Source organism: uncultured Sphaerotilus sp. (genome assembly GCF_963924895.1).
Classification (GTDB): domain Bacteria; phylum Pseudomonadota; class Gammaproteobacteria; order Burkholderiales; family Burkholderiaceae_C; genus Sphaerotilus.
In genome coordinates this window covers 113,064-203,725 of sequence record NZ_CAWURG010000015.1, presented here as the reverse complement: position 1 = coordinate 203,725, position 90,662 = coordinate 113,064, and the positions used below count along the sequence as shown (strand labels likewise).

The 90,662-nt window shown below is 69.2% G+C and carries 80 protein-coding genes and 1 tRNA gene (1 of these 81 only partly in view); 48 read left to right on the top strand and 33 right to left on the bottom strand.

Features of this window, described 5'->3' with window-relative positions:
* Window positions 1–154: 154 nt before the first annotated feature.
* From AABN02_RS06950 to AABN02_RS06910, 9 genes are all read right to left on the bottom strand, one after another.
* Entirely contained in the window at window positions 155–2,362 is a 2,208-nt protein-coding gene (locus AABN02_RS06950) for a hypothetical protein (RefSeq protein WP_338414189.1), read from the bottom strand.
* 64 nt (window positions 2,363–2,426) lie between these two features.
* Window positions 2,427–4,586, bottom strand: coding sequence for a hypothetical protein (locus tag AABN02_RS06945; protein WP_338414188.1), 2,160 nt, complete (start codon window positions 4,584–4,586; stop codon window positions 2,427–2,429).
* A 43-nt stretch (window positions 4,587–4,629) separates the two neighbouring features.
* Window positions 4,630–5,898, bottom strand: coding sequence for a hypothetical protein (locus tag AABN02_RS06940; RefSeq protein ID WP_338414187.1), 1,269 nt, complete (start codon window positions 5,896–5,898; stop codon window positions 4,630–4,632).
* Between the two features lie 6 nt (window positions 5,899–5,904).
* The gene (locus tag AABN02_RS06935) at window positions 5,905–6,756 is read right to left on the bottom strand and encodes a hypothetical protein (RefSeq protein WP_338414186.1); all 852 of its coding nucleotides are present in this window, start codon (window positions 6,754–6,756) and stop codon (window positions 5,905–5,907) included.
* Between the two features lie 21 nt (window positions 6,757–6,777).
* A complete protein-coding gene (locus AABN02_RS06930; protein ID WP_338414185.1) occupies window positions 6,778–7,656 on the bottom strand; it encodes a YaiO family outer membrane beta-barrel protein in 879 nt (292 codons plus the stop codon).
* Window position 7,657: 1 nt separating this feature from the next.
* Window positions 7,658–8,821, bottom strand: a complete 1,164-nt coding sequence (gene wecB / locus AABN02_RS06925; protein ID WP_338414184.1) for a UDP-N-acetylglucosamine 2-epimerase (non-hydrolyzing) — start codon at window positions 8,819–8,821, stop codon at window positions 7,658–7,660.
* A 37-nt stretch (window positions 8,822–8,858) separates the two neighbouring features.
* The gene (locus tag AABN02_RS06920) at window positions 8,859–10,775 is read right to left on the bottom strand and encodes a polysaccharide deacetylase family protein (protein WP_338414183.1); all 1,917 of its coding nucleotides are present in this window, start codon (window positions 10,773–10,775) and stop codon (window positions 8,859–8,861) included.
* Window positions 10,772–12,355: a hypothetical protein gene (locus AABN02_RS06915; protein WP_338414182.1), complete on the bottom strand. Its 1,584-nt coding sequence runs from the start codon at window positions 12,353–12,355 to the stop codon at window positions 10,772–10,774. The genes AABN02_RS06920 and AABN02_RS06915 overlap by 4 nt, the downstream gene beginning before the upstream one ends.
* Window positions 12,352–13,776 (bottom strand): glycosyltransferase family 2 protein, encoded by a 1,425-nt coding sequence (locus tag AABN02_RS06910; protein WP_338414181.1) that lies wholly within the window; start codon window positions 13,774–13,776, stop codon window positions 12,352–12,354. The genes AABN02_RS06915 and AABN02_RS06910 overlap by 4 nt, the downstream gene beginning before the upstream one ends.
* A gap of 341 nt (window positions 13,777–14,117) precedes the next feature.
* Between AABN02_RS06910 and AABN02_RS06905 the strand changes: the two genes are divergently transcribed.
* Entirely contained in the window at window positions 14,118–16,844 is a 2,727-nt protein-coding gene (locus tag AABN02_RS06905; RefSeq protein WP_338414180.1) for an EAL domain-containing protein, read from the top strand.
* Window positions 16,845–17,122: 278 nt separating this feature from the next.
* Window positions 17,123–17,725 (top strand): PEP-CTERM sorting domain-containing protein, encoded by a 603-nt coding sequence (locus AABN02_RS06900; protein WP_338414179.1) that lies wholly within the window; start codon window positions 17,123–17,125, stop codon window positions 17,723–17,725.
* Window positions 17,726–17,746: 21 nt separating this feature from the next.
* On the opposite strand, the gene AABN02_RS06895 is transcribed toward AABN02_RS06900, so the two are convergent.
* Entirely contained in the window at window positions 17,747–17,938 is a 192-nt protein-coding gene (locus tag AABN02_RS06895; protein ID WP_338414178.1) for a hypothetical protein, read from the bottom strand.
* A gap of 401 nt (window positions 17,939–18,339) precedes the next feature.
* On the opposite strand from AABN02_RS06895, the gene AABN02_RS06890 reads away from it, so the two are divergent.
* Together AABN02_RS06890 and AABN02_RS06885 are read left to right on the top strand one after the other, a co-directional pair.
* Entirely contained in the window at window positions 18,340–19,356 is a 1,017-nt protein-coding gene (locus AABN02_RS06890) for a helix-hairpin-helix domain-containing protein (protein WP_338414177.1), read from the top strand.
* Between the two features lie 157 nt (window positions 19,357–19,513).
* On the top strand, window positions 19,514–21,826 hold the full coding sequence (locus tag AABN02_RS06885; RefSeq protein ID WP_338414196.1) for a YgiQ family radical SAM protein: 2,313 nt from the start codon (window positions 19,514–19,516) through the stop codon (window positions 21,824–21,826).
* 29 nt (window positions 21,827–21,855) lie between these two features.
* Here the strand turns inward: AABN02_RS06885 and AABN02_RS06880 are convergent, their stop codons facing one another.
* Window positions 21,856–22,905: a hypothetical protein gene (locus AABN02_RS06880; protein ID WP_338414176.1), complete on the bottom strand. Its 1,050-nt coding sequence runs from the start codon at window positions 22,903–22,905 to the stop codon at window positions 21,856–21,858.
* Window positions 22,906–23,078: 173 nt separating this feature from the next.
* On the opposite strand from AABN02_RS06880, the gene AABN02_RS06875 reads away from it, so the two are divergent.
* The 4 genes from AABN02_RS06875 (at window position 23,079) to minE (ending at window position 26,930) form a co-directional block, all read left to right on the top strand.
* Window positions 23,079–24,899 carry an ABC transporter ATP-binding protein gene (locus AABN02_RS06875; protein ID WP_338414175.1) on the top strand — a complete coding sequence of 607 codons (1,821 nt, stop codon included), beginning with the start codon at window positions 23,079–23,081 and terminating at the stop codon, window positions 24,897–24,899.
* A gap of 111 nt (window positions 24,900–25,010) precedes the next feature.
* Complete coding sequence (minC, locus tag AABN02_RS06870; protein WP_338414174.1) at window positions 25,011–25,733, top strand: septum site-determining protein MinC; 723 nt, start codon at window positions 25,011–25,013, stop codon at window positions 25,731–25,733.
* Window positions 25,734–25,813: 80 nt separating this feature from the next.
* Window positions 25,814–26,629, top strand: coding sequence for a septum site-determining protein MinD (gene minD / locus AABN02_RS06865; RefSeq protein ID WP_338414173.1), 816 nt, complete (start codon window positions 25,814–25,816; stop codon window positions 26,627–26,629).
* A gap of 4 nt (window positions 26,630–26,633) precedes the next feature.
* Entirely contained in the window at window positions 26,634–26,930 is a 297-nt protein-coding gene (gene minE, locus AABN02_RS06860; RefSeq protein ID WP_338414172.1) for a cell division topological specificity factor MinE, read from the top strand.
* Here minE and AABN02_RS06855 read toward each other — a convergent pair.
* Genes AABN02_RS06855 through AABN02_RS06845 form a run of 3 tightly spaced genes read right to left on the bottom strand, consistent with a single transcriptional unit; the run spans window position 26,906 to window position 28,909 of the window.
* Window positions 26,906–27,922 (bottom strand): CapA family protein, encoded by a 1,017-nt coding sequence (locus tag AABN02_RS06855; protein ID WP_338414171.1) that lies wholly within the window; start codon window positions 27,920–27,922, stop codon window positions 26,906–26,908. The two genes, minE and AABN02_RS06855, sit on opposite strands and share 25 nt — an antisense overlap.
* On the bottom strand, window positions 27,919–28,329 hold the full coding sequence (locus AABN02_RS06850) for a hypothetical protein (protein WP_338414170.1): 411 nt from the start codon (window positions 28,327–28,329) through the stop codon (window positions 27,919–27,921). Before AABN02_RS06850 ends, AABN02_RS06855 begins: the two co-directional genes overlap by 4 nt.
* Entirely contained in the window at window positions 28,316–28,909 is a 594-nt protein-coding gene (locus AABN02_RS06845; RefSeq protein ID WP_338414169.1) for a 1-acyl-sn-glycerol-3-phosphate acyltransferase, read from the bottom strand. The genes AABN02_RS06850 and AABN02_RS06845 overlap by 14 nt, the downstream gene beginning before the upstream one ends.
* Window positions 28,910–28,944: 35 nt before the next feature.
* Here AABN02_RS06845 and dbpA point away from each other — a divergent pair, with 35 nt between their 5' ends.
* From dbpA to AABN02_RS06825, 4 genes are read left to right on the top strand one after another with little or no spacing between them, the layout of a single operon-like run.
* Window positions 28,945–30,381 (top strand): ATP-dependent RNA helicase DbpA, encoded by a 1,437-nt coding sequence (dbpA, locus tag AABN02_RS06840; RefSeq protein WP_338414168.1) that lies wholly within the window; start codon window positions 28,945–28,947, stop codon window positions 30,379–30,381.
* A gap of 45 nt (window positions 30,382–30,426) precedes the next feature.
* A complete protein-coding gene (gene ppk2, locus AABN02_RS06835) occupies window positions 30,427–31,248 on the top strand; it encodes a polyphosphate kinase 2 (protein ID WP_338414167.1) in 822 nt (273 codons plus the stop codon).
* A 27-nt stretch (window positions 31,249–31,275) separates the two neighbouring features.
* Window positions 31,276–31,785 (top strand): outer membrane protein assembly factor BamE, encoded by a 510-nt coding sequence (locus tag AABN02_RS06830; protein ID WP_338414166.1) that lies wholly within the window; start codon window positions 31,276–31,278, stop codon window positions 31,783–31,785.
* Window positions 31,782–32,321, top strand: coding sequence for a M48 family metallopeptidase (locus tag AABN02_RS06825; RefSeq protein WP_338414165.1), 540 nt, complete (start codon window positions 31,782–31,784; stop codon window positions 32,319–32,321). The genes AABN02_RS06830 and AABN02_RS06825 overlap by 4 nt, the downstream gene beginning before the upstream one ends.
* A 5-nt stretch (window positions 32,322–32,326) precedes the next feature.
* Here AABN02_RS06825 and AABN02_RS06820 read toward each other — a convergent pair whose 3' ends face one another.
* The 5 genes from AABN02_RS06820 to AABN02_RS06800 all read right to left on the bottom strand — a co-directional run bounded on the left by AABN02_RS06820 (window position 32,327) and on the right by AABN02_RS06800 (window position 36,980).
* Window positions 32,327–34,711, bottom strand: a complete 2,385-nt coding sequence (locus AABN02_RS06820; RefSeq protein WP_338414164.1) for a PBP1A family penicillin-binding protein — start codon at window positions 34,709–34,711, stop codon at window positions 32,327–32,329.
* Between the two features lie 325 nt (window positions 34,712–35,036).
* Window positions 35,037–35,411 carry an ArsC family reductase gene (locus AABN02_RS06815; protein ID WP_338414163.1) on the bottom strand — a complete coding sequence of 125 codons (375 nt, stop codon included), beginning with the start codon at window positions 35,409–35,411 and terminating at the stop codon, window positions 35,037–35,039.
* Window positions 35,408–36,274: an NADPH-dependent 7-cyano-7-deazaguanine reductase QueF gene (queF, locus tag AABN02_RS06810; protein WP_338414162.1), complete on the bottom strand. Its 867-nt coding sequence runs from the start codon at window positions 36,272–36,274 to the stop codon at window positions 35,408–35,410. The genes AABN02_RS06815 and queF overlap by 4 nt, the downstream gene beginning before the upstream one ends.
* On the bottom strand, window positions 36,271–36,687 hold the full coding sequence (locus AABN02_RS06805) for a type II toxin-antitoxin system VapC family toxin (protein WP_338414161.1): 417 nt from the start codon (window positions 36,685–36,687) through the stop codon (window positions 36,271–36,273). The genes queF and AABN02_RS06805 overlap by 4 nt, the downstream gene beginning before the upstream one ends.
* Entirely contained in the window at window positions 36,684–36,980 is a 297-nt protein-coding gene (locus AABN02_RS06800) for an AbrB/MazE/SpoVT family DNA-binding domain-containing protein (RefSeq protein WP_338414160.1), read from the bottom strand. The genes AABN02_RS06805 and AABN02_RS06800 overlap by 4 nt, the downstream gene beginning before the upstream one ends.
* A gap of 264 nt (window positions 36,981–37,244) precedes the next feature.
* Between AABN02_RS06800 and AABN02_RS06795 the strand changes: the two genes are divergently transcribed.
* From AABN02_RS06795 to AABN02_RS06775, 5 genes are all read left to right on the top strand, one after another.
* Window positions 37,245–38,708 (top strand): S41 family peptidase, encoded by a 1,464-nt coding sequence (locus tag AABN02_RS06795; protein ID WP_338414159.1) that lies wholly within the window; start codon window positions 37,245–37,247, stop codon window positions 38,706–38,708.
* 38 nt (window positions 38,709–38,746) lie between these two features.
* Entirely contained in the window at window positions 38,747–39,526 is a 780-nt protein-coding gene (locus tag AABN02_RS06790; protein ID WP_338414195.1) for a HesA/MoeB/ThiF family protein, read from the top strand.
* Entirely contained in the window at window positions 39,507–40,412 is a 906-nt protein-coding gene (locus AABN02_RS06785) for a TIGR00730 family Rossman fold protein (protein WP_338414158.1), read from the top strand. Before AABN02_RS06790 ends, AABN02_RS06785 begins: the two co-directional genes overlap by 20 nt.
* Before the next feature lie 2 nt (window positions 40,413–40,414).
* The gene (gene rocF, locus AABN02_RS06780) at window positions 40,415–41,341 is read left to right on the top strand and encodes an arginase (protein WP_338414157.1); all 927 of its coding nucleotides are present in this window, start codon (window positions 40,415–40,417) and stop codon (window positions 41,339–41,341) included.
* Between the two features lie 120 nt (window positions 41,342–41,461).
* On the top strand, window positions 41,462–42,649 hold the full coding sequence (locus AABN02_RS06775; RefSeq protein ID WP_338414156.1) for a GNAT family N-acetyltransferase: 1,188 nt from the start codon (window positions 41,462–41,464) through the stop codon (window positions 42,647–42,649).
* 35 nt (window positions 42,650–42,684) lie between these two features.
* On the opposite strand, the gene AABN02_RS06770 is transcribed toward AABN02_RS06775, so the two are convergent.
* The 3 genes from AABN02_RS06770 to AABN02_RS06760 form a co-directional block, all read right to left on the bottom strand.
* On the bottom strand, window positions 42,685–43,758 hold the full coding sequence (locus AABN02_RS06770) for a glycosyltransferase family 2 protein (RefSeq protein ID WP_338414155.1): 1,074 nt from the start codon (window positions 43,756–43,758) through the stop codon (window positions 42,685–42,687).
* Window positions 43,759–43,930: 172 nt separating this feature from the next.
* Window positions 43,931–45,475, bottom strand: a complete 1,545-nt coding sequence (locus tag AABN02_RS06765) for an oligosaccharide flippase family protein (RefSeq protein ID WP_338414154.1) — start codon at window positions 45,473–45,475, stop codon at window positions 43,931–43,933.
* A 108-nt stretch (window positions 45,476–45,583) separates the two neighbouring features.
* On the bottom strand, window positions 45,584–46,483 hold the full coding sequence (locus AABN02_RS06760) for a polysaccharide deacetylase family protein (protein WP_338414153.1): 900 nt from the start codon (window positions 46,481–46,483) through the stop codon (window positions 45,584–45,586).
* Between the two features lie 585 nt (window positions 46,484–47,068).
* On the opposite strand from AABN02_RS06760, the gene AABN02_RS06755 reads away from it, so the two are divergent.
* Window positions 47,069–48,400, top strand: a complete 1,332-nt coding sequence (locus AABN02_RS06755) for a glycosyltransferase family 2 protein (protein WP_338414152.1) — start codon at window positions 47,069–47,071, stop codon at window positions 48,398–48,400.
* Here AABN02_RS06755 and AABN02_RS06750 read toward each other — a convergent pair.
* Both AABN02_RS06750 and AABN02_RS06745 read right to left on the bottom strand, forming a co-directional pair.
* Window positions 48,349–48,576: a zf-HC2 domain-containing protein gene (locus AABN02_RS06750; RefSeq protein ID WP_338414151.1), complete on the bottom strand. Its 228-nt coding sequence runs from the start codon at window positions 48,574–48,576 to the stop codon at window positions 48,349–48,351. The two genes, AABN02_RS06755 and AABN02_RS06750, sit on opposite strands and share 52 nt — an antisense overlap.
* A 13-nt stretch (window positions 48,577–48,589) precedes the next feature.
* Window positions 48,590–49,156, bottom strand: coding sequence for a sigma-70 family RNA polymerase sigma factor (locus tag AABN02_RS06745; RefSeq protein ID WP_338414150.1), 567 nt, complete (start codon window positions 49,154–49,156; stop codon window positions 48,590–48,592).
* 165 nt (window positions 49,157–49,321) lie between these two features.
* On the opposite strand from AABN02_RS06745, the gene AABN02_RS06740 reads away from it, so the two are divergent.
* The 14 genes from AABN02_RS06740 (at window position 49,322) to AABN02_RS06675 (ending at window position 62,942) form a co-directional block, all read left to right on the top strand.
* Complete coding sequence (locus tag AABN02_RS06740; protein ID WP_338414149.1) at window positions 49,322–49,597, top strand: DUF2282 domain-containing protein; 276 nt, start codon at window positions 49,322–49,324, stop codon at window positions 49,595–49,597.
* Window positions 49,598–49,607: 10 nt separating this feature from the next.
* The gene (locus AABN02_RS06735) at window positions 49,608–50,465 is read left to right on the top strand and encodes a DUF692 domain-containing protein (protein ID WP_338414148.1); all 858 of its coding nucleotides are present in this window, start codon (window positions 49,608–49,610) and stop codon (window positions 50,463–50,465) included.
* Window positions 50,462–51,268, top strand: a complete 807-nt coding sequence (locus tag AABN02_RS06730) for a DNA-binding domain-containing protein (RefSeq protein WP_338414147.1) — start codon at window positions 50,462–50,464, stop codon at window positions 51,266–51,268. The genes AABN02_RS06735 and AABN02_RS06730 overlap by 4 nt, the downstream gene beginning before the upstream one ends.
* Before the next feature lie 27 nt (window positions 51,269–51,295).
* Window positions 51,296–51,769 (top strand): DoxX family protein, encoded by a 474-nt coding sequence (locus tag AABN02_RS06725; RefSeq protein ID WP_338414146.1) that lies wholly within the window; start codon window positions 51,296–51,298, stop codon window positions 51,767–51,769.
* A gap of 51 nt (window positions 51,770–51,820) precedes the next feature.
* Window positions 51,821–53,044, top strand: a complete 1,224-nt coding sequence (locus AABN02_RS06720) for an ABC transporter substrate-binding protein (protein ID WP_338414145.1) — start codon at window positions 51,821–51,823, stop codon at window positions 53,042–53,044.
* Window positions 53,020–54,762, top strand: coding sequence for an ABC transporter permease (locus AABN02_RS06715; protein WP_338414144.1), 1,743 nt, complete (start codon window positions 53,020–53,022; stop codon window positions 54,760–54,762). The genes AABN02_RS06720 and AABN02_RS06715 overlap by 25 nt, the downstream gene beginning before the upstream one ends.
* Window positions 54,759–55,430, top strand: coding sequence for an ATP-binding cassette domain-containing protein (locus AABN02_RS06710; protein WP_338414143.1), 672 nt, complete (start codon window positions 54,759–54,761; stop codon window positions 55,428–55,430). Before AABN02_RS06715 ends, AABN02_RS06710 begins: the two co-directional genes overlap by 4 nt.
* Entirely contained in the window at window positions 55,423–56,055 is a 633-nt protein-coding gene (locus AABN02_RS06705) for a CDP-alcohol phosphatidyltransferase family protein (RefSeq protein ID WP_338414142.1), read from the top strand. Before AABN02_RS06710 ends, AABN02_RS06705 begins: the two co-directional genes overlap by 8 nt.
* Window positions 56,052–58,205: an FAD-dependent oxidoreductase gene (locus tag AABN02_RS06700; RefSeq protein ID WP_338414141.1), complete on the top strand. Its 2,154-nt coding sequence runs from the start codon at window positions 56,052–56,054 to the stop codon at window positions 58,203–58,205. The genes AABN02_RS06705 and AABN02_RS06700 overlap by 4 nt, the downstream gene beginning before the upstream one ends.
* Before the next feature lies 1 nt (window position 58,206).
* Window positions 58,207–58,944, top strand: coding sequence for a DUF3047 domain-containing protein (locus AABN02_RS06695; RefSeq protein ID WP_338414140.1), 738 nt, complete (start codon window positions 58,207–58,209; stop codon window positions 58,942–58,944).
* On the top strand, window positions 58,932–60,047 hold the full coding sequence (locus tag AABN02_RS06690) for an FAD-dependent oxidoreductase (protein WP_338414139.1): 1,116 nt from the start codon (window positions 58,932–58,934) through the stop codon (window positions 60,045–60,047). The genes AABN02_RS06695 and AABN02_RS06690 overlap by 13 nt, the downstream gene beginning before the upstream one ends.
* A 131-nt stretch (window positions 60,048–60,178) precedes the next feature.
* Complete coding sequence (locus tag AABN02_RS06685; protein ID WP_338414138.1) at window positions 60,179–60,793, top strand: Spy/CpxP family protein refolding chaperone; 615 nt, start codon at window positions 60,179–60,181, stop codon at window positions 60,791–60,793.
* Between the two features lie 80 nt (window positions 60,794–60,873).
* A complete protein-coding gene (locus tag AABN02_RS06680) occupies window positions 60,874–61,578 on the top strand; it encodes a response regulator transcription factor (RefSeq protein WP_338414137.1) in 705 nt (234 codons plus the stop codon).
* Entirely contained in the window at window positions 61,575–62,942 is a 1,368-nt protein-coding gene (locus tag AABN02_RS06675) for a HAMP domain-containing sensor histidine kinase (protein WP_338414136.1), read from the top strand. The genes AABN02_RS06680 and AABN02_RS06675 overlap by 4 nt, the downstream gene beginning before the upstream one ends.
* A gap of 18 nt (window positions 62,943–62,960) precedes the next feature.
* Here AABN02_RS06675 and AABN02_RS06670 read toward each other — a convergent pair whose 3' ends face one another.
* On the bottom strand, window positions 62,961–63,401 hold the full coding sequence (locus AABN02_RS06670; protein WP_338414194.1) for a DUF29 domain-containing protein: 441 nt from the start codon (window positions 63,399–63,401) through the stop codon (window positions 62,961–62,963).
* Window positions 63,402–63,504: 103 nt separating this feature from the next.
* On the opposite strand from AABN02_RS06670, the gene AABN02_RS06665 reads away from it, so the two are divergent.
* A complete protein-coding gene (locus AABN02_RS06665) occupies window positions 63,505–64,233 on the top strand; it encodes a UPF0149 family protein (protein ID WP_338414135.1) in 729 nt (242 codons plus the stop codon).
* Here AABN02_RS06665 and AABN02_RS06660 read toward each other — a convergent pair.
* The gene (locus AABN02_RS06660; RefSeq protein ID WP_338414134.1) at window positions 64,208–65,491 is read right to left on the bottom strand and encodes an SAM-dependent methyltransferase; all 1,284 of its coding nucleotides are present in this window, start codon (window positions 65,489–65,491) and stop codon (window positions 64,208–64,210) included. The genes AABN02_RS06665 and AABN02_RS06660 overlap by 26 nt on opposite strands.
* 121 nt (window positions 65,492–65,612) lie before the next feature.
* On the opposite strand from AABN02_RS06660, the gene AABN02_RS06655 reads away from it, so the two are divergent.
* The 4 genes from AABN02_RS06655 to AABN02_RS06640 all read left to right on the top strand — a co-directional run bounded on the left by AABN02_RS06655 (window position 65,613) and on the right by AABN02_RS06640 (window position 69,545).
* The gene (locus AABN02_RS06655) at window positions 65,613–66,494 is read left to right on the top strand and encodes a peptidoglycan-binding protein (RefSeq protein WP_338414133.1); all 882 of its coding nucleotides are present in this window, start codon (window positions 65,613–65,615) and stop codon (window positions 66,492–66,494) included.
* Window positions 66,491–67,000: a hypothetical protein gene (locus AABN02_RS06650; protein WP_338414132.1), complete on the top strand. Its 510-nt coding sequence runs from the start codon at window positions 66,491–66,493 to the stop codon at window positions 66,998–67,000. Before AABN02_RS06655 ends, AABN02_RS06650 begins: the two co-directional genes overlap by 4 nt.
* A 71-nt stretch (window positions 67,001–67,071) precedes the next feature.
* Window positions 67,072–68,898, top strand: a complete 1,827-nt coding sequence (locus AABN02_RS06645) for a DUF294 nucleotidyltransferase-like domain-containing protein (RefSeq protein ID WP_338414131.1) — start codon at window positions 67,072–67,074, stop codon at window positions 68,896–68,898.
* The gene (locus AABN02_RS06640) at window positions 68,898–69,545 is read left to right on the top strand and encodes a 3'-5' exonuclease (RefSeq protein WP_338414130.1); all 648 of its coding nucleotides are present in this window, start codon (window positions 68,898–68,900) and stop codon (window positions 69,543–69,545) included. The genes AABN02_RS06645 and AABN02_RS06640 overlap by 1 nt, the downstream gene beginning before the upstream one ends.
* Before the next feature lie 62 nt (window positions 69,546–69,607).
* On the opposite strand, the gene AABN02_RS06635 is transcribed toward AABN02_RS06640, so the two are convergent.
* Together AABN02_RS06635 and AABN02_RS06630 are read right to left on the bottom strand one after the other, a co-directional pair.
* Entirely contained in the window at window positions 69,608–71,398 is a 1,791-nt protein-coding gene (locus AABN02_RS06635) for a cation acetate symporter (RefSeq protein ID WP_338414193.1), read from the bottom strand.
* 20 nt (window positions 71,399–71,418) lie between these two features.
* Entirely contained in the window at window positions 71,419–71,727 is a 309-nt protein-coding gene (locus AABN02_RS06630; RefSeq protein ID WP_338414129.1) for a DUF485 domain-containing protein, read from the bottom strand.
* A gap of 941 nt (window positions 71,728–72,668) precedes the next feature.
* Here AABN02_RS06630 and AABN02_RS06625 point away from each other — a divergent pair.
* Window positions 72,669–74,090: an AMP-binding protein gene (locus AABN02_RS06625; RefSeq protein ID WP_338414128.1), complete on the top strand. Its 1,422-nt coding sequence runs from the start codon at window positions 72,669–72,671 to the stop codon at window positions 74,088–74,090.
* A 15-nt stretch (window positions 74,091–74,105) separates the two neighbouring features.
* Here the strand turns inward: AABN02_RS06625 and AABN02_RS06620 are convergent, their stop codons facing one another.
* On the bottom strand, window positions 74,106–76,325 hold the full coding sequence (locus AABN02_RS06620; RefSeq protein ID WP_338414127.1) for a TonB-dependent receptor: 2,220 nt from the start codon (window positions 76,323–76,325) through the stop codon (window positions 74,106–74,108).
* A 92-nt stretch (window positions 76,326–76,417) separates the two neighbouring features.
* Between AABN02_RS06620 and coaBC the strand changes: the two genes are divergently transcribed.
* From coaBC to AABN02_RS06595, 5 genes are read left to right on the top strand one after another with little or no spacing between them, the layout of a single operon-like run.
* The gene (gene coaBC, locus AABN02_RS06615) at window positions 76,418–77,683 is read left to right on the top strand and encodes a bifunctional phosphopantothenoylcysteine decarboxylase/phosphopantothenate--cysteine ligase CoaBC (protein ID WP_338414126.1); all 1,266 of its coding nucleotides are present in this window, start codon (window positions 76,418–76,420) and stop codon (window positions 77,681–77,683) included.
* A 25-nt stretch (window positions 77,684–77,708) separates the two neighbouring features.
* Entirely contained in the window at window positions 77,709–78,395 is a 687-nt protein-coding gene (locus tag AABN02_RS06610; RefSeq protein WP_338414192.1) for a MotA/TolQ/ExbB proton channel family protein, read from the top strand.
* Window positions 78,396–78,410: 15 nt separating this feature from the next.
* Entirely contained in the window at window positions 78,411–78,845 is a 435-nt protein-coding gene (locus AABN02_RS06605; protein WP_338414125.1) for a biopolymer transporter ExbD, read from the top strand.
* Between the two features lie 27 nt (window positions 78,846–78,872).
* Window positions 78,873–79,310 carry a biopolymer transporter ExbD gene (locus AABN02_RS06600; RefSeq protein WP_338414124.1) on the top strand — a complete coding sequence of 146 codons (438 nt, stop codon included), beginning with the start codon at window positions 78,873–78,875 and terminating at the stop codon, window positions 79,308–79,310.
* On the top strand, window positions 79,307–80,044 hold the full coding sequence (locus AABN02_RS06595; protein WP_338414123.1) for an energy transducer TonB: 738 nt from the start codon (window positions 79,307–79,309) through the stop codon (window positions 80,042–80,044). The genes AABN02_RS06600 and AABN02_RS06595 overlap by 4 nt, the downstream gene beginning before the upstream one ends.
* 15 nt (window positions 80,045–80,059) lie before the next feature.
* Here the strand turns inward: AABN02_RS06595 and AABN02_RS06590 are convergent, their stop codons facing one another.
* From AABN02_RS06590 to earP, 4 genes are all read right to left on the bottom strand, one after another.
* Window positions 80,060–81,643, bottom strand: coding sequence for a S8 family serine peptidase (locus AABN02_RS06590; RefSeq protein ID WP_338414122.1), 1,584 nt, complete (start codon window positions 81,641–81,643; stop codon window positions 80,060–80,062).
* Between the two features lie 64 nt (window positions 81,644–81,707).
* On the bottom strand, window positions 81,708–83,738 hold the full coding sequence (locus AABN02_RS06585) for an acyltransferase family protein (RefSeq protein ID WP_338414121.1): 2,031 nt from the start codon (window positions 83,736–83,738) through the stop codon (window positions 81,708–81,710).
* Window positions 83,739–83,923: 185 nt separating this feature from the next.
* Window positions 83,924–84,478 carry an elongation factor P gene (gene efp / locus AABN02_RS06580; protein ID WP_179635894.1) on the bottom strand — a complete coding sequence of 185 codons (555 nt, stop codon included), beginning with the start codon at window positions 84,476–84,478 and terminating at the stop codon, window positions 83,924–83,926.
* Between the two features lie 98 nt (window positions 84,479–84,576).
* Window positions 84,577–85,809, bottom strand: coding sequence for an elongation factor P maturation arginine rhamnosyltransferase EarP (earP, locus tag AABN02_RS06575; protein WP_338414120.1), 1,233 nt, complete (start codon window positions 85,807–85,809; stop codon window positions 84,577–84,579).
* A gap of 34 nt (window positions 85,810–85,843) precedes the next feature.
* On the opposite strand from earP, the gene uvrC reads away from it, so the two are divergent.
* From uvrC to AABN02_RS06550, 5 genes are all read left to right on the top strand, one after another.
* A complete protein-coding gene (gene uvrC / locus AABN02_RS06570; protein WP_338414119.1) occupies window positions 85,844–87,820 on the top strand; it encodes an excinuclease ABC subunit UvrC in 1,977 nt (658 codons plus the stop codon).
* A 57-nt stretch (window positions 87,821–87,877) separates the two neighbouring features.
* On the top strand, window positions 87,878–88,444 hold the full coding sequence (gene pgsA, locus AABN02_RS06565; RefSeq protein WP_338414118.1) for a CDP-diacylglycerol--glycerol-3-phosphate 3-phosphatidyltransferase: 567 nt from the start codon (window positions 87,878–87,880) through the stop codon (window positions 88,442–88,444).
* Window positions 88,445–88,507: 63 nt separating this feature from the next.
* Window positions 88,508–88,780 (top strand): HU family DNA-binding protein, encoded by a 273-nt coding sequence (locus tag AABN02_RS06560; protein WP_338414117.1) that lies wholly within the window; start codon window positions 88,508–88,510, stop codon window positions 88,778–88,780.
* A gap of 29 nt (window positions 88,781–88,809) precedes the next feature.
* Window positions 88,810–88,885, top strand: a tRNA-Val gene (locus AABN02_RS06555).
* A gap of 112 nt (window positions 88,886–88,997) precedes the next feature.
* Window positions 88,998–90,662 carry the 5' portion of a SurA N-terminal domain-containing protein gene (locus tag AABN02_RS06550; RefSeq protein WP_338414116.1) on the top strand. 276 nt of this gene lie beyond the right edge of the window, so the window shows 1,665 of its 1,941 coding nt (coding positions 1–1,665); its start codon is at window positions 88,998–89,000; the stop codon falls past the right edge of the window.

The following is a 90,662-nucleotide window of genomic DNA, read 5'->3' as shown; positions in this document are numbered from 1 at the left end:
TGGAATGAGGCGGTGGACTTGCTGCGAGTGCGGGGCGAAACACCACCGCGACGTGAACGCAGCCAAGAACATCGCCGCGCGCGGGCATGCGCGTCTCGCAGGAGGAATCCCCGTCCTTTAGGGCGGGGAGGATGTCAAAGATCTGCCCTCTCTGTCAGCGTGGCGCGGCGACGAAGCGCAGCTGCGTGCCGCCATTGGCCGCGATGATCCACTCGTTGTTGTCGGCGCTCACCGACGCGTTGCCCGACTGCACGAACGGCGTGCCGAACTTGCTGCGCGGCAGCACCCAGGTCTGGTCCTTCAGCGAGCTTGGGTGGCTGGCGGTGAAGGTGGTCAGGCCGCTGGCGGTGGTGGCACTCCAGATGGTCGCCAGACGCTGCTGCGAGAACGCGGCCAGTTGGCCCATCGTGTACCAGCGGAACTGGCCGAAGAGCTGCAGCAGATCCGCGCGTGCCAGCATCGGCTGCAGCGCCGGCAGGTGGCCGCGGGCACCCGGCGGGTGGTTGTAGAACATCCGGTTCGTGCGGTGGTTGATGACGAAGTCCTGCAGATCGATCAGCCACTGGCCCGAGGTGGTATCCGGGACGCCGAACAGGTCGAACTCCTCGAAGGTGGCGTACTTGCCCAGCGGCACGATCGGGTAGCTCCACAGCGCCTTCGACAGCCGGTTGCCCGCCCGCCACGAGCGCACGCCCGGCGCGCCCGTGTCGCCGACGAAGTACATGCTGTTGACGCCGCGGTTCTCCAGCCAGTTCACCGCCCAGGTCGGGTTGTTGCCGACGGGGGCCGAGTACTCGCGGATCTTCTTGCCGGTGGTGCGCTCGATGGCCGCGAAGTTCAGCTCCAGCCAGGGCTGGTAGGTGGCCTGGTTGGTCTCGTTGGCGCCGAGGCCGTAGAGGTCGTGGTTCCAGCCGCCGTGCGAGCCGAGTTCATGCTGCACCGGCAGCTTGCCCGCCCAGGCGCCGAGGTTGCCCAGGCGCCGCACCAGGTCCTGCGACTTCGTGTTGGTGTCCAGGAACATGCCGTTGTTGTCGCCCAGGGTGACGACGTCGTGGCCGGCCGTGAAGTGGATCGAGAACGGCCCGCGCTTGAGCACCGAGGTGCTGTCGAGCAGGTACTTCACGTCCGACAGCAGGTCGTCGCCGTCGTCCACGTGCCAGTTGTAGATCAGCCCGCCCTTGCCGCGCGGCTGCATCGACATCTTCGGCAGGCCGACGTGCTCGGTGGCGAACAGGTTCATGAAGCCGTGCAGCGGGGCGCTGTCGGTGCCGATGGCCTTGAAGTAGCCCAGCGGCAGGTTCACGAACATCACCTTGCCGCTGCCGGTCGGGCGCACGCCGGCCACCAGCCCGTGGTCGGGCGAGGACAGGTAGACATTGCCGGGGAAGCTGCCCTGGGTGACGTAGCTGAAGTAGTCGATCGTGCCGTAGCCATAGCCGCTGATGGCGTTGAGCTGCGTGTCGGCGGCGGTGGTGGTGCCGCTGATGTTGACGGTCGAGCTGCCCTGCAGCACGGTCTTCAGCAGCGTGCTGTAGTTGGCGACGACGTCGCTGAACAGCTGCTTCGTGGCCGGCGAGGCGGTCGGGACCTTGGCGGTGATCGTGACCGGGGTGCCGGTCACCGCCAGGGGGTTGCTGTTCAGGCCCAGCAGGTTGCGCACCGTCTGGTCGCGCAGGCGGCGCACGTTGGCCGAACCTTCGTCCACACCGCGCATCGCGCGTGCCTCGATGGCCGGGCGCATGTGCCTGGTGCCCCCCGCATCGGCGGGCGACGCCGGCACGAAGGTGGCCGCTGCCGCCGTTCCGGCCACGCTGGTGACGGCGCCCCAGGGCGCGTACTTGCCCGGTGGGAGCGACAGGCTGTCCAGCCGCGCCCGCGTGCCCACCACCGGGCCGAAGCCGACCACGCGGTCGCGCAGCGCCTCGTACATCACGTAGTCCACGCCGACCAGGTCCGAGAAGCGCGACTTGACCGGTGCGTAGACAGCGTTGTCAGTCAGGGCGCCCGCGTCATAGACCAGCATCAGCTTGCCGCCGAGGTTGGCGTACTGCTTGACGGCGGCGACCACCGCGTCGCTGGCCTGGATGTGGGCGCTGTCCGGCACGACCAGGCCGGCGATGTTGGCCGCCGACGTGGTGCCGAGCGCCAGGAACTGCGCGTCGGTCATCGTCTGCAGCCGGTAGCCTTCTTCCTGCGCGGTGTCGGTCCAGACCTTGACCTGCCAGCTCGCCAGGTCGGCGTTGTCGGGCACGAGCAGCACGAGGCTGTCCTTGATGGGCGCGGCGTGGGCGCCCGCGGCGAGGGCGGTCAGTCCGGCCAGCACCAGTGCGCCGGCGAGGCGTTGCAAGGGATGTCGGTTCATGTGGGCTCCTGAGGGGTGTCGTTGTGGCGGGGTCGTTGTGGCGGGTCGTTGGCGATCCGGGGAATCAACGCTCTGCGGCGGTGAACTTCAGGGACGTGCCGCTGGTGGCCGTGACGACCCAGTCGGTGGTGTCCGAGGTGACCACGCCCCGGCCGGCGCTGATCAGCGGAGCGGCGTAGCGCGCCTTCGGCAGCAGCCAGGTCAGGTCGGTCAGGGAACTCGGGTGGGTGACGGTGAAGGTCGAGAACCCGAGGTTGCTGGTGGCGTTCCAGGTGGTGGCCAGGCGGCGCTCGCTGAACTGGGCGAGCTGCGTCATCGTGTACCAGCGGAACTTGCCGGCGGCCTGCAGCGTGTCCGCCTTGTTCAGCAGCGGCGTGATGGCCGGCAGGTGGCCGCGCGCGCCGGGCGGGTGGTTGTAGAACATGCGGTTGGTGCGCTTGTTCACCACGAAGGTCTGCAGGTCGAGCAGCCACTGGCCGGACGCCGCGTCAGGAACACCGAAGTCCTCGAACTCCTCGAAGGTGCCGTACTTCTCGAATGGCGACAGCGGGAAGCTCCACAGCGACTTCGTCAACCGGTTGCCGGCCCGCCAGGACCGGATCGCACCGGCGCCGGTGTCGCCCACGAAGTACATGCCGGTGATGCCACGGGTTTCCAGCCAGTTGACGGCCCAGGTCGGGTTGTTGCCCTGCGGCGCCGAGTACTCGGTGGTCTTCTTGCCGTACTGCCGTTCGACCGCAGCGAAGTTCAGCTCCAGCCAGGGCTGGTAGATGGCCTGGTTGGTCTCGGTGGCGCCCAGGCCGTAGAGGTCGTGGTTCCAGCCGCCGTGCGAGGCCAGTTCATGCCCGACCGCCAGCGACTTGAGGCGCTTGAACTGTGTCTGGGACACGGTACTGGTGTCCAGGCGCATGCCCAGCCCGTCGCCGATGGCCACCGTGTCCGGGCCGGCCGTGAAGTGGATCGAGAACGGGCCGCGCTTGAACACCGAGGTCGTGTCGAGCAGGAACCTGGCGTCGGCGGTCAGGTCGTCGCCATCGTCGATGTGCCAGTTGTAGACCAGCCCGCCCACGCCCTTGGGCTGCACCGACATGGTCGGCATCTGCACGTGCTGGCGCGCGAACAGGTTGAGGAAACCGTGCAGCGGGGCGCTGTCGGTGCCGATGGCCTTGAAGTAGCCCAGCGGCAGGTTCACGAACAGCACATTGCCGCTGCCGACCGGGCGGCTGCCGGCGACCAGGCCGTGGTCGGGAGAACTCAGGTAGGGCGTGCCAGCGTAGGTGCCCTGCGTCACGAAAGTGAAGTAGTCGAGGTAACCGTAGCCGTAGCCGCTGATGGCCTTGGGCTGCGCGATCGTGACGGCGGCGGTTGACAAGGTGCCAGACGCTACTCGGGCGGTGCTGGACGTGACGGCCGTCGTGGTCGTGCCGGTGACCTTGGGCGCGAGCCTGACGCCGGTCGTGGTGGGCAGGCTGTTCAGGCCGAGCAGGTCGCGCACGGCCTGGGTGGTCAGCTTCTGGGCGGTGCGCACATTGCGCGAGCTTTCGTCGACGCCCTTGAGTGCACGGGCCTCGATGAAGCTGCGCATCGCCTTGGAGCCGACCGGGTCGGCGCTGGAGGTCTGCACGAACTGCGTGCTCGCGCTGGTGGTGCGCGCGATGGTGATCGGCGTCGACCAGGCCATCGACTTGCCGGGGGGCAGGCTCAGCGTGTCGAGCGTGGTGGCGTCGCCGACGACCGGGCCGAAGCCGACCATGCGGTCGAGCAAGGTGTCGTAGAGCGTGTAGTCGACGCCGGCCAGCGCCGAAAAGCGCGACTTGCCGGTGGCGTAGACGCCGCTGGACGTCAGGGCGCCCGCGTCATAGACGAGCATCAGCTTGCCGCCGAGGTTGGCGTACTGCGTCACGGCGGCCACCACGGCGTCGCTGGCCTGCTGGTGGGCGCTGTCGGGCAGGATCAGGCCGGCGATCTGCGCCGCGGCGCCGGTGCCGAGCGCCAGGAACTGGCTGTCGGTCATCGTCTTCAGCCGGATGCCTTCCTCGGCGGCCGAGTCGGTCCAGACCTTGACGGGCCAGTCGGCGAGGTTGGCGGTGTCGGGCACCAGCATCACCAGCGTGTCGCGGACGACCGCGCCATGGGCGACCGGCGAGAGCAGACCGAGGCCCAGCAGCAGCGAGGTGGTCAGGGCGCTGAAGATTCGGCGCTTGTGTTGCGGGGGCGTGTTCATTCGGGGCTCCTGAGGGTGGTTTTGTGAGGGAACGGGAAGGGGATCAGCCGGGGGTGGGCAGCGGGGCCTGCGGCGGCCCAGGTTCGGCCAGCCACAGCAACCAGAGCAGATCGCTGACCTGGAAGGGCCAGGCGAAGGGGGCTTGGGGCTTCAGCCAGGTGGCGCGTGCACGCGCCACCCAGTCCACGGCGGCCGCGGTGTCGCCGACACAATGCGCGGCCACCGCGGCGGCCGGCCACCAGAAGCCGGCCGGATCGACGTTTCTGGACTGCCAGGCGTTGTCGTTGGTGCGCCACTGGGCGGCGGCGCGCGGCCAGGCAGTGCGCGAGGCGCTGTAGCTGACGGGCTGGCTGGCCGAACTCCAGAGCAGCGGCCAGGCCTGCGCCATCGTGTCGGGGTACCAGCGGCTGGTCTGCGGGGAGGCCGCGTCCAGGCTGACCCGCCAGAGTCCGGCGCCGGTGTCCCAGAGCTGCTGCTCGACGCCGCTGCTGGCCCGCTGGGCGCGGTCGCGGCTCGTCTGCGCCGCCTGTGGCTGGGCCCAGACCCGCTCCTGCAGAGAGGCCAGCGCCCGCCAGCCGGCGGCCACCTCCACGGTGTCCATCAGGTAGGCGACCGGGTGGCTGCGCTTGGCCCAGCTCAGCCCGTTGGCCTGCTGCAGCCTGACCAGCGCGGTGGCGGCCCGCTCCAGCGCCAGGCGCACGGCCGGTTCACGCAGCAGGGCGGCGTCACCGCCGTTGTCCAGATACGCCTTGGCCATCAGGAAGACCGAGGCGATCGTGCTGTCGGTGGCGTCGATCTGGTTGCAGTGGCGGGCGTCGATGTCCGGCGGGCACATCGTCTCCTGCGAGCCGTCGGCCAGCACCCAGCGGTCGTACAGCACGCCCTGGTCCAGCCCGCGCAGCGGCAGGTGGCGCACCTGCCAGCGCAGCCAGTCGGCGGCCTCGGTGCGCAGGCTGGGGTCGACCCGCAGCGCCCCGATCAGCCCGAGGTTGCCCTCGTAGGCGGCGATGTGGTACCAGGGGCGCTTCTGGGCATCGACGTGGGCGGGGGCGAGCGCGCGGCGCACGGCCCCATGGCTGGGCTGGCTCGGTGCCCGCACGATGAGCTGGCGCATGGTCAGCACGGCCGCGTCGCGGAAGGCCGCGTCCACCAGCGCGCCTGGCGGGCACAGGCTGTCCATCGGCGGGGTGCTGGCGCTGACCTGGGCGCCGGCGGGTGCCAGCGAGAAGGACGCCACGACAGCGGCGGCAGACAGGCGCCACGTCAGGCGCCGCAGCCGGTTCAGGGGAGGCGATGGGGCTTGGTTGGACATGGGCTTTCAGGGGATGGGGGTGGGTTGCAGACGTGCGTTGGCCCAGCTCATGGCCCATCCGTAGATGGCCACGAAACCGATGATCGCCACCATCACGCCGAACAGGAGGTGCAGCAGCGGCATGGCGAGCAGGCCCCAGGCGTGCAGCACCAGGGCGTGCAGGGCCAGCAGCAGCGGCGCGAGCAGGAAGAGGTAGGCCCAGGTCAGCGCGGTCAGCGCGATCCGCTGTCCCCACGTCACGGCGAACAGGTAGTAGGTGCAGAGGTGGATCCACGGCGCCAGCAGCATCAGCGCCCAGCACTGCTGCAGGCCGTTGCCGATGTGCTCGTTGACCGAGTGCGGAAAGCTCGCCGGCCAGATCCAGAAGAACAGCACCGCGGCGCCGTGGATGATCGCGGCGAAGCGCAGCAGGTAGCAGCCGGGGCGCGCCACGTCGGGCAGCATCCCGGCCAGCCACCACACCGCCACCACGCCGATGGCGTTGAACATCAGCGTCGTGGTGGGCGGGGCGCTGACGAACAGCGTGACCACCGGGGTGGCGATCTGGAAGGGCAGGTGGCCGTGTTCCGTCACCGCCGTGAAGCGCCCGGACAGTTCCATGTGCGTGAGCCACCAGAGCAGCTCGGTCGACCACAGCGTGGCGATCGACTCGCGCAGCAGCACCATCACCGCCGTCAGCGCCAGGGCCAGCAGGACGGACCCGGCCAGCCGGTTTGGCGGCAGGTGCAGGCCCCAGATCGAGCGGTGCATCTGCACCCGCCCGCCGCGGGCGCCGCGCGGGGTGAGTTCGCCCAGCACGGCGTGGACCACCGAATGCTGGAAGTCAGGCCGGGCGGGGCGGGCGGATTTGCGGAACATGGACAAGGGCACTCCGTGGGGTCACAGCTGCAGGAACAGGCCGCCGCCGACCGTGGTGCGGCTGTAGCTCGGGTTCAGATAGCGCTCGGCGCGGAGCGACATGCCCCAGTCCGGCGCGAACCAGTAGCGCCAGTCGATGCTGAGCGACTGGCTGTCGAAATCGACCAGCTGCCCCCCCGCGCCAACGCTCTGGTAGGCCTCGCTGCCGCGGCTGGCGCGCAGGCTGAGGAACTGCAGGCCCTCCGTGCCCAGCGTCACCGCCAGGTAGGGCATCTGCGAGCGGACCTTGCCGGGGTAGCTGGTGTTGAAGGTGGCACCGCCCTCGAAGACGACGAAGTGGTTGAGGTAGTAGTTGGCCGAGACGCGCAGGCCGCGGTCGCTGCGGCCGGCGTCGAAGTTGGCCCGGTAGCCGCCCAGCGTGGTGACGAGCTGCTGCGACGCGCCCCACTTGCGCGAGACGGACGCGTCGATGCGGTTGCGCGCCCAGTTCGGGCCGCCCCAGCCGCGGCTCAGCGTGGCGCTGGCGAACCAGTCCGCGTCCAGGTTCCGCGTGGCGCCGACGGCAGCGATGCCCCCGTTGGCGTCGAACTTCCGCTCGGACAGCAGCTCGGCGTTGAGGACCGTGTCCTGCCCGAGGGCCCAGTTGCCGCGCAGATTGGTTGCGCGGCCGCTGGGCAGGTTGGCGTTGTAGCGGCTCTGCTGCTGCGTCAGCTCGATCTGGCCGCGGCGCTTTGCGGCGGCTTGGGGTGCCGGTGCAGCGGGCGCTGCTGGGGCGGCCATGGTGTCCCCCGCGGGGGCTACCGGTTCCGTGGCCGGCGCCGGTTCGGGTGCCTGCGCCTGGGCTGCGCCGGCCAGTGCCGTCAGCAGCAGGAGCAGCGCGGGCGTGTGTGCTGCCGCCATCTCAGACTCCCAGGTCGTGCTGCAGCACGTCGGCGATCTGCTGCGCCGTGGTGCCATCGCCGAAGGGGTTGACGGCGTCGCGCATGCGCTGCAGCGCCGCAGAGTCCTGCAGCAGGTGCGACACGGTCTGCACGATGCGCTGGCGGTCGGTGCCGACGATGACGCCGGCGCCGGCGTCGATCAGCTCGGGCCGCTCCGTCGTGTTGCGCAGCACCAGCACCGGGCAGGACAGCGCCGCGCCTTCCTCCTGGATGCCGCCCGAGTCGGTCAGCGCCAGCACGCTGTGGTGCAGGCACCAGAGCAGCGCCGGGTATTCCAGCGGCGCGCACAGCGTCAGCCGACCCTCCAGGCGGCGCGCCTTCTCGCCCAGCGCGGCCTGCACCGCGTCGCTCACGGCCGGGTTGCCGTGCACCGGCCAGACCACGGCCAGGTCCGGGTGCGCGTCCAGCAGGTCCGCCACGGCACGGGCGATGTTGTCGATGCCGTCGCCCCAGTTCTCGCGGCGGTGGGCGGTGACGGTGACCAGGCGCCACTGGCGGTGCGCCAGGCCTTCGCGCAGCAGGTCGAGTTCGGGCGGCAGCACGGTGTGGCCCTGGTGGATCAGCGACTCGACCCGCGCCGTGCCGGCCAGTGCGGCGTCGACGGCGGTGTTGCCGACGGTGTGGATGCCGGGCGGGCGCACGCCCTCGTTGCGCAGATTGCTGGCGGCCTTGGCGGTCGGTGCGAAGTGCCAGTGCGCCAGGCGGGCCGTCAGCTCGCGGTTCATTTCCTCGGGGAAGGGCTCGCGGTGGTTGAAGGTGCGCAGGCCGGCTTCGACATGGCCGATCGGCACGCCCTGGTAGAAGGCGGCCTGCGCCGAGGCCAGCGTGCTGGTGGTGTCGCCGTGGACCAGCACGGCGCGCGGCTGCACCTGCTCGAACACGGTGGACAGGCCTTCCAGCAGCAGCGCGTTCAGGTGCGAGAGCTGGCCGTTGCGGCGCTCCAGCGTGACCTCGTGCTCCGGCGCGATGCCGAAGAATTCGTACAGCGGCTGTGCCATCTCGCGGTGCTGGCCGGTGTGGACCCAGGCCACGGGCAGGCCGCGGCGGCGCAGTTCGCTGTGGACAGGCGCCATCTTGATGATTTCAGGACGGGTGCCGACGGAGATGAGGATGGGTCGTTGCATGGCAGTGGTGCTCGGGTGCAGGTCGTGAAATGGGTGGTCAGGAGGGCGATCGGGGGCTGCGAGGCTCCAGGGGCAGGTGCAGGCGCAGTCCCGTGCCGGGGCCGGCGACGACGCGCCACTGGCCGTCGACCTCGTCGACCACGGCCGCGCCGCTGCTGACCGTCGGCTGGGCGTAGCGGCTGCGCGGCAGCAGCCAGGTCATGCCGTCGAGCGACTCGGGGTGGTGGGCTTCAAGTTGCTGGCTGGGCTGGCTGGCGCTCTGGCTGGAGTCCGTGACCGTCCAGCGCACACGCAGGCGCTGGTTGGCGAAGGCGCTGTACTGGGCCATCGTCATCCAGCGCAGGCGGCCCTGGTCGGCGAGTTCCTTGCCGTTGTCCAGCCAGCGCTGGAAGGCCTGCGGGTACATCACCAGCCCGAACGGGTGGAAATACACCAGCCGCACCGTCCGGTGGTCGGCGCAGAAGCGGTTCACGTCGGTCAGCCAGGCGGCGACCTCGATCTCCGGCATCTGGTCGGCCTTGGCTTCCTCGAACGAGGCATAGACGCCGAAGTTCAGCACCGGGTAGGACCAGATGTCCGGCAGCGGCCGCACGCCGTCCTGGTAGCTGCGGGTCGGCGCCATGCCGGTGTTGCCGGTGAAGTAGTAGGAGCGGATGTCGCGCTTGCGCAGCCAGGCCGTGATCCAGGCCGGGTGGTTGCCCACCGGGGCCGAGTACTCGCGCACCGGCCGGCCGCCGACCTCGAGCAGCAGCGCCGAGTTGCGCTCGATCAGCGAGGCGACCACCTCGCGGTCGAGCTTGTCGGCCCGCGAGCCGAACCAGTTGTGGATCCAGCCGCCGTGGCTGCCGATCTCGTGGCCGGCCGTGCCCAGGCGGCGCACCCAGTCCTTTGCCTGGACGTTGTTGGCCAGGTCCATGCCCTTGCCGTCGCCTTCCTCGTTGACGTCCGGGCCGGCGGTGAAGTGGATCGAGTAGGGGCCTTGCTTGAACGCGCCCATCTCGGCCGCCCGCTCCAGCGCGGGCAGCGCCTTGCGGTCGTCGATGTGCCAGTTCATCACCACGGCGCCGCGGCCCTGCGGCATGGGCGAGAGCTGCGGTGCCCCCACCACGCGCTCGGCGAAGTACTGCAGGAAGCTGTGCAGCAGCAGGCCGTCCGTGCGCACCTTGAGCTGCGTCAGCGGCAGGTTGACGAAGAGCACCTGCCCGGCGCCGAAGCGGTGCAGCCCGGCCACCAGGCTGCCGTCGGGGGCGTTCATCAGCCGGGTGCCGTCGTAGTTGCCGCGGGTGATGAAGGTCGGGTACTTCAGCTCGCCATAGACATAGCCGGCGATCGACAGCGGCTCGTCCGGGCCGGGTGCCGGCTGCGCGCTGGTCTGCGGACGGCCTTCGGCGCCGCGCACCAGCTTGCCGGGCGGAATGCCCAGCGCCTGCACCTGATCGGGCACCACCCAGGCTGGCGCGTCGCGCAGCATCCCGGTCTTCAGCTCGCCATACAGCCCGTAGCCCACGCCCGCGAGGTCCGACAGCCGCGAGCGTTCCTCGCGGTAGCGCCCGTCGATGTCCGACAGCCCGGCGTCGTGCACCAGCATCAGCGTGTCGCCGGCCCGCACCCGCTCGCGCAGGTTGCCGATCAGCACGTCGCTCATGCGGCGGTGCAGGGTGTCGGGCAGGATGTAGGCAGTGCCCTGGGCCTGGCGACCGCTGCGCATCACCTGCGAGGCGGTCTCGGTGTCGAGGTTGATGCCGAGTTCCCCGGCGGCGTCCTGCCAGGCCTGGACCTGGACAGGGTCGTTCAGATCGGCGTCCGGCAGCAGCAGGATGATCTTCTGCACGTTGTCGGGCAGCCGGTCGCTGTGGACCTGCCACCAGGTGCCGGCAGCGGCGCCGATCAGCACCAGTGCCATCAGCCCCTGGCGCCACGATCCGGCGAGGCGGGTGAACAGACCGGCGCTCATGCGGCAGCCCTCCCCGGCAGCGCCGGCAGGTGCGGCAGATCGGCGAGATGCTCGTCGAGATCGACGTCGGCGCCGATCTGCAGCGAGCCCACCGCGTCGCCGCTGGCGCCCGCCCAGACGGTGCCGTGCACGACGACCCCCAGCGCGATCTCGATGCGCGGCGCGCAGACCGTGGCGTGCCGCTCGGGTGTGCCGATGGTGCAGCCCGGGCCGAGCACGACCGCCGTTTCCGACATCACCGAGCCGCCCACCGTGCTGCCGGCACCGACCAGCACATCGCCTTGCGCGACCACGCTGCCGTCCACCTGCACGCCGGCGCCCAGGCCCAGATCGCCGTAGGCCTTCAGGCTGCCGCGGGCATGGCAGCGCGCGCCCAGTTCCAGATCGCCCTGGCAGACCAGGTCCCCGCCCCATTGGCGCAGCGGCGGGATCTTCAGATCCTCGTTCGCCAGACCGCGGCCGGAGACCTCGTTCCAGCGCACCGCGGCACCCAGGCCGGACTCGTCCATCGGGTCGAGGTCCTCGTCCTGCGGGCCGCCAATGGTGAGCAGGCGCTGGCCGGACCAGACCGTGCCGTGCACCACGACCCCCTTGCCGATCTCGACCCGCGGCGCGCGCACGGTCGCATGCGCGCCGGGCACGCCGACCACGCAGCCGGCACCGAGCACGACCAGCGTCTCGGACACGATCGAGGACCGCACCTCCGCCCCCGCCGCCAGATAGATTTCTCCCGGCGCGACCAGCCCGCCGTGGATGCGGCAGCCAGCGCCGATGTTCAGCGAGCCGGCGCGGAGGCTGCCTTCGGCCTCGCAGCCTTCGCCGAGCGAGAGGTGGCTGTCGGCGTTGAGGTCACCGCGCCAGCGGCGCAGCGGCGGCACGTGCAGCAGCCCCGGCACCCGGCCGGTGCCGGTGACCGCGTCCCACAGCACGCCTTCCGACGCGCCGATCGACCAGCGGCCGTCCGGCGGAATCATCCAGTCGGCCGGCACCTGGCCGGTGAAGCGGATGGCGGGCGCGTGCAGCAGCGAGAAGCTCACCTCGCGCCCGACCATCAGCACCTGGGTGGCGCTGATGCGGGCGGGCAGCTGGCAGTGGTCGCCGATGGCCATGCTGCGGGCGTGGGCCCAGCGGATGATCCGGCTGCGCGGCGTCAGCGTCAGCTGCGCTTCGCTCAGCAGGGCGCGGTAGGTGTGTCCGGCGGCGGAGCGCATGGCCCCGCGGGCGGACATCTCCGCCAGGCAGTGCAGCCGCTCGGGCAGCACGCAGTCGCCGTCGGTGTGCCAGATGCGCCGGGTGCGCCCGGTGCGGATCTCCTGGGCGTTGAGCGGCCAGGGCGCATGGATGGCGTTGGCGGGCAGGTGGACCAGTGGCACACCGCCCAGCTCGATCAGGCCTTTCTCCAGCGCCGGCCCGATCAGGCCGGTGAAGCGGCGGGCGAGGTACTCGGGTTCCAGCGCGTCGGTCTCGTCGATGGGCAGCGGCGTCACGTCCGTCGGCTTGCGCCATTCGCGGAACGCCGGCACCAGCGGCAGCAGCATGGCGAGCAGGGTGAGCGCGATCAGCAGCAGGGCGGCCTTCATGCCTGGGCTCCCGGCTTCGGTGCCGCAGTCCGGTAGCGGATGGTCTTGTCCCACTGGAACTTGGGCGCGCCGATGCGGTCGAGCACCATCTGCTCCAGCGCGCCGCGGGCGATGGCCACCGCGCTGACGATGAAGCCCAGCCAGTTGAACGCCAGCAGCCGGATGCGGTTGTGCGAGCGGTCCATGTGGGTTGCCGCGGCGATTTCGAAGAACGCGGCGAAGTTGCCCAGGGCGCCGTGTGTCATGAAGGCCATCAGCATCAGCGCCGGCGCGATCCACTGCACCGACACCGTGAAGTACAGCAGCAGGCTCACCACCCAGCCGATGATCAGCACCGGCGCCATGATGTAGACGCCCAGCAGCAGCGCGCCGTCGATGCGCTCGCGCCAGCTCAGGTCCGACTGGCGCAGCAGCGCGATGGTGTGGCGCCACATGGCCTGGTTGTGGCCCTTGGCCCAGCGCTTGATCTGGCGCGTGCGCACGGACCAGTTCTGCGGCACCTCCTCGTAGCACTCGGCGCGGTTCTGGTAGATCGTTTTCCAGCTGCCCAGCAGCAGGCGGTAGGTGAGGTCGGTGTCCTCGGCCAGCACGTCGTCGTGCCAGCCGCCGACCGAATGCAGTGCCGACAGCCGGATGCCGCCCACCGTGCCGCCGTACTGCGGCACCAGCCCCAGGTTCATGCGCGCCTGCTGGTCCACCTGGTAGCCGCCGGAGCGCTCCAGGTCGAGCAGGCGGGTCAGCAGGTTGGCGCCACAGTTCTGCGGGACCACCCGGCCCATCACCGCGCCCACCTCCGGGTCGAAGAAGGGTGCCATCAGCCGGCGGATCAGGCCGCGCGAGGGCAGGTAGTCCGCGTCGAAGACGATGATGAAGTCGGTGTCCACCGTCTCGGTCGCATCCTTCAGCGCCGCGGCCTTGCCCGCCTTGCCGTCCGTGCGGTGGAAGGGCCGGATGCGCCCCGGGTAACGGGTGACGACGTCGTCGATGATTTCCCGGGTGCGGTCCTTCGAGCGGTCATTCACCGGCACCACCAGCATGCGGTCGGCGGGGTAGTCCACGCTCATCAGGTTGACCAGGCAGTCCTCGATCACCGCCTCCTCGTTGTGCGCGGCCACGAAGATGGTCACGCGTGGCCAGTCGGCGCTGACGATGCTGGCGTAGGGGTGGCGCTGGTCGCCGAAGAGCCGGTTCAGCGAGAACCAGTAGTGGCGGAAGGTGTAGGCCGCCAGCAGCACGACGATGGTCATCATCACCACCACCAGGGTCCAGGCCCAGGCGGGGCCGAGCGGACTCTCCAGCGACACGCTCAGCATCGGCGCGCGCTCCGCGGCCTGGAGGCCCGTGGCCGACAGCAACAGGCCCGTGCCGATCGAACCACATCGGAACAGGGGGAGGAAACAGCGAGAGTGGGTGTGCAGCATGTGCAGTTCGGGGAGGTCGGTAGGGGGACAACCGGGTGTATCTAGTTGTTCTTTAGGTGTCTATTTGTAAGAATAACCGGAAGTGTGTGACTTTTTGTGTGATTTAGACCCCCTCTTAAGGTCTGGTTCGTGTGGGAGATGCCTCCTCCCGCAGGCGAAAAATGCACACACCCGCCAGCCTGGTGGGCCCGCGGGCCAGATTGACAATCGCGGATGCCGTCGAGGAGGGTGATGAAAGACGCGCTGGAGCGACCGCGAAATCGAGGACGCCCGGACTTCAGGTTTCACCGACACTGCCGATGTCTCGGTACCACGGGGTTTAGAAGCGGAAGCACAAGCACTTGATCGACAGAGCAGCCAGACAGGAGGGGTATGGCCTACCCAGCGACGCCCGGACGAGCCGGTGGCTGGCGCGCGGGCTGGTCGTGCTGGGATGCCTGGTCACGCTGGTGGCCTGGAACATGGTGGCGGGCCGCCTGGCGCAGGACGCGCAGGTGCGCTTCACTGCGTTCGGAGAGGCGCGGGAGCTGCTGTTCGACCGCCATGTGAAGCGCCTGGTCGACGTGGCCCGCAGTTTCCAGGGCCTGTTCCTGTCCAGCGACGAGGTGTCGCGCGCCGAGTTCGGGACCCATTACGACATCCTGCAGGTGCGCCAAAACCTGCCGGAGGTGGTCTCCGTGCACCTGGACCATTGGGACGCTGCGAGCCGCCGGCTCTCGACGGTCTATCGCCAGCCGGTGGACAGCGACACGCACGCCGATCCCCTGGTCGATGCCGACCGCGCCCAGTGGATCGAACTGGCGCGCGATAACAATGTCAGCACGTTGACGCCACCACACCGGCTGCCCGAAGGATTCGAGGGCATCGACATCGGTGTGCCGGTCTACCGGCAGACGGGTGGCGGGGGCGATCCTGGTGCGGTCGCGCTGCGGCGTGCGCGCTACCTGGGCCAGGTGAATGTCTCTGTCGATCTGGGCCGCCTGATTGCCAATGTGATGCCCGAAGGGGTCACGCTGCCCTACCGGGTGAAGCTCAGCGACATCGGGACGACCGAAGGTGTCTCCGGACAGCCGGAGATCGTCATGTTCGAAAGAGGGGGCCATGGCCCCCTGGCGGCGCTGAGGTGGCTTGATGCCCTGCGCGGACCGGCGCTGGACCGGCGCTATGTGATCGAGGTGGGGCAGCGGCTGTGGATGCTGTCCCTGCGCCAGGAGCCGGTCCTGTACCTGCTGCGGTCCGAGGCGCTGCTGGTGCTGCTGTCCGGCGCGCTGGGCACGCTGGTGCTGGCGATGACGCTGCACCAGATGCAGCGCCGGGCAGACCGTTCCGCCGCGCTCGTGCACGCCATGGACCGGCAGGCCGCATTCGACGGGGCCCGTCTGCGCGGGGTGATCGACCAGAGCAACGAAGGCATCATCACCTTCGACGCCGACGGCCGCGTGCTGGCCGCCAACCCCGCCGCGCATGGCATGTTCCAGCGCCGGGTGCTCTGCGGGCTGCTGCTGTCCGAGCTGATCGATCCGGCGGACCGGCCCGCCCTGCGGGACTACCTGCACGGACTGGGCGATGCGGCTGCAGGCACGGGCGATGTCCGCATCGAGTTGCAGGCGCTCCGTGGGGACACGTCCATGTTTCCGCTGTCGCTCGCCTGCCGTCCGCTGGTCTCTGCGGTGCCGGGTGGGGAGTGGCTGGGCCTGCTGCGCGACCAGGGCGCCAGCCAGCGCGCGGCGGCGGCGATGCGCAAGCTGGCCCAGCACGACGCGCTCACCGGTCTGATCAACCGGGAGGCCTTCCAGAAGCGCCTGGTGCAGGCGCTGACCGAACTGCGTGCCCGTGCAGCCCAGGGGACCCCGGTGCCGCTGGCCATGATGATCATCGACCTGGACCGGTTCAAGAAGATCAACGAGACGCTGGGGCACCTGGTCGGCGACCGGGTGCTGCTCGAGATCGCTGCACGCCTGCGCGGGGCGCTGGACGACGAGACCGTGCTGGCACGCCTCGGTGGCGACGAGTTCGCGGTGATGCTGGTCGAGCCGGACGCCCCGGCGCACATCGAGGAACACGCCCGCCGCATCCTGCGGCTGCTGTCCGAGCCGCTGGAGGTCGATGGCCACCGGCTGCGGGTGAGCGGCAGCATCGGCATCACCAGCATCGGCGCCGGAGAAGACCTGCACGACGTCGACGGCGTCGCCCTGATGAGCCAGGCCGACTCGGCCATGTACGTCGCCAAGAACGCCGGTCGCAGCCAGTTGCATGTCCACCACCGCGAGGACCGCCAGATCTCGCCCGCGCAGCTCCAGCTCGAAGTCGACCTGCACCGCGCGCTGGAGCGCCAGGAGCTGGAGCTGTACTTCCAGCCCCAGTTCGACTGCCGGACCCGGGCGCTGGTCGGCGCCGAAGCCCTGCTGCGCTGGAACCACCACAGCCAGGGCATGGTCTCGCCGGCCGAGTTCATCCCCATGGCCGAGGAGTCGGGATTGATCGTGCCGATCGGCCGCTGGGTGCTCGACGAGGCCTGCCGCCACGCGCGCACCTGGCAGGCGGTGGCCGGACGTCCCCTGTCCGTGGCCGTGAACCTGGCGAGCCGGCAGATGGTGGACGACGACATCGTCAGTGCCGTCCAGGAGTCGCTGGCGCGGCATGCGCTGCCGGCCGCGCTGCTGGAGCTGGAGATCACCGAGAGTTCCGCCGTGACCGACGCCGTGCAGGCCCGTGGCCTGCTGAACCGGCTGGCCGATCTGGGCGTGGGCGTGTCGATCGACGATTTCGGGGTGGGCTATTCCAGCCTGTCCTACCTGCGCGACCTGCCGGTGCAGCGGTTCAAGATCGACCGCTCCTTCCTGGTCAACGTGCCGCACGATGCCGGCAGCTCGCGCCTGGTGACGGCGATGATTTCCATGGCCAGGAGCCTGGAAGTCGGCCTCGTCGCCGAAGGAGTGGAGACCCAGGAGCAGCTCGACTTTCTGGCCCAGCAGCAGTGCGATGTGGCACAGGGATTTCTGCTGGGGAAACCGCTCCCGGCCCCTGAATTCATGCGCCGTCTGCGCGATCAGTGGCTGAAGGTGTGAGCCAGCGGGGCTGATCGCGCATCAAGCCTGCGCGGCCTTGAAATGAATGAATACACGATGAAACAGGTCGGAAACCCCGCGAAACAGGGGGTTACGGCCGTGAATTAGTCAGTCATTGCGGGCGTTCCGTCCGCGGCGATCCCCGCGTTCAAGGGGTGAGCGGATGAAAGAATGCCGTGCGATCCCGTTACGGTTGGAACCAGTGGCAGACACTGATTTTCAACCATAAATAGCTCAAGGGCTGAGCCACGCAGCCTTGGGTAAACACGGGAACTGGTATGAACAACAAATTGATCGCGGCATTAATCGCCGCTTCGATCTCGGGGGCGGGGCAGGCTCAGACGCTGTACGCAGCGACGGTCACGCTGGACGGGGACTGGTATCTGCAGGCCGGCGAGGTGATGAACCAGTCCGACGCCGGGATATCGGTGACAGGAGTTACCTATTCGATGGGTGCGCCGGAGGACGGTGTCGGTGTATGGGAAGACTACCTGAGCGACGGGCGCCACGCGGACCGTCTGGCCGGCAGCAGCACCCACTACTCGACGCAGGTCTGGAACGGGCTGCAGCTGGCGAGCCAGTCCGTCTGGACCTTCGGTGGACTGGATCTGGACCGCATCGTGCATGCCTCGACCGGTCAGGTCGACAGCCAGAATCTGGATTTCGGCGGCGCGTCACTGCGCTACGCCTCGGTGATGCTGACGTTCAGCGACGGCTACTGCGCAGAGGCCCGTCTGGCTGCACTGGGCTGGGATGTGACCCAGGTGCTGCACATCGGTGATGTCGTCACGCCGGTGCCGGAGCCTGCGCAAGGCCTGATGCTGTTGTCCGGACTGGGCATGGTGCTGTTCGGCCGGCGCAAGGCCGGTCGAAAGGGTTGACCGGACAACGCCGGTCAGCACTCAGCCAGCGTTGACGGACTCGCCCGTTCCGGCTTGCGGAGGCGGGCCGCCTTCGGCCGGCGCTGAAGGATCGTTCGTGGCGTGACCATCGCTGTGACCGGGATTGGACTTGCGGTTGCGCTTCTCTTCCGTCTTCCGCTTCTTGGCGAGTTCGCGCTGACGTTTTTCGTAGGAATAGTTGGGTGTTGCCATGGCGTGCTCCTGAGCGTGGCGTGGACGAGGCATCTCCCGCAGATCACCCGGCGCAGTCTCGGCGTCGCGATCCGTGGTCGGAACGCGGTGTCGACCGGTTGGCCGGCCTCGCGCGAGATGCCGAAAAGTGGCTCGCAGCATAAGGCATCCCCGCCGCCGCGCTCCAGCGGTGCGCAGCGCACGGACACCGCCGCATGGGCCGGATTCCCCCGGCGGGTGCACCTTGTTTGTGCGATCGGCGTCATTGGGCTGGTTTTGCCATCAATAGGCACCTGTTTGGTGCTGTTTGGCTTCATTTATTTGTGATGCGTTCACGCCATGTCATGCAAATTGCCACGCTTCAGGATTACCCTTGAGCGCTTTGACACGCCCATCGCGCGCCTGCGGGCCCGACACTGCACATGACCTTCCTGAACGCCCCCCATTCTTCAGACCTTGCCACGGACAGCGCCGAGGCTGCACCGCACATCGCTGGCGCCCACGGCTATCGCCTGGATGGTGACCAGATCACGCTCTGGGCGGAGGTGGCGGGTGGGCCTGCCGAGGTGTCGCTGGCGCTGTGGGCGCAGCCGGCCGAGACCACCGACACGGCGTCGCGCATCCTCGTCGCGCAGATCCGCTGCCGCTTGCACGGCGCCGGCGTGGTCCTGGTCGAGGGCGAGGTGCCCGCCGCCGTGCCGTCCGGTCAAGCCGACTGGCAGATGGTGCTGACGCTGTCGGCACCGGACGCCGCCGGGCAGGTGGTGGAGCGGGACGCCCGCGTCTTCGCGATGACGCAGTCCTTCCTGCAGCCGACACTGGTGGTGGACGGGCCGCTGGTGGCCCGCCCAGTGGTGGTCGGACTGCAGATCGATTCGGTCGCCGTCACCAATCCGCGTCCGGCGGACAACCTGAGTGGCAGCCTGTGCCTGGAGTTGTGGGCGCTGGCCGAGGCCTACACCGGCGGGACCTTTGCCGGGCAGTGCCTCGGCACCATCCCCGTCGGGCAACTTGGTGGGCAGTCGGGCTGCGACTGCTTGGGCGAAACCTGGGCCGTACCCGCCGATGCAGCGGCGGTGCTCGTGCTGATGCTGCGCGAATGGACGCAGGACGGACTGCTGACACGCGATCACCGCGTGGTGACGCTGGCCGTGGAGGAGGTGCCTGCCCCTGCACCTGCACCCGAGCCTGCACCCGCAAAGGTGGCGGCTCCGGTCCCTGCGCCAGCGCCAGTCGTCAAGCCCAAGGCCCGTCCCTCGCACCTGCTGAATGTCAACCTAGCGACCGAAGAGCAGCTCGTGGCCATCGACGGCCTCAACCGCGCGCTGGCCAAGGCGGTGGTCGCCGCGCGCCCGTTTGCGTCGATGGACGACCTGCTCGACATCAAGGGTGTCGGCGACAAGCGTCTGGCGCGGATGCGCCGCCACCTCGGCGTCTGAGGCCGCGCGGCGGCGGGCCGGTGTGGCGGGTGCCCGCCGGTTCGGAAGGTGAATTCATTTCGTGCTGGCGGTGCGGGCCTCGACCGAAGACAATCGAGGGTTGATTTCTTCACGCATCGAGAGTCCTGCCTTGGCCGCCACCCTGACCGCCCCCGCCATGCCCCGCGCGCCCAAAGCCCTGGACGGCTACCGTCCGTACTGGGCCAAACGGTTTGGTGTGGCCAAGTTCCTGCCGATGAGCCGCGCCGAGATGGAGCAGCTCGGCTGGGATTCCTGCGACATCGTGCTGGTGACCGGCGACGCCTATGTCGACCACCCCAGCTTCGGCATGGCCGTGATCGGCCGGATGCTGGAGGCGCAGGGCTTCCGCGTCGGCATCATCGCCCAGCCCGACTGGCAGAGCGCCGACCCCTTCAAGGCGCTCGGCAAACCGAACCTGTTCTTCGGCGTCACCGCCGGCAACATGGATTCGATGATCAACCGCTACACCGCGGACCGCAAGATCCGCAGCGACGACGCCTACACGCCCGGCGGCCTCGGCGGGAAACGGCCCGACCGCAGCTCGCTGGTCTACGCCCAACGCTGCCGGGAAGCGTGGAACGACGTGCCGATCGTGCTCGGCGGCATCGAGGCCTCGCTGCGCCGCATCGCGCACTACGACTACTGGCAGGACAAGGTCCGCCGCTCGATCCTGGTCGACTCCAAGGCCGATCTGCTGCTCTACGGCAACGCCGAGCGCGCCATCGTCGAGATCGCCCACCGCCTGGCCGCGCGCGAGCCGGTCGAGCAGATCACCGATGTGCGCGGCACCGCTTTCATGCGCCGCACCAACGACCCGAGCGCCGAGGGCTGGTTCGAACTGGATTCGAGCGACGTCGACCTGCCCGGCCGCATCGACTCGCACATCAACCCGTACCAGACCACCTCCGAGCAGGCCGCCGAGCAGGGCACGACCTGCGCCAAGGAGGAGGGCGGCGACGCGGGGGCTGCTGCGCAGGGCGGCGTGCAGCCGATCCGCTTCATCCCGACGGCGCGCGCCACCGGCCGCCTGCAGATGCCGCCGCGCGAGCGCACCGTGATCCGCCTGCCGGCCTACGAGCAGGTCAAGAGCGACCAGGTGCTCTACGCCCACGCCAACCGCGTGCTGCACCTGGAGACCAACCCCGGCAACGCCCGCGCGCTGGTGCAGCGCCACGGCGAGCGCGACGCCTGGATCAACCCGCCACCGATCCCGCTCACCACGGAAGAGATGGACCTGGTGTTCGACCTGCCGTACGCCCGCAGCCCGCACCCGGCCTACGCCGACGAGCAGGGTGGCCACGACGGCACGACCAAGATTCCCGCGTGGGAAATGATCCGCTTCAGCGTCAACATCATGCGTGGCTGCTTCGGCGGCTGCACCTTCTGCTCGATCACCGAGCACGAGGGCCGCATCATCCAGAGCCGCTCCGAGGACTCGGTGATCCGCGAGATCGAGGACATCCGCGACCGCGTGAAGGGCTTCACCGGCGTCATCTCCGACCTGGGTGGCCCGACCGCGAACATGTACCGCATCGGCTGCAAGTCGCCGGAGATCGAGGCGGCCTGCCGCAAGCCGAGCTGCGTCTACCCCGGCATCTGCTCGAATCTGAACACCGACCACGACCCGCTGATCCAGATGTACCGCCGCGCGCGGGCGCTGCGCGGCGTCAAGAAGATCCTGATCGGCTCCGGGCTGCGCTACGACCTGGCGATCCGCTCGCCCGAGTACATCAAGGAGCTGGTCACGCACCACGTCGGCGGCTACCTGAAGATCGCCCCGGAGCACACCGAGGGCGGCCCGCTGTCCAAGATGATGAAGCCGGGCATCGGCACCTACGACCGCTTCAAGCAGCTGTTCGAGAAGTTCAGCGAAGAGGCGGGCAAGAAGCAGTTCCTGATCCCGTACTTCATCGCCGCCCACCCCGGCACCAGCGACGAGGACATGATGAACCTCGCCGTCTGGCTGAAGAAGAACGGCTTCCGCGCCGACCAGGTGCAGACCTTCTACCCCAGCCCGATGGCCACCGCGACGGCGATGTACCACTCCGGTTTCAACCCGCTCAAGGGGTTGAGCCGCGAGGCCGGGCGCGCCGAGAAGGTCGACATCGTGCGCGGGGACCGCCGCCGCCGCCTGCACAAGGCCTTCCTGCGCTACCACGACGCCAACAACTGGCCGCTGCTGCGCGAGGCGCTGAGCGAGATGGGCCGCGCCGACCTGATCGGCAACGGCAAGCACCACCTGATCCCGACCTACCAGCCCACCACCGACGGCAGCTACCAGAGCGCCCGGCGCAAGAACTCGACGCCGGTGGGCATCAAGACCTCGGTCGCCAAGCCGGCGGGCAAGGCGAAGATCGTGGTGCCGGGGGCGGGCCGCATCCTGACCCAGCACACCGGTCTGCCGCCGCGGGTCACTGGGTCGAAGGCGGCGCCCAAGAAGGGCCGCTGACGCCGCGGATCGGCGCCAGCGGACTAGGTTCAGCCCTTGACGAGCCCGTTCATCTGGACCACGTCGAAGTGGCTGCCCTTGACGGTTTTCAGCTCGGCGATCAGTCGGCTGTTGTTCCACCGGGCGTCGGGCACGCCGCTGAGGTAGTAGTTGCTGCCATGGTCGGCGACGAACATGCCGTAGGTCTTCAGCGCGGTCAGGATGGCCTTGGCCTCGTTGCTGAAGGTGGTCGGAATGACAAAGTTCGCCTTGAGCCGGAAGCGCGCCCCCATCGGCGGCAGGGCCGTGCTGATGTTGCTGGACGCCCAGTGGTTGGCCGGCGGCACATAGGCCTTGCGGGTCTTCGAGACGGTGAAACGCAGCGCATGGCGGATGCCGCCAGCCCCCTTGCTGGCTTCCTCGTAGCGGATCAGGCCGGGCAGGATCGGCAGACCCGCCGCGTCGGCGCTGGTCCAGCCGGGTTTGCCGCCCGGGCGGATCACCGTGCTGTCGAGCGCGAAGACGGCGCCGCAGTCGGCATTCCAGCTGCCGTCGGCCTGCGGGAAGGCGCGCTGGAGTTCGTAGAGCCGCTGGTTGTCGCGGTCGATGATGATCACGTGGCGGTCGCCGGCGCTGTTCGGACCGCCCTCGATCGGCGCGGTGCGGGGCACCGGGTAGGGCCCGGGATCGCTCTCGCTGCCATAGGCGGTGAAGCGGATGGCGACCTTGGCCTGCGTGCCCGAGACGACGGTGTACGGAATGCCGATCGGCCCGCCGTCCCAGGTGCCCGAGCCGAAGTCCGGGCGCAGGTTGGCGGTCAGGCCAATGCTGCTCAGGATGGAGGCCGACGCGGGATCGACCACGGCCAGGCTGATGTCGGTGTTGAAGGCGTGGCCCGCGGGGAACGCGACGGCGCCATTCAGGTTGGCGTTGTCGCCCAGGCTGGCGCCGCGGAAGTTGCCGTAGACCGGGGCGACCTGCGCGGCGGCGGTGGTCGGCCACAGGGCGGGGCCGGCACCCATGGCCGCCAGGGCCATCAGCATCTGGCGGCGGGGCAGATCGGGTGTCGCGGCGGTCGGGAGTGGGTGGTGTTTGTGCATGCCTTGCAGTCTGGACGGGTCTGGCGCAAGTGTCTGTGTGGTCTGGTCGGGCCCGGGTAATGGTGGTGTCAGAACCCCCACAATCCGCCCCTGAACGTTGCAGAGAGAGCCAAGAAGTGTTTTTCGCTTTAGAGAAATTCGAGCGTCTGGTCGATCCATTTCCGGCGGCCGAGATGTCCACGCCGCCCCGCGGATTCCTGCACTTCATGTGGAGCTGCACGGCCGGGGTGCGCCCCTACATCCTGGCCATGGCGCTGCTGACCGCGGGCACTGGCGCGTTCGAGGCCTACCTGTTCGGGGTGCTCGGCGACCTGGTCGACTGGCTGGGCCGCACGCCGCCGCAGCAGCTCTGGGCCGAACAGCGGGGCCGCCTGTTCGGGCTGGCCGCGCTGGTGATGGGCAGCACGGTGCTGGTGCTGCTGCAGACCATGTTCAAGCACCAGACGCTGGCCGGCAACTTCCCGATGCGCCTGCGCTGGAACTTCCACCGGCTGATGCTCGGCCAGAGCATGTCCTTCTACCAGGACGAGTTCGCCGGCCGGGTGGCGGCGAAGGTGATGCAGTCGGCCCTGGCGGTGCGCGACACGGCGATGATCACCTGTGACATCCTCGTCTTCGTGGTCATCTACTTCGTGACCATGACGGCGCTGGCCGGGCGACTGGACCTCTGGCTGCTGTGGCCGTTCGCGCTGTGGCTGGTGCTGTACGCGCTGTCGGTGCGCTTCTTCGTGCCGCGCCTGTCGCGCATCGGGCAGAAGCAGGCGGACGCGCGTTCGCTGATGACCGGGCGCATCTCGGACGCTTACACCAACATCGCCACCGTCAAGCTGTTCTCGCACGGCAGGCGCGAAGCTGGTTATGCCCGCAGCGCGATGGGCGAGTTCCTCGGCACGGTGCACGGGCAGATGCGCCTGGTCAGCGGCTTCGAGGTGGTCAACCACCTGCTGAGCATGGGCCTGATCGTGTCGACCGCGGGCGTGGCGCTGTGGCTGTGGATGCGCGGCGAGGTCGGCGTGGGCGCGCTGGCGGCGTCGACCGCGATGGCGCTGCGCCTGAACGGCATGTCGCACTGGGTGATGTGGGAGATGACCTCGCTGTTCGAGCACATCGGCACCGTGCAGGACGGCATGGGCACGCTCGCGCGCCCGCGCACCGTGGTCGACCGGCCGGATGCACCGCCGCTGGCCGTGCCGCGCGGCGAGATCGTGTTCGACAACGTCACCTTCTCCTACGACGCCTCCGGCCAGCACCGCCCGGTGATCGAGGGGCTGCAGCTGCGCATCCGCCCGGGCGAAAAGATTGGTGTGGTCGGGCGCTCTGGCGCCGGCAAGTCGACCATCGTCAACCTGCTGCTGCGCTTCTATGACGTGCAGGCGGGACGCATCGTGATCGACGGCCAGGACATCGCCCACGTCGCGCAGGACAGCCTGCGCGAGCACATCGGCATGGTGACGCAGGACACCTCGCTGCTGCACCGCTCGGTGCGCGACAACATCCTCTACGGCCGACCCGATGCGGGGGACGAGGCCATGGTCGATGCCGCAGCCCGGGCCGAGGCCACCGAATTCATCCGCACGCTGAGCGATCCGGCCGGCCGCCAGGGCTACGACGCGCATGTCGGTGAACGTGGGGTGAAGCTCTCCGGCGGGCAGCGCCAGCGCATCGCCATCGCCCGCGTGATGCTCAAGGACGCGCCCATCCTGCTGCTCGACGAGGCCACCAGCGCGCTCGATTCCGAGGTCGAGGCGGCCATCCAGGCCAGCCTGTACACGTTGATGGAGGGCAAGACGGTCGTGGCCATCGCCCACCGCCTGTCCACCATCGCCGCGATGGACCGGCTCATCGTGCTGGACCAGGGCCACATCGTCGAGCAGGGGGACCACCAGAGCCTGCTGGCGCAGGGCGGCTTGTATGCGCGGCTCTGGGCGCGGCAGAGCGGCGGGTTTCTGGGTGAAGAAGAAACTGAATGTAACGGTGAAAATTCACCTCTTTGATATTTCAATTGCCCATTCCCACTACAGTTCTCATTTGCGTGGCAAGGTGCGTCATTGCGGTGCCATCGAATGGGTACACTCGTCAAATTACCTGCCGTCGATTGAAGTCACATGGCTCTAGCCTCCCCGGGAAACTCACCCGCTGTGTTTGATCTGAAAAGCGCCACGCTCACGCTGGTCGCTCTGGTGGTGAAGTCTCCCCACTTGCCGGAACTGGCGGAACAACTCAAGGTCCGTCTGGGGCCATCGACCGAGTTTTTCAATCAGGATCCGGTGCTCATCGATCTGGCGCACATTCAGGATTCTCCGGGCGAGATCGATTTTCGCGGCCTGGTCGAACTCCTGCGCAGCTACAGCATGGTGCCGGTGGCCGTTCGTGGTGGCTCGCCGGCCCAGATGAGCGCCGCGCAGGCGGTCGGACTGTGCGAGGTGCCACCACAGGAAGGGCCTCCGCCCGCGCGGGCGTCGGCGGCGGCGCCGCCCGTCGTGTCGCACGCGTCCTCGATCATGGTGATCGACCGGCCGCTGCGCTCCGGACAGCAGGTCTACGCCAAGGGCTCGGACCTGGTCATCCTCGCGCTGGTCAACCATGGCGCGGAAGTGATCGCGGACGGCAGCATCCATGTCTATGCCCCGCTGCGTGGCAAGGCAATTGCCGGCGCGACCGGGGACGTGAATGCGCGGATATTCAGCACCTGCCTGGAGCCGGAATTGATCTCCATTGCGGGGATATACCAGACCACCGATCCGCCGCTGCCTCAGGAAGTGCGCGGAAAACCTGCCCAGGTTCGGCTGGATGGGGACACCCTGATCATCGAACCCATCAAGGCCTGACGCGTGCGCGGCATTTCCCAGATGGGTGTTTCCCCCAAGTCGGCAAATAACAAACAAGTCAACAGAAAGGACCTCGACGGATGGCCAAGATCATTGTGGTGACCTCCGGGAAGGGGGGCGTCGGCAAAACCACCACCAGCGCCAGCTTTGCTTCAGGACTGGCACTTCGGGGACACAAGACGGTTGTCATCGATTTCGATGTCGGCCTGCGCAATCTCGACCTCATCATGGGCTGCGAGCGCCGCGTGGTGTATGACCTCATCAACGTCATCAACAGCGAAGTGCATCTGCAGCAGGCCCTGATCAAGGACAAGCACTGCGAGAACCTCTTCGTGCTGGCGGCTTCCCAGACGCGCGACAAGGAAGCGCTGAACAAGGAAGGCGTCGGCCGGGTGTTCCAGGAACTCGCCGAGATGGGCTTCGAGTTCATCGTCTGCGATTCGCCGGCCGGCATCGAGACCGGCGCGATGATGGCGATGCACTACGCCGACGAGGCGCTGGTGGTGACGAACCCGGAAGTCTCGTCCGTGCGGGACTCGGACCGCATCCTGGGCATGCTCAGCTCCAAGACCCTGCGCGCCATCGAAGGCCGCGAGCCCGTCAAGGAGCACCTGCTCATCACCCGCTACAACCCGAGCCGGGTGCAGGGCGGCGAGATGCTGTCGATCGAGGACATCCACGAGATCCTGCGCATCAAGCTGATCGGCGTGATCCCGGAATCGGAAGTGGTGCTGCAGGCGTCGAACCAGGGTGTGCCGGTGATCCACATGGCCGGGACGGATGCCGCGGAAGCCTACAAGGACGTGGTGGAGCGGTTCCTTGGCGAAGAGAAGCCGATGCGTTTCATCGAACTGGTGAAGCCGGGTTTCTTCAAGCGGTTGTTTGGCGCGAGGTGACCCCATGGGGTTTCTATCATTCATGCTCGGTGAAAAGCAGAAATCCGCGACGGTCGCCAAGGAACGCCTGCAGATCATCCTGGCCCACGAGCGCACCTCGCGCAGTGCCAGCCCGGACTACCTGCCCGCGTTGCAGCGCGAATTGCTGGCCGTGGTGACCAAGTACGTGTCGATCAGCCCGAACGACATCAAGGTCCATCTGGAGCGGCACGACAACCTCGAGGTGCTCGAAGTCAAGATCGAGTTGCCGGAAGGACCCCGTGTCAACTTCGACAATCAGCGCTCGGGTGGCGGTGCCTGACAGCGCTTGGCCGTCGATGCGCCCCGCCGACCGCAGGGCGTCTCGCGGTCCCAGCGCGGTGTGGGCGTGCCGGCATCGTCCATTTGCGCTTCCACCGTGTCCCACGCACGCACGCCGCGGCGGTCCACCGTCATGCGCAGCACCCAGCCAGTGCGCCCTGGCGGCTGGCTGAACCCGTCGAACACGAAGTTCCCCAGACTCCAGACGATCGGCCGGCCCTTGTAGGTGTTGGCGCCCTGGGTCACATGGGGATGCCCGCCGACCACGGCATCGGCGCCCGCGTCGATCATCCGCTGGGCGAGTTGCTGCTGGCGGGTGCTGTGCGCAGGCTCGCTCTCCCAGCCCCAATGCATGAAGGGAATCACCACATCGGCGCCTGCCCGCCGCGCGGCCCGGATGTCGGCGACAACTTCGCGGTCGTCGCTCCACGCGATGCCCGGCCAGGTGGCGCCCGCCTCGAAGGCCCGCGGCTTGAACTCGTTGTAGCCGAGCACGGCGATGCGCAGGCCCTTGCGCTTGATCCACAGCGGCGCGTGCGCTGCCTGCAGGTTCTCTCCACCGCCGAAGACCGCGATCCCCGCCGCCTTCACACGCTGCATGGTTTCCACGAGGGCGCCGCGGCCGTAGTCGCCGGAGTGGTTGTTCGACACCGCCAGCGCGTCAAACCGCCCCTGCAGCACCGGCAGCACCCGCGGGTCGGCGCGGAAGGTGAAGATCTTGCCGTCCATCGGCTGGCCGGTGGTGGCGATCGGGCACTCCAGGTTGCCGATGGTGTAGTCGGCGTCGCGCAGCACGGCGTCGAAGGCGGCCAGCGGATCGCCGCCTGCCGCGATGGTCTTGCCCGGGCCGTCGTCGAGCATGACGTCGCCTGCAAAGACCAGGCGCACGACCTCGTCCGGTTTGCGCGCAGGGGCCTTGACCTTGGCCGCCAGCGCGGGAGGTGCGAGCACGGTCAGTGCCAGCAGGGTGGTCAGCAGGCGCAGGAGGTTCATTTCGTGGAGATCCATTCGCACCAGTACTGCAGCTCGCCGTCGCGCACGGGTTCGTAGACGGTCTGGTATCCGGTGAATCCGCCGCGGCGTCCTGCGGGGTGCAAGGGTGCAGCGTAGCGGGCCTGGTGGATCAGCACCGGCCCGTCCTCGCGGTCGGCGAAGGTCTCGATGCGGAGGTCGTCGGGCAGGCCGCGGGTGCGTTCCAGCACGAGGCGGAAGCGGAAGTAGGAGCCGACCTCGACCGGTGCGACCGTCAGCGCGCTGGCCACGGGCCCGGCCTCGATGGTGCGGGTCTCGCCGCCGTAGTCGACGTGGCAGCGCACCCGGTCGGCGGCGCTGGCGGCGAGCGGCAGGAGCAGGGCGACGGCGGTCAGCGCCGCGCAGAAGAGGGGTTCAGGCCTGCGCATCGAACTGGTCTGCGTTGCGCCCGCGGATGCCCGCGTAGAAGGCCTTGATGGTGACCATGTCGCGTTCGATGTCGCCGGTCGGGTGGAACACCGGGCCGACGCCACCCACCTTGCGCTGGTAGTCGAGGTAGGCCAGCACGATCGGCACCCGGGCCTGCAGCGCGATGTAGTAGAAGCCGGTCTTCCAGTAGCGCACCTTGCTGCGGGTGCCCTCGGGCGGCACGATCAGCTGCACGGCACCATCGGCGTCGACCAGCGCCTGCGCCGACGCGGCCACGAGGTTGTTGGACGTTTCCCGCCGCACCGCGATGCCGCCCAGCCAGCGCATCAGGCCACCGAAGGGCGGGCGGAAGATCTGCCACTTGCCCATCCAGTAGACGCGCAGGTCCAGCACGAAGGCCACCATCAGCGTGTAGGGCAGGTCCCAGTTGCTGGTGTGCGGGGCGGCGATGACCACGCACTTGGTGACATCGGCCGGCAGCTGGCCCTCGACCTTCCAGCCGGAGAGCCGCAGGACGGCGGCGGAGAGGGCCCGAAAGACGCGGTTGACGCCGGGTGTATCGAAGATGGTGCGGTGCATGGGGGCGCATTCTCGCCTGACCGGATAATCCGCCCATGCAAGAACCTACGAACGCCCCCGATTCCTTTTCGCGCCTGCCGCTCTCGCCGGCGATGCTGGCCAATCTGGAGCAGCTCGGCTATACCCGGATGACCCCGATCCAGGCCGCCAGCCTGCCGCTCGCGCTCGCCGGCCACGACCTGATCGCGCAGGCCAAGACCGGCAGCGGCAAGACGGCGGCCTTCGCGCTGGCGCTGCTGGCACGGCTGGATGTCGCGCGCCAGGACGTGCAGGCCATGGTCCTGTGCCCGACCCGCGAACTCGCCGACCAGGTCACCCAGGAGATCCGCCGGCTGGCCCGCGCGCAGGACAACATCAAGATCCTGACCCTGTGCGGCGGCTCGACCATGCGCCCGCAGATCGACAGCCTGGCCCACGGCGCGCACATCGTCGTCGGCACACCCGGCCGCATCGGCGACCACCTGGAGCGCGGCAGCCTGGTGCTGGGCGTGCTCAACACGCTGGTGCTCGATGAAGCCGACCGGATGCTCGACATGGGCTTCCACGACGACATCGCGTCGATTGCCCGCCAGTGCCCGCGCCAGCGCCAGACCCTGCTGTTCTCGGCCACCTACCCGGAAGGCATCGCCAACCTGAGCCGCGAGTTCATGCGGTCGCCGCAGGAGGTCAAGCTGAAGGAGGTCCACGCGCCGAGCAAGATCCACCAGCACTGGTACGAGATCGCCGAGGACCAGCGCCTGCACGCGGTGACGCTGCTGCTGAAGAAGTACCGCCCGGACAGCGCCATCGCCTTCTGCAACACCAAGCAGCGCTGCCGCGATCTGGTGGACGTGCTGGTGGCGTCCGGCTTCGAGGCGCTGGCGCTGCACGGCGATCTGGAGCAGCGCGACCGCGACCAGGTGCTGATCCAGTTCGCCAACCGCAGCGCCTCGGTGCTGGTGGCGACCGATGTGGCCGCACGCGGTCTGGACATCGCGCAGCTCGGCGCGGTCATCAACGTCGACATCACGCCCGACACCGAGGTGCACATCCACCGCGTCGGGCGGACGGGCCGGGCGGACGAGGAGGGCCTGGCCTTCAGCCTCGCCAGCCTGGACGAGATGGGCCGCGTCGGCCGCATCGAGGTGCTGCAGGGCCGCGAGACGGTGTGGTCGCCGCTGGCGGAGCTGTTCAACGCCGAGGTCGAGGAGGCGCCGCCGCTGGTGCCGCCGATGCAGACCATCCAGATCCTGGGCGGTCGCAAGGACAAGATCCGCCCCGGCGACGTGCTGGGCGCGCTCACCGGCGAGGCGGGCTATGTGTCGGCGCAGATCGGCAAGATCAACGTCACCGACTTCCACACCTACGTGGCCGTGGACACCAAGGTGGCGCGCCAGGCGGCAGATCGGCTGAGCAAGGGCAACATCAAGGGTCGCAAGGCGAAGGCGCGGCTGCTCAAGGACGTGCTGGCCGAATCGGCTGCACGCGGTTGACAGACGGACGGACGGACGGACGGACGCACACAAGGAGCACACACCATGGGCAAGGACAAGAACGGCAAGAAGTCGGAGGACCACTCCGAACGCCCCGAACGCCTCGGCAAGTCGGACTACGCCGACGCGCTGGAGCCGATGGAGGTGGAACTCAACCGCCTGGCCCGCTGGGTGGCGCACCACGGCAAGCGCGTGCTGGTGATCTTCGAGGGCCGCGACACCGCCGGCAAGGGCGGGGCGATCAGCGCGGTCAGCGACTGCCTGAATCCGCGCCAGTGCCGTGTCGTCGCGCTGGCCAAGCCGACCGAGGTCGAGCGCACGCAGTGGTACTTCCAGCGCTACACCGCGCACCTGCCCGCGGCCGGCGAGATCGTGCTGTTCGACCGCAGCTGGTACAACCGCGCCGGCGTCGAGAAGGTGATGGGCTACTGCGGCGAGGACGAGGTGCAGCGCTTCCTGAAGCAGGCGCCCGTGTTCGAGCAGCAACTGGTCGACGACGGCATCCTGCTGTTCAAGTACTGGCTCACCGTGGACCAGGCCGAGCAGGAGACGCGCTTCGCCGAGCGCCGCAGCGACCCGCTCAAGCGCTGGAAGCTGTCGCCGATCGACCTGAAGGCGCGCCAGAAGTACCGCGAGTACGGCGCAGCCCGCGACGCGATGCTGGAAGCCACCCACACGAAGTCCGCCCCCTGGACGCTGGTGGACTTCAACGACCAGCGCCGCGGCCGGCTGACGCTGATCCGGCACCTGCTCGACCAGCTGCCCGACTGCGATGTGCCGGAACAGCTCATCGAGTTCGAACCTTTGCCCGGGCCCCCCGCGCGAGAATCGTTCACCGGGCCGCTGAAGCCGATTCCGACTTTTTGACCGCAAAACGCAGAACGTACTACCACCATGAAACACCTGTTCACCCGCGGCGTGCTGCCGCTCCTGCTGGCCGCTGCGGCGCTGCTCACCGGCTGCGACCAGCAGAAGATCGCCAAGCTCGAAGAGGGCGTCGCGACCGAGATGGACGTGATGCGCGAGTTCGGCACGCCGCTCGACATCCAGCGCCTGGACGACGGCACGCGGGTCTTCGAGTACACCCGCCAGCCGGAAGGCAGCACCAACTACTACATCACCATCGGCCCGGACGGCAAGATGGCCGGCCTGCGCCAGGTGCTGCACCCGAGCTACTTCGCCAAGGTCCAGCCGGGCATGACGGTGGCCGAGGTGCGCCGTCTGCTGGGCCAGCCCGCGGAGAAGCAGGCCTTCCAGCTCAAGAAGGAAGAGGTCTGGGACTGGCGCTGGCAGGATGGGCAAACGCGCAAGGTCTTCCGCGTCACCTACGACTTCGGTGGCAAGGTGCTGAGCGCCGCCTCGCTCGACGATCCGCGCGACCTCTCCCAGACGGGCACCCGATGACGCCAGGCGCTGCAAGCAAGCTGAAGTACCTGCGCGGCTACCCGGCTGAGCTGCAGGCGCAGGTGGTCGAACTGGTCGCCGAGGACAAGCTCGGGGCGCTGCTGGCCCGGCGCCATCCCGAGCCGCACGAGGTCCGCACCGACCGGGCGCTCTACGACTACACGCAGGAACTCAAGAGCCGCTACCTGCGCAGCGCCGAGCCGGTCACCAAGGTGCTCTACGACCAGAAGCTCAAGGTCATCCAGCACGCGCTCGGCACCCACACCACCATCTCGCGCGTGCAGGGCGGCAAGCTCAAGGCCAAGCGCGAGATCCGGGTGGCCAGCCTGTTCCGGGAGGCCCCGGCGGCCTTCCTGAAGATGATCGTCGTGCATGAACTCGCGCACCTGAAGGAGCGCGAGCACGACAAGGCCTTCTACGCGCTGTGCTGCCACATGGAGGCCAGCTACCACCAGCTGGAGTTCGACCTGCGGCTCTACCTGACGCACCTGGACCAGCGCGCTGCGGCCGTGGTCCGCAACGGCGTGGCACCCTGACCCCGTCACATCGTCGGCGTCATGGCCCAGGAGGACGATGCGGGGGGCACGGCGGAACCCGCTGAGGAGGCAGGCTCTGTCAGCAAATCGACCACCGTGGTCGGTGCGGCGATGCCGATCCGTTCGACGTTGCCGCCCTGGGCCCATTCGGCGTAGCGCCAGTCGGTGCCCAGCCGAACGAGGCCGTCCGGTGCGACGGGATCGGTTTCCGGCAATCCGGCGAGCGCCTTGTCCATGAAACCGATCCAGATCGGCAGCGCCAGCGCGCTGCCGGAGGCCTGCTCGCCCAGGCTGCGCGGCTCGTCGAAACCCACCCAGGCCACCGCGACGACGCTGGGGTGGAAGCCCGCGAACCAGGCGTCGACGGCGTCGTTGGTGGTGCCGGTCTTGCCGTAGAGGTCGCTGCGCTGCAGGGTGCGCTGGGTGAGCGCGGCGGTGCCACCCGCGCGGGTGACGTCCTGCAGCATCGAGTTGACGAGGAAGACGTTGCGCACCGGAATCGCGTGGCTGTCGGCTTCGCGGGGTGGCAGGCGCGGTGGCTGGAACACGACCACGCCCTGCGCGTTGGTGATGCGGTCGATGAAGACCGGGGTCGTGTCATGGCCGCCATTGGCGAGCATCGCGTAGGCCTTGGCCAGCTGCAGCGGCGTGGTGCTGCCGGAGCCGAGCGCCAGGGTCAGGTCGTTCGGCAGGCGGGCCGGGTCGAAACCGAAGCGGCTGATCCAGTCCCGGGCGCTCTCCAGCCCGATCTGTTGCAGCAGGCGCAGGCTGACGAGGTTCTTGGACCGCACCAGCCCCTGCCGCACCGTGATCGGGCCATCGAAGCGGCCATCGGCATTGCGCGGCTGCCAGCTGGCGAGGGCGGTTTCGCTGTCGCTGGCACTGGCGCTGGCATTGGCACTGGTGGCCAGGAGTGGTGCATCGTTGACGAGGGTGTCGGGCATCACGCCCTGTTCCAGCGCCGCGGAGTAGAGAAAGGGCTTGATGCTGGAGCCAGCCTGTCGCCAGGCCTGCGTTGCCCGGTTGAAGGGGCTGCGCGTGAAGTCGAAGCCGCCGACGAGGGCCTTCAGCCGCCCGCTGGCAGGCTCCAGCGCGACGAAGGCCGCCTGCACCTGCGGCCACTGCGCGATGGCCCAGCCGAAGTCCCGCCGCTCCAGCCGGACGACCGCACCACGGCGGATCGCGAGGTCCTCGGGGGCGTCTGGCAGCAATGCGGCCCGCACGCGGGCGAGCCCGGCGCCGCTCAGCTGGATGGTTTCGCCGGTGGCGAGCTGCGCCGCGACGCCCCGGTGGTCGGACTCGGTGACGATGGCCAGCCGCAGGTCGGTGTCGTCCTGGTGGTCGCGCAGGGCCTGGGCGGCGGCACGCTCCAGTTCGGCGCCACGCAGGAAGGGCAGGGTCTCGTGCGCCTCGGGGCCGCGCCAGGGCTGGTGGCGCTCGTGGTCCATCACGGTGGCGCGCAGTGCGGCGTAGGCGGCTTGCTGCTCAGCGGCGCGCACGGTGGTGTAGACCTTGTAGCCCTGCGTGTTCGCAGTCTCGCCGAAGCGGGCCACCACCGCCTGCCGCGCCATCTCGGCGAGGTACTCGGCGTGGACCCCGGTGTGCGTGGGCAGCTGGATCGCCAGGGTTTCGGTCAGCGCGGCGGTGTGCTCGTCCGGCGTGATCAGGCCGACCTTTTCCATGCGCTTGAGCACCAGCGCCTGCCGGGCCCGGGCGCGGGCGATGTTGGTGACCGGGTTGGCGTAGCTCGGGTTCTGCGGCAGCCCGGCGAGCATGGCCGACTCGGCGATCGACAGCGCCGACAGCGGCTTGCCGAAGTAGACCTGCGCCGCGGCGGCGAAACCGTAGGCACGCTGGCCGAGGTAGATCTGGTTCATGTACAGCTCGAGGATCTGCGCCTTGCTGAGCTGGCGCTCGATCTGCAGCGCCAGCAGGGCTTCCTTGAGCTTGCGCTCCAGCGTCTTGCTGGGCGAGAGGAAGAAGTTGCGCGCCACCTGCTGCGTGATGGTCGAGGCCCCCTGGCGCATGCCGCCGCCGAGGTTGGCCAGCAGGGCGCGGGCGATGCCGAGCGGGTCGATGCCGAAGTGCTGCTCGAAGCGGGTGTCCTCGATGGCGAGCACGGCGCCCTGCAGCATCGCCGGGATCTCCGCGATCGGCACGAACTGGCGCCGCTCGGCACCGAACTGCCCGATCTGCGTCCCGTCGGCGGTGTAGACCACCAGCGGCTGCTGCGGTTCGTAGTGGGTGACCTTGTCGAGCGGAGGCAGGTCGGGCCACAGGCGGGCGACGGCCATGCCGAGGCCGAGGACGCCGACCAGGGCCACGGCCAGCACGAGTCCAAACACGATCTTGCCTGTCGTGCGCACGGCCTGCCACCGGCGCCGGTGCATGGGGAGATTCGACTTCACGGCAGGGCGCAGCTGGGGTGGCAGGAGTGGGTTGGCACGCCGACTGTAGCCGTCGCGGCTGCGGGCCAAGCCTCGCCAAAGGAATGGGATGAGGGTTTTTCAGTACACACTGAGGGCCATTTTCTGCCTAAGCCGATGACCGAGCCTTTCAAGTATCGACGCTGCCCGCCGGTGATGAACCTGGCAACGTACGCACCGGCCCTCATGGCCTGGCCGGCTGGGCGCTGTGGCCGATGGGCGAATGGGTCGCGCGCCGCGCGCTGCTGGCTGCTCTCCGCAGTCTTCGAGCTGCGCGTGCCGGGTGGCGTCAGCCCAGCAGCTGGCCGAGCGCGTCGAAGCGCTCCGGGCTGAAGCCGACGGTGTGGCGGCCGTCCGGCCACTGCACGACCGGGCGCTTGATGACACTCGCCTGCGCCAGCATCAGCGCGCGGGCGCTGGCGGCATCGGTGACCGCGGCTCTGGTGGCGTCGTCGAGCTTGCGCCAGGTCGTGCCGCTGCGGTTGAGCAGCGTTTCCCAGCCGACCTGGGCGATCCAGGCGTCCAGCGCTGTTGCGGGCACACCTTGCTTCTTGAAGTCGTGGAAGGTGACCGCCACGCCGCGCTCGACCAGCCAGGCGCGGGCCTTCTTGACGGTGTCGCAGTTCGGGATGCCGTACAGCGTGAGGGCGACCGGGTGGCTCATTGGCGCGCCGTCCGGACGTTGACGGGCGCGGCCGCGGGGAAGCTGGTGCGCCAGGGGTTGATGTCCAGCCCGCCGCGGCGGGTGTAGCGGGCGTAGACCTGCAGCTTGACGGGCTGGCAGCGGGTCAGGATGTCCATGTAGATCCGCTCGACGCACTGTTCGTGGAATTCGTTGTGCCCGCGGAAACTCACGAGGTAGCGCAGCAGGCCGGCCTGGTCGATCTGCGGGCCGCTGTAGTGGATCTGCACGCTGCCCCAGTCCGGCTGGCCGGTGACCAGGCAGTTGCTCTTGAGCAGGTGGGAGGTGAGCGTCTCGGTGACGGGCAGCTCGTCGAGCGCCGCCGTGAGCAGCTCGGGCGCGGGCTGGAAGACGTCGCAGTCGATGTCCATGCGGTCCAGGCAGAGGCCGGAGAGTTCGTGGATCGGCTGCGCGTCGAAGGCCTCGGGCAGCACCAGCTTCACGCCGACCCGCACGCCAGTGGCCGCGCTCAGGTCGCGCACCAGCAGCTCGCGCACCGCGTCGATCGACGCGAAGCGGGTCATGTTGAAGCTGTTGAGGTAGAGCTTGAGCGACTTGCTCTCGATGATGTTCGGCGATTCGCAGGGCACCGTGAACGTCGCCAGTGCCACCTCGGGCTTGCCGCGCAGCGTGAGCCAGGACAGCTCGAACGCAGTCCACAGGTCGGCGCCCATGAAGGGCAGGCGGCTTTGGGTGTTGGCGGTGGTGAGGCCGATCTCCTCGCGCTTGGGGGCGCGCGACATCGGGTACAGCAGCTCGGGGGCGTAGGTGTCGCGGTAGGTGGCCACCGTCTTGCCGAGGGGCGAGGCGTCGGGGTTGCTGTGGGCGGGTGCTTGGTCGGTCATGGTTCGGGATGGTAGCCAAGCAGCTCGACCGGCGGCTGCAGGCCCAGGCGCTGTGCGTGGCGGGCCAGCAGCGGGTCGGCGGTGACGAAGCCGGTGGCGCCCGCTTCGGCGCTGATCGCCAGGTGCAGCGCGTCGGCGAAGTCCATGCCTGCGGTGTGGGCCATCTGGGCGGTCCAGACGGCCTCGATGTCGGGGCAGTGCAGGTTGGGCAGCGCCAGGATGGCGGCGATGGCGCGGCTGAGGTCGTTGTTGCCGATGCGCTTGCTCTTGAGCAGCCAGACCAGCTCCAGCAGCACGGTGCCGGTGACACCGTAGCGCTTGGGCTGGCGCAGCAACTCGCGTGCAGCGGCGTAGGCGGCGGGCTGGTCGCGCAGGATGAGCCGTGCGAGCACGGAGCTGTCGAGGAAGATCATGGCTGGCCCCGGCCCAGGCGGCGGTCCTCGCTGCCCAGCAGGGCGACGATGGCGGCTTCGTCCTCGGTGGCGCTGGTCGGGGCGACCTCGGGGCGGTACAGGCAGCCCGCGAGCTGGTCGACGGCCGCGTGGATCGCGTCCAGGTCGAACTCCGGCTCGCGCAGCGGCTCCAGCACGAGCCGGCCGGCGTCGACACTCAGCGCGAACCGGGTGCCGGGCAGCAGATTCAACTCGTTGCGCAGCGCCTTGGGGATGACGATCTGGCCCTTGCTGGAGAGGCTGGCGGTGTGCATCGGCGTGACTCGGACGTGGGTCGGTCGAAGGTGGCGGGGAGGTGCACCCAGTTTACCGAGTTCTGCGCTCCGGGCCGACAGGGCGCAGGCACTTGGCCCATGCCGTCCAAACTCCGCATTCCTCCTGATTTCCTCCGCTTCTTGCCGGATGGATGCAGGGGCATGCCCCGTGTTCAGGGGCCGTGTGCATGGGCCGTCCTATACTGCCCGATCGATTCATGGTGTGCAGGCTGGCGTGGTCTGCAACGCAAGAGGTGTCCGAAAATGGGTAGCAAATTGAAGGTTGCGGGTTGGGTGGCTGTCGGGGCCGTCGCCGGTGCGCTGGCCACGATGCAGTTGCAGGCCACGGCGCGCAGTGCGCTGTCGCCGCTGCCGCTGGAGGACATGCAGCAGCTGGCGGCAGTGTTCGACCTCGTCAAGCGTTCCTACGTCGAGCCGGTCGATGAGAAGAAGCTGATCCGCGACGCGATCGGCGGCATGGTGTCCGGGCTGGACCCGCACTCGGCCTACTTCGAAGGCCAGGCTTACAAGGAATTCCACGAAGGAATCAGCGGCAAGTTCACGGGTGTGGGCATCCAGATCGAGATGGAAGAGGGCCTCGTGAAGGTCGTCTCGCCGATCGAGGGATCCCCCGCCTTCCGCGCTGGCATGCAGACGGGTGACCTGATCACGCGCATCGACGAGACCGCCGTCAAGGGCCTGAACATGGACCAGGCCATCAAGCGCATGCGCGGCCCGAGCGGCTCCAAGGTGCTGCTGACGGTCTACCGCAAGGCCGAGAACCGCACCTTCCCCGTCACGATCATCCGCGAGGAGATCAAGACCAAGAGCGTGCGCTCGAAGGTGATGGAGCCGGGCTACGCCTGGATCCGCGTCAACCAGTTCCAGGAGCCGACGCTGCGCGACTTCGTCGAGCAGTTGAAGGAAATTTTCCGCGCCGAGCCGAACCTGAAGGGTCTGGTGCTCGACCTGCGCAACGACCCGGGCGGCCTGCTCGACAGCGCGGTCGGCATCTCGGCGGCCTTCCTGCCCAAGGACGCGGTGGTGGTGTCGACCAATGGCCAGATCCCCGAGTCGCGCAGCGTGCTCAAGGCCTCGCCGATGTTCTATTCGCGGGACGGCAGCGACCTGCTGGCGGGCCTGCCGGCGCTGATCAAGTCGGTGCCGGTGGTGGTGCTGGTCAACGAAGGCTCGGCCTCGGCCAGCGAGATCGTGGCCGGCGCGCTCAAGGACCACAAGCGGGCCATCATCATGGGCTCGCAGACCTTCGGCAAGGGCTCGGTGCAGAGCGAGATGGCGCGTCTGCCGATGCCCAACACCTCGCTGAAGATCACGACGGCGCGCTACTACACGCCGTCCGGCCAGTCGATCCAGGCCAAGGGCATCCTGCCCGACATCCCCGTGGACGAGACCGCAGAAGGCAGCCCGTACGCCGCGCTGCGCCTGCGCGAGGCCGATCTGGACAAGCACCTGATCAACGGCCCGGAAGCCGACAAGAAGGATGCTGCCCGCGAGAAGGCCCGCGAGGAGGCGCTCAAGAAGCTGGAAGAGGCGAATGCCAAGGCCAAGGAAGCGAAGGACAAGGACAAGCCGGTCGCCCGCCTGCCCGAGTACGGCGCGCCCGAGGACTTCCCGCTCCAGCAGGCGCTCAACCGCCTGAAGGGCAAGCCGGTCGTGGCCTCCAAGACGCAGGTCGAGCGCAAGGCCGACGAGCCGAAGCCGAACTGAGCGTGAGCGGGAGCCTGCGCTTGGACGCCCTCGACGAGATGAACGACGACCAGCTGCTGCGCTACAGCCGCCACATCCTGCTCGACGAGATCGGCGTGGAAGGGCAGCAGCGGCTGCTGGCGGCCCACGCGCTGGTGATCGGTGCGGGCGGGCTGGGCTCACCGGTGCTGCTCTATCTGGCCAGCGCGGGCGTCGGCACGGTCACCGTGGTCGACCACGACACGGTGGACCGCACCAACCTGCAGCGCCAGATCGCCCACACCGAAGACCGCGTCGGCCAGCCCAAGGTGCTGTCCGCCGCGGCCTCGATGGCGGCGATCAACCCGGAGGTGCGGGTCCACACCATCGCCGAGCGCGCGGATGCCGCGATGCTCGACACGCTGGTGGCGCGGGCCGACGTGGTGCTGGACTGCAGCGATAACTTCCCCACGCGCCACGCGGTCAACGCCGCCTGCGTGCAGCATGGCAAGCCGCTGGTCTCGGGCGCGGCGATCGGGCTGGACGGCCAGATCTCGGTCTGGGATCCGCGTGCTGCGGCCGACCCGTGCTACGCCTGCGTGTTTCCGCCCTCGGCCGAAGTGCCGGAGGTGCGCTGCGCCACGATGGGCGTGTTCGCGCCGCTGGTCGGCATCATCGGCACGATGCAGGCGGCCGAGGCACTGAAGATCCTGGCCGGCTTTGGCACCTCGCTGGCCGGACGGCTGCAGATGCTCGACGTGCGCCGCATGGAATGGACCGAGATCCGCATGGGCCGCGACCCCGCGTGCCCCGTCTGCGCGGATCGACACACCGAACGACATGGACCACTCTCATCCTGACCTGAAAGCCCGCAACTTCCCCAGCGCGGAGGAAGAAGCCCTCGCCGCCCAGCCGGCGTCCCGCTACAGCGGCCCGGAAAGCGCCTACCGGCTCGCGTTCACCGACAACGATTTCCTGCTGCTCGAGGAGCTGCGCCCGGTGCGGATGCAGCTGGAGCTGCTCAAACCGGAACTGGTGCAGCGCGAGCAGGGCATCGAATCCACCATCGTCATCTTTGGCAGCGCCCGCATCCTGCCGCTGGACGTCGCGGCCAGCCGCCTGGACGAGGCCGAAGCCAGCGGTGACGCGGTTGCGGTGGCCCGCGCCCGCACGCAGGTGCAGATGAGCCGCTACTACGAGGAAGCGCGGGCCTTCGGGGCCATCGTCACGCGCGAGTCGGCGCGGCTCGAGACACCGATCTACGTGGTCACCGGCGGTGGTCCCGGCATCATGGAGGCGGGCAACCGCGGGGCGTTCGAGGTGGGTGGACGCAGCATCGGCCTGAACATCGTGCTGCCGCACGAGCAGGAGCCGAACGCCTACATCACGCCCGAGCTGTGCTTCCAGTTCCACTACTTCGCACTGCGCAAGATGCATTTCCTGATGCGCAGCATCGCGCTCGTCTGCTTCCCGGGCGGCTTCGGCACGCTCGACGAGCTGTTCGAGACGATGACGCTGGTGCAGACGGGCAAGTCGCGCCGCCGGCCCATCCTGCTGTTCGGTCGCGATTTCTGGACCCGGCTGATCGACTTCGACTGGCTGATCGAGACCGGCATGATCGGCCCGCGCGACACCGAACTGTTCCAGTTCGTCGAGACTGCCGAAGAGGCCTGGGCCTACCTGTCGAGCCACTACGGCTTCGACCTTCCCGACACGCAGACCGGCAAGTTCGCCGAGGACATGTGAGCATGGTGCAGACCCGCAAGACCGTGGTGTCCCTGATCGGTGTACCGACGGATGCCGGAGCCTCGGCCCGCGGCGCTTCGATGGGGCCTGAAGCCTTGCGGGTCGCCGGACTGCGCGAGCGTCTGGAGGCCCACGGGCTGGAGGTGCGCGATACCGGCAACCTCGCCGGCCCGGCCAATCCCTGGCAGCCCCCGGTCGACGGCTACCGCCACCTGGCCGAAGTCGCCGAGTGGAACCGCCTGACGCACGAGGCGGTGCACGCCGAACTGGCGTCCGGGCGCCTGCCGATCATGCTGGGCGGCGACCACTGCCTGGGCATTGGCTCGATCAGCGCGGTCGCGCGCCATTGCCGCGAACAGGGCCGCAAGCTGCGCGTGCTGTGGCTCGATGCCCATGCCGACTTCAACACCAGCGCCATCACGCCGAGCGGCAACATCCATGGCATGCCGGTGGCCTGCCTGTGTGGCTTCGGTCCGGACGAACTGATCAGCATTGGCGGCCACGTGCCGGCGATCTCGCCCAAGGTGATCCGCCAGATCGGCATCCGCAGCGTGGACGAGGGCGAGAAGCGCTTCGTGCACCAGCAGGACCTCGAAGTCTTCGACATGCGCTACATCGACGAGATGGGCATGCGCCATGCCATGGAGCTGGCGCTGGCCACGCTCGACGACAACACCCACCTGCACGTGAGCTTCGATGTCGATTTCCTCGACCCGGACATCGCGCCCGGCGTGGGCACCACTGTGCCGGGCGGGCCGACCTACCGCGAGGCCCAGCTCTGCATGGAGATGATCGCCGACACCGGGCGTCTGGCCTCGCTGGACGTGGTCGAGCTGAACCCGGCCTTCGACCACCGCAACCGGACCGCCGAACTCGCCGTCGATCTGATCGAAAGCCTGTTCGGCAAGAGTACCTTGATGCGCAAGTGAGGGGGCTGCGGCGAGTCCGAGGGATCGGACAAGCCGACCGTCATCGGGCGGAAGGATGGTGCGGCGACAATCCGCGGGTTGCCTCTGCACCGCAGGCCCCTTCCTCACCCACCATCGCGCATGACTGTTCGGACCTCCACTCCTTCGCCCTCTGATTCCCGAACCGCGTACGCCCTGTCCCTGACGCCCCTGCCCGAGCGCTCCCGGCTGCAAGCCGACTGGCTGGCGCTCGAGTCCCGCTCCCGGGCGAGCTTCTTCACCTCCTGGGCCTGGATCGGCGTCTGGCTGGACACGCTGCCGCCGACCGTGCAGCCGCGCCTGCTGCAGGCCCGCCAGGGCGAGCAGCTCGTCGGGCTGGCGCTGGTGGTCGATGGACCGGCCCGCCGGCGCTTCGGGCTGCGTTTCTGCAGCACCGCCTTCCTGCACGCGACCGGCCAGCCCGAGTTCGACATCCTCACCATCGAGCACAACGATTTCCTGCTCGACGCCGAGCAGGCGGATGCGGTGCGCGTCGCCATGGCCGGCCACTGGCTGGCGCAATTGCAAGGCGTGACCGAGGTGACGCTGCCAGGACTGGCGGGCAGCGGCTGGCCCGCGGGCGCGGAGCAGGCCGGACGGCGCCCGGTGACGCGCGAGGACTGGGTGCGCCGCTCCTACGCCGTGGACCTGCCGGCAGTGCGCGCGGCGGGTGGTGATTTCCTGAAGCTCATCAGCGCCAACAGCCGCTCGCAGATCCGGCGCAGCATGAAGGAATACGGGCGCGTCGGTGAACTCACGCTGGAGGCCGCGACCACGGTGGCCCAGGGCCTCGACTGGCTGGACCGGCTGGCGGCGCTGCACCAGGCGCACTGGGTGGCGCAGGGCGAGCCGGGCGCGTTCAGCAACCCGTTCTTCACCCGCTTCCACCGCACGCTGGTGGAGCGGCACCTGCTGGACGGCGGGGTGCAATTGCTGCGCGTCGCCGTCGGCGAACACGACCTGGCCTTCCTCTACAGCTTCGTGCGTGGTGGCCGGGTGTATTTCTACCAGTCGGGGCTGGAGTACGGCCTGATCGAGAAACACGCGCGGCCCGGTCTGGTGGCCCATGTGCTGGCGGCCCAGTACAACGCCGCCCAAGGCCACGACGTCTATGACTTCATGGCCGGCGAGTCGCGCTACAAGGTCAATCTGGCGACGCTGGACGAGCAGATGACCTGGACGACGCTGCGCACCTCAGCCTGGCGTTTCGATCTGGAAGCGGCGCTGCGGCGTCGGCGCCAGCGCAAGGTGGCTGCTGCGCCTGCGGCGGCCGAAGCGCAGGCCGACTGAGCGCCTGCACCTGCGCCGGTGCCGGGCCGGCCGCGTCAGGCCGTGTGCAGGGCCCGGCGGTGGCGCTTGGCGGCCAGGGCCCAGGCGGGGGTCAGGATCTTGAGCAGCACCCGCAGCGTCAGCGCATCCACGCACCCGAACCGGACCACGCTGCGGGACAGCAGCTGGGCGGCTTTCCACTTGTCGTTGTCCACCTCGGCATCGGCCGCATCGGCACAGAAAAAGCCCAGATCCGCCCGGAAACGGGGCAACTCGGCCAGGTAGAGCGCCTCGTCGCGGCGGCAGATGCGCTCGGCCACCCGCAGCGTGTCGGTGCTCGCCTTGATGCGGTGGCGGGGCGAGGACATCTGGGTGGCGGACAGCCGGTATTCCAGCAGCGGGCGTTCCACGAAGGCGACCTGACCCACGGCGGCCACACGCGCGATCCAGTCCCAGTCGCACATCGAGCCGGCATCGGCATCGAAAGTGCCCACCGTGTCGAGCAGTTCGCGGCGGAACATGATCGTCGGGGGATGAACGAAGTTGCCGTGGGCGATCGCACGGTAGGCATTGCCGCGGTAGACGGTGGTCTGGCGATCGGATTCGGCGACGACCGGCGAGGCGGGCAGGCACCCCGTCAAGTCCATGCGCTCGACCCGCTCCAGCAGGGACTGCACGCCCTTGGACGCACGACCGATGCTGGCGTAGTAGTGGCTCGCGTAGGCCAGGCCGACGACGCCCTGCTCATTGAAGGCATTGAAGTCGCTGCAGCACAGGACCACGTCCGTCCACTGCTGCAGCACCCGGGCCTGCACGGCCAGGCGCTCGGGCAGGCAGAGGTCGTCTGCGTCCATCAGGGCGATCAGCTGGCCGCGGGCCGCTGCCACACCTGTGCTGCGGGCGCTGGGGAGTCCGCCGTTCGGCTGCCGGACCGTGCGGATGCGGTCGCCGTAGCTGGCGAGCACGGCGGCGGTGTTGTCGGTGGAGCCATCGTCCACGACGATGATCTCGATGTTCGGCCAGGTCTGGGAAAAGAGGCTGTCCAAGGTCGCAGGCAGGGACTGCTGCGCGTTGTAGGCAGGGATGACGACGCTGATCAGCCCGGGTGGGCTGACGGAAACTCCTGACATGGCTTCGGGCTCCGGAGTGCCCTCACGGGCAAAGTGGTACTACTTCTACTCTCGTGGATGATTTCAGAAGTCACACAAAAAGGAAAGTTTTCCCACTTCGAATCAGCATGGATCAAACACCACGCGACTCGACACTCAGTTTCACCGAAGGTTGCAGCCGTTTTTTCCGGATTCAGACGTGGCGTGCCCAGGGAATCAGCAGAAAGGCCAGACGCTTGAATGCAGGAATCCGGTTGCCGAGATTGCCGAGCATGGCCAGGTCGTACTGGTTCCAGACCTTGAAGACCAGGGTGCCGGCCAGATAGGTCAGGACGTAGAGAATGCCGACCAGCATCTGGTGCAGCGACGAGGGCGCGTCGGTGGCGATCAGCGCGCCCATCGAGATCGCTGCGGCGCTCAGCGAAGCGGCGGTCATGCGTGCGGCATCGCCGTAGGGCAGGGGCACTTTCAGCACCACGCGGACGCAGGCGAAGGAGAACAGGAACACGGCGGCCGTCGACAGCATGTGCGCGAAGATGGCGCCCTGCAGGCCGTAGGTCGGCACCAGCCACAGGGCCGCGGCTGTGCTGACGGCGACCGCGAAGAACGACTCGGCCGCGCGCAGGCGCTGGTTGTCGGTGATCGAGAGCAGGGCGCCGAAGGCTGCGTGGGAGAGGGTGAAGCCGCGGATGATCACCATCATCTGCAGGGCGAATGCGGCGGGCGCGTACTTGTCGCCGTACATCAGCGAAATGACCGGCGTGGCCCAGAAGAAGCCCACGCCGGTGAGCAGCAGCCCGAGGAAATGGAAATAGCGGACGGCGTCGCCGGCAATGCGGTTGACGCGGTCCCGCCCGCCTGCACCGAAGGCGTTGGCCATCATCGGCATCAGCACCGTGGTGAGTCCGGTGGACAGCAACTCGACCCCGCCGCGGGTCAGCGTGGCCGCGATGGTGAAGAAGCCCACGGCCTCCGCCCCGGCCAGCTTGTTCAGCAGGAAGGTCTCGACCGCCTTGTTGCTGAAGGCGAAGACGAAGGTGGACACCATGGTCCAGAAGAGGTGCGGGCGGACCCGCTGCAGGAGCGTCTCCTCGCAGTCCCTTCCACCCTTGCGGATGTCGGCGCGGCGCAACTGGAACGTCGCCATGATGGGGTGGGCGACCGAAATCAGCAGGAACAGCAGCATGAAGCCTTCCAGCGGCACCCCCATCGCCGCCAGCACACCGGCGCCGACCAGATTGACCAGACTGAGGGCGCTGACCGAACTGGCCTCGACGCCGAAGCGCCCATGGCCCTTGGCGACCGAAATGCTGAACAGGTACCAGGCCTTGGTCGCCGACGCCACCAGTGCCACGAAGGCGAAGTAGGTGAGGTGGCCTTCCCAGCCGGCCGGCTTGAGGATCGGGACCCCCGCCAGGAACAGCCCACCCACCACGAGCAGCGACCAGCCCTGGCGCTTCTGGAACCAGCGGTGCAGCGCCTGCGCGCCCGCGCTGTCCCCGCGCCCGAGGGTTTCCGAGACGAAGCGGATGGCGGAGGTGGTGAGGCCGTGGTTCATCAGCAGCACCAGCACACCCGACAGCCAGATCAGGTAGGCATAGCGGCCGAAGTCGGCGGGACCGAGCCCGCGCGCCACGAGCATGCTGGCCACCAGACCGGCGGCATAGGCGACATAGGTCGACCCCGTCATCAGCAAGGCCGAGCGCAGCATGGCCTTGGCGCCAAACTGATTGCTCATCGTGTCAACCTGACGGGCAGGGGCGTCGTGCAGCCCGGTGCAATAGAAAACCCTGCCATCAATCGGACCTGACGGTCTCCGTGAACTCTGAAAGCGCCGAAGTGTAGGTCAATCGGCAACCTGTCGATGTCGGTGGGTGGCCATGCGCACCATGCGGGCCACGAACTGGGCGGCACTGCGCTCGCGTGGCATGAAGCGGGGCAGCTGGAAAGGGTCCGCGTCTTCGGATGCGACGCCGACGGCGGTGGAGACGGCCGCCCTGTACCCCGCGCTGGTCACCATGCCGGCATGCGCAGAGGTGTAGTCCAGATTCGGCTTGCCGTTCGGATAGGCGAAGCACAGCGGCTGCCGGCCCGTCAGCGTGGTGAGGTGGTCGCGGTTGGTCTCGATCTCGCGCCGGGCGGCCTCGCCATCGACACGGGCCAGGATGGGGTGGTTGACCGTGTGGCCACCAATGTCGACACCGGCGTCGGACATGGCCTTGACGTGCTTGTCCTCCATCATCAGGTCGGTCGGCAGGTGCGAGCCGGCGCGGCGGCACAGGTCTTCGCAGAAGTCGTCGCGCTCGACTGGATCGAGGTACTTGACCGCCTTGGTCAGCTCGCCGATCAGCGTGCGGCGCGAGCTGAGATCGCTCACCAGCCGCTTGCCGAGTCCGACGCGCGACAGGTCGATCTCGCCGGTGTCGAGGCGCCGCACGGTTTCGACCACCGAGTCGTTGAACATGCGGCCGCCATTGAGGAAGCCCGAGGCCACGAACACGGTGGCCGGCAGCTTGAACTCGCGCAGCAGCGGCAGTGCCAGATCGTGGTTGTCGCGGTAGCCGTCATCGAAGGTGATGCAGGCCGCGCCCGGCGGCAGGCCGCCACTGCGCAGAAGTTCGGCCGCCTCATGCAACGGGAGCACGTTGAAAGCGCCCGCCAGCGTCCGGAACTGCTCGGCCAGCAGCGCCTGGTGCGGCACATCGGGTTGCAGCGGATCGGGCTCGGTCAATACCCGGTGGTACATCAGGATGGGCAGAAGATTGGTGCCAGATGGATATCGGGCCTGAACAAACCAGCGTGCAATCGGACGAGAAATCCTGATCATTAGAGTTACTCCCACTCCCCGGGCGGTGTTCCCGTAGCATTGATATTATCCGTAAGGTATCTGAACGTTTCCATCAGAGCAGACCGCATCCTGCAAGTCGGGCACCGTATCGCCTTGACGTGCGATGTAAATGAAAATTAAGGTTCCGGACTTGCAGATCTGGTAGTACCCAGGGCGGTGCCTGCTGAAAACACATGGGCGCAGCCATCCGGATGGACTGGATGTCGACGATCAATCTGCCGTATTGTGAAGCGTGCCAGCGGTCCGGACGTGGAAACGGTCATGAATTTTGCGCTTGCGGGCGCCTGTTTTCTGTTTTCGTACCCGATCGTGACAGATCCGACCAATGCCAAGCTGACTCCAGAATGAAGCGCCTGATCGAGTGCCGGTTCATTGTAGACCGCAACAATTGTTGAGATTAGCATTGTCAATGACAAGAAAAGCAGCCTGCTTGTGATCAGGTTCTCGACTGAGTCTGAAGATTGGTAATAGCGAGCTTGACAAGTGATTGATGTATCGATAGTTCTACCAACATTCAACCGGGTGGACGTGATCGGACGCGCCGTGGCCAGTGTCCTGATGCAGTCCCACCGGGATTGGGAACTGATCGTGGTCGACGATGGCTCGACCGACGGCACACGCGCCCGGATCGAGGCGCTGGACCCGCGCATCCGCTACATCGAACAGTCCAATCAGGGCGTGTATGTCGCCCGCAATACCGGCCTCAACGCCGCACGCGGGCGATTGGTGACTTTCATGGATTCCGATGACGAGTGGTTGCCGCATTTCCTCGCGCTGACCACGGCTTTTCTGAACGCGCATCCTGACCGCCATTGGGTGAGCACCGAATTTGTCGAAGACCTGGGCGATGGTTCGCCCCCGATCCTCCATGATCGGCATGACATCGGCGTTCTTTACGACGGTTTTGCCCGGGCGATCCGCTCGCGTGCACTGTTGTTGCCTACGGGTGTCAAGGACGACTATCTGCGCGTTTACGACCGCAAGCGCATCGTCGGCGCCTGGGGCCGCGAGATCGTCGAGTCCCTCGGCCGCCCGGACGCCATGGTCTACGAGGGCGAACTGTTCCGCCACATGCGCTGGGGCTATCTGAACTGGCTGCCGGTGACCGTGTGCCGGCGCGAGGCCCTGGCGCAGATCGGCCCGTTCGCCACCCACACGCGCAGTGCCGCCGACTACCACTTCCTCGCCCGTCTGGCCCGCGAATTCCCGGCCAGCATGATCGCGGTGCCCTCGGCGATCAAGTACGAGCGGGCCGCTGGCAACCAGGTGCTGGCGCAGGCGCATCTGGCCACGGGCAGCGGGGCGTTCCGCTTCGAGGTCAACAAGCTCGGTTTCTTCGACGAACTCTATGCCGGACCTGCCTGCACGGACCCGGAGACGCTCCGGCTGCGCCGGCACTACTGTCTGGCGACCGGGCACCGGGCGCTGGGTCTGGGATTGCGGTCCGAGGCCGTCAACTACCTCCAGCAGGCGGCGGCGGGGCAGCGTGGCCTGTGGGTGGCCTGGCCGATGCTGGCCCTGGCCCGACTGGCGCCGAGCGACGCGGCCGCCGCCCTGCTGTACGGGGGCTGGACCCGGTGCGCGGATGTCCTCGGCCGCATCCTGGCCGGCCGTCTGACGCTGCCGGCCGCCACGCGCAAGGTGCTGCAGCGCTTGCGGACCGGATCCGCGCCTGCGCAGGCCGGACGCGGTGGGGGACGGACGGTGACGGATGTCGCGCTGGCCGATCTGGCGCTGCATGCGCCAGCGGCGTGCGTGGTGGCTCAGCGCCCGGGTGGGCTGGTGGGCGAACGCTCGTCGCTGCCGTCGGCATAGCGGCGCCAGCCGTCCATCGCGCCGCGCATCAGGTGCACCTGCTTCGAGAAGCGGGTGCAGCCCCGGCAGTAGCCGAGGTGGACGCGGATCAGCACCCGCTCGCCCAGCGGCAGCGCGCGGTCTTCGCCTTCGAGCACGAGGCGGACGGTGTCCTGGCAGGTCAGTTTCAGTCGCATGGGCTTGTTCCGTTCAGGTCTGCGCCCCTTGTCCGGCGAACCAGGTCCCTTGCAGGCATTCCCGCAGCCGCAGCCGCGCACGGTGCAGCAGCACGAACAGGTTGGTCGCGCTGACGCCGGTTTCCTTACAGATCTCGTCGGTGTCCAGTTCCAGCCACTCGCGCATCAGGAAGACGCGGCCCTGCTGGCCCGGCAGGTGCTCCATGCAGGCTTCGAGCACCTCGAAGAACTGCCGCTGTCCCAGTGCGGCGCCCGGATTGCCCCAGTCGGCCGGCATCTCCCGCCAGTGGCCATCGGCCCGGAACAGCAACGCGTCCAGATCCTCCCGGTCGTCGTCGTCCGAGGTGGTCGAGACCTCGCGCCGGTGCCGGCGGATCTGGTCGATCACCTTGTGCTTGAGGATGCCGATCAGCCAGGTCTTCAGCTGGGCTGCGCCGGTGTAGGCCTGCGGCTTCTCCAGCGCTGCCAGCAGCGTCTCGGACACGGCATCCTCCGCCCAGGCGTCATTGCGCAACTGGTTGCGGGCGTAGCGCAGCAGTTGCGGACGCAGGGCTTGCACCTGCCGGGCGAAGTCGCTCATGGAGGAGGAATCGGCATCGATCCAAAAAAAGTGTTGTCGGCAGTGTAAGGACTCCGGGGTGCCGTGCGACAGAGTCCTGTCCGCTGAACAATACCGCCGCTCAGGGGGCTCAGCGAGATGCCCACCCTGACCACGTTCCTTTCATCCTTTCACTGGAGTACCGACATGAACCAGCGCCTCATCCTCTCTTCCGCCCTCGCTTCCGTCCTCGCCATGGGCGCCATTGCCCCGGCCGCTGCGCAAGACAAGGCCAAAGAAAAGTGCTTCGGCATCGCCAAGGCCGGCCAGAACGACTGCGCCAACCTCTCGGGCACCCACTCCTGCGCCGGCCAGAGCAAGGCCGACATGGGCGCTGACGAATGGAAGTACGTCCCCAAGGGCACCTGCAAGGACATGAAGGGCATGACGGCCGAAGAGGCCAAGATGGGCATGAAGAAGTAAGGAGCCCGCCATGCCTGCACCGACCGCTGCAGGCATCGGCCTGCGCCAGCCCCACGCGGCGCTGCTCCGGCAGCAGCGACCGCCGCTGGGCTTCCTCGAAGTCCACAGCGAGAACTACTTCGCCCCGGGCGGCGCCGCCCGCGCCGTGCTCGCCGATCTGCGCCAGGACTACGCCGTCAGCCTGCACGGGGTTGGCCTGTCGCTCGGCAGCGCCTGCGGGCTGGACGCGTGGCACCTCGACCGGCTGGCTGAGCTTGTCACCGCTGTCGAGCCCCTGCGCGTGTCCGACCACGCCAGCTTTGCCCGGGTCGATCCGGGGCGGGGCGCGTCGGTCTGGCATGGCAGCGACCTGCTGCCGATCGCCTTCACCGACGCTGCGCTGGCGATCCTGGTCAGCAACGTGCAGCAGGTGCAGGAGCGCCTGCGCCGCCCGATCCTGGTCGAGAACCTGAGCGCCTACCTGGCGTGGGCTGACGACGGTCTGGCCGAACCCGATTTCTTCAACGCCCTGGCGCAGCGCAGCGGCTGCGGCGTGCTGCTCGACGTGAACAACCTCGTCGTCAACGCGCTGAACGCGGGAGACGACGAAGCCGCCGCCGTGCGCCGCGCCTGTGCCTGGGTCGACCGGCTCGCGCCCGGTGTGGCCGGCGAGATCCACCTGGCCGGCTATGCCGAGACCGACACGCTGGTCATCGACGACCACGGCAGCCGCGTCCACCCGCCCGTCTGGCAGGTCTATGCGCACGCCGTGCGGCGCCATGGTCCGGTGCCGACGCTGATCGAGTGGGACACCGACCTGCCGACGCTTGACGTGCTGCTGGCCGAAGCCGCACAGGCCGACGCCGTGCAGCAGGAGGCCTGCGCATGAGCACCGACGACGCACGCCAGCGCGAGCAGATCCGCCAGCGGATGCTGATGCAGGCGCTGCGCACGGGCCAGCCCGGCGCGCTCACCGGCTGGACCCGCGCCCCGGCCCGCGCCGATCTGGCCCGCGGCCTCACGGTCTACACGGCCAACGCCGCCGTCAACGCGGAGCGGGCGCTGGCGGCCCGCTACCCGACGGTGCAAGCGATGCTCGGCGACGAGACCTTCGCGCCGATGGCCCGCGCCTTCTGGCGCCGGTCGCCACCCGCGCGCGGCGATCTGGCGCAGTGGGGTGACGACTTGCCCGCCTTCCTCGCCGACGCCGCGCAACTGGCCGAGCTGCCGTATCTGGCCGATGTGGCGCGGCTGGACGGTGCGGTGGCGCAGGCCGAGGGTGCGGCCGATGTAGCGCCGGACCTGTCCACGCTGATGCGGCTGGGCGACACCGATCCGGACCGCCTCGTGCTGCGCCCGGCGCCCGGGCTGGCACTGCTGGAGAGCGCGCACCCGGTCGTCACCATCTGGCGCGCACACCATGACCCGCAGCAGACCGCACGGGCCGATCCCTTTGCGGACGCCCGTCTGGCCTTGGCCGAGCAACGCGCCGAGACGGCGCTGGTCTGGCGCCAGGGCTGGGTCGTGCGGGTGGCGGCGGTCGATGCGCCGACCGCCGATTTCCTGCGCTGCACCTTGCTGCAAGGGCAGGCGCTGGCCGGGGCGCTGGATGTACCCGACTTTGATTTTGCGCACTGGCTCGCCCCCGCGGTGGCCGATGGCCTGCTAGTGCGCATCGATGTGACCTTGTGAGCACCCGACCTCTGTCTGGAGACCCCCATGCTGACCGACATACTCCCCATCCTTCGCCGCGGCCATGCCCGTGTGATTGATCTCTGCGAATCGCTGCAGCCGCTGGCGCAACTGGCGGCGCGGCTGTTCGTCGCCAAGGTTTTTTTCCTGTCCGGCCTGACCAAGCTGCGCGACTGGGAGACGACGCTGGCGCTGTTCACCGACGAATACCACGTGCCGCTGCTGCCGCCCGAACTGGCGGCGTTCGCGGGCACGGCGGGCGAGATCGTCCTGCCCATCCTGCTGGTGCTGGGGCTGGGCGGGCGCTTCGCGGCGCTGGGGCTGTCGGTGATGAACGTGGTCGCGGTGCTGAGCGTGCCGGAGATGCCGGAAGCGGCGTTCGCGCTGCATGTGTTCTGGGGCAGCCTGCTGGCCGGGCTGGTGCTGTGGGGGCCGGGTCGGTGGTCGGCGGATGCGGTCATCGGGGCGCGCTTCCTCGGCGGGCGCCCCGCACTGGCATGATCGACCGTCGGTGCCTGATCGGCCGGCGCTTTTTCCATCCCTGAGGATTCCGTGAACCGACTTCCTGCTGCCCGTGCACTGTCCCGCCGTACCTTCCTGACTGCTGCGGTCGCGTCCGGCGCGCTGCCGGCCTGGGCGGTGCCCGCCGATTCGGCCACGTGGAAACGCATCGAGGCCGACGCGCGCGGCCAGACGGTCTACTTCAACGCCTGGGCGGGCAGCGAGCGCATCAACGCCTACCTGCAGTGGGTCGCGGGCGAGGTGCAGCGGCTGCATGGCGTCACGCTGCAGCACGTCAAGATCACCGACGCCGCCGAGGTGGTGCGCCGCGTGCGGGCCGAGAAGGCGGCCGGGCGCACGGCAGATGGCTCGGTCGATCTGCTGTGGATCAACGGCGAGAACTTCCTGACGATGAAGCGCGAGGCGCTGCTGTTCGGCCCCTGGGCGGAAGCGCTGCCCGCGTTTTCCGCGGTGGACGTGGTCGGCAAGCCGACGACGCGGCTGGATTTCTCCGAGCCGGTGGACGGCCTGGAAGCGCCCTGGGGCATGGCGCAGCTCACCTTCTTCGCCGACGGCCAGCGCGTGACGACCGTGCCCGACAACATCACCGAGCTGACCGCCTGGGCGCTGCGCCACCCGGGGCGCTTCACCTATCCGCGCCTGCCGCAGTTCCACGGCACCACCTTCATCAAGCAGGTGCTGATGGAAACCACCGCCGACCGCGCCGCGCTGGGCAAGCCGTACAGCGCCGAGGCGTTCGGCCGCGTCACGGCGCCGCTGTGGAAAGCGCTCGATGCGCTGCACCCGCACCTGTGGCGCCAGGGCCGGCTGTTCCCCGCCAGCGATGCGGTGGCGCGGCAGATGCTGGCCGATGGCGAGCTGTGGATCAGCCTGACCTTCAACCCGAACGAGGCGGCCAGCGAGATGCTGGCGGGCAAGCTGTCGTCGTCGGTCGTGAGCTACCAGCACAGCGGCGGCACGGTCGGCAACACGCACTTCGTGGCGATCCCGTTCAACGCCCGCGCCAGGGCGGGCGCGCAGGTGGTGGCGAACTTCCTGCTCTCGCCCGCGGCGCAGGCGCGCAAGGCGGATGTTCGGCAGTGGGGCGACCCGACCGTGCTGGCGATGGACCGACTCACGCCGGCTGAGCGGGCAGCTTTTCAGGCGAATCCTGTGCCGGGCGTTGTGCAGCGCGTGGCCCCGGTGTGGCCGGAGCCGCACGGTTCCTGGGTCGACCCGATCGAGCAGGAATGGCTGCGGCGCTACGGTCGCTGAGCGCGCCGTCGCCGGTCGCATGGCGCCTGGTGCGCTGGGCGGCGCGGGGGGCGGGTGTCGGGTTGGTGGCGTTGCCGCTGGGTCTGGCCCTGGTGGTGGCCTTGGGCGAAGCGGGGCAGCCCGCGGCGTGGCAAGCGCTGCGGGAGGATCCGCAGACGGGGCCTGCCCTGCGTTCGTCGCTGGTGTCCGGCCTGGGCAGCACGCTGATCGCCACCGCGCTGAGCCTGTGGCTGGCAACGCAGCTCTGGGACCGTCCGCCGTGGTTGGCGCTGCAGCGGCGCCTGCCCGCGATGCTGGCCGTGCCGCACGCGGCGCTGGCCATCGGGCTGCTGCTGCTGTGGATGCCGGGGGGCTGGATCGCCCGGCTGCTGGCGCCGCTGGCGGGCTGGGACGTGCCGCCGGACTGGGCCACGGTCAACGACCCGCACGCACTGGCGCTGACGCTCGCGCTGGTGCTCAAGGAAACCCCCTTCCTTCTCTGGACGATCGCGGCGCTGCTCGCGCGGCCGGACGTTGCGCCGCGGCTGCGCCAGCAACTCGCGCTCGGGCGCAGCCTGGGCTACGCGCCGGCGCAGGTCTGGTGGCGCGTGGTGTGGCCGGGGTGGGGCGGGGCGCTGGTGTGGCCGGTGGCGGCGGTTGCCGCGTACGGGCTGACGGTGGTGGACATGGCGCTGGTCCTCGGGCCGGGGGCGCCGCCGACGCTGGCGGTGCTGGCGTGGCAGTGGCTGCTGGATGCCGATCCGCTGCGCAATGCGCAAGGCGCCGCGGCGGCGTGCGTGCTGGTGGGCGTGATGGCCTTGGGCGCGGGGGTGTTGCTGGCGTCGAGCCGTGCGCTGCATCCCGTGCGCCAGGCCTGGTCCGTGCGCGGACCTCGCCACCCCGTCATCCCCGCGCAAGCGGGGACCCACGCAGGGCGCGGACGCTGGCGATCGTGGGTCCCCGCCTTCGCGGGGATGACGGAAGGGGGGGCGGCGGTGACGGAGCGCGGTATCGCCGGGTTCTGGCTGGCGGCGGGGCTGGCGCTGGTCGTCGCCTCGGTCAGCGGGGTATGGCGCTTTCCGGCGCTGTGGCCGACCGTCTGGACGCTGGCCGCGTGGACGCAGGTCGGCGCCGCGGCCGGCACGCTGTGGACGACGCTGGCCGTGGCGCTGGCGGCGTCCGCGCTGTCGGTGGCGCTGGTGGTGCTGTGGCTGGAGGCGACCCCGCCCGCCTGGGACCGCGCCGCGACCGCCGCCGCGCTGGTGCCGGTCGTCGTGCCGGGCCTGCTGCTGATGGTGGGCGTCTACCGCATCGCGCTGGCGCTGCGGCTGGACGGGACGTTCACCGGGCTGGCGCTGGTCCATGCCTGGATGGCGCTGCCCTATGTGCTGGTGACGCTGCTGCCAGCGTGGCGGCGCTTCGACCCGCGGCACGCCTGGGTGGCGCAGACGCTTGGCCGTTCGCGGCTGGCGTTTGCGTGGCAGGTGAAGCGCCCGCTGCTGGCAGCGCCGCTGGCCTCGGCGCTGGCGGTGGGGTTCGCGGTCAGCGTGGGGCAGTACCTGCCGACGCTCTTCATCGGCGCCGGCCGGCTCGCCACCGTGACGACCGAGGCGGTCACGCTGTCCGCCGGCGGGCAGCGGGCGACCGGGGCGGCGTTCGCGGTGTTGCAGGCGCTGCTGCCGCTGCTCGGGTTCGCGTTGGCCGGCATCGTCGGTCGGGCGCAGGCGGTGCGGCCATGACGCTGCGGCTGGTCGATGTGACCGTCACGCTGCACGGCCGCGTGCTGGTCGGGCCGGTGAACGCGGTGGTGGCGCCCGGCGAGGTGCTGGCCGTCACCGGGCCGAGCGGCTGCGGCAAGAGTTCGCTGCTGCAGGCGCTGGCCGGGCTGGCCACGCCGCCGCTGCAGGCCAGTGGCGGGCTGTGGCAGGGTGATCTGGCCTTGCACACCCTGCCGGTCGAGGCACGCCGGCTCGGGCTGATGTTCCAGGACGACCTGCTGTTTCCGCACATGACCGCGCTCGACAACCTGCTGTTTGCCGTGCCCGCCGGTCGGCGTGCCGAGCGTGTCGCCCGCGCCGAGGCGGCGCTGGCCGAGGCTGGCCTGTCCGCGCACGCGGGCAAGCGTCCGCACCAGTTGTCCGGCGGCCAGCGGCAGCGGGTCGCCTTGCTGCGCACCTTGCTCGCCGCGCCGCGGGCGCTGCTGCTGGACGAGCCGTTCTCGCGGCTGGACGTGCCGCTGCGGGCCGCCATGCGGGCGCTGGTCTGGCAGACGCTGGCCCGCCACGGCCTGCCCGCCGTGCTGGTCACGCACGATCCGGCCGACATCCCGCCCGGCGCGCAGGTGCTGGCCTTGCCCGATCTGGGACCCGACCTGGGACCCGACTTCCATGGAGGCCCGGATGCTTGACCGCCAGGTGCTCGCCTGGCTCGCGCCCGCGGTGCAGCGGCTCGCCGGGGCGCTGGTGCGGCGTGGTGTGTCGGCAGACGCAGTGACGCTGGCCGGCGCGGCGGTGGGCTTGTCGGGCAGCGGGCTGGTGGCGCTGGGACATCCGCTGGCCGGGCTGCTGCTGATGGCGCTGGGCCGGCTGGCCGACGGGCTGGACGGCGCGGTCGCGCGACTGACCGCGCCGACGTCGCGCGGCGCCTTCCTCGACATCGCGCTCGATTTCCTGTTCTACGCCAGCGTGCCGCTCGCCTTCGCCGTGCTGGATCCGGCCAGCAACGCGCTGGCGGCGGCCGTGCTGCTGGCGGCGTTCATCGGCACCGGGTCGAGTTTTCTCGGCTTCGCCATCCTCGCCGAGCGGCAGGGGCTGAACAGCGCGGCGTACCCGCAAAAAGGCTTCTACTACCTCGGCGGCCTGACCGAAGGCACCGAGACGCTGCTGTGCTTCACGGCCATGTGCCTGTGGCCGGCGGCGTTCCCCGCGCTGGCGCTGGGCTTTGCCGCGCTGTGCGGCCTGACGATTGGCACCCGGCTGCTCGCGGGATGGACGCTGCTCGACGCCGCGCCGAACAAGGACTCCCTCCCATGACCCGACGCCAATGGCTGATCCTGCTGACCGTGGTGGCGCTGGCCGCCGCGTTCTGGTTCTTTGACCTCGGCCACTGGCTGCGGCTGGAGACGCTGAAGGCGCGACAGACCGAACTGCGCGCCCTCTACGACGCCCGCCCGCTGGCGGTGATCGCCGTCTACATGGCGGTCTACGTCGCCGTCACCGCGCTGTCGCTGCCCGGCGCGGTGATCCTGACGCTGGCCGGCGGGGCGCTGTTCGGGCTGTGGACCGGGCTGGTGGTGGTGTCGCTGGCGTCCACCGCGGGCGCGACGCTGGCCTTCCTCGCGGCGCGCTACCTGCTGCGCGACAGCGTCACCCGCCGCTTCGGCGCGCGGCTGGACGAGGTTCACCGCGGCATCGACCGCAACGGCGCCTTCTACCTCTTCACGCTGCGCCTGGTGCCGCTGGTGCCGTTTTTCGTCATCAATCTGGTGATGGGCCTGACGAAGATGCCCGTGCGCCGCTACGCCTGGGTGAGCCAGCTCGGCATGTTGCCGGGCACGCTGGTCTACGTGAACGCGGGCACGGCGCTGGGCGGGCTGCAGTCGCTGTCGGGCATCGTGTCGCCGCAGCTGCTTGGGGCGTTTGCGCTGCTGGCGGTGTTTCCGTGGATCGCGCGGGCGGTGCTCGGTGGCTGGCAGGCGCGCCGGGTGCAGCAGCCCTGGGCGGCGCAGCGGCCGAAGCAGTACGACCGCAATCTGGTCGTCATCGGCGCTGGTGCGGCGGGGCTGGTGACGAGCTACATCGCCGCCGCCGTGCGGGCCAAGGTGACGCTGGTCGAGGCGCACCAGATGGGCGGCGACTGCCTGAACACCGGCTGCGTGCCGAGCAAGGCGCTCATCCGCGCCGCGAAACTGGCCCACGAGGTGACGCGGGCAAACGAGTTCGGCCTGACGGCGGCGCCGGCCACGGTCGATTTCGCGGCCGTGATGGACCGGGTCGCCGACGCCGTGCGGGGCGTGGCGCCGCACGACTCGGTCGAGCGCTACACGGCGCTGGGCGTGGATGTGCGGCAGGGCCACGCGCGGCTGGTGGATCCGTGGCATGTCGAGATCACGGCCGCGGACGGCACGCGCGAGCTGCTGAGCACCCGCGCCATCGTCATCGCCACGGGGGCTGCGCCGACGGTGCCGCCGCTGCCTGGCTTGCGGGACGTGGCCTTCCTGACCAGCGACACGCTGTGGGGGCTGCGCACGGCACCGCGGCGGCTCGCGGTGCTGGGCGGCGGGCCGATCGGCTGCGAACTCGCGCTGGCGCTGGCGCGGCTGGGTTGCGGGGTCACGCTGGTCGAGCAGGCGCCGCGGCTGCTGGCGCGTGAGGATGACGCGGTGAGCGCGCTGGCCGCCGACAGCCTCCGCGCCGCGGGCGTGGACCTGCGGCTGGGTGTCGCTGTACAGCGTGCGGAGGCCAGCGCAGCCGGCGCGCCGGACGGAACGCTGCACCTGGCGGACGGCGCGGCGGTGGCCTTCGACCGGCTGCTGGTCGCGGTCGGCCGCTCGGCGCGGCTGCAGGGCTTCGGGCTGGAGGCGCTCGGCATTCCGACCGGCCGCACCATCGAGACCAACGAATTCCTCGAAACGCTGCACCCGAACATCTACGCCTGCGGAGACGTCGCCGGACCATGGCAGTTCACGCACGCTGCTGGGCACCAGGCGTGGTCGGCAGCGGTCAACGCGCTGTTCGGGCAGTTCAAGCGCTTCCGCGTCGATGGCCGGGTGATGCCGGCGGTCACCTTCCTCGACCCCGAGATCGCCCGCGTCGGTCTGAACGAGCGCGAGGCGGCGGCGCAGGGCGTGGCGGTCGAGGTGACGCGCTACCCGCTCGACGATCTGGACCGCGCCATCGTCGAGCGCGAGACCACCGGCTTCATCCAGGTGCTGACCGAGCCGGGCGGCGACCGGATTCTCGGCGTCACCATCGTCGGCGCCCACGCGGGCGAGTTGCTCGCCGAATTCACACTCGCGATGAAACACGGGCTGGGGCTGAACAAGATCCTCGGCACGGTCCACCCGTACCCGAGCTGGTCCGACGCAGCCAAGCTCACCGCCGGACGCTGGAAGGACGCGCACAAGCCGGAAGGTGCCCTGCGCTGGCTGGCGCGTTACCACGCGTGGCGCAGGGGAGGCTGAGATGGCTGGGTGTGCTTGGTGCACGGGGTGGGTGCTCGCGTTCGCGGGCTTGGTGAGCACGGCGGATGCGCAGCAGACGGTGTTGCCGCCGCTGGTCACGGGGGACCGGGTCGGCGCTGGCTGGCAATTCAACGGCCTGCCCCAGCAGCAGTTGCCGCGGACCCAGTACGACAGCGTGCTGCTCGACGGCCAGCGCGTGCTGCGTGTCGAGGCCCGCGGCAGCTACGGCCATCTGGTCCAAGACCTGCCGCCGGGTACCGCGCCGGCTGCCGGCCAGCTGGTCTGGCGTTGGCGGCTGGACCGGCCCAATCCCCGCGCCGACCTGCGCCAGAAAGCGGGCGATGACGTGGCGCTGAAGGTGTGCGCTTCCTTTGACCTGCCGCTGGCGCAGGTGCCGTTCATCGAGCGCCAGGTGCTGCGTCTGGCGCGCAGCCGCACCGGGCAGGCGCTGCCGGCGGCGACGGTCTGCTATGTCTGGGATCCATTGCTGCCGGTCGGCACCGTGCTCGACAACGTCTACAGCCGGCGCCTGCGCATGGTCGTCGTGCGCGGGCAGGGCGACCCGCTGGGGGCGTGGGCGGACGAGCGGCGCGATGTGGCGGCGGATCTGCGCCGCCTGTTTGCGGACGAGCTGGAGACCGTGCTGCCGCCACTGACTGCGGTCGCCGTGTCGGGCGATGCCGACAACACCGGCGCGGACAGCCTGGGCTACGTCGCCACGCTGGGGTGGCGGCCGTGACGGCGGCGCAGCGCCTCGTTCTGCTCGGGGGTGGTCACGCGCAACTCGCGGTGCTGCAGGCCTTGGCGCGGAGCCGGCCGGCGCGTGTCGAGGTGGTGCTGGTCACGCCGGCGCCGCGGCAGGTCTACTCCGGGATGCTGCCCGGCTGGCTGGCGGGGCATTACACCGAAGCGCAGTGCGTGATCGCCCTGGCGCCGCTGGCCGCCGCCGCGGGCGTGACGCTGCGACAGGCGTCCGCCGTCGGGCTGGATGCGGCGGCGCGCACGGTGCGGCTCGACGATGGCGGCGTGCTCGGCTATGACGTTCTGTCGGTGAACACCGGCCCGGTGCAGGACCCGCGCGCGTGGGCGACGGGCGTGCCGACGTTGCGCCCCATCGAGGACTGGCTGGCCCGCACCACGCGCCGGCTGGCCGAGGCGCCGCCGCGGCGGGTCGTGGTGGTCGGCGGTGGCGCAGCGGGCTTCGAGCTGGCGCTGGCGTGGCGGCACCGGCTGGGGGCGGCGGCCGACGTGGTCCTCGTGGCGGGCGCCTCCGGGCTGCTGGCGAACTATCCCTCGGCCGTGCGGCGGCTGGGGCTGCGGGCCTTGGCGGATCGGGGCGTGCGCTGCATCGAGGGCGCCGCACGCGAGATCGCTGCCGACGCCGTGGTGACCGCGGACGGCCGGGTCTGGCCCGCCGACGAGGTCGTGCTGGCCACCGGCACGGTCGCGCCGCGCTGGCTGCAAGGCAGCGGGCTGGCGCTGGCACCGGATGGCGGACTGGCGACCTTGCCGACGCTGCAGAGCGTGTCGCACCCGGAGGTGTTCGCCGCGGGCGATGTCGCCAGCCGATTGGACCGGCCGCTGCCGAAGAGCGGGGTCTACGCGGTGCGGGCGGGCGCAGCGCTGGCGGCGAATGTGCTAGGCCGGCTGGCGGGACGGGCGCCGGTGCCCTGGGACGCCCCCGTGCGCACGCTGAATCTGCTCTCGCTGGGCGAGCGCAGCGCCATCGCCGCCTGGGGGCCGCTGGCGGTGCAGGGGCGCTGGGTCTGGCGCTGGAAGGACCGGATCGACCGCGGCTTCATGGCGCGCCACGGCACCGGGTCCGACCCGGCCACGACATAAAACGAAACACGGCGATACCTGCGGGAAAGGACAGCGCAGCACCGGGCAGGCACGATGGCTTCCATGTTGCAGCCGGTCTCAGACCGGGCGACACGCTCCACCCAGTTCAATCCGCAGAAGGAAACCTCACCATGCGTCCCCTGATCAAGCGCTCCCTGTTCGCCCTGGCCACTGCCGGTCTCGTGGTCGGTCTGTCTGCCTGTGGGCACAACCCCTTCAATGGCGATGGCCGTGGTGAAGGCCGCGGTGACCGCGAACACTCCATGGGCATGATGGGCCACGGTGAACACAGCCCGGCCGACATGCAGAAGCGCCACGACAAGATGATCGAGCGCGCCACGACCGAGCTGTCGCTCGACGCCGCCCAGAAGGCCAAGCTCGTCACCCTGATCGACACCATGCACGCCAAGCGCATGGCCATGATGGCCGCCAACGGCGGGCAGATGGGCCAGGGCAAGGCAGACATGAAGGGCCACGAAGGCCATGGCGGCCCCGGTGGCATGGGCGGCGGCATGATGCCGCGCGCCGAGATGCAGGCCCTCATCAAGGGCGACAAGTTCGACCGCGCCGGTGCCCAGGCCCTCGTCGACCAGAAGGCCAACGCCATGCGCTCCTCCGCGCCGGACGTCATCACCGCGATGGGCGATTTCTACGACAGCCTCAAGCCCGAGCAGCAGACCAAGGTCCGCGCCTTCATGGAACGTGGTCCGATGGGCCGCGGCATGATGGGTCGCCACGGCGGTTGAAGGAACCCCCTCCCGTCATCCCCGCGCAAGCGGGGACCCACTGTGGGGGGGGCACGGCTGATGAACGCTAGGATCCCGCCATGCCCCGCCTGCTGCTCATCGACGACGACGCACACCTGGCCGCCCCGCTGGCGGCCTACCTGAAGCGCTTCGACCTCACGCTGGAGAGCGCGCTGCGCCCGAGCGTGGGGCTGGCGCGCCTGCGTGAGGCCGCTTTCGACGCGGTCATCCTCGACGTGATGCTTCCCGAGATGGACGGCTTCGACGTCTGCCGCGCGATCCGGCGCGACCCGGCGCTGGCCGGCCTGCCCATCCTGATGCTCACCGCGCGTGGCGACGTGATGGACCGCGTCATCGGCCTCGAACTCGGCGCCGACGACTACCTGCCCAAGCCCTTCGAACCGCGCGAACTCGCCGCCCGCCTGCAGACCATCCTGCGCCGCCGTCAACCGGCGGCGCCCGCCGTGCTGCCGCCAGAAAACGGCCGCCGGCTGGTCTTCGACGGCATCGAGATCGACCTGGACCGCCGCCAAGTGCTGCGCGCTGGCGCCGAGGTGGAGCTGACCGGCACCGAGTTCGAGCTGCTCGCGCTGCTGGCCGGCGAGCCGCACAAGGTCTTCACCCGCGACGAGATCCTCTCCCGGCTGCGCGGCCACGACGCCGACGTCTACACCCGCGCCATCGACATCCTCATCAGCCGCATCCGCAAGAAGCTGGAGCCGCTGGACTGCATCAAGACCCTGCGCAACGCCGGCTACACCTTCGCCGGGGCGCGCCAGCCATGAACGCGGCGCTGCAGGCGTTCCGGCGCGTGACCGGCGCGCTCGGCGTGCGGCTGCTGCTGCTGTTCCTGGTGCTGGCGCTGGCGCTGACGGCGGTGTTCACGGGCGGAATGCAGCGCGCCATCGGCGGCGGCTGGCGGGCGCTGGTGCGTCCGCTGGTGGCCGATTACGTGGACCGGCTCGCCGACGAGCTGGGCTCTCCGCCGGACGTCGAGCGCGCCAAGGCCCTGGTCGAACGCCTGCCGCTGTCGGTGCGCATCGACGGGCCACAGGTCCACTGGGACTCGCACCCGCACCTGCGCGCACTGCGTGCACAGCGCCGCGGCATGTTGCCGCCGCCGCCGTTTCCCATGCCGCCGATGCACCGCATGATGCATCCCGAGGACGACGAGGCCCCCGCGGCTGGCGACGACACCGAGCGCGGCTGGCTGCTGCTGACCCGCACCACCGCCGACGGCCACACGCTCGAATTCGGCCTCGGCGATGTGCCCTGGCGCCACCGGCCACGCTCGATTGGCTGGTTCACGCTCGGGCTGCTGCTGGTGCTGACAGCGCTGGCTTACCTTGTGATGCGGCACTGGCTGCGGCCGCTCGGCGACATCCGCGCAGGGGCGGTGCGCTATGGACAGGGCCAGTTCGACCCGCCGATTCCCGTGCGCAGCGACGACGAACTCGGCCGGCTCGCCGGGCAGATCAACACCATGGCGGGCGAACTGCGCCACATGCTGGATGCCAAGCGGGCGCTGCTGCTGTCGATCAGCCACGAGCTGCGCTCGCCGCTGACGCGGGCGCGGCTGAATGCCGAACTGGTCGACGAGGGGCCGTCACGCGATGCGCTGCTGCGCGACCTGGGCGAGATGCGCGAACTCATCAGCGATCTGCTGGAGAGCGAGCGCCTGGCCGCCGGCCACGCGGCGCTGCAGCGCGAGCCGGTCGATCTGGCCGCGCTGGTCGAGATTGCCGTGCACGAACAGGTGCCCGCGGACGTGGCGCTGGAACTCGATCTGGACGCGGACCTCGGCACCGTGGCGGTCGACCCGGCGCGCTGGCGGCTGCTGGTGCGCAACCTCGTCGGCAATGCACTGCGCCATGGCCAGCCGCCACTGCAGGTGCGCCTGCGCCGGGACGCGGACGAGCTGGTCTTCACAGTGCGCGACCACGGACCGGGTGTCGCCCCCGAGGCGCTCGCGCAACTCGGCGAGGCTTTCTACCGGCCCGATGCCGCACGCGGCCGCAGCAGCGGCGGGGTGGGGCTGGGGCTCTATCTGTGCCGGCTGGTGGCGCAGGCGCACGGCGGGCGGCTGGTGGCGCGGGCGGCTGCGCCGGGGCTGGAGGTCACCGTGCGGGTGCCGATGGCGCTGGCGTGAGGCGCCGCGCAAGCAGGCTCAGGTCGATGGCAACCAGTCGCTGGACAGGATTTCCGCGCTGGTCCACGGGCACACGTCCGGGTACCGATCAAACCCGATGCCGGTTTCTCTGGCAGCCTCGGTGCGGGCGTCCAGCCAGGCGTCTTCCCACCACTCCTTGTCGTTCAGACAGTGCTGCAGGCTGGGCGTTTTCTGCAGCCGGCGGGCCAGCGCCTTGCGCTGTTCCCGGATCGTGCTCTCCCAACTGCTGCCGCGCCGCTCGGGCTGGTGCAACCACTTGAGCAGATGGGCCAGCAGAACGGCCATCCGGTTGGCGAGTTCCCGCTGTTCGCTCTTGCCCACGTCTTCAATCTCCTCGGCGATGTGTTCCAGATCGACCTGATCGAAACGACCCGCCCGGATCAGGCGCGCCTGTTCGGCCGCCCAGGCGACGATGTCGGTGTCGTAGTTGGTGTGCATCGTTTCAGCATAAATCCGAAGCCTGCGGCCGTCCACTGACGCCATCGACACTGGCACCGCCTGCACGGCGAAGGTCATGGCCGCGGTGATACGCTCCCGGCCCATGAACGCCCCCCATCAGACCGACCCCACCCGCACCGAGCCGCTGTCCGCCGCCGAACTCGACACGCTCGATGCCTTCCTCGCCAGCCTGCCGGCGGGCGCGATGAACGTCGAGATGCTCGACGGCTTTTTCTGCGCGCTGCACTGCACGCCCGACCTCGTCGGCCCGGCCGTGTGGCTGCCGCTGGTCTGGGGAGAAACTGCAGACGCCGAGGCCTCGTTCGACGACGAGGGCCAGGCCCGCACGATCGTCGGGCTGGTGACGCGCCACTGGAGCGCGGTGGCCGAGGAACTGGTCGAAGCCGATGCCTCCGACACCCCGCGCGTGCCACGCCTGAGCGCCGGCCCGGATGGCCGTGTCACCGGGAATGCCTGGGCGACCGGTTTCACGCGCGGAATGCACGTGTCGCCGGAAGGCTGGCAGGAGGTGCTCGGCGACGACGAGGCCGGCGAGGTGCTGGTGCCGATGATGATGCTGCACCACGAACACGACCCCAACGAGGCCATGCGCCCGCCGCCGTTCGACGACGCGGTGCGCGCCGAGGTGATCGAGGCGATGGTGATGGGCGCGGCGCAGCTTTACCGCCATTTCGCGCCGGCCCGCCGCGCCGCATCCCGCGCCGACCGTCAGGCGCTGACCTTCCGCCGCACCGGTGCCAAACCCGGGCGTAACGACCCCTGCACCTGCGGCAGTGGCAAGAAGTTCAAGGCGTGCTGCGGACGGAGTTGATGTCCCGCGCCGCGATCAGCGTCTCCAGGCACTGCTCCCGGATCCCGTAGAACTTCTTGATGTCCCGGATCTGCGCGCGCACGGCGTCGGCATGGCCGTCCGGCGTCTCGCTGCGCTTCACGGCGAGGATCATCTTGTTCTTGTTGGTGTGCTCCAGCGAGACGAACTCGAAGACCTGCGTGTCGTAGCCGGCGGCGTCCAGCAGCAGCGCGCGCAGGCTGTCGGTGACCATCTCGGCTTCCTGCCCCAGGTGGACACCGTGCTGCAGCATCGGTCGCAGCAGCGGCGGCGTCTTCATCTGCGGGCGGACCTGCTTGTGGCAGCAGGGCGAGCACATGATGATCGACGCCCCGGCGCGCAGCCCGAAGTCGATGGCGTAGTCGGTGGCGATGTCGCAGGCGTGCAGCGCGACCATCACGTCCAGCCCGACCGGTGTGTAGTGGCGCACGTCGCCCGCATCGAAACGCAGACCCTCCAGCCCGTGGCGCGCCGCCGAGTCGTTGCACAGCGCGACCAGCTCCTCGCGCAGCTCCACGCCGGTCACCTGCGGCACGCGGCCCTGCGCGCGCAGCCAGTCGTGCATCGCGAACGTCAGGTAGCCCTTGCCGCAGCCGAAGTCGAACACGCCGACCGGCCGGTCCGCGAGCGCGTCTGCCAGCGGGGACGCGGCCATCGCGCTGGCAAACACCTCGGTGAACTTGTTGATCTGGCGCCACTTGCGCGACATGGCCGGGATGAGCTGGTGCTGCGCGGTGGTCACGCCCAGGTCGACCCAGAACGGGCGGTCGAGCGAGAGCAGGCGGTGCTTCTCGCGGTTGTGCGCGGGCGTGCCGTCCTCGTCTTCGGGGGTGTCGTCCGCGGCGGCTCCTTCGGCGGCTGCAACCTTGCCCACCCGCAGCAGGCTCTTGTCGCGCCCACCCTTTTCCTTGACGGTGAGCTGCACCTCCTGCGTGCGGGTGTGCAGGTGGGCGTTCTGGAACGACGGCCCGATCAGCCCGTCGAGCACCGCCAGCGCCTCGGCCACCGGGTGGTTCTTGGTGATGTCCTTGGTGGTGTGGCGGTAGACGAGCTGCAGACAGGCCTCGCCGCGCAGTTGCACCGGCCGCACCAGCAGCCGCTCCAGCCCGGCCTCGCTGCCGCGGTACTTGGCCAGCGTCAGGCGCACGAATTGCCGGGCGGCCAGCGCCGTGCCCAGCAGTTGCAGGAAGCGGGTGCGCGGGGGCGCCTCGGCAGCGGGGGAGATCAGGGTCGAGAACATGCGGCGATTGTCCGGCATCGCGCGGACGTGGGCGGTCCCGCCCCCGGACTGACTTTCGGCACATGACTGCGTCACATTCCTGCAGGAGCATCACGCGCATGGCGAAACCAGCGAGGTATTCATGAAACGCATCCCTACGGCACGTTGGTCCGGGCTGCTCGGCGGCACGGTGTCGGCTGTTCTCTTGTCCGGTTGCCTGGCGACCGCACCGTCGGTGGGTGGTGGCAGCGGGACCGCGGCCAGTGGTGCGGCTGCCGGCGCCAGCGCGGAGAGTGCCAATTCCGCGCTCGAGAAGTGCCCGGAAACCCTCGGCACGCTGCGCATCGAGGAAAACACGAGCGCCGGCTGGTACACCGCGTACAGCAGCCGCTACCGCACGGGATCCACGGTCCCCGCGCTGCGCCTGCTGGTGCAGCAATCCAACTGTTTCGTGATCGTCGAGCGTGGCCGCGCGATGCAGGGCGTCAACCAGGAGCGCGCCATCAGCCGCGGCGACGAAGGCCGGGCCGGCAGCAACTTCGGAGGCGGTCAGATGGTGGCGGCGGACTACACGATGAGTCCCGAGATCATCCTCAGCGACAAGGGCGGCTCGCAGGCCAAGGGGATGCTGGCCGGCGTGAAAGGGCTGGCCGGCACGGCGCTGAATGTGGTGGCCGGGTCGATGTCGACCAACGAGGCCTCGACGATGCTGCTGCTGGTGGACAACCGCTCCAGCGTCCAGATCTCGGCCGCCGAGGGCTACTCGAAGAACATGGACTTCGGTCTCTCGGGCTGGGGCTTCGGGGGCGGATCGGCGGGCGGTGCGAGTGCCTTCACCAGCACGCCGGAGGGCAAGGTGCTGATGGCCGCCTTCATGGATTCGTACAACAAGATGGTCGTCGCCCTGCGCAATTACAAGGCCCAGACGGTCAAGGGTGGGCTGGGTACGGGTGGGCGCCTCGGTGTCTCGGGTGGATCGACCGACGCATCGCGCGAGGTCGACCAGAAGGCGAAGAAGAAGTGAGCGCGCGCCGTGCCGTGGCGGGCAGGGCGGCCGTGCGTGCGGCGCTCGTCCTGCTGGGAGGCGGGATCGGTCTGCACGCGGCGCCAGCGCGTGCAGCCGAGTTCCATCTCTATCTGCAGTGCCAGGGCAAGGTGGCGTCGAAAGGCAAGGCCTACGACGCCCACCTGCATCTGGCCCTGCGCGACAACAACCTCACGGCGCTGATCCAGAAGTCCAATGTGCTGCCGGTCGGCGAGCGCATGAAGTACGTCCTCTCGGACGTCTCCTACACGCTGACCTACCGCACGCCGCACGCCCGCAGCCGCACCGCGGTGGACTGGTTCGGTGGCCAGGTCTTCGTGTGGCTGCCCGACCTGAAGCGCGTGGCCGAAACGCGCCTGTCGATCGACCGGCAGACCGCCGTGCTGAGCGGCGAATTGCTCAATGCGGACAGCGATCTGCTCGGCAACCTGCGCATGGACTGCCAGCCCGTCTCGCCCGACGACCTGCCTGCGCCGAAGTTTTGACCTCGCGCAGCCCCGGGCGCCCCGGCGGCCCGGACAATCACGGGACTGTCTGCCTGTGAAAGGCCCGTCCCGTGCCCAGTGCCTTCAATTTCGACGCCTCGCCCTTCGACGCGCTCCACCCCGACGAGCGCCAGCTGGTGCAGCGCAGCGTGGACATCGAGTACTTCCGCGAGGGGGCCGTCATCCTGTCGCCGGGCATCGAGCCGACCCACCTGTTCGTGCTCATCAAGGGCCACGTCCAGCAATGGGACGGTGACGAGCAGCAGGCCAGCTTCGGCCCCGACGACTGCTTCGACGGCCGCGGGCTGGTGGCCGGCCGGACCAGCAGCCGCTTCGTCGCCAGCGAGGAGGTGGTGCTGTACCGGCTGGCCAGGGAGACCGTGCTGGCCTTGATCGCCAGCAACGCCACCTTCGGCGCGCTGCTGTTCGCCGATCTGTCGAACAAGCTCGGTGCGCTGGCCGAACGGCGCAGCCAGCATGAACTCCAGTCACTGACCATGGCGCGGGTCGATCAGGCGTACCTGCGTCCAGTGCATTTTGTGGACGCCGACGACGATGTGGCGTCGGTGGCCCGTGTCTTCCACGAACAGCGCACGACCAACGTGCTGGTGCGCGACACCGCCTGCACGCCGCCCCGGCTTGGCATCTTCACCGTGACCAGCCTGCCCAAGGCGATCATGAGAGGGCTGCCCCTGGACCGCCTGCGGGTGCGCGAATTCGCGAACTTCAAGCTGGTGACGATCCGACCCAGCACACCGCTGTTCGACGCGCTGGCGCTGATGATCCGGCACCGCATCCACCGGCTGGTGGTGGCCGAGGGCGCGCAGATCATCGGTTTCCTGCAGCAGCTCGACCTGCTGAGCTACCTGTCCAACCACTCCTACCTGATCACGCTGCAGATCCTGGAGGCCCCCGACATCGCCACCCTGCGGACTGCGGCCGAGCAGATCACCCGGTTGATCGGCGTGCTGGAACACAGCGGCACCAAGGTCGGCATGATCGCCCGGCTGGTGCAGGAGCTGAACGCGACGCTGTTCGAGCGCGCCTGGCAGCTCATCGCCCCCGCCGACCTGATCGCCAACAGCTGTCTCTTCGTCATGGGCAGCGAGGGCCGCGGGGAGCAGCTGCTCAAGACCGATCAGGATAACGGCCTGATCCTGCGCAATGGCTACCAATGCGCGCATGATCTGGCGGAGATCTGTGACCGTTTCTCGGCGGCGCTGGCCGAGTTCGGCTATCCGCCATGCCCGGGCCGCATCATGGTGAGCAACCCGGCGTGGCGCCACAGCGAGGACGATTTCGCCCACACCGTGCGCGACTGGCTGTTCACGCCGACCGCCGACCACCTGATGTCGCTGGCGATCTTCCTGGACGCGCACAGCGTGGCGGGGGATGTGGCGCTGCTGGCCGGCGTGCGCGACCAGATCTGGCGTTACGCCAACGACAACGCGGGAACGCTCGGGCGTTTCGCCGGGGCCATCGACGCCTTCAACACCGACAGCGGCTGGTGGAACCGCATCCTGCACCTCGGCGACGGAGGCAAGGAACTGCTCGACCTGAAGAAGGCCGGCATCTTTCCGCTCGTGCATGGGGTGCGCAGCCTGGCGTTCGAATACCGGATCGCCGCGACGGGCACGGTGGAGCGCATCGAGGCCCTGCTCGCGGGCGGGCACCTGCCGGCCGATCTCGGGCCCGTGCTGGTCGAGAGCCTGCATTACTTCATGGGCCTGAAGCTGCGCGCGGGCCTGCTGGCGCTGGAGCAGGGGCGCCTGGCCGGCTCCGGCATCGCGCTGGACAAGCTCGGCAGCCTGGACCGTGACCTGCTGAAGGACACGCTCGCCGTGGTCAAGCGTTTCAAGGCGCACCTGCGGCTGCACTTCCACCTGGACGTGATCTGATGAGCGGCGGCACTGGAGGCTTGTTTGGCCAGTGGGCGGCGCTCAAGCGGGCATGGATGCTGTGGCATCTGGCGGACCAGCGGCTGCGGTTTCTGTACGACGAGCCGCCGCCGAATGAATGGGTATCTCTGGACTGTGAAACCACCGGGCTGGATACCCGGCGCGACGACATCATTTCCATTGGCGCAGTGCGCATCGTCGGCGACCGGGTGATGACGAGCGAGGCCCTGTCGCTGCTCGTGCGGCCGAGCAAGGCGCTCACCGCCGACAGCGTGCGGGTGCACCGCCTGCGCGATCAGGACGTCGCCGACGGGCTGGAGCCCGAGGAGGCGATGCGGCAGTTGCTGGCTTTCATCGGTGGCCGGCCCCTGGTGGGGTATTTCCTGGAATTCGACGTTGCCATGGTCAACCGCGTGATCTGGCCGATGCTTGGCGTTGCTCTGCCGCAACAGAAGATCGAGATCTCGACGTTGTTTTATGAATACAAGTCCCGCCAGTTCCGCGGCCACGAACAGGACCGGCACATCGACCTGCGCTTCGACACGGTGATGACCGAGCTGGATTTGCCGCAGCGGGATGCCCATGACGCGCTGAATGACGCGGTCATGGCCGCGTTGGCGTTCATCAAGCTCAGGCATCTCGCATAAAAAAACCCGGCGGTTGCCGGGTTTTTTGGGGTTCCCGCTTGCGCGGGAAGGGTGGTCCGGGATCAGTGACCCGACGCGCCGTCGGCACCCAGGCCGGTTTCCGAGCGCACTTGCTGCGCTTCGAAGGCGGCACGTTCCGAAGTTGCTTGCGCGCTGCGGTCCATGAGCGAGACGATCCAGATCGTCACGAAGGCGATGGTCATCGAGAACAGCGCAGGCGAGCTGTACGGGAACCAGGCCGAGCCCTTCGGGTTGCCGAGCGTGACTTCCCACACCGACGGCGACACGACGGTCAGGGCAACCGACGAGAACAGGCCCAGGAAACCGCCAGCGACCGCACCCTTGGTGGTGCAGTCCTTCCACAGCACGCTCATGAAGAGCACGGGGAAGTTGGCAGACGCTGCGATCGCGAAGGCCAGCGAGACCATGAACGCGATGTTCTGCTTCTCGAAGGCGATGCCCAGCGTCACGGCCAGCACACCCAGGCACAGCGTGGTGATGCGCGAAACCTTCAGCTCTGCATTGCTGTCGGCCTTGCCCTTCTTGATCAGCGTGGCGTAGATGTCGTGGGACACCGCCGAGGCGCCCGACAGCGTCAGACCGGCCACCACCGCCAGAATCGTCGCGAAGGCCACGGCCGAGATGAAGCCGTAGAACACGTTGCCGCCGACCGCCTTGGCCACCAGCACCGCCGCCATGTTGGCCGTGCCCGCACCGCCGTTGATGACGCCCTTGGCGACATTGGCGTATTCGGGGTTGGTCAGCACCAGCGTGATCGCACCGAAACCGATGATGAAGATCAGGATGTAGAAGTAGCCGATCCAGGTCGTGGCCCAGAACACCGACTTGCGGGCTTCCTTCGCGTCAGGGACGGTGAAGAAGCGCATGAGGATGTGCGGGAGACCGGCGGTACCGAACATCAGCGCCATGCCGAAGCTGATCGCGGAGATCGGGTCCTTGATGAAGCCGCCCGGGCCCATCAGTGCCAGACCGGTCTTCTCGGGGTTCATCGCTTCGGCCTTGGCCATGGCCATCGAGGCAGCCGAGGCGGCTTCCGGCGTCATGGCGGCGGCAGCGGACGCAGCAGCACCGGCGACAGCCGCTGCCTTGGCGTTCACGGCGATCGCGGTCTTGACGGCGACACCCTTGGCGAACAGCGCTTCCGGCGAGAAGCCGAACTGCGCCAGCACCATGATGGCCATGAAGGTCACGCCCGACAGCAGCAGCACGGCCTTGATGATCTGCACCCAGGTGGTGGCCGTCATGCCGCCGAACAGCACGTAGACCATCATCAGCGCGCCGACGATCACGACCGCCATCCAGTATTCGAGACCGAACAGCAGCTTGATGAGCTGACCGGCGCCGACCATCTGGGCGATCAGGTAGAACGCCACCACGACCAGCGTGCCCGAGGCCGCGAAGGCGCGGATCGGACCCGGCTTGAAGCGGTAGCCGGCCACGTCGGCGAAGGTGAACTTGCCGAGGTTGCGCAGGCGCTCTGCCATCAGGAAGGTGATGACGGGCCAGCCGACCAGGAAGCCGATCGAGAAGATCAGGCCGTCATAGCCGGAGGCCATCACGGCTGCGGAAATGCCCAGGAACGACGCGGCCGACATGTAGTCACCCGCGATCGCCAGGCCGTTCTGGAAGCCGGTGATGCCGCCACCGCCGGTGTAGAAGTCGGCAGCCGACTTGGTCTTGGCGGCGGCCCACTTGGTGATGTAGAGCGTACCGGCCACGAACACGGCGAACATGCCGATCGCGGTCCAGTTGGTCTCTTGCTTGGCGGCCTGGCCGACATCGGCACCGGCGGCCAGTGCGGCCCCCGCGCCCAGCAGCCCGACCAGGGCCATCAGGTATTTGAACGTGCGGCTCACTTCGAGACCTCCTGCAGAATTTCGCGGGTCAGGCGATCGAACTCGTCGTTCGCACGACGCACATAGATGCCGGTGATGATGACCGTGAAGATGATGATGCCCATCCCGATGGGGATGCCGATCGTCGTCACGCCTGCGCCGATGGGCTGCGCGAGGAATTCCTTGTTGAATGCGATCAGTGCGATGTAGCCGTAGTACACGACCATCATCAGCAGGGTCAGCATCCAGCCGAAGCCGCTGCGCTTTTGTTTTAGTTCCGCATACTTAGGGTTTGACCTGATGCGGGCGATCACAGGATCTGCCATGGATTGCTCCTATTAAATACAGATGAATCAGATAATTCGAAGCGCAGTCTAGGAGCAGAGTCTGACCAAATACTGACCGGATTGCGGACCACCGAATGGCTCGGAGATTTCTGTTTTGCGCGTCAGCGAGAATGACTGCCATCAATTCTGACTAAATCCTGACAATGGGGAAATCACTTAGGTACTCGCAGCGGCGCCATTTTCATCAGGCTGACTCGGTATCGAATTCGCAGTCTGGTTCCGGATGGGATCAGGGCAAGTTGCTGTCGGTTGTGCTGAATTCACGCTCCAAGCCGTCCATACCCCCTTGTTTGAGGCTGTTTGCTCCTCGTTTCTGGGGGGGGTGCCTTCGCTTATAAATCGAAGTCGATTTTCACTTTGGTTTTATTTTCGCCTTGCGCAGATAAATCGGAGCTGAATTTGAATCGCCAGTTATTCGGGAAATACCGTCAATCGGGATGCATCAAAAACAAGCGACAAGGTTCCCCCATGAGTTCCAGAACGATCACGGCCCGCCATCACGGCCCTCACCGCCAGCGTTCCCGTGTCCGCCGCGGCTGCGCTGGTTTCCAGCCTGATTTCAGGCACATCCTCCGCAGAAACCCTCAGTGGCACGGCCGATGCCGATGAGATATTCGGCCACGGCCAGAATGACCGGCTCCATGCTGGCGACGGCAACGACACGCTGTGGGGCGGCACCGGTGACGACACCCTGAACGGCGGGCCCGACGTCGCCATCGACCAGCGGCTTCCTGGAGGTCCGCATCATCGGCAGCTGGGACCGTGTCTACGTGATGGACTGGGACACCGGCCCGGCCAGCCAGATCGAGCAGTTACACGCGCGGTTCAGCCAGTTTGTCTGATCCCTGTCAGCCGACGCGTCCATGATGGGCGGGAGGATGAACGCCCGGGTCGATCTGACCCAGGCGCAGGAGACAAGCATGGCATTGCAGCAAGACGAACCCTGGGCGGGCTGGATCGCCCCCTGGACCACACCCAAATCCTGGGTAGGCGCAGGCGCGCCGGCCGCCGAACCCAGCCTGGTCGAACAGCGATGCCAGTCGCTGCTCGACCATGCCCACGCCCACAGCGCGTTCTACCGCGCGCACCACGGTGCCGTGGGCCGGGTCACGGCCGCGTCATGGACCGATCTGCCCCCGGTCACCAAGTCGCAGCTCATGGAGCACTTCGACGACTGGGTGACCGATCCGGCGATCACCCGCGAGGCAGTGGAGGATTTTCTGGCCGATCGGAGCCGGATCGGGTCAGATTTCCTGCGCCGCTATGCGGTCTGGACCAGCTCGGGCACCAGTGGCGAGCCGGGCATCTTCGTGCAGGACAGTGCGGCGCTGGGCGTGTACACGACGATGCTCGAAACCCGCATGGACCGGCGTTTTGCCACCCACCGCTGGTGGGCGCTGGCGGCGACCGGTGCGATGGGGCCTTGGGGAATGCGGCCGCGCAGCGCCCTGGTGGCGGCGCTCGACGGGCACTATGCCGGCGTGTCCTTCTGGTCCCGCCAGTGCCGCTTCAACCCGGTCGCGGGCAGCGAGTCGCGGGCGTTTTCCGTCACCGCGCCGATCGGGCAGCTGTGCGACGAATTGCAGGCCTGGCGGCCGGCCTTCATCGCCGGCTATCCGAGCATCCTGGTCGAGCTGGCGCGGCAGCAGGAGGCGGGTCGGCTGCGGCTGATGCCCCTGGCACTCTGGTCTGGCGGCGAAGGGCTGCCGGCCAGCACGCGCGACTGGATCGAGTCGGTCTTCGGCGCACCGGTGGTCAATGACTATGGCGCCTCCGAGTGCCTGGCCATCGCCTTCGAATGCCCGCATGGCCGTTTGCACCTGAACGACGACTGGGTGCTGATGGAGCCGGTCGACGCCGAGGACCGCCCCGTGCCGGTCGGAACCGCATCGCACTCGGTGCTGCTGACCAATCTGGCGAACCATGTCCAGCCGCTGATCCGCTACCGCCTCGGCGACAGCGTGACCATGCACCCGGACGACTGCGCCTGCGGCAACCACCGGCCGTCCTTCACCGTCGAAGGCCGCTGCGACGACACGCTGCAGTTTCCAAACGCTGCGGGCGAGGTGGTGCACCTGTCGCCGATGGCGGTGACGACGGCGCTGGAGGAGGGCGCCGACGTGCACCGCTTCCAGCTCCGCCAGACCGCCCCCGATGCGCTGGAGCTGCGCCTGGACGTGAGCCTGAGCAAGGATCCGGCCGCGCTGCGCACGGCGTCGCTGGAGGCGCTGCGCCAGTACTTCACCGCGCAAGGCCTGTCGGTGCGTCTGAGTGCCAGCGATGAGGAGCCGGTGATCGACCCGCGCAGCGGCAAGCTGCGCCAGGTCGTCTGCGAACTCTGAACGCCCGCCAGCGCGTCAGAGCTTCATCTCCAGCCGCAGCGCCCAGGAGGTGGTGCCCGGGTTGCTGGTCGTCGCCACCTGCCGCGTGTTCGCGGTGGTGACGGTCGCGCTGCTGACGTTGTCCAGCGGCAGCAGGTTGCTCACCGAGGCGCGCAGCTGCAGGTCGGGGCGGAAGGTCCACAGCGCATAGGCGTCGATCACGCGGCGGGTGTCCACCGTGTTGAGCTGGCTGTCGCTGAGCTGGATGGCGTACTCGGGCGTGAAGTTGAGGCTCGCCCCCAGCGTCAGCGGGAAGCCGCGCACCCGCCAGTCGCCGCCGAGGTTGGCGCTCCAGTCCGGCTGCTTGTCGAGGCGGTTGTCCGGTCCGGCGATGCGGTCGACCCGCGAGCGGAAGGCGCTCAGGTTGGCGCGCACTTCCAGCGGCGGCGCGTTCTCGGCCATCACCTCGCTCAGGCGCAGCTTGGCCTCCAGCTCCACACCGCGGGTCACCGCATTGCCGATGTTCTGCGGCCGTGACACCCAGCGCGAGACGCCGTTCACCGTCTCCAGCGTGGTCTGGTTGCGGATGAGCTGGTCGATGCGGCGCTCGAACACGCCGATGCTCAGCACGCCGCCGGCCGACAGGTAGTGCTCGAAGGCGAGATCCAGCCCGGTGGCCAGCTCGGGCTGGAGCTGCGGATTGCCGGCGCGGTCGGGGTTGGTTTCGAGGTTGGTGCCGGTGGCCTCGCTGCGGCGGGCGATCAGGTTGGTCAGCGTCGGGGCGCGGTAGCTGCGGGTCAGGCTCAGGCGCACCTGGTCCTTGCCACCCTCGATGGGCTTCCATGCCAGGTGCAGCAGCGGTGTCAGCACGCTGCTGCGGCTGCTGATGCGGCCATCGGCGGCGTCGCTGTCGGTGTCGATCGCCTCCCAGCGCAGGCCGCCCTGCAGCGACCACTGCGGCGTCACCGTCCACTCGTCCTGCGCCCAGAGCGCGCGGCGCAGCGTGTGGGCCTGCAAGGTGTCGCCGACCTCGCCATTGAGCGAGCGCACGCCGGTGGCGGTGGTCTCCAGCGTGGTCCGGTCGTCCTGGCGCTGGCTGTCCTCCAGCTCCCAGCCGAGCGAGACCTGGTGCGCGCCGTCGACCAGATTGCGGCTGAGCTTGCCGCCGGTGCTGAGGCTGCGGTCACGGCCGTCGCGGGTGTCGTCGACCTGGCGCAGCGTGGCACCCGCACCGTCGCGCTCGAAGCGCTGGCTGCTGCCGCTGTTGTGGCTCAGGCTGCCGCCGGCCTTGAGTTCGAGGCGCAGGTCACCGTCCAGCCGCGTGAGCCACTGCGCGCTGAGCCGGGCGAGCGAGAAGCGGCTCTGGCCGGTCTGGCTGGCGCTGACGAAGTCGGGGGTGCCGGTGGTCGCGTCGATGCCCTGGGTGTTCGTGCTGCGGGCCTGGGTGCTCATCACGAAGGGCATCAGCGCGAAGGACTCGCCCGCGCCCTGCCGCCACTGCAGGCGGCCGCCGAGGTGCACGGCCTCGCGCTGGCTGCTGTCTTCCGTGGTGCGGGTCTGGTCCAGCGTGGTCGTGTTGTCGGCCCGCCGGGTCTCGACGGCGCGGACGCTGCTGGAATCGTCGTTGCGGCCGCTGGAAGCGTGCGCCGACAGGTTGTAGCTGAAGTTGTCGATCTGGTCGGCGCGGGTCCAGCTGGCGCTGGGCTCCCAGTGGCCGTCGTCGTGGCCGAGGCGCAGGTGCACATTGTTCAGCCGCTGGCGCACCTCCTCGCGCAGCACGATGTTGATCGTGCCGGCGATGGCCTGTGCGCCCGTCTCGGCGCTCGGGCCGCGGGTGATCTCGATGCGCTCGACCTGGTCGGGGGTCAGCGCGTCGAGGGTCATGCCGTAGGGCATGCGCTCGCCGTTGAGCAGGATCTGCGTGTACCCACTGCCCAGGCCGCGCATCCGCACGTCGCCACCGCGCCCGGGCCGGCCGCCGCCCAGCGTCACGCCCGGCAGGCGCTTGAGCACGTCGGCGACGGTGGCGTCGCCCATGCGCTCGATCTCCTCGCGGCCGACCACCGTCTTGGCGGCGGTCGACTGCTGGCGCTGCACCGTGTCGGATGGGACCTTGCGGCGGATCTCGACCCGCTCCAGCGCCGCCGCCGGTGCGGCGGCGGGCGGATCGGCGGGCGGCGTGGCGGTCTGGGCTTGGACGACGCTGGCCAGCAGCAGCATCGGGAAGGGCAGGGGCAGGGCGGTGAGGGTGCGCATGGTCGGCATTGTCTCGCCGTTGCTGCACCCGGATGGGGCGCAGGGTCGAACCCGGACACGGTGTGCGAAAGGGCCGTTTAGACTCCCCGCCCATGACTGAAACCCTGCGTTCCCGCCCCGATCTCGCCGGCCGCCGCCTCGTGCTGGGCCTCACCGGCGGCATCGCCTGCTACAAAAGTGCCGAGCTGCTGCGGCTGCTGGTCAAGGCCGGTGCCGAGGTGCACGTCGCCATGACCGATGCTGCGCAGCGCTTCATCACCACCGAGACGATGCAGGCGCTGTCCGGCCACCCCGTCACCACCGACACCTGGGATGCCCGCGAACCCAACGGCATGCCCCACATCAACCTGACCCGCGGCGCCGACGCCGTGCTGATCGCCCCGGCCAGCGCCGACTTCCTCGCCAGACTCGCCCAGGGCCGCGCCGACGACCTGCTGAGCCTGACCTGTCTGGCGCGCCCGCTGGCCAGCGGCGCCGCCGACGCGCGCCCGGTGCCGCTGATCCTGGCCCCCGCCATGAACCGCGAGATGTGGTCCCACCCCGCCACGCAGCGCAACCTGGCGCAGGTGCAGGCGGACGGCGCGCTGGTGCTGGGCGTGGACGCCGGCGCGCAGGCCTGCGGCGAGATCGGCGATGGCCGGATGATCGAGGCCGCCGCGATCGTCGAGGACCTGATCGCCGCGCTCTCGCCCAAGCCTCTGGCAGGCAAGCGTGTGCTGATCACGGCCGGCCCAACCTTCGAGGCCATCGATCCGGTGCGCGGCATCACCAACCTGTCGAGCGGCAAGATGGGCTTCTCGCTGGCCCGCGCCGCCCGCGAGGCCGGCGCCGACGTGACGCTGGTCGCTGGTCCGGTGCACCTGGACACGCCACGCGGCGTGCGCCGCATCGACGTGCGCTCTGCGCAGCAGATGCACGACGCCGTGCTGCCGGCCGCCCCGCTGCACGACCTCTTCATCGCCACCGCCGCGGTGGCCGACTGGCGCCCGGCCAGCCTGTCCGCGCACAAGATCAAGAAGGACGGCAAGAAGATCGCGCCCAGCTTCGAACTCAGCGAGAACCCCGACATCCTCGCCGCCGTAGCGGCCCTGCCGGACCGGCCCTACTGCGTCGGCTTCGCGGCCGAGAGCGAGAAGCTCGAACACCACGCCCGCGAGAAGCTGCTGCGCAAGCGGGTGCCGCTGATCGTCGGCAACCTCGGCCCGGCCACCTTCGGCCGCGACGACAACGCGCTGCTGCTGGTCGATGCCGACGGCGCCCGCGCGCTGCCCGAGGACGGCAGCCGCTGCGACAAGCAGGAGCTGGCCCGCGCGCTCATGCAGGACATCGCCCGCCGGCTGGACCGGGCTGCCCTATAGTCGCGGCCGGCATCCCGCCTCTCGAATTCGGAGCCTCCCGTTGGACGCAAGCAACCCCTACGGCCTCGCCGCCCTCTGGTCCGGCTCGGACCTCGTCGCCAAGACCGTCCTGCTGATCCTCGTGGTCATGTCGGCCGGGAGCTGGTACCTGCTGGTCGTCAAGTGGCTGGAGCAGCAGCGCATGCTGACCCAGGCGAAGGCGACCGAGGCCTTCTGGACGGCCGCCAGCGTCGCGCAGGGCGTGGACACGCTCGCCACCGGCAGCCCCTTCCGCTTCATCGCGCAGGCCGGTGCGGATGCCTCGGTCAAGCACGCCGGCCTGCTCGGGCAGATCGACCTGAACACCTGGATCACGATGTCGATCCAGCGCGCCATCGAGCGGGTGCAGGGTCGGCTGCAGAACGGGCTGGCGTTCCTCGCCACCGTCGGTTCGACCGCGCCCTTCGTCGGCCTGTTCGGCACCGTCTGGGGCATCTACCACGCGCTCACCGCCATCGGTGTGGCGGGGCAGGCCAGCATCGACAAGGTGGCCGGGCCGGTGGGTGAGGCGCTGATCATGACCGCCATCGGTCTGGCGGTCGCCGTGCCGGCGGTGCTGGGCTACAACTGGCTGGTGCGGCGCAACAAGGCGGTGATGGACGAGGTGCGCGGCTTCGCGGCGGACCTGCACGCGGTGCTGCTGGCGCAGGCGTCGGCCGCCGCCAAGCACTGAGCATCGAGTACGGACATGGCGCTGCCACCCGGCCCGTTCGACGCCCCCGCGGGCGACGACGAGGTGATGGCCACCATCAACACGACGCCGCTGGTGGACGTGATGCTGGTGCTGCTGATCATCTTCCTGATCACGATCCCGGTCGTGACCACGTCGATCAAGGTCGATCTGCCGCAGGAGCGCCTGAACCCGCGCCAGAGCCAGCCGGAGAACATCGTGCTCTCGGTCGATGCGCAGGGGGTGGTCTACTGGTATGACACCCCGCTGCCGAATGCCGAGGCGCTGGTCGAGCGGCTGAAGAAGGTGTCGGTGCAGTCGCCGCAGCCCGAGGTCCACATCCGTGGCGACCGCACCGCCGTCTATGCGCCGGTCGGGCGGGTCGTGCTCGCGTGCCAGCGGGCCGGCATCGCGCGGGTCTCGTTCATCACCGAGCCGCCGGCGCTGCGCTGACCTGAACGCCATGCCAAGGAGACTGCGATGGCGATGAACCTCGGCCCCGGTGACGGACTCGGCCCCAACAGCGACCCCGAGCCGATCCTGGAGATCAACACCACGCCGCTGATCGACGTGATGCTGGTGCTGCTGGTGATGCTGATCATCACGATCCCGATCCAGCTGCACTCGACCGACCTGAACCTGCCGACCGGCAAACCGCCGGTCAACGCCGTGCCGCCCGAGGTGGTGAAGATCGACATCGATCCGGCCAACGTCGTGTACTGGCAGGGCGTGGCGCTGCCAGACCGCGCGGCGCTGGAAGACAAGCTGAAGGCCGCCGCTGCGCAGGATGTGCCGCCCGAGATCCACATCCGCCCGGACGCAAAATCGCGCTACGACACCTTCGCCGCGGTGATGGTGTCCGCGCAGAAGCTCGGGCTGCGCAAGCTCGGCGTGGTCGGCGGGGAGCAGTTCCAGTGAGGCCGGGCAGTCTGCCGGAATTCGATCCGAAAGCCGGATCACCGCGCTGGGTGGGCGTGGGCGTGGTGGTCGGGCTGCATGTGCTGGTGGGCTGGGCGCTGGTGTCCGGGCTGGCGCGCAAGGCGCTCGACGTGGTGCGCCCGCCGGTCGAGGTGGCGATCATCGACGAGGTCAAGCCGCCACCGCCCCCTCCGCCACCCCCTCCACCGCCGCCGCCGCCGCCGCCTGAGCCCCCCAAGGTCGTGAAGCTGCAGGACGCGCCGCCGCCCCCGCCGGCCCCCGCCCCCAAGGCCTACGTCCCACCGCCCGAGGTGACGCCCGCGCCGACACCGCCCGCCCCGGCCATCCAGGCGGTGCAGGCCGAGCCGCCGCCGAAGCAGGTCGAGATCAAGCCCCCACCGCCGCCCGCGCCACCGGCGCCACCGGCGCCACCCGCCCCGCCCATGCCTCCGGCACCACCGGCCCCGCCCGCCAAGGTCGAGGCCGCCGTGGCCTGCCCGGGGCACAAGGACTTTCTGGCGGGCGCACTCGAAGGCTCCTACGACCGGTACGGGGTCGAAGGCGTGGTGCGGGTGCGCATCCGGCTCCGGGGCAACCAGATCCTGGACGTCACGGCGCTGTCCGGGCCGCGGGAGTACTACCGGCTGGTCACCGCTGCGGTGCGCCGGATGAAGTGCCAGGTGCTCTCCGGCGACGAGGTTGAAGTGCCGCTAGAGATCAGCTTCCACGAGTAGGGCGCTCCAGGTGGATCAGGGCTTCCTGATGGTGACGCTGCCCGCGACGTTCTTCGTTGCGTCATAGCGCAGGTTGGTGCCGGTGATGCCGGTCACCCGGAACACGGTCTGCGCTGTCCTGGTGGTCAGCAGGCCGCTGGTGAGGCTGCACTTGCCGTTGGCGTTGGTGGTGCAGCGTGCCGCCGTGCCACCGACGGTGAAATCGCCCACCACCACTGCGCCGACCACCGGCAGCCCGCCCGCCGTCCGGACACCGACCGTCACGCTGGCCAGCCAGTAGCGCTCCATCTCGATGCCCTTGCCGCTCAGCGCGCCCACCGCCACGCTGGTCAGCGGGGTCGGCGGCGGCGTCGTGATGGCGCCGACGCCGGTGTAGGCCAGCAGGTTCGGCGAGCCGGTGCCAGGGTCGGTCACCGTGGCGGTGGTGGCGGCGGTCTGGATCAGGCTGGCGATCTGCGCCGGGGTGGCGGCGGGTGAGCCGGCCAGTGCCAGCGCGGCGAGTCCGGTGACGTGGGGCGCGGCCATCGAGGTGCCGCTGAGCACGGCGGACGCGGTGGTCGAGGCGATGCCGGCCGACGTGATCGCGTCGCCCGGTGCGTACAGGTCGAGGCAGGTGCCCCAGTTCGAGTAGGACGCGCGGGCGTCGAGGCTGGTCGTGGCGCCGACGGTGAGCGCGGTCGGTGCGCGGGCGGGCGAGGCGTTGCAGGCGTCCAGGCCGTCGTTGCCCGCGGCCACCACCATCGTGATGCCCGCGGTCACGGCGTTGGCCACCGCGGCGTCCAGCGCCGCCGACAGGCCGCCCACCAGCGACAGATTGCCCACGGCGGGCTTGACCGCGTTCGCCACCACCCAGTCGATGCCGGCGATCACGCCGGAGGCCGTTCCCGAACCTGCGCAGTCGAGCACGCGCACCGGCACCAGCCCCACGCCCTTGGCCATGCCCCAGGTGCTGCCGCCGACGGTGCCAGCGACGTGGGTGCCGTGGCCGTTGCAGTCGGTCGTGCCGTTGCCGTCGGTGATGGCGGTGAAGCCGGCACGCACCCGGCCGCCGAACTCGGTGTGGCTGGCGAGGATGCCGGTGTCGATGATGTAGGCGCTGATGCCGGCGGCGGTGGTGCTGTAGCGGTAGGTCGTGCTGAGCGGCAGGGCGCGCTGGTCGACGCGGTCCAGGCCCCAGGTCGCGCCGGGCTGGACGGTCTGCACGGTGGACATGGCCACGTCCGGCTCGACGCGGTCGACATCGGCATGGCCTTCGAGCGCGGCCAGGAAGGCGTCGGCGGCAGCGTCCGGCAACGAGACCGAGAAGCCCTGCAGTGCCTGGCGGTAGACGTGGCCGATCTGTCCGCCGCGGCCTTTCGTCAACTCGTCGGCCTTGCCTTTCGGATCGGCCACATGGTCGCGCAGCACGACGATGAAGGTCCGGCGACCGACCGCTGCACCAGCGGTTGCAGCAGCCGAGGCGCTCGCCGCCATGGGCTGGGCGGTGGGTGCGGTGGCGGTCTCCTGTCCCCCTCCGCAGGCAACCAGGGTCAGCGCGGCCCCGAGCGCGACCGGCAGCAGGCGACGCGACAGGGCGAGGGGCAAGGACGAACGGGACATGGACAACTCTCCGGATGCAGCAATCCGGGAAGCAAAGGCCTCCCGTGTGAATTTGCATCAATTTTTAACGAGTTGTAACTGAACTGCCTGAGTTTCCGATGAGCGGATCCACGCCGGCCGGCACCCAGCTGGCGGCCGGTTGCGGGTCGAACCGCGCGGCGAGCCACTGCGAGCCGCGCACCGAGAGGTGGTCGGGGTCGCGGTAGAGCACGTCGTCGCCCCGCCTGGCCGGGCAGAGCCGGTCGTCGCAGAGCAGCCGGGGCAGGTCCCAGACCTCGATCGCCGGGAACTGGCGCAGCACCTCGGCGGTGACCTGGAGGTAACGCTGTGCGCGGTTCCGGTAGACGCTGACCAGCAGGCCGCAGTTCGCGGGGGCCGGCTGCTGGCGCACGCAGGCCCGCGGTTCCATGGCCATCTCCGGGCTGTCGATCACCAGGATCACCCGCTTGCCGGCGCGCTGCAGGGCGGTGAGCGTGGCGGTCATCGCCTGCCGGTAGGCGGTGAGGTTGTCGGCGGCTGGCACGCCGTGGTCGAGCACCAGCCGGACGCGGGTCTGGGGTTCGCGGGCCAGCTCGAAGTCGGTCGGCAGGCCCGAGACGTAGAACGGCCCACGGTGGGCGAGGATCACCGTGTGGATCGAGGACGACTGCATCACATGGTCCAGGGCGTCGTCGATCACCACCGAGCACGCCTTGGTGTCGACTGCCCAGCGGATGTCGAGGCCCAGGAAGGGTGCGCAGGCCGAGGCCCCGAGCAGCAGCAGCGACTGCCCGGTGGTGGTGGCGCGCTCCGACAGGCCGGGGTAGAGCTGCAGCGCGTGGCTGTCGCCGAGCAGGGCGACCTCGGGCGGGGTGGGCAGGTTCTGGTTGCAGTAGGTCTGGACGCCGCGCACCGTCGGGCTCCGGCTCTGGCAGAGCACGGCGCTGGCCGACCAGGTCCAGCGGGGTACGTCCCAGTCGAACTGCGCGATCAGCGGATTGAGCGCCGTGGTGCGGGCCGGCAGTCCGTCCTGCCGGACGATCAGCAGGCCGCACAAGCCGGTGGTCGCCATCAGGCCGACGAGGATCCACGGCACCGCCACCGACCGCGTGGGGCGGATGCGCCGCTCCAGCAGCGTCCAGGTGAGTGCCGCCAGCAGCAGGCTCGCCAGCACGAGCGCGCCGCGCATCGCCGGCGTGGGCGGGCCGGACGCGGCCACCGTGGCCAGCGAGAGCAGCGGCCAGTGCCAGAGGTAGAACGGGTAGCTGATCAGCCCGAGACCGACCATCGGCGGATTGGCCAGGAGGTGCCGGCTGACCAGGTTGTCCGGCGCGGCCAGCAGCAGCGCCATCGTGCCCAGTACGGGCATCAGCAAGACCACGCTGCTCGCCCGCTGCGGGCCGATCCACGCCGCGCTGCCCGCGAGGAAGGCCAGACCGAGTGCGGCCTGCACGGCACCGCCGCGCCGGTAGTGCTGCGGCATCGCGGCGGCCCAGGCCCCGGCCAGCAGCTCCCACGCCCGCGCCTGTGGCAGGAAGAAGGTGGCCGCCATGTCCAGCCGGGCCGAGACCAGCATCGCAGCCAGCGAGATGAGCGTCAGACCAGCCACCACCGGCAGGACGCGCATGCGCAAACGGTGCAGGCCCAGCAGCAGCAGCGGCCAGACGAGGTAGAACTGCTCCTCGATGCTCAGTGACCAGAGGTGGAGCAGGGGCTTGAGCTGGGCGGCGGTGTCGAAGTAGCCGGTCGCGCGGGCGAGGTCGAAGTTGAGCAGGAAGACCGCCGCGGCCGCGGCCTGCTCCCCGAGCGCCCGGTACTCGCCCGGCCAGAGCAGCCACGCACCCAGCCCCAGCGTGGTGGCGATCACCAGCAGCAGCGCCGGGAAGATGCGCTGGATCCGCCGCCGGTAGAAGGCGGGCAGGCTGAAATTTCCCTCGTCCAGCGAGCGCCAGATGATCTGGCTGATCAGGTAGCCGGAGAGGACAAAGAAGAGATCGACCCCGAGATAGCCCCCGGGCAGCCAGCCAGGCTCGGCGTGGTGGACCACGACCAGCAGCACCGCGATGGCGCGCAGGCCGTCGAGGTCGGGGCGGTGGCTGGGTGGAGTGGGGCGCATGGGTGGAGCAGGAGTTCAAGCAGTCTGCCGCGATTGTTGCGCTGCAGCATTACGTGACGCTGGAAGAACTTGCCACCAGACTGACAACCTTGCCGGCCTGTTTTAACAGATCAAAAGAAAAAAAGCGGCCCCAGAGGGCCGCTTCGTCTGCAATGTACACGGGGCGCACCCGGCACTGGCGTCGATCAGACGCGCTTGCGGTACTCGTGCGTGCGGGTGTCGATTTCGATCTTGTCGCCCTGGGCGACGAAGGCCGGCACCTGGATCTCGAAGTCGGTGGAGATCTTGGCGGGCTTCAGGACCTTGCCCGAGGTGTCGCCCTTGACGGCCGGCTCGGTCCAGGTGACTTCGCGGACCAGCGAGGTCGGCAGTTCGACCGAGATGGCCTTGCCGTCGTAGAACACCACTTCGACGGGCATCGCGTCTTCGAGGTAGCTCAGCGCGTCGCCCATGTTCTCGGCTTCGACTTCGTACTGGTTGTAGTCGCCGTCCATGAACACGTAGAGCGGGTCGGCGAAGTAGGAGTAGGTGCAGTCCTTCTTGTCGAGGATGACCTGGTCCATCTTGTCGTCGGCCTTGAAGACAACTTCGGTGCCGGAGTTGTTCAGCAGGCTCTTGAGCTTCATGCGCACGGTGGCGCTGTTGCGGCCGCCGCGGCTGTACTCGGTGCGCAGCACGACCATCGGGGCGGTGCCTTGCATGATCACGTTGCCGGCGCGGATTTCCTGGGCGATCTTCATGGGTGAGTTTCCGTTGGAGACCGAGGTCCCGGCGGGAGGACTCGGTGTCTGTCTTGAGAGGGCGGTGAGCAAGCCGCCACACCGCAAAGCCCTCGATTCTAGCCCAGCCCGTCTGCGCGCTGGCGTGCGGCCCAGGTGAGCAGGCTGCTGACGAGGTCTGGCTGTCCGGCCCAGCGCTGCTGGCGCGCGGCGGTGTCGGCGCTCCAGGCCACTTGCAGTGCGGGCCACAGCGCCGTCCACACCCGCGGCAGGTCGGCCGGCTCGCCGACGCCGTTCCACAGCCCGGCCATCGCGCGCAGCGGGGCGGCGAGCGCGGGCGGCGTCTGGTCCAGCGCCACGTCCAGGAAGGCGGCGAGCTTGTCGGCGTGCACGCCATCCTCCTGCGGATAGAGCTGCCACAGCAGCGGCCGGCCCGCCCAGAGCGCGCGCACCAGGCTGTCCTCGCCGCGCACGAGGTTGAGGTCGCTGGCCCAGAGCAGGCGGTCGAACTCGACCTGCGTGACGTGTGGCAGGAAGTGCAGCCGCAGCGAGCCCACCACCGGGCCGGGGCCGGACGCGCCGCGCTGGTGCAGCCACGCGCGCACCTGCTGCGCGCTGAAGCCGGGCGTCACCAGCAGCGTGGTGCGCACGCGCCGGTCGTCGCGCGCCTGCGGCGCATCGGCGAGCAGGTCGAGCCAGGCCGGTAGCAGCGGCTGGGTGTAGCCGAACAGCAGCATCAGGGCGTGCTCGGGATGGTCGTCGGCGCCGAGGTGGATGCCCAGGCGCGCGAGTGTCGTCGCCCGGTGGTGGGCGTCGCGGCGGGCGAGCAGGCCGGGCTCGCGCAGCAGGCCGCCGGTGGCGGGCGTGAAGCCGGGGAAGAAGAACCACTTGCTCAGACCGCGTCCCGGCCCGCTCCACTGCGGCGAGGCCAGCCCGTGCAGGCTCTCGACGTGCGGCTCGGCGCTGAGGTATTCGAGGTTGATCCACAGCGGCGCCGGGCCGGTCTCGGCGGCGGCGACCATGCGGGTGACGTAGGCGGCGGGCGGGTCACAGCCGAAGGCCTCGATGACGACATCAGCCGGCGCCTCGTCCGCCAGCGGGTCGCGCCACGGCAGTACCCGCACGCCCGGCGCGCCGTCCGGCGCCATCCAGGCCAGGGCGCTGGCATCGTCCACCCAGAGCCGCACCTGTGCGCCACGTCCGGCGAGGTCACGCGCCAGGCGCCAGCAGACGCCCAGATCGCCGTGGTTGTCGATGACGCGGCAGAACACGTCCCAGCGCTGCAGCGCCGGCGGGACCGTGAGAACGGGCGAAACAGCGGGGGTGGTGTTCGCGGGGATGTCGGTGGTCATCGCGGAATTATCCGCGGCGGCACAATCGCCGACCATGACGCGCCGCCTGACCCCCGACGAGGCCGAAGCCCTCCTGATCCCCGACCCCGTGCTGGAAACGCCGGCCGCCGCCGCCCGCGAGCGCCTGCTGGTCGAGGTCGCCGCATTGCCGGCGCTGCCCGGCGTCTACCGCTACTTCGACGCCGAGGGCGGCCTGCTCTACGTCGGCAAGGCCAAGCACCTGAAAAAGCGCGTCAGCAGCTATTTCCAGAAGGACCACGGCGGCACCCGCATCGGCCACATGGTCAGCAAGATCGTGCGGATGGAGACGACGGTGGTGCGCTCCGAGGCCGAGGCGCTGCTGCTGGAAAACAACCTCATCAAGTCGCTGAACCCGCGGTTCAACATCCTGTTCCGCGACGACAAGAGCTACCCCTACCTGAAGTTCGTCACCCACGAGTTCCCCCGCGTCGTCTATTTCCGCGGGGCCGTCGACCGACGTCATCGCTACTTCGGCCCCTACCCGAGCGCCTGGGCGGTGAAGGAGGGCATCCAGCTGATGCAGAAGGTCTTCCTGCTGCGCACCTGCGAGGACACGGTCTTCAACAACCGCACCCGGCCCTGCCTGCTGCACCAGATCCACCGCTGCTCGGCGCCGTGTGTCGACCTGATCAGCCGCGAGGACTACGCCGCGGACGTGCGCAACGCGGTGCGCTTCCTCAGCGGCGAGACGCAGGAAGTGCTCGACGGGCTGCAGGCGCAGATGATGGCGGCCGCCGAGGCCTTCGACTACGAGAAGGCCGCCGAGCTGCGCGACCAGATCGCCACGCTGTCCAAGGTGCTACAGCAGCAGTCCGTGTTCACGCAGGAGGACCGCGACACCGACATCCTGGCCGTGAAGGTGCAGGGCGGGCGGGCCTGCGTGAACCTGGCGATGGTGCGCGGCGGGCGGCACCTGGGCGACCGGGCCTACTTTCCGGCGCACGTCGAAGATGCCGTGGCGGTCGACGTTGGCGAAGAAGCGCTGGACGGGGCGGAAAGTACCGACGAGGTGCTGCCGATCGAGGTCCGCGTGCTCGAAGCCTTCATCGGGCAGCACTACCTGGGCGCCGACTGCCCGCCGGTGCTGGTGACCAGCCACGCCGTCTCGCGCGACCTGATCGCCGTGCTGACCGACCACCGCGGCCACAAGGTCAGCGCGCAGCACCAGCCCCGCGAGAACCGTCGCGCCTGGCTCGACATGGCGGTCAAGGGTGCCGAGCTGGCGCTGGCGCGGCTGCTGTCCGAGGAAGGTTCGCAGCAGGCGCGCACGCGGGCGCTGGTCGAGGCGCTGGACCTCGCGCCGGAAGGCATGGACAGCGGGCTGGAAGGTCTGCGCATCGAGTGCTTCGACATCAGCCACACGGCGGGCGAGGCGACGCAGGCCTCGTGCGTGGTCTTCGAGGGCCACAAGATGCAGTCCGGCCAGTACCGCCGCTACAACATCACCGGCATCACCGGCGGTGACGACTACGCCGCGATGCGCCAGGTGCTCACGCGCCGCTACGCCAAGCTGGTCGACGCGGTGCAGCAGGGCACGGGGCGCTTGCCGGACCTCGTGCTGGTCGATGGCGGACGCGGCCAGATCAGCGTGGCGCGCGAGGTGTTCACGACGCTGGGGCTGAACCTGTCGCTGCTGGTCGGCGTGGAAAAGGGCGAGGGCCGCAAGGTCGGGCTGGAGGAACTCGTCTTCGCGGACGGGCGCGAGAAGGTCTACCTCGGGCACGACTCGGCCGCGCTGATGCTGGTGGCGCAGATCCGCGACGAGGCGCACCGCTTCGCCATCACCGGGATGCGGGCCAAACGGGCCTCGGTGCGCACGGGCGGCAGCCGGCTGGAGGACATTGCGGGCGTCGGGCCGAAGAAGCGCGCACGGCTGCTGCAGCGCTTTGGTGGCGTGCGCGGCGTGGCGGCGGCGTCGGTGGAGGATCTGACCGGGGTCGAGGGCATCTCGCCGGAACTGGCGGAAGAGATCTACCGGGCCCTGCGTTGAGGGCCGCGTCCGGGGGTTGAAAACGCGCCGTTTCGTTACACCATGCACAATGCGTGCATGTTCTGGACCCTTCCCACGCTGCTCACCTGGGCGCGCATCGTCGCCATCCCGCTGATCGTCGGCATCTACGAGTTGCCGATCGACATGCCGACGCGCAACCTGATGGCGACCGTGCTCTTCGTCGTGGTGGCGCTGACCGACTGGCTCGACGGCTGGCTGGCACGCAAGCTGAACCAGACCTCGTCCTTCGGCGCCTTCCTGGATCCAGTGGCCGACAAGTTCCTGGTGTGCGCGGCGCTGCTCATCCTGCTGCAGCTCGACCGGGTGAGCGCCCTGGTGGCGCTGGTCATCATCGGCCGCGAGATCGCCATCTCGGCGCTGCGCGAGTGGATGGCGCAGATCGGTGCCTCGCGCAGCGTGGCGGTCCACATGATCGGCAAGCTCAAGACGACGGCGCAGATGGTGGCGATTCCCTTCCTGCTGTACGACGGCCGCCTGTTCGGCGTGGTGCCGACACGGCTGTGCGGCACGGTGCTGATCCTGATCGCCGCGGTGCTGACCGTCTGGTCGATGGTGTACTACCTGCAGAAGGCGCTGCCCGAGATCCGTGCCAAGGCGCGCTGAAACTCGGCGCCGGACGCCTCTTCTAGAATCCGCATCCTTCCAGACAGGCACCAGGGGTTCCGCGTGAACAAGACCGAACTGATCGAGCACATCGCGCTGCAGGCCGACATCTCCAAGGCGGCCGCGGCCCGTGCGGTCGACGCCATGATCGCCGGCGTGTCGCAGTCGCTGAAAAAAGGCGAGCCGGTCTCGCTGGTCGGATTCGGCACCTTCGTGGTGTCCAGCCGCGCCGCCCGCGAGGGCCGCAACCCGCGCACCGGGGCGCCGGTCCACATTCGCGCCGCGCGCATTCCCCGGTTTCGGCCCGGCAAGGTGTTGCTCGACGCGCTGAGCTGATACAGTCATGGTCTTGCCGGACGGCACCCGGGTGCTTAGCTCAGTTGGTAGAGCGGCGCCCTTACAAGGCGTAGGTCGGGGGTTCGAGCCCCTCAGCACCCACCACACGGGTTGTCCGTATCCAGGCGAGTCGCGATCTTTTCTCTTCAAAGGCGAACCCTGGTTCGCCTTTGTCGTGTCTGGCGCTGCGGCTTGCAGCGCTCCCTAGGAAGCTCAGATGTTCGATTTTTTCCGTCGCCATACCCGCGTCCTGCAGTTCCTGCTCCTGCTGCTGATCGTGCCGTCCTTCGTGGTGTTCGGCATCCAGGGCTATGACAAGTTCTCCGAAGGCAAGGACGAGGTCGCCAAGGTCGATGGCCAAGGGATCACCCGCGGCGAATGGGACCAGGCGCACCGTGCCCAGGTGGAGCGCCTGCGCGCGCAGATGCCCAACGTCGACGTCAAGCAGTTCGACACGCCCGCGGTCCGCCAGCGTGTGCTGGACGATCTGGTGCGCCAGCGCGTGCTGTTCGCGGCCTCGCGGGATCTGCATCTGATCCCGACCGACGAGCGCCTGAAGCGCCTGTTCGAGACCGATCCGCAGTTCGCCGGTTTCCGCAATGCCGACGGCACGGTCCGCAAGGAACTGCTGGCCGCGCAGGGCATGAACTCGCAGCAGTTCGCCGCCCGCCTGAGCCAGGACATGGCGCTCAACCAGGTCCTGACGGGCGTGGGTGGCACGGCGCTGGCGCCGAATGCCGTGGCCCGCGCGGCCGTGGACGCGTTCTACCAGCGCCGCGACGTGCGCGTGCAGACCTTCGCGGCCAAGGACTACCTGCCCAAGGTGCAGGCCAGCGACGCCGATCTGCAAGCCTATTACGACGACCCGGCCCACGCCGCCCGCCTGCTGTCGCCGGAGTCGGTCAGCTTCGAGTACCTGGTGCTCGACCTGCCGACGGTGGCCCGCGGCATCAGCGTGCCGGAAGACGACCTGCGCAAGTACTACACCGAAAACGCGACCCGCTACGAGCAGCCGCAGGAGCGGCGCGCCCGCCACATCCTGATCAAGGCCGAAGCCGGCGCCTCCGCCGACGTGAAGGCCAAGGCGAAGGCCCGTGCCGATGCCCTGCTGGCCGACGTGCGCAAGAACCCGGCCGGCTTCGCCGACATCGCGCGTGCCAGCTCCGAAGATCCGGGTTCTGCCAAGCAGGGCGGCGATCTGGACTGGTTCGGCCGTGGCGCGATGGTCAAGGCCTTCGAGGACGTGGCGTTCACGCTGAAGAAGGGCGAGATCAGCGGCGTGGTGGCGAGCGATTTCGGCTTCCACATCCTCCAGCTCGAAGACCTGCGTGGTGGTGACAAGCGCAGTTTCGAGTCGGTGAAGGCCGAGATCGAGGCCGAGGTGCGCAAGTCGCTGGCGCAGAAGCGCTATGCGGAAGTCGCCGAGCAGTTCTCGAACCTCGTCGAACAGGAAGACACCCTGCAGCCGGTGGCCGACAAGCTCAAGCTGACCGTGCAGCGCGCCGAGCGTTTCACGCGCACCTTCAAGGCCGAAGCGGGCAGCGTGCTGGCCAATCCGAAGGTGGTCGAAGCGGCCTTCCTGCCGGACAACCTGCGCAACAAGCGCAATGCGCTGGCGGTGGAGATCGGCGCGAACCAGCTGATGTCGCTGCGCATCACCGAACACCTGCCGGCGCGCAAGCAGGCGCTCGCCGAAGTGCGCGAGCAGGTCAAGTCGGGGGTGCTGCAGGCCAAGTCGGCCAAGGCCGCGCGTGACGAGGGCGCGGCCAAGCTGGCGCAGTGGAAGACGCAGCCCGCGGCCGCCGGCACGCTGCCGGCGGCGGTCACGCTGTCGCGCGTCAAGACGCAGAACCTGCCGCGTGCGGTGGTCGAGGCCGTGCTC

Coding starts and splice junctions, on each gene's coding strand:
- AABN02_RS06950 (WP_338414189.1), bottom strand. CDS start 2,362: ATGAACCGACATCCCTTGCAACGCCTCGCCGGCGCACTGGTGCTGGCC.
- AABN02_RS06945 (WP_338414188.1), bottom strand. CDS start 4,586: ATGAACACGCCCCCGCAACACAAGCGCCGAATCTTCAGCGCCCTGACC.
- AABN02_RS06940 (WP_338414187.1), bottom strand. CDS start 5,898: ATGTCCAACCAAGCCCCATCGCCTCCCCTGAACCGGCTGCGGCGCCTG.
- AABN02_RS06935 (WP_338414186.1), bottom strand. CDS start 6,756: ATGTTCCGCAAATCCGCCCGCCCCGCCCGGCCTGACTTCCAGCATTCG.
- AABN02_RS06930 (WP_338414185.1), bottom strand. CDS start 7,656: ATGGCGGCAGCACACACGCCCGCGCTGCTCCTGCTGCTGACGGCACTG.
- wecB (WP_338414184.1), bottom strand. CDS start 8,821: ATGCAACGACCCATCCTCATCTCCGTCGGCACCCGTCCTGAAATCATC.
- AABN02_RS06920 (WP_338414183.1), bottom strand. CDS start 10,775: ATGAGCGCCGGTCTGTTCACCCGCCTCGCCGGATCGTGGCGCCAGGGG.
- AABN02_RS06915 (WP_338414182.1), bottom strand. CDS start 12,355: ATGAAGGCCGCCCTGCTGCTGATCGCGCTCACCCTGCTCGCCATGCTG.
- AABN02_RS06910 (WP_338414181.1), bottom strand. CDS start 13,776: ATGCTGCACACCCACTCTCGCTGTTTCCTCCCCCTGTTCCGATGTGGT.
- AABN02_RS06900 (WP_338414179.1), top strand. CDS start 17,123: ATGAACAACAAATTGATCGCGGCATTAATCGCCGCTTCGATCTCGGGG.
- AABN02_RS06895 (WP_338414178.1), bottom strand. CDS start 17,938: ATGGCAACACCCAACTATTCCTACGAAAAACGTCAGCGCGAACTCGCC.
- AABN02_RS06890 (WP_338414177.1), top strand. CDS start 18,340: ATGACCTTCCTGAACGCCCCCCATTCTTCAGACCTTGCCACGGACAGC.
- AABN02_RS06885 (WP_338414196.1), top strand. CDS start 19,514: ATGCCCCGCGCGCCCAAAGCCCTGGACGGCTACCGTCCGTACTGGGCC.
- AABN02_RS06880 (WP_338414176.1), bottom strand. CDS start 22,905: ATGCACAAACACCACCCACTCCCGACCGCCGCGACACCCGATCTGCCC.
- AABN02_RS06875 (WP_338414175.1), top strand. CDS start 23,079: ATGTCCACGCCGCCCCGCGGATTCCTGCACTTCATGTGGAGCTGCACG.
- minC (WP_338414174.1), top strand. CDS start 25,011: ATGGCTCTAGCCTCCCCGGGAAACTCACCCGCTGTGTTTGATCTGAAA.
- minD (WP_338414173.1), top strand. CDS start 25,814: ATGGCCAAGATCATTGTGGTGACCTCCGGGAAGGGGGGCGTCGGCAAA.
- minE (WP_338414172.1), top strand. CDS start 26,634: ATGGGGTTTCTATCATTCATGCTCGGTGAAAAGCAGAAATCCGCGACG.
- AABN02_RS06855 (WP_338414171.1), bottom strand. CDS start 27,922: ATGAACCTCCTGCGCCTGCTGACCACCCTGCTGGCACTGACCGTGCTC.
- AABN02_RS06850 (WP_338414170.1), bottom strand. CDS start 28,329: ATGCGCAGGCCTGAACCCCTCTTCTGCGCGGCGCTGACCGCCGTCGCC.
- AABN02_RS06845 (WP_338414169.1), bottom strand. CDS start 28,909: ATGCACCGCACCATCTTCGATACACCCGGCGTCAACCGCGTCTTTCGG.
- dbpA (WP_338414168.1), top strand. CDS start 28,945: ATGCAAGAACCTACGAACGCCCCCGATTCCTTTTCGCGCCTGCCGCTC.
- ppk2 (WP_338414167.1), top strand. CDS start 30,427: ATGGGCAAGGACAAGAACGGCAAGAAGTCGGAGGACCACTCCGAACGC.
- AABN02_RS06830 (WP_338414166.1), top strand. CDS start 31,276: ATGAAACACCTGTTCACCCGCGGCGTGCTGCCGCTCCTGCTGGCCGCT.
- AABN02_RS06825 (WP_338414165.1), top strand. CDS start 31,782: ATGACGCCAGGCGCTGCAAGCAAGCTGAAGTACCTGCGCGGCTACCCG.
- AABN02_RS06820 (WP_338414164.1), bottom strand. CDS start 34,711: ATGCACCGGCGCCGGTGGCAGGCCGTGCGCACGACAGGCAAGATCGTG.
- AABN02_RS06815 (WP_338414163.1), bottom strand. CDS start 35,411: ATGAGCCACCCGGTCGCCCTCACGCTGTACGGCATCCCGAACTGCGAC.
- queF (WP_338414162.1), bottom strand. CDS start 36,274: ATGACCGACCAAGCACCCGCCCACAGCAACCCCGACGCCTCGCCCCTC.
- AABN02_RS06805 (WP_338414161.1), bottom strand. CDS start 36,687: ATGATCTTCCTCGACAGCTCCGTGCTCGCACGGCTCATCCTGCGCGAC.
- AABN02_RS06800 (WP_338414160.1), bottom strand. CDS start 36,980: ATGCACACCGCCAGCCTCTCCAGCAAGGGCCAGATCGTCATCCCCAAG.
- AABN02_RS06795 (WP_338414159.1), top strand. CDS start 37,245: ATGGGTAGCAAATTGAAGGTTGCGGGTTGGGTGGCTGTCGGGGCCGTC.
- AABN02_RS06790 (WP_338414195.1), top strand. CDS start 38,747: ATGAACGACGACCAGCTGCTGCGCTACAGCCGCCACATCCTGCTCGAC.
- AABN02_RS06785 (WP_338414158.1), top strand. CDS start 39,507: ATGGACCACTCTCATCCTGACCTGAAAGCCCGCAACTTCCCCAGCGCG.
- rocF (WP_338414157.1), top strand. CDS start 40,415: ATGGTGCAGACCCGCAAGACCGTGGTGTCCCTGATCGGTGTACCGACG.
- AABN02_RS06775 (WP_338414156.1), top strand. CDS start 41,462: ATGACTGTTCGGACCTCCACTCCTTCGCCCTCTGATTCCCGAACCGCG.
- AABN02_RS06770 (WP_338414155.1), bottom strand. CDS start 43,758: ATGTCAGGAGTTTCCGTCAGCCCACCCGGGCTGATCAGCGTCGTCATC.
- AABN02_RS06765 (WP_338414154.1), bottom strand. CDS start 45,475: ATGAGCAATCAGTTTGGCGCCAAGGCCATGCTGCGCTCGGCCTTGCTG.
- AABN02_RS06760 (WP_338414153.1), bottom strand. CDS start 46,483: ATGTACCACCGGGTATTGACCGAGCCCGATCCGCTGCAACCCGATGTG.
- AABN02_RS06750 (WP_338414151.1), bottom strand. CDS start 48,576: ATGCGACTGAAACTGACCTGCCAGGACACCGTCCGCCTCGTGCTCGAA.
- AABN02_RS06745 (WP_338414150.1), bottom strand. CDS start 49,156: ATGAGCGACTTCGCCCGGCAGGTGCAAGCCCTGCGTCCGCAACTGCTG.
- AABN02_RS06740 (WP_338414149.1), top strand. CDS start 49,322: ATGAACCAGCGCCTCATCCTCTCTTCCGCCCTCGCTTCCGTCCTCGCC.
- AABN02_RS06735 (WP_338414148.1), top strand. CDS start 49,608: ATGCCTGCACCGACCGCTGCAGGCATCGGCCTGCGCCAGCCCCACGCG.
- AABN02_RS06730 (WP_338414147.1), top strand. CDS start 50,462: ATGAGCACCGACGACGCACGCCAGCGCGAGCAGATCCGCCAGCGGATG.
- AABN02_RS06725 (WP_338414146.1), top strand. CDS start 51,296: ATGCTGACCGACATACTCCCCATCCTTCGCCGCGGCCATGCCCGTGTG.
- AABN02_RS06715 (WP_338414144.1), top strand. CDS start 53,020: ATGGCTGCGGCGCTACGGTCGCTGAGCGCGCCGTCGCCGGTCGCATGG.
- AABN02_RS06710 (WP_338414143.1), top strand. CDS start 54,759: ATGACGCTGCGGCTGGTCGATGTGACCGTCACGCTGCACGGCCGCGTG.
- AABN02_RS06705 (WP_338414142.1), top strand. CDS start 55,423: ATGCTTGACCGCCAGGTGCTCGCCTGGCTCGCGCCCGCGGTGCAGCGG.
- AABN02_RS06700 (WP_338414141.1), top strand. CDS start 56,052: ATGACCCGACGCCAATGGCTGATCCTGCTGACCGTGGTGGCGCTGGCC.
- AABN02_RS06695 (WP_338414140.1), top strand. CDS start 58,207: ATGGCTGGGTGTGCTTGGTGCACGGGGTGGGTGCTCGCGTTCGCGGGC.
- AABN02_RS06685 (WP_338414138.1), top strand. CDS start 60,179: ATGCGTCCCCTGATCAAGCGCTCCCTGTTCGCCCTGGCCACTGCCGGT.
- AABN02_RS06680 (WP_338414137.1), top strand. CDS start 60,874: ATGCCCCGCCTGCTGCTCATCGACGACGACGCACACCTGGCCGCCCCG.
- AABN02_RS06675 (WP_338414136.1), top strand. CDS start 61,575: ATGAACGCGGCGCTGCAGGCGTTCCGGCGCGTGACCGGCGCGCTCGGC.
- AABN02_RS06670 (WP_338414194.1), bottom strand. CDS start 63,401: ATGCACACCAACTACGACACCGACATCGTCGCCTGGGCGGCCGAACAG.
- AABN02_RS06665 (WP_338414135.1), top strand. CDS start 63,505: ATGAACGCCCCCCATCAGACCGACCCCACCCGCACCGAGCCGCTGTCC.
- AABN02_RS06660 (WP_338414134.1), bottom strand. CDS start 65,491: ATGTTCTCGACCCTGATCTCCCCCGCTGCCGAGGCGCCCCCGCGCACC.
- AABN02_RS06655 (WP_338414133.1), top strand. CDS start 65,613: ATGAAACGCATCCCTACGGCACGTTGGTCCGGGCTGCTCGGCGGCACG.
- AABN02_RS06640 (WP_338414130.1), top strand. CDS start 68,898: ATGAGCGGCGGCACTGGAGGCTTGTTTGGCCAGTGGGCGGCGCTCAAG.
- AABN02_RS06635 (WP_338414193.1), bottom strand. CDS start 71,398: ATGGCCCTGGTCGGGCTGCTGGGCGCGGGGGCCGCACTGGCCGCCGGT.
- AABN02_RS06630 (WP_338414129.1), bottom strand. CDS start 71,727: ATGGCAGATCCTGTGATCGCCCGCATCAGGTCAAACCCTAAGTATGCG.
- AABN02_RS06625 (WP_338414128.1), top strand. CDS start 72,669: ATGGCATTGCAGCAAGACGAACCCTGGGCGGGCTGGATCGCCCCCTGG.
- AABN02_RS06620 (WP_338414127.1), bottom strand. CDS start 76,325: ATGCGCACCCTCACCGCCCTGCCCCTGCCCTTCCCGATGCTGCTGCTG.
- coaBC (WP_338414126.1), top strand. CDS start 76,418: ATGACTGAAACCCTGCGTTCCCGCCCCGATCTCGCCGGCCGCCGCCTC.
- AABN02_RS06605 (WP_338414125.1), top strand. CDS start 78,411: ATGGCGCTGCCACCCGGCCCGTTCGACGCCCCCGCGGGCGACGACGAG.
- AABN02_RS06600 (WP_338414124.1), top strand. CDS start 78,873: ATGGCGATGAACCTCGGCCCCGGTGACGGACTCGGCCCCAACAGCGAC.
- AABN02_RS06590 (WP_338414122.1), bottom strand. CDS start 81,643: ATGTCCCGTTCGTCCTTGCCCCTCGCCCTGTCGCGTCGCCTGCTGCCG.
- AABN02_RS06585 (WP_338414121.1), bottom strand. CDS start 83,738: ATGCGCCCCACTCCACCCAGCCACCGCCCCGACCTCGACGGCCTGCGC.
- efp (WP_179635894.1), bottom strand. CDS start 84,478: ATGAAGATCGCCCAGGAAATCCGCGCCGGCAACGTGATCATGCAAGGC.
- earP (WP_338414120.1), bottom strand. CDS start 85,809: ATGACCACCGACATCCCCGCGAACACCACCCCCGCTGTTTCGCCCGTT.
- uvrC (WP_338414119.1), top strand. CDS start 85,844: ATGACGCGCCGCCTGACCCCCGACGAGGCCGAAGCCCTCCTGATCCCC.
- pgsA (WP_338414118.1), top strand. CDS start 87,878: ATGTTCTGGACCCTTCCCACGCTGCTCACCTGGGCGCGCATCGTCGCC.